Source organism: Desmonostoc vinosum (assembly GCF_059505385.1).
The window spans coordinates 1-110,677 of record NZ_JCACKM010000229.1 but is presented as its reverse complement, the minus strand read 5'-3'; the positions used below and the strand labels follow the sequence as shown (position 1 = coordinate 110,677).

General features: G+C 41.3%; 90 protein-coding genes, 1 tRNA gene and 3 pseudogenes. 49 read left to right on the top strand and 45 right to left on the bottom strand.

All coding sequences use genetic code 11. The features are described from left to right. Positions 1–35: 35 nt before the first annotated feature. The 9 genes from AC5JMF_RS26610 to AC5JMF_RS26570 form a co-directional block, all read right to left on the bottom strand. Positions 36–722 (bottom strand): DevA family ABC transporter ATP-binding protein, encoded by a 687-nt coding sequence (locus tag AC5JMF_RS26610; RefSeq protein ID WP_495798711.1) that lies wholly within the window; start codon positions 720–722, stop codon positions 36–38. A 55-nt stretch (positions 723–777) separates the two neighbouring features. Then, the gene (devC, locus tag AC5JMF_RS26605; protein ID WP_495798710.1) at positions 778–1,935 is read right to left on the bottom strand and encodes an ABC transporter permease DevC; all 1,158 of its coding nucleotides are present in this window, start codon (positions 1,933–1,935) and stop codon (positions 778–780) included. A 68-nt stretch (positions 1,936–2,003) separates the two neighbouring features. After that, positions 2,004–3,266 carry an ABC exporter membrane fusion protein gene (locus tag AC5JMF_RS26600; RefSeq protein ID WP_495798709.1) on the bottom strand — a complete coding sequence of 421 codons (1,263 nt, stop codon included), beginning with the start codon at positions 3,264–3,266 and terminating at the stop codon, positions 2,004–2,006. A 2-nt stretch (positions 3,267–3,268) separates the two neighbouring features. Then, entirely contained in the window at positions 3,269–3,727 is a 459-nt protein-coding gene (locus AC5JMF_RS26595) for a reverse transcriptase-like protein (RefSeq protein WP_495798708.1), read from the bottom strand. 88 nt (positions 3,728–3,815) lie between these two features. After that, positions 3,816–5,234 (bottom strand): FAD-binding protein, encoded by a 1,419-nt coding sequence (locus AC5JMF_RS26590; protein ID WP_495798707.1) that lies wholly within the window; start codon positions 5,232–5,234, stop codon positions 3,816–3,818. Between the two features lie 114 nt (positions 5,235–5,348). Further along, positions 5,349–5,969, bottom strand: coding sequence for a hypothetical protein (locus AC5JMF_RS26585; RefSeq protein WP_495798706.1), 621 nt, complete (start codon positions 5,967–5,969; stop codon positions 5,349–5,351). A 439-nt stretch (positions 5,970–6,408) separates the two neighbouring features. Beyond that, a complete protein-coding gene (hemF, locus tag AC5JMF_RS26580) occupies positions 6,409–7,413 on the bottom strand; it encodes an oxygen-dependent coproporphyrinogen oxidase (RefSeq protein ID WP_495798705.1) in 1,005 nt (334 codons plus the stop codon). A 77-nt stretch (positions 7,414–7,490) separates the two neighbouring features. After that, on the bottom strand, positions 7,491–8,525 hold the full coding sequence (locus AC5JMF_RS26575; RefSeq protein ID WP_495798704.1) for an aromatic ring-hydroxylating dioxygenase subunit alpha: 1,035 nt from the start codon (positions 8,523–8,525) through the stop codon (positions 7,491–7,493). A gap of 151 nt (positions 8,526–8,676) precedes the next feature. Further along, the gene (locus AC5JMF_RS26570) at positions 8,677–9,681 is read right to left on the bottom strand and encodes an aromatic ring-hydroxylating dioxygenase subunit alpha (protein WP_495798703.1); all 1,005 of its coding nucleotides are present in this window, start codon (positions 9,679–9,681) and stop codon (positions 8,677–8,679) included. A gap of 594 nt (positions 9,682–10,275) precedes the next feature. Here AC5JMF_RS26570 and AC5JMF_RS26565 point away from each other — a divergent pair. Further along, positions 10,276–10,479, top strand: a complete 204-nt coding sequence (locus tag AC5JMF_RS26565) for a plasmid partition protein ParG (RefSeq protein WP_495798702.1) — start codon at positions 10,276–10,278, stop codon at positions 10,477–10,479. Positions 10,480–11,093: 614 nt separating this feature from the next. Here the strand turns inward: AC5JMF_RS26565 and AC5JMF_RS26560 are convergent. After that, positions 11,094–11,813, bottom strand: coding sequence for a response regulator transcription factor (locus tag AC5JMF_RS26560; RefSeq protein WP_495798701.1), 720 nt, complete (start codon positions 11,811–11,813; stop codon positions 11,094–11,096). A gap of 590 nt (positions 11,814–12,403) precedes the next feature. Here AC5JMF_RS26560 and AC5JMF_RS26555 point away from each other — a divergent pair. After that, positions 12,404–14,728 carry an NACHT domain-containing protein gene (locus AC5JMF_RS26555; RefSeq protein ID WP_495798700.1) on the top strand — a complete coding sequence of 775 codons (2,325 nt, stop codon included), beginning with the start codon at positions 12,404–12,406 and terminating at the stop codon, positions 14,726–14,728. Positions 14,729–15,173: 445 nt separating this feature from the next. Next, positions 15,174–15,626: pseudogene (locus AC5JMF_RS26550) on the top strand (rhodanese-like domain-containing protein); the annotation flags it as partial. Between the two features lie 423 nt (positions 15,627–16,049). Here the strand turns inward: AC5JMF_RS26550 and AC5JMF_RS26545 are convergent. From AC5JMF_RS26545 to trpB, 6 genes are all read right to left on the bottom strand, one after another. Continuing rightward, the gene (locus tag AC5JMF_RS26545; RefSeq protein ID WP_495798699.1) at positions 16,050–16,679 is read right to left on the bottom strand and encodes a ribonuclease D; all 630 of its coding nucleotides are present in this window, start codon (positions 16,677–16,679) and stop codon (positions 16,050–16,052) included. Positions 16,680–16,753: 74 nt separating this feature from the next. Next, positions 16,754–17,299, bottom strand: a complete 546-nt coding sequence (locus AC5JMF_RS26540; protein ID WP_495798698.1) for a CAP domain-containing protein — start codon at positions 17,297–17,299, stop codon at positions 16,754–16,756. A gap of 217 nt (positions 17,300–17,516) precedes the next feature. Then, positions 17,517–17,687 (bottom strand): hypothetical protein, encoded by a 171-nt coding sequence (locus tag AC5JMF_RS26535; RefSeq protein ID WP_495798697.1) that lies wholly within the window; start codon positions 17,685–17,687, stop codon positions 17,517–17,519. A 526-nt stretch (positions 17,688–18,213) separates the two neighbouring features. After that, positions 18,214–18,540: a hypothetical protein gene (locus tag AC5JMF_RS26530; RefSeq protein WP_495798696.1), complete on the bottom strand. Its 327-nt coding sequence runs from the start codon at positions 18,538–18,540 to the stop codon at positions 18,214–18,216. Positions 18,541–18,658: 118 nt separating this feature from the next. Next, positions 18,659–19,801 carry a class I SAM-dependent methyltransferase gene (locus tag AC5JMF_RS26525; protein ID WP_495798695.1) on the bottom strand — a complete coding sequence of 381 codons (1,143 nt, stop codon included), beginning with the start codon at positions 19,799–19,801 and terminating at the stop codon, positions 18,659–18,661. Positions 19,802–20,223: 422 nt separating this feature from the next. Beyond that, complete coding sequence (trpB, locus tag AC5JMF_RS26520) at positions 20,224–21,465, bottom strand: tryptophan synthase subunit beta (protein WP_495798694.1); 1,242 nt, start codon at positions 21,463–21,465, stop codon at positions 20,224–20,226. 191 nt (positions 21,466–21,656) lie between these two features. Between trpB and AC5JMF_RS26515 the strand changes: the two genes are divergently transcribed. Together AC5JMF_RS26515 and AC5JMF_RS26510 are read left to right on the top strand one after the other, a co-directional pair. Beyond that, positions 21,657–22,004: a translation initiation factor gene (locus AC5JMF_RS26515; protein ID WP_495798693.1), complete on the top strand. Its 348-nt coding sequence runs from the start codon at positions 21,657–21,659 to the stop codon at positions 22,002–22,004. A 136-nt stretch (positions 22,005–22,140) separates the two neighbouring features. Continuing rightward, positions 22,141–22,299, top strand: a complete 159-nt coding sequence (locus AC5JMF_RS26510; RefSeq protein ID WP_495798692.1) for a YqaE/Pmp3 family membrane protein — start codon at positions 22,141–22,143, stop codon at positions 22,297–22,299. A gap of 151 nt (positions 22,300–22,450) precedes the next feature. On the opposite strand, the gene AC5JMF_RS26505 is transcribed toward AC5JMF_RS26510, so the two are convergent. Further along, complete coding sequence (locus tag AC5JMF_RS26505; protein ID WP_495798691.1) at positions 22,451–25,426, bottom strand: CHAT domain-containing tetratricopeptide repeat protein; 2,976 nt, start codon at positions 25,424–25,426, stop codon at positions 22,451–22,453. 411 nt (positions 25,427–25,837) lie between these two features. Here AC5JMF_RS26505 and AC5JMF_RS26500 point away from each other — a divergent pair, with 411 nt between their 5' ends. Beyond that, positions 25,838–26,257 (top strand): hypothetical protein, encoded by a 420-nt coding sequence (locus AC5JMF_RS26500; protein ID WP_495798690.1) that lies wholly within the window; start codon positions 25,838–25,840, stop codon positions 26,255–26,257. Between the two features lie 41 nt (positions 26,258–26,298). On the opposite strand, the gene AC5JMF_RS26495 is transcribed toward AC5JMF_RS26500, so the two are convergent. Next, positions 26,299–29,925, bottom strand: coding sequence for a tetratricopeptide repeat protein (locus AC5JMF_RS26495; RefSeq protein WP_495798689.1), 3,627 nt, complete (start codon positions 29,923–29,925; stop codon positions 26,299–26,301). 592 nt (positions 29,926–30,517) lie between these two features. Continuing rightward, positions 30,518–31,207: a YdcF family protein gene (locus AC5JMF_RS26490; protein ID WP_495798688.1), complete on the bottom strand. Its 690-nt coding sequence runs from the start codon at positions 31,205–31,207 to the stop codon at positions 30,518–30,520. A 311-nt stretch (positions 31,208–31,518) separates the two neighbouring features. Here AC5JMF_RS26490 and ctpB point away from each other — a divergent pair, with 311 nt between their 5' ends. The 5 genes from ctpB (at position 31,519) to AC5JMF_RS26465 (ending at position 35,536) form a co-directional block, all read left to right on the top strand. Beyond that, complete coding sequence (ctpB, locus tag AC5JMF_RS26485; protein ID WP_495798687.1) at positions 31,519–32,868, top strand: carboxyl-terminal processing protease CtpB; 1,350 nt, start codon at positions 31,519–31,521, stop codon at positions 32,866–32,868. Positions 32,869–33,048: 180 nt separating this feature from the next. Further along, a complete protein-coding gene (locus tag AC5JMF_RS26480; RefSeq protein WP_495798686.1) occupies positions 33,049–34,017 on the top strand; it encodes a glycosyltransferase family 2 protein in 969 nt (322 codons plus the stop codon). A 58-nt stretch (positions 34,018–34,075) separates the two neighbouring features. Continuing rightward, a complete protein-coding gene (locus AC5JMF_RS26475; protein WP_495798685.1) occupies positions 34,076–34,348 on the top strand; it encodes a CopG family ribbon-helix-helix protein in 273 nt (90 codons plus the stop codon). Further along, positions 34,339–34,656 carry a type II toxin-antitoxin system RelE/ParE family toxin gene (locus tag AC5JMF_RS26470; protein WP_495798684.1) on the top strand — a complete coding sequence of 106 codons (318 nt, stop codon included), beginning with the start codon at positions 34,339–34,341 and terminating at the stop codon, positions 34,654–34,656. Before AC5JMF_RS26475 ends, AC5JMF_RS26470 begins: the two co-directional genes overlap by 10 nt. Before the next feature lie 184 nt (positions 34,657–34,840). Beyond that, a complete protein-coding gene (locus tag AC5JMF_RS26465) occupies positions 34,841–35,536 on the top strand; it encodes a response regulator transcription factor (protein ID WP_495798683.1) in 696 nt (231 codons plus the stop codon). 50 nt (positions 35,537–35,586) lie between these two features. On the opposite strand, the gene AC5JMF_RS26460 is transcribed toward AC5JMF_RS26465, so the two are convergent. Next, positions 35,587–36,138 (bottom strand): Uma2 family endonuclease, encoded by a 552-nt coding sequence (locus AC5JMF_RS26460; RefSeq protein WP_495798682.1) that lies wholly within the window; start codon positions 36,136–36,138, stop codon positions 35,587–35,589. Positions 36,139–36,143: 5 nt separating this feature from the next. Further along, a complete protein-coding gene (locus AC5JMF_RS26455; RefSeq protein ID WP_495798681.1) occupies positions 36,144–37,499 on the bottom strand; it encodes an ABC transporter ATP-binding protein in 1,356 nt (451 codons plus the stop codon). 163 nt (positions 37,500–37,662) lie between these two features. Here AC5JMF_RS26455 and AC5JMF_RS26450 point away from each other — a divergent pair, with 163 nt between their 5' ends. From AC5JMF_RS26450 to AC5JMF_RS26435, 4 genes are all read left to right on the top strand, one after another. After that, entirely contained in the window at positions 37,663–38,928 is a 1,266-nt protein-coding gene (locus tag AC5JMF_RS26450) for an FAD-dependent oxidoreductase (RefSeq protein ID WP_495798680.1), read from the top strand. A 369-nt stretch (positions 38,929–39,297) separates the two neighbouring features. Continuing rightward, the gene (locus AC5JMF_RS26445) at positions 39,298–39,843 is read left to right on the top strand and encodes a single-stranded DNA-binding protein (RefSeq protein WP_495798679.1); all 546 of its coding nucleotides are present in this window, start codon (positions 39,298–39,300) and stop codon (positions 39,841–39,843) included. A gap of 241 nt (positions 39,844–40,084) precedes the next feature. Next, positions 40,085–40,306 (top strand): GrpB family protein, encoded by a 222-nt coding sequence (locus AC5JMF_RS26440; protein WP_495798714.1) that lies wholly within the window; start codon positions 40,085–40,087, stop codon positions 40,304–40,306. A gap of 29 nt (positions 40,307–40,335) precedes the next feature. Then, the gene (locus AC5JMF_RS26435) at positions 40,336–42,342 is read left to right on the top strand and encodes an ABC transporter ATP-binding protein (protein WP_495798678.1); all 2,007 of its coding nucleotides are present in this window, start codon (positions 40,336–40,338) and stop codon (positions 42,340–42,342) included. Positions 42,343–42,487: 145 nt separating this feature from the next. Here AC5JMF_RS26435 and rsmH read toward each other — a convergent pair whose 3' ends face one another. Next, the gene (gene rsmH, locus AC5JMF_RS26430; RefSeq protein ID WP_495798677.1) at positions 42,488–43,375 is read right to left on the bottom strand and encodes a 16S rRNA (cytosine(1402)-N(4))-methyltransferase RsmH; all 888 of its coding nucleotides are present in this window, start codon (positions 43,373–43,375) and stop codon (positions 42,488–42,490) included. A 203-nt stretch (positions 43,376–43,578) separates the two neighbouring features. Between rsmH and AC5JMF_RS26425 the strand changes: the two genes are divergently transcribed. From AC5JMF_RS26425 to AC5JMF_RS26410, 4 genes and pseudogenes are all read left to right on the top strand, one after another. After that, positions 43,579–44,763 (top strand): NAD(P)H-quinone oxidoreductase subunit H, encoded by a 1,185-nt coding sequence (locus AC5JMF_RS26425; RefSeq protein ID WP_495798676.1) that lies wholly within the window; start codon positions 43,579–43,581, stop codon positions 44,761–44,763. A 190-nt stretch (positions 44,764–44,953) separates the two neighbouring features. Then, on the top strand, positions 44,954–45,514 hold the full coding sequence (locus AC5JMF_RS26420; protein ID WP_495798675.1) for a Uma2 family endonuclease: 561 nt from the start codon (positions 44,954–44,956) through the stop codon (positions 45,512–45,514). Positions 45,515–45,528: 14 nt separating this feature from the next. Further along, positions 45,529–46,800, top strand: a complete 1,272-nt coding sequence (locus AC5JMF_RS26415) for a class I SAM-dependent methyltransferase (protein WP_495798674.1) — start codon at positions 45,529–45,531, stop codon at positions 46,798–46,800. A gap of 267 nt (positions 46,801–47,067) precedes the next feature. Beyond that, a pseudogene (locus tag AC5JMF_RS26410) lies at positions 47,068–47,253 on the top strand (NAD(P)-binding domain-containing protein); the annotation flags it as partial. A gap of 42 nt (positions 47,254–47,295) precedes the next feature. On the opposite strand, the gene AC5JMF_RS26405 reads toward AC5JMF_RS26410, so the two are convergent. Continuing rightward, positions 47,296–48,255 carry a Uma2 family endonuclease gene (locus AC5JMF_RS26405; protein WP_495798673.1) on the bottom strand — a complete coding sequence of 320 codons (960 nt, stop codon included), beginning with the start codon at positions 48,253–48,255 and terminating at the stop codon, positions 47,296–47,298. 600 nt (positions 48,256–48,855) lie between these two features. Here AC5JMF_RS26405 and AC5JMF_RS26400 point away from each other — a divergent pair. Further along, positions 48,856–50,394, top strand: coding sequence for a hypothetical protein (locus AC5JMF_RS26400; protein WP_495798672.1), 1,539 nt, complete (start codon positions 48,856–48,858; stop codon positions 50,392–50,394). 177 nt (positions 50,395–50,571) lie between these two features. Here the strand turns inward: AC5JMF_RS26400 and AC5JMF_RS26395 are convergent, their stop codons facing one another. Continuing rightward, a complete protein-coding gene (locus AC5JMF_RS26395) occupies positions 50,572–52,728 on the bottom strand; it encodes an NAD(P)/FAD-dependent oxidoreductase (RefSeq protein ID WP_495798671.1) in 2,157 nt (718 codons plus the stop codon). 161 nt (positions 52,729–52,889) lie between these two features. Here AC5JMF_RS26395 and AC5JMF_RS26390 point away from each other — a divergent pair, with 161 nt between their 5' ends. Next, the gene (locus AC5JMF_RS26390; protein ID WP_495798670.1) at positions 52,890–53,123 is read left to right on the top strand and encodes a hypothetical protein; all 234 of its coding nucleotides are present in this window, start codon (positions 52,890–52,892) and stop codon (positions 53,121–53,123) included. A gap of 257 nt (positions 53,124–53,380) precedes the next feature. On the opposite strand, the gene AC5JMF_RS26385 is transcribed toward AC5JMF_RS26390, so the two are convergent. Together AC5JMF_RS26385 and cimA are read right to left on the bottom strand one after the other, a co-directional pair. After that, the gene (locus AC5JMF_RS26385; RefSeq protein WP_495798669.1) at positions 53,381–53,998 is read right to left on the bottom strand and encodes a Uma2 family endonuclease; all 618 of its coding nucleotides are present in this window, start codon (positions 53,996–53,998) and stop codon (positions 53,381–53,383) included. 103 nt (positions 53,999–54,101) lie between these two features. Further along, the gene (gene cimA, locus AC5JMF_RS26380) at positions 54,102–55,736 is read right to left on the bottom strand and encodes a citramalate synthase (protein ID WP_495798668.1); all 1,635 of its coding nucleotides are present in this window, start codon (positions 55,734–55,736) and stop codon (positions 54,102–54,104) included. A 75-nt stretch (positions 55,737–55,811) separates the two neighbouring features. On the opposite strand from cimA, the gene AC5JMF_RS26375 reads away from it, so the two are divergent. From AC5JMF_RS26375 to AC5JMF_RS26355, 5 genes are all read left to right on the top strand, one after another. Further along, a complete protein-coding gene (locus tag AC5JMF_RS26375; protein WP_495798667.1) occupies positions 55,812–56,150 on the top strand; it encodes a 2Fe-2S iron-sulfur cluster-binding protein in 339 nt (112 codons plus the stop codon). Between the two features lie 24 nt (positions 56,151–56,174). Then, entirely contained in the window at positions 56,175–56,522 is a 348-nt protein-coding gene (locus AC5JMF_RS26370) for a hypothetical protein (RefSeq protein WP_495798666.1), read from the top strand. A 256-nt stretch (positions 56,523–56,778) separates the two neighbouring features. Continuing rightward, positions 56,779–58,854, top strand: coding sequence for a glycine oxidase ThiO (thiO, locus tag AC5JMF_RS26365; RefSeq protein WP_495798665.1), 2,076 nt, complete (start codon positions 56,779–56,781; stop codon positions 58,852–58,854). A 206-nt stretch (positions 58,855–59,060) separates the two neighbouring features. Further along, a complete protein-coding gene (gene psb34 / locus AC5JMF_RS26360) occupies positions 59,061–59,240 on the top strand; it encodes a photosystem II assembly protein Psb34 (protein WP_495798664.1) in 180 nt (59 codons plus the stop codon). A gap of 244 nt (positions 59,241–59,484) precedes the next feature. Then, on the top strand, positions 59,485–61,686 hold the full coding sequence (locus tag AC5JMF_RS26355) for a tetratricopeptide repeat protein (protein WP_495798663.1): 2,202 nt from the start codon (positions 59,485–59,487) through the stop codon (positions 61,684–61,686). Positions 61,687–61,752: 66 nt separating this feature from the next. On the opposite strand, the gene AC5JMF_RS26350 is transcribed toward AC5JMF_RS26355, so the two are convergent. The 4 genes from AC5JMF_RS26350 to AC5JMF_RS26335 form a co-directional block, all read right to left on the bottom strand. Beyond that, positions 61,753–62,415 carry a Uma2 family endonuclease gene (locus AC5JMF_RS26350; protein ID WP_495798662.1) on the bottom strand — a complete coding sequence of 221 codons (663 nt, stop codon included), beginning with the start codon at positions 62,413–62,415 and terminating at the stop codon, positions 61,753–61,755. A gap of 135 nt (positions 62,416–62,550) precedes the next feature. Further along, on the bottom strand, positions 62,551–64,053 hold the full coding sequence (locus AC5JMF_RS26345) for a hypothetical protein (RefSeq protein WP_495798661.1): 1,503 nt from the start codon (positions 64,051–64,053) through the stop codon (positions 62,551–62,553). A 24-nt stretch (positions 64,054–64,077) separates the two neighbouring features. Next, positions 64,078–64,848, bottom strand: coding sequence for a TIGR03943 family putative permease subunit (locus tag AC5JMF_RS26340; protein WP_495798660.1), 771 nt, complete (start codon positions 64,846–64,848; stop codon positions 64,078–64,080). 177 nt (positions 64,849–65,025) lie between these two features. After that, a complete protein-coding gene (locus tag AC5JMF_RS26335) occupies positions 65,026–66,078 on the bottom strand; it encodes a permease (protein WP_495798659.1) in 1,053 nt (350 codons plus the stop codon). 1,015 nt (positions 66,079–67,093) lie between these two features. Between AC5JMF_RS26335 and AC5JMF_RS26330 the strand changes: the two genes are divergently transcribed. After that, complete coding sequence (locus AC5JMF_RS26330) at positions 67,094–68,452, top strand: sensor histidine kinase (RefSeq protein ID WP_495798658.1); 1,359 nt, start codon at positions 67,094–67,096, stop codon at positions 68,450–68,452. Positions 68,453–68,824: 372 nt separating this feature from the next. Here AC5JMF_RS26330 and AC5JMF_RS26325 read toward each other — a convergent pair whose 3' ends face one another. After that, positions 68,825–70,324, bottom strand: coding sequence for a glycosyl hydrolase family 57 (locus tag AC5JMF_RS26325; RefSeq protein ID WP_495798657.1), 1,500 nt, complete (start codon positions 70,322–70,324; stop codon positions 68,825–68,827). A 35-nt stretch (positions 70,325–70,359) separates the two neighbouring features. After that, positions 70,360–70,433: transfer RNA gene (locus tag AC5JMF_RS26320), tRNA-Arg, on the bottom strand. 270 nt (positions 70,434–70,703) lie between these two features. On the opposite strand from AC5JMF_RS26320, the gene AC5JMF_RS26315 reads away from it, so the two are divergent. The 4 genes from AC5JMF_RS26315 (at position 70,704) to AC5JMF_RS26300 (ending at position 73,481) form a co-directional block, all read left to right on the top strand. Then, a complete protein-coding gene (locus AC5JMF_RS26315; RefSeq protein ID WP_495798656.1) occupies positions 70,704–70,853 on the top strand; it encodes a hypothetical protein in 150 nt (49 codons plus the stop codon). A 19-nt stretch (positions 70,854–70,872) separates the two neighbouring features. Then, positions 70,873–71,532: an Npun_F0813 family protein gene (locus tag AC5JMF_RS26310; protein WP_495798655.1), complete on the top strand. Its 660-nt coding sequence runs from the start codon at positions 70,873–70,875 to the stop codon at positions 71,530–71,532. A 74-nt stretch (positions 71,533–71,606) separates the two neighbouring features. After that, positions 71,607–72,458, top strand: coding sequence for a hypothetical protein (locus AC5JMF_RS26305; RefSeq protein ID WP_495798654.1), 852 nt, complete (start codon positions 71,607–71,609; stop codon positions 72,456–72,458). 21 nt (positions 72,459–72,479) lie between these two features. Beyond that, positions 72,480–73,481 carry a transposase gene (locus tag AC5JMF_RS26300; protein ID WP_495798653.1) on the top strand — a complete coding sequence of 334 codons (1,002 nt, stop codon included), beginning with the start codon at positions 72,480–72,482 and terminating at the stop codon, positions 73,479–73,481. A 125-nt stretch (positions 73,482–73,606) separates the two neighbouring features. Here AC5JMF_RS26300 and AC5JMF_RS26295 read toward each other — a convergent pair whose 3' ends face one another. Continuing rightward, positions 73,607–76,729 (bottom strand): CHAT domain-containing tetratricopeptide repeat protein, encoded by a 3,123-nt coding sequence (locus AC5JMF_RS26295; RefSeq protein ID WP_495798652.1) that lies wholly within the window; start codon positions 76,727–76,729, stop codon positions 73,607–73,609. A 628-nt stretch (positions 76,730–77,357) separates the two neighbouring features. Here AC5JMF_RS26295 and AC5JMF_RS26290 point away from each other — a divergent pair. Both AC5JMF_RS26290 and AC5JMF_RS26285 read left to right on the top strand, forming a co-directional pair. Then, positions 77,358–77,909, top strand: coding sequence for a hypothetical protein (locus AC5JMF_RS26290; protein ID WP_495798651.1), 552 nt, complete (start codon positions 77,358–77,360; stop codon positions 77,907–77,909). Positions 77,910–78,044: 135 nt separating this feature from the next. Beyond that, positions 78,045–78,248 carry a type II toxin-antitoxin system HicB family antitoxin gene (locus AC5JMF_RS26285; RefSeq protein WP_495798650.1) on the top strand — a complete coding sequence of 68 codons (204 nt, stop codon included), beginning with the start codon at positions 78,045–78,047 and terminating at the stop codon, positions 78,246–78,248. A 381-nt stretch (positions 78,249–78,629) separates the two neighbouring features. Here AC5JMF_RS26285 and AC5JMF_RS26280 read toward each other — a convergent pair whose 3' ends face one another. After that, positions 78,630–78,851, bottom strand: a complete 222-nt coding sequence (locus AC5JMF_RS26280) for a type II toxin-antitoxin system HicB family antitoxin (RefSeq protein ID WP_495798649.1) — start codon at positions 78,849–78,851, stop codon at positions 78,630–78,632. 55 nt (positions 78,852–78,906) lie between these two features. Continuing rightward, positions 78,907–79,848 (bottom strand): ADP-ribosylglycohydrolase family protein, encoded by a 942-nt coding sequence (locus AC5JMF_RS26275; protein WP_495798648.1) that lies wholly within the window; start codon positions 79,846–79,848, stop codon positions 78,907–78,909. Between the two features lie 571 nt (positions 79,849–80,419). On the opposite strand from AC5JMF_RS26275, the gene AC5JMF_RS26270 reads away from it, so the two are divergent. From AC5JMF_RS26270 to AC5JMF_RS26260, 3 genes are all read left to right on the top strand, one after another. Continuing rightward, a complete protein-coding gene (locus tag AC5JMF_RS26270) occupies positions 80,420–80,629 on the top strand; it encodes a hypothetical protein (RefSeq protein ID WP_495798647.1) in 210 nt (69 codons plus the stop codon). A 160-nt stretch (positions 80,630–80,789) separates the two neighbouring features. Beyond that, the gene (locus AC5JMF_RS26265; protein WP_495798646.1) at positions 80,790–81,821 is read left to right on the top strand and encodes a hypothetical protein; all 1,032 of its coding nucleotides are present in this window, start codon (positions 80,790–80,792) and stop codon (positions 81,819–81,821) included. 166 nt (positions 81,822–81,987) lie between these two features. Further along, entirely contained in the window at positions 81,988–82,983 is a 996-nt protein-coding gene (locus AC5JMF_RS26260) for a thiaminase II/PqqC family protein (protein ID WP_495798645.1), read from the top strand. Between the two features lie 179 nt (positions 82,984–83,162). Here AC5JMF_RS26260 and panB read toward each other — a convergent pair whose 3' ends face one another. Further along, a complete protein-coding gene (gene panB / locus AC5JMF_RS26255) occupies positions 83,163–83,933 on the bottom strand; it encodes a 3-methyl-2-oxobutanoate hydroxymethyltransferase (protein WP_495798644.1) in 771 nt (256 codons plus the stop codon). Between the two features lie 84 nt (positions 83,934–84,017). Beyond that, a complete protein-coding gene (locus AC5JMF_RS26250) occupies positions 84,018–85,139 on the bottom strand; it encodes a ligand-binding sensor domain-containing protein (protein WP_495798643.1) in 1,122 nt (373 codons plus the stop codon). Positions 85,140–85,862: 723 nt separating this feature from the next. Here AC5JMF_RS26250 and AC5JMF_RS26245 point away from each other — a divergent pair. The 6 genes from AC5JMF_RS26245 (at position 85,863) to AC5JMF_RS26220 (ending at position 92,497) form a co-directional block, all read left to right on the top strand. Continuing rightward, positions 85,863–86,612, top strand: a complete 750-nt coding sequence (locus AC5JMF_RS26245; protein ID WP_495798642.1) for a PEP-CTERM sorting domain-containing protein — start codon at positions 85,863–85,865, stop codon at positions 86,610–86,612. A gap of 907 nt (positions 86,613–87,519) precedes the next feature. Beyond that, on the top strand, positions 87,520–88,602 hold the full coding sequence (locus AC5JMF_RS26240; protein ID WP_495798641.1) for a hypothetical protein: 1,083 nt from the start codon (positions 87,520–87,522) through the stop codon (positions 88,600–88,602). 868 nt (positions 88,603–89,470) lie between these two features. Beyond that, the gene (locus AC5JMF_RS26235) at positions 89,471–90,901 is read left to right on the top strand and encodes a form I ribulose bisphosphate carboxylase large subunit (RefSeq protein WP_495798640.1); all 1,431 of its coding nucleotides are present in this window, start codon (positions 89,471–89,473) and stop codon (positions 90,899–90,901) included. A gap of 71 nt (positions 90,902–90,972) precedes the next feature. Further along, positions 90,973–91,380, top strand: coding sequence for a RuBisCO chaperone RbcX (gene rcbX / locus AC5JMF_RS26230; protein ID WP_495798639.1), 408 nt, complete (start codon positions 90,973–90,975; stop codon positions 91,378–91,380). 62 nt (positions 91,381–91,442) lie between these two features. After that, positions 91,443–91,772: a ribulose bisphosphate carboxylase small subunit gene (locus AC5JMF_RS26225; RefSeq protein WP_495798638.1), complete on the top strand. Its 330-nt coding sequence runs from the start codon at positions 91,443–91,445 to the stop codon at positions 91,770–91,772. Positions 91,773–91,873: 101 nt separating this feature from the next. Beyond that, positions 91,874–92,497: a GDSL-type esterase/lipase family protein gene (locus AC5JMF_RS26220; RefSeq protein ID WP_495798637.1), complete on the top strand. Its 624-nt coding sequence runs from the start codon at positions 91,874–91,876 to the stop codon at positions 92,495–92,497. A gap of 50 nt (positions 92,498–92,547) precedes the next feature. Here the strand turns inward: AC5JMF_RS26220 and AC5JMF_RS26215 are convergent, their stop codons facing one another. From AC5JMF_RS26215 to AC5JMF_RS26200, 4 genes and pseudogenes are all read right to left on the bottom strand, one after another. Beyond that, positions 92,548–92,985 (bottom strand): RrF2 family transcriptional regulator, encoded by a 438-nt coding sequence (locus AC5JMF_RS26215; protein ID WP_495798636.1) that lies wholly within the window; start codon positions 92,983–92,985, stop codon positions 92,548–92,550. Positions 92,986–93,175: 190 nt separating this feature from the next. Next, the gene (locus AC5JMF_RS26210; protein WP_495798635.1) at positions 93,176–93,610 is read right to left on the bottom strand and encodes a hypothetical protein; all 435 of its coding nucleotides are present in this window, start codon (positions 93,608–93,610) and stop codon (positions 93,176–93,178) included. A gap of 79 nt (positions 93,611–93,689) precedes the next feature. Then, positions 93,690–96,737 (bottom strand): annotated as a pseudogene (gene pgmB, locus AC5JMF_RS26205) (beta-phosphoglucomutase). Beyond that, positions 96,721–99,138: a sucrose synthase gene (locus AC5JMF_RS26200; protein ID WP_495798634.1), complete on the bottom strand. Its 2,418-nt coding sequence runs from the start codon at positions 99,136–99,138 to the stop codon at positions 96,721–96,723. The pseudogene pgmB and the gene AC5JMF_RS26200 overlap by 17 nt, the downstream one beginning before the upstream one ends. A 693-nt stretch (positions 99,139–99,831) precedes the next feature. Between AC5JMF_RS26200 and AC5JMF_RS26195 the strand changes: the two genes are divergently transcribed. After that, entirely contained in the window at positions 99,832–100,218 is a 387-nt protein-coding gene (locus AC5JMF_RS26195) for a HetP family heterocyst commitment protein (protein ID WP_495798633.1), read from the top strand. Positions 100,219–100,329: 111 nt separating this feature from the next. After that, the gene (locus AC5JMF_RS26190) at positions 100,330–101,280 is read left to right on the top strand and encodes a hypothetical protein (RefSeq protein ID WP_495798632.1); all 951 of its coding nucleotides are present in this window, start codon (positions 100,330–100,332) and stop codon (positions 101,278–101,280) included. On the opposite strand, the gene AC5JMF_RS26185 is transcribed toward AC5JMF_RS26190, so the two are convergent. The 3 genes from AC5JMF_RS26185 to AC5JMF_RS26175 all read right to left on the bottom strand — a co-directional run bounded on the left by AC5JMF_RS26185 (position 101,277) and on the right by AC5JMF_RS26175 (position 105,748). Continuing rightward, positions 101,277–101,606, bottom strand: a complete 330-nt coding sequence (locus tag AC5JMF_RS26185; RefSeq protein ID WP_495798631.1) for a late competence development ComFB family protein — start codon at positions 101,604–101,606, stop codon at positions 101,277–101,279. The genes AC5JMF_RS26190 and AC5JMF_RS26185 overlap by 4 nt on opposite strands. Before the next feature lie 280 nt (positions 101,607–101,886). Continuing rightward, on the bottom strand, positions 101,887–102,273 hold the full coding sequence (locus AC5JMF_RS26180; RefSeq protein ID WP_495798630.1) for a response regulator: 387 nt from the start codon (positions 102,271–102,273) through the stop codon (positions 101,887–101,889). Beyond that, positions 102,245–105,748, bottom strand: coding sequence for a response regulator (locus AC5JMF_RS26175; protein ID WP_495798713.1), 3,504 nt, complete (start codon positions 105,746–105,748; stop codon positions 102,245–102,247). Before AC5JMF_RS26175 ends, AC5JMF_RS26180 begins: the two co-directional genes overlap by 29 nt. A gap of 616 nt (positions 105,749–106,364) precedes the next feature. Here AC5JMF_RS26175 and AC5JMF_RS26170 point away from each other — a divergent pair. From AC5JMF_RS26170 to AC5JMF_RS26155, 4 genes are all read left to right on the top strand, one after another. Beyond that, positions 106,365–106,898 carry a universal stress protein gene (locus tag AC5JMF_RS26170; protein WP_495798629.1) on the top strand — a complete coding sequence of 178 codons (534 nt, stop codon included), beginning with the start codon at positions 106,365–106,367 and terminating at the stop codon, positions 106,896–106,898. A 230-nt stretch (positions 106,899–107,128) separates the two neighbouring features. Further along, positions 107,129–107,734, top strand: coding sequence for a vWA domain-containing protein (locus AC5JMF_RS26165; protein WP_495798712.1), 606 nt, complete (start codon positions 107,129–107,131; stop codon positions 107,732–107,734). A 289-nt stretch (positions 107,735–108,023) separates the two neighbouring features. Continuing rightward, positions 108,024–108,629, top strand: coding sequence for a vWA domain-containing protein (locus AC5JMF_RS26160; RefSeq protein ID WP_495798628.1), 606 nt, complete (start codon positions 108,024–108,026; stop codon positions 108,627–108,629). A 101-nt stretch (positions 108,630–108,730) separates the two neighbouring features. Beyond that, complete coding sequence (locus AC5JMF_RS26155) at positions 108,731–109,126, top strand: salt stress protein, Slr1339 family (protein ID WP_495798627.1); 396 nt, start codon at positions 108,731–108,733, stop codon at positions 109,124–109,126. A gap of 171 nt (positions 109,127–109,297) precedes the next feature. Here AC5JMF_RS26155 and AC5JMF_RS26150 read toward each other — a convergent pair whose 3' ends face one another. After that, positions 109,298–109,642, bottom strand: a complete 345-nt coding sequence (locus AC5JMF_RS26150; RefSeq protein WP_495798626.1) for a winged helix-turn-helix transcriptional regulator — start codon at positions 109,640–109,642, stop codon at positions 109,298–109,300. A 130-nt stretch (positions 109,643–109,772) separates the two neighbouring features. Between AC5JMF_RS26150 and AC5JMF_RS26145 the strand changes: the two genes are divergently transcribed. Continuing rightward, positions 109,773–110,396 carry an FMN-dependent NADH-azoreductase gene (locus tag AC5JMF_RS26145; RefSeq protein ID WP_495798625.1) on the top strand — a complete coding sequence of 208 codons (624 nt, stop codon included), beginning with the start codon at positions 109,773–109,775 and terminating at the stop codon, positions 110,394–110,396. Positions 110,397–110,677: the final 281 nt, after the last annotated feature.

Genomic DNA, 110,677 nt, shown 5'->3' with positions numbered 1-110,677 from the left:
TCTCCCTATCTCCGCGTCAGCCAAATCATAAGTCTTTAAACGGACATGATATGACCGTCTTCTAGATGAATAATGCGATGGGCGATATCTAAAATGCGGTTGTCATGGGTGACGAGTAGGATGGTGCAACCTTGTTCTTGGGCTAGGTTTCGCATGAGTTCTACTACATCACGCCCTGATTGTTTATCAAGTGCTGATGTGGGTTCGTCAGCGAGAATAATTTTCGGATTTGCTACTAAGGCACGGGCGATAGCGACTCGTTGCTTTTGCCCTACAGAAAGATTTTCTGGGTAGTAGTTCAGATGATTTCCCAATCCGACTGCTGCCAACATTCGCGCTGCCTTTGCTTGTCCGGTTTTCCAAGATAGGTGATGATGCAATTCTAAAGATATCTCTACATTTTGGTGTGCTGTTAAGCTATCTAAGAGATTATGTGTTTGAAAAATGTAACCAATTTGTCGCCGTGTTTTGATTAATTGGTTTTGCTTGGCATTGCAGAGTTCTTTACTAATAACCTTTAAACTACCTTGTTGACAAGAGCGTAATGCACCAATCAAAGATAACAAGGTGGTTTTTCCTGAGCCAGATGGCCCAGTCATAATTACTATTTCACCTGGATAAATATCCAAGTTAATGTTAAATAGAATTTGTTTGCGTAAGATACCTTTGCCAAAAAAATAATTGATATTTTGGGTAGAAATAATAGGGTCGGTAGTAATCAATTGATTTCACCAAATCAAATATGAGTCCTATATCTTAATTACGAATTACGAATTATTAAAATATATCTGCTGGGTCTGCGGAATTCAATTTCCGCATGGCGATCGCACCAGAAATTACACACATAATCACTGTCAAAATCAGAATTTGCATGATGCGCTCAGTAGTCATAAATAGCGGTAATTTTGTAGCATTCCGCGTTAAGTTATACATGCCAAAAGAAATCAAGCAACCAGGGATATAACCGAGTATGGCTAATATCAAAGCTTCTTGAAAAACGACAGATAATAAATAGGTATGGCGAAAACCCATTGCTTTGAGAGTGGCATATTCAGCCATATGATCGATAACGTCGCTGTAAATAATTTGATAAACAATAATCACGCCAACTAAAAAACCAATTGTGACGCCCAAGGAAAAGATAAAACCAATTGCACCATTTTCTTGCCAATATTTTTTTTCAAAATCAATAAATTGTTGACGAGTCAGAACTTTTACATCATCAAGAAGATAAGACTGTAAAGCTTTGACAACTACATTTGCATCATTACCAGATTTGAGTTTAATCAAACCAAGGTTGACTCTACCTGCTTGCTGTGAAGAAAAAATTCTTAAGAAGTTTTGGTCACTGGTAATTACGCTAGCATTGGCAACAAAGGATGCACCAACCTCATACAAACCCCGAATAGTTATTTTTCGTCCTTGTAGTTCTGTTGTGACAGATTTACCTTGATTTAGTTGGGCGATCGCTTCTTGATATTTTCCATTTGCATTACGGTCAAACAAGAGTGTATCTGGATATTTAATTAAATCCAAACTTTGATTGACTACTGGCAAATTAAATGCAGGTTTGTCAGGATTAAAGCCGATAACCAAAATTGATTCGTCCAGCTTAGTTTGTGGACTCTTCCAAACTCCTAAACGAATATATACGGGATTAAATGATTCAACTTCTGATAGATTAGCGGCTTGAAATAAACGCCGACGTGGGAATGAACTCAAAAGTCCTAAGTTTTGCGCTTGCCGACTAATCACTACTAAATCTGTTTGTAGGAGTTCGTGCAGACGGGTGTTACTATCATACAAAGCTGACTGAAAACCTAACTGCATTAACATCAAAAAGTCAGCAAAGACGATTCCACAAATTGCAACAATAAAACGTCCTCTTTGCTTGATTAATTGCAGCCAAGCTAAGGGAATTTTGCGCTTAAACATATAATGATACTTCTTGTGAAAGTTGTATTTTTAAACTCTTTCTCTGTGCCTCTGTCTTGAAAAGTTTCCTACGGAGGGAAACCCTCCTTCAGAACTTTTCGCTGCGCCTCTGCGTGAGATAAATCAATTTCGACGTTAACTTGGAGGTTTGTAAAACGAGCTACTTGCCGACTAGTAGGTTTATCCAAACGAATTTTCACCTCAATTACTCTGGCGTCAGTTGCTGCTGTAGGATCGCTATCTAGCACATCTTTTTTAGCTACTTTTAAACCAATCTGTTCAATAGTTCCAATTAATTTGTTAGAAAAAGCGTTGCTAGAACTGGTAATATTGGCAGTCTGACCAGAACGAATCTTAGCAATATCGCTTTCGTAAATCTCTGCAACTACATACATTTGATCGGTTTGAGCAAGTTCTACAATTCCGTCGTTACCTACTGTTTCGCCAGGACGAGTATGAATTTGGAGGATTTGGCCTGCTTTAGGGGCGCGGACGTATGCTAAATCGAGTTCGGCTCGCATTTTTTCGACTGTTGCAGCAGCACTGTTTACCTCTGCTTGCGCTGTTGCGATGTCTGTGGGACGCACTTCTGCTGTTTTTTCCCAGGTGGCTTTGGCTTCTTGAATTTTGGCGCTGAGGGTGCGTTGAGTACGATTTAAGTCTGCTTTGGCGCTGTTTAACTGCTCTTGGGCGGTTCTGAGAGCTAATTTGCGACTATCTAAAGTAGATGCTGCGATCGCACCTTCTTTGTAAAGAGCTTGATTACGACGAAATTCTGTCTCTGCGTTCTGTAATTCTGCATTTAAACGAGCAATGGTGGCTTGCTGGGTTTGAATGTCACCATCTAACTCTGCTTGGAGGTTCTTGACGTTGGCTTGGATGGCTACTAATTCACCAAATTTAGCTCCGGCTTTTACCTGTGCTAGGCGAGATTGGGCAACTTGGACTTGTTTTTGCGCTTCTATTAAACTAGCTTGCAAGCGATCGCGATTATCTAAAATGGCGATGACTTGTTGGGATTTGACTTGACTTCCTTGTTTGACTAACAGCTTAACTACACGACTACCACTACCAAAGCTGGGATTAGTCGGGGCAGAAACCTTAATTACATCATCTGCTGGCTCTAATCTTCCAAGTGCATTTACTTTTGGCGTTGCTGACTGAGTGATTTGTGGAACAACCGCCGGACGTTTAGTTGCAACTGTTGCGCGAGTTAAATATAAAACTCCTGCCCCGATTGCGATCGTGCAGGTAATACCCAAAGCAACTAACCAACGCAAGTTAGATGGAAATAAAGATTGTTTATTAATTTTCTGAGAATCTTGCATCATTTTTATCCTGGGCAATGATTGAAACTATCTTGGTTGGCAGTGATATCAAAAATAGTACTAAACATGACTCTCACTTGAGACAAAGATCTATACTCCAATTTGTAAAATTGAAAGCGGCTGAGAAGCATGACAACTTGTTGATAAAGAGGTATCAAAGCCAGATCATCAATATCACAACAGCCTTCCAGTTGATTAATCACTCGCTGCTTAGTACTACAGAGAATTACATCACGAAAATTTAATTCTTGAGCTTTTTTTAAGCCTAAAATAATGCTGTAATATTCAGCAATGTTATCTGGAATATTTCCTAAATATTGGCGTGCTGTTACCAATATTTTTCCGTTTGATTTATATGTAGCAGCAATAGACCAGCCTGGATTTTTTTGAGATATGGCGTAACAATAAACAGTAACATAGTTACTTTTCAGGCAATTAAATCCAGGGTTGCTATAGTAATGCATGAGATTCATTAATATGTCATTCTAGTTCTAAATTGGTTATTTTTTGAAAGTCTTAACATGCCCTGTTGCCTGTTCTCTGTTCCCTTCTTCAAAGAGATGACACACAAGTCATATTCAAATTTGGCTGTGCAGCCTGCTCATACTTAAAGAAGCCAGGATTGAGTATTCCACTAGGGTCATATTTCCTTTTAATTTCATTGACTTTAGACCAATAATCACCATATTGCGATCGCCATTGCGGAAGTTCAAATTCTACCCAAGTAGCCATATATCTCTTGCCACCCATTTCTAAACCAATATCAGTAAGTAAATTTAACTGCTCTATAACAGGTTGAACCTGAGATTTAGGAATAGTGGGATACATTCCCAAACCGATAATTAACTCTTCTTTAGGTAAGGCAAACATGGGCATTTTATGATTCTGAGAAACTAGACAAAATGAACCCACGGGCACAGTCCGAAAGTCGAGGAAAGCAGGTATACGCTCAAGAGCAATATCGATATATTCTTTTGCTTTCGACGCTGGTAAAAGAACATCTATCCAAGAGTTAGCAGTATCTACAGGATGAGATACTTGTGCTATTGGTTGCACGAATTTATCAAAGGTTAAGTCTTCAGTGTGGATGTGACGATAGAAATTTAAATCAGAGAGTAGTTTGGCTTCTTCTATTTCATTTATAGAATCTATTTCTTGAGTGATTTGCAGTCGGTAAAACCACTGGATAATTGGTCGAACTACTTGGTGATTTGCTCTAGATATTCCTAGTAAGCAAGGAGAAAATAAAGTAACTAAATTATCTATTCGACCTTCTGAAATTAGAAGACGTTCATCATTTAAGAGTAGATTTAAATCGTCGTAACAGAGAAGATAGCTGCGAGTCAAAGGACGATATTTTCTCAGGCGATTTTGTACTTTGGTAATGATGCCAAATTGACCATAGCCACAAAGAACGTGATAAAAAAGCTCGCTATTTTTTTCTGGCGTACACCAAACAATATCACCTGTTCCGGTTACGACTTCCAAACCTAAACAGTTATCGGCTTGAGATCCATAACGAAAAGAACTCAAACCCAAACCACCTGCGGATAAGGTTCCTCCTAAAGTGACTTCAAAGTTATTTGTGAGGACAGGAGGGATGACGCCATGTGGAATTGAGGTATCGACTATTTGCTTCCAAGTCACACCAGCATCAGCTTGAAACCAGAGTTTATCTGGATGGAATTTATGAATTTGATTGAGATTTCTCATATCTAGAAGAATGCCATCTTGGTTTAAAGATTGACCACTTAATGTATGTCCCGCAGCTCGTGAAGAAATGGTTATTTCTTGTTCAGTGGCATATTTGATGGCTTTAGCAATATCGGTGGAGTTTTGAGGGCGAACCACGATTTGGGGCTGTTTTTGAATAATGCCACCGAAATCTTGAGATACTGCGTTTAAGTCTGTTTGTGTGTTGCTAATTTCGCCTTGGATGATATGTTTTAGATCTAGGAGGAGGCTGTTCATGGGGATGATTTAGGTTTTTTTATTCACGCAGAGGCAAGGCAGCGCGTTGCGGGGGTTCCCCCCGTTGTAGCGACTGCCGCGCAGAGACGCAGAGATGCATAGAGTTTACATGAGTTAGTTGAAAAAGCGCATTTTGAGCATTTTTATGCTGATTGGAATTAGGCTGGGAATTAGTTTGGCTAGTTTGATGTAAGTTGTGATTTGGGAGGATATGTGTTGAGTTTTTGGAATGTTTTGTGTTGTGGGTCTTTCGTATTTAAATATACAAACACAGTCTCCTTCTGCTTGTTTGCTTAGAATCATGGCTTTAATGTTAGGGAAGGCTCTTCTAGTTGCTTCTTGTTCCATTTCGCAGAAGACGCGACAGGGATTCTCGAAGCCATATTCTTGAGCAAGAGATAAAACTGGGCAAACTCTTTGAATTTCTAAGGCTGCGTCTATGCCGTTTTGAGAAATATCTACTACTTCCATTACGAAGCCCATTAGCCCTAGTAAGGGAGATGCTTTTTTGAAGCCTTTGGCTAGGGTATTGTTCTCTATGAAGGTACCCATTAATGCTTTTTGTTGCGCTGGATATTTTTCCATCATCTTTTCAAAAGCGGCTGTTTCTCCTATTTCTTCTATTAGGTTTTTATATCTTTTAAATCTGTTTCTAAATAGTTGTACTGCTTTCGACTCATCAAGGTTGATGATATCTTCAATCCGCAGGTTACCTGTAATTAAATTATTTTCCATTTTTCGTTTTTCCAAAAGTATAAATAAACAATGTTGGCAGTAGGGTGTGTTATCGCGTAGCGTAACGCACCAAAGTCTTTGGGTGGTGCGTTACTACTATGTGTATCTCTAATTAGATTGACCTATTTATACGCTGGAATATAAGCAAAGAAAAACTATCCAAGCCAGGATATATTTGCAAGCATTCAAACAAGACAAGGCGATATCTATTTCTAGTTCGTTTGCGATCCGTCTATGCCGTGTTTTATTTTCTAAAATTAAGTCGGTTGCTATGTTTTGTAACGTTTGTTTGTAGATTGATGAACGATTATTCAATTTACTTTTAGATGTTGATGGTTTTAAATCCAGCAATTTTGTTTTCTTCATGATGATTTTTTTATGCTCAATTGTTTTTCTGAATGTGACTATTAATTTCTAATCATGATCAGGATGGAAAAGTTTATAGCCACTGTCGCGGATTTTTCAGTACTTCTTTGAGCATTGCTTCTTTGCTACCTGGTACGGGTTGGTCGTCATATTCCCAACTAGCCGCAGGAGGCATACAGTTGAATACACTTTGCTGTTTGACCATGCCACTTGCCAAACCAAAACGAATGCCGCGATCGCAAGACAAGATAAACTCTACATAACGCCCACGTACTAGATGCTGCCAATACTTGTTTTCCTCGCTAAAGGACATATCTTTACGTCTTTCTACAATCGGCATATAGGCGGGTAAAAAGGCCTCGGCACAGTCTGCGACAAAGGCAAAAAGTTTTTGGGGATTACCTTGATTTAAATGGTCGAAGAAAATTCCACCTATGCCCCGACGTTCACTACGATGTGGGATATGGAAGTATTCATCACACGATTTTTTAAAGCGGGGGTAATAAGATAAGTCGTATTTGTCGCAAACCTCTTTATGTACGTGATGAAAATGAGTTGCGTCTTCTTCAAAAAGGTAAGCTGGTGTGAGGTCTGCCCCACCACCAAACCACCAATAAAGGGGTTGCCCTCCATTATTGATTTGAAAGTAGCGATAGTTGACATGGGCGGTAGGTGCCATCGGATTGTGGGGATGGATGACAAAGCTAGAACCTGTAGCGAAGAAGCGGATGTCTTTATTGCCTGTTATTTGGTCTGCAATTCCTGTGGGGAGGGCCCCTGATTGCTGGAAGGACATTCCAGGAGGCAATTTACCCTCTATTGCTACGTAGTTAACTCCTACCTTTTCAAAAACGTTGCCATTGTGCAAAGCACGGTCAATATATATGGCGTCCTCGCTACTTTCACCAACTGTCCAGATGTCTTGATGATTTCGATTCCAAGATTGTTCTGAGAACTTTTTACCATCTAACACCTCAAGCGCTTGACAAGTATTCTCAAACATCTGTTTGAAAATTTGAGCGATTACCCCACTTGTTGGTAGTGATTGTGCGATTGATTTTTCTAGAATATCAGTCATACTTATCTCCTCACTTCCTCACTATTAATTCGGTGTTGTTCTACAACAGTTAAGTCGTGTTTGGCTGAATTGCCGGATTATCCTACTTGAACTGGTTGGGAAGATTTGTTAATAGGATAGTTTTGACTATCAATATTTGAGTGCTTTTGTATTAGTCTGCGAAAAGTAATATCTAAAGCGTCGGCTGCAACATGAAGTTCTTCTGATATTTTGGGCATTGATTGTGAGCCTAATGTTGCGACTACTACTGTATCTTCTTGAGCAAGTTTATGATCTAGCTTTCTGAAAAAACCATCTAGCCAAGGTAGAGGTAAAATGTTGCGATATAAAACACGTTTGACAAGAGTAGTTTTGTCATCAATGGGAAGATGAGCAACTAAAATACCGAATTTGATATCAAATCTGTTTCCTCTACCGATGCTAATTTCTGCTAAGGTAACGTTCGGCAAATATAAACTCAATCTTGTCTTCAATTCTGGACGACCACCAAGTAAAAGGTTCAAAAAACTTTTAGAATTACCTAAAGACTCATAATTGACTTTGGCAACTGCACCCCAATCGTATTCTTCGACTTTGTAGCTAATAGTTTTATTTCTGGGAATTCTTTGACCAAAAGATTTTCTATGGACGGCGATGACATGGGTAAAATCAAGATTTGCTTCCATGAGGCGAGCATAGTTAGCATTATCTATCCCCTCATCGTAAACAGGGTGCATGGTTGAGATCATGTATTCGGGCAAAGTTGGCAAGGGAGGGCATTGTGTTGCTGGTAAGTCCCCATAAAATAGCCAAACAAAACCATATTTTTCCTGAACTGGATAGCTATCTACGCTCGCTTTTTTAGGAATAGGTATTCCAGGTGCATTGGAAGGTATTTCAATACATTGCCCATCGGATCTAAATTTCCATCCATGATAGGGACAATGAATGCAGTCATTCTGAATCCAGCCTAGAGATAAAGCCGCGCCGCGATGAGGACATTGATCTTTCAACGCGATGATTTTTTCTTGAGAGTTACGGTAAAGAACAAATCTTTGATTTAATATCATGATTTGCTTGGGCTTGTTGGTAATAGCAAAGCTAAATTCACAAGCGTACCAAAAGTTTTTCAACGTACTTGACTCCTAATTATTTTTTTAGAGAAAAATAAATTATGTAGCAGAAAAATCGGGAGAGAACACTGGCGATCGCCTAATCAAAGTGGCCTTATACATCGTAATTTTGAATTTTCTATTTTCTAGCTTCTGATAAGTTTTGGAATTCTTAAATAGTCTTCAAACCCCAGCCCATCATCAGATATTTTTGACGCAGTTTACGATAAGCAAGTGTCAGAGCATCAGCAGGAACATGAACTTCTGTAGACAAAGTATCAGGAATCAATTTAGGATATTGCGATTCGGTTACTATCCTATCTTCTAAACCAACTTTGTGATGAAATTTTATAAATAATCTATCCGCCCAAGAGTAAGTAAAGAAGTTACGAAATTGAATCCGTTTACTAATGGTTGTATTCTCATCAACAGGAATATGAACAGCGTAATTAATCATTTTGCCTCGACCAAAATCACTTTCAATCTTAGTTATATTAGGTAGATAAAAAGTAGTTTTGGCATTTAATTGTGTACGTGCTGGACGAAAAAAGGATTTAAATATTCCATTTTTGGGCTGAGTGTAGTTTTTATATGTAATTTTGGCACTTATACCCCAATTTTCATCTTGAACAACATAATCTTCAACTCTTGGATCTTGTGCAAATCCTGCACCAAAGGAATCAGCATGAACTGCATACAAATGAGCAGGATCAAGAGCATTTTCTATAACACGAGTATAGTGAGCTACCATCTCATACTCTAAATAAATAGGATGCATGGTTGGATGTGCATACTCTGGTAAAGGAGGAATTGAAGGACGCTCTTTTTCTGGTAAATCTCCATAAAATAACCAAATAAAACCATATTTTTCCTGCACTGGGTAACTATTGATATTTGCTCTTTTGGGAATAGGTGTTTGGGATGCGTTGGAAGGAATTTCGATACATTGCCCATCTGCTTGATATTTCCATCCATGATATGGACAGCGGATGCAGTCTTCTTCCAACCAACCCATAGACAACGCCGCACCACGATGGGAACACTGGTCTTGCAACGCTATGACTTGTCCATGAGAATTACGGTAGAGGATGAATCTCTGATTTAACATCACGATTTGCTTGGGCTTGTTGGTGACAGCTAAGCTAAATTCGCAAGCATACCAGAAGTTTTTTAGCACAATAAGCTCCTACTTAAAACAATTCAAAATTCAAAATTAAGCAATAAACAATTACAAAATTGGGAAAAGTTATTTCAGTTTGTAGTCAGGACTTTAGTCCTTGTCTTCAGCACTAAAGTCCTGACTACGTACCAGGTACAGTTAATGTAGTGAACTACTAGTTAAGTAGTTATGAACCCTAACATACGGGCATATGGTTTAGTTAAAAGGAAAACTTTGTCTAGATAGTTGTTGCTGGAAAAATACTCAAATAACCTCTGGATAATACTTACAAGCTATTTGCAAATAATGTATTTGGAAGTATAGCTTCTGATTTGATTGCTTATAAGCTTTTAATTTCATTTTTGATTGCAAGTATTGTTTTCAAGACAAACGAAGCTAACTTAAGCCATTTTCTGGCTTTGTTCGCTGATTAGATATTTATTCGCCCGCGCTGACACTTTTTGGCATCTATTGCCTTGGTTGCGCGTCTATCTTTGGGTATAGGTGATACTATACCAATGCACTAGTGCATTAGTCAACTGATGTATAATTTTTCTCTATGAACCGTTGCACCAATAAACTAGTGAATAGGTTCATTAGTAGGGGTATAGTGTGGCACAAGGAGAAGCGTCAATCAGGGTTTACTTGTCCCCTGAAACAAAAAACAGGTTTAAGACGGTTTGCTTTTTTAAAGGGCTGAATATGTCAGACGTGACAGCGGAACTTATTGAAGATTGGTTAGCCAAAAATGATATGGAGCTACCTGTTTCACAGAAAAATGGCCCTTTACCTAAAAGCAAAAAGAGTGAAGTTTAGCATGATTGATAGCTAATGCGGCTGTCTTTTATGCAGCTAATACTACAGCAATTTTCTAACTGGTGATAGGAGGAATAATAAGATAATTAAATGTAAAAATTATGTGAGTTTACAAATAGCTTATGATTACGAGCAAATTGTCATTAATGAGCAAAATTAATGAACTGTCCGAAGCCAATACTATTTAGAATGGCTGGCAATAGTTGACGATTGATTGTGACTATGATCATATTTTCAGCACAATCAATCGCCAATTTTGAATCATCTTTGCAGAGAATTGCGATCGCAACTGCTAAATACTTATCATAATCACCTGTAAGTGCAAAAATGGCTAAAGTCGAGCTTAGAAATCTCTTGTATCAAGCTTTTCAAACGATGTCTTAATTACGAATTACGCGCTTCGCAGCGGTAGCGATAGCGAGTCATCGAGCGTCGGTACGAGCGTCAGCGTAAAGCCTGCGGCATAGCTTCGCTTAGAGCGACACAGGAGCGTCGCGTCATTACGAATTACGCGCTTCGCAGCGGTAGCGAGTCCTCGATAGCGTTAGCGTAAAGCCTGCGGCATAGCTTCGCTTAGAGCGACGCAGGAGCGTCGCGTCATTACGAATTACGAATTACGAATTAGTATTTTCTGGTGCTTCAAACTTGTAACCATAGCCGCGAACAGTTTTAATAAACTCCGGTATGCTAGCATCCACTTCCATTTTTTTGCGTAGCTGACCGATGTGTACATCAACTACTCGCCCATCTCCTACATAATCGCAACCCCAGATTTTTTGAATTAGCTGCGGGCGACTCCAAGCTTGACCAGGATGGCTAGCCAAAAAATGTAGAATATTAAACTCCAAGGCTGTTAAGGTCAGGGGTTTATCGTTAAGTGTCACCTCACGTCCTTCTGGATTAATTGCTAGCTGCTTAAAGATTAGACGCTGTGTTGGAGATGGGTTGATGTAACGTACACGTCTCAAAAGAGCTTCTACTCTCACTTCTACTTCTGCCAGACTGAAAGGTTTGGTAATAAAATCATCGGCACCTGCGGCCATAATTTTAATTTTATCAGCCTCGTCAGTGCGACTGGTTAGTATCATCACTAAAACACCAGTGCGACTCTGCATTTCTTGACAGAGGCTATAGCCAGTAATGTCTGGCAAATTCCAATCCAAAATTACTAAGGCTGGGTTGAATTGCTCAAATAATGACAAAGCAGCTTTACCATCTGCTGCCGATTCTATTTGATATTTACGACCTAAAAAGCGATAAATGAGATTCCGAACACCGAAGTCGTCATCTACGACCATAACCTTGGGAGTTGGAGCAGTAGTATTAGAAACCATAATCATCAATACAGCCTATTGTTAATTTAGCAATTCGCTATGTGTATTTGTTTTGGGAATTAGGGATTGGGGAACTCGGGGCCCCCGCTCCCGGAGGGAGTGGGGATTAGGGGTAATGGGGATTGGGGAATTCGTAATTATTTATTCTTCCCTTACCTCCCCAGACACTGAGCGAAGCCGAAGTGCTGCCTCCCCGATCACTAAGCGAAGCCGAAGTGCTGCCTCGTCTCATCACTCAGAGCGATCGCTACTGTAGTACTTGTGTACATTTAATTTTCCATGAAGTTTGTAAAAACTTCAGCCAACATAATGTCTGTATAGTGTATGACTATTGTAGCTTTTTAGTATGTTTTTAGGTTGAGTTGTGTAACTCAACTCTATTTACTTAAGTGCTATTAATCGCGTTTATACAAAATCTCAGAGATTTTTCTTCAAATGGAAGCAAATTCACAGACTCTTCATCATATCAAACTCTTTTTAAAGTCAAAGGTCTGTTTCTCAAAAAATAATCTACTGAAATATACTTAGGATATCCTATGCATATAAATATGCTTAAGCACATACTGTACTACAACTTTTCATCTTGAAATATGACAAGCCAAGGACTAAGAGCATCGCCAGAAGGCATCAAAGCAGCTAAAACAGCTTTAACAGACAAAACTTGGAGTCAGTATAAATTAGCAGCAGCTTTGGGTATCACGCGCCAACCAGTTGCTAAATTTTTTGCAGGTGAATCAGTTTCTCGTACTTGTTTTGTGCAAATTTGCCAGCAACTAGGGTTATCTTGGCAACAGGTTGCTGGTCTATCTGAAGATGCAACATCAAAATTACAATCCAGTAGCCTTGACTTAGACGCATTGGTGCGAGAAGTACGCCAAAAGCGCCAAGACAAAATTCAAGATCAATGCAGTACTGTACAAATGTTAGATGTTGGACAGACAGTTCAACTGTTGGACATATACACTAATATCAACTTTTGGGAAGAGATAACTAGTCAGCAATGGCGAGAGATTTCTGATTTGTTGAAAAACTTTCAATCTGAATCAGATTGGAATCGACTCGGACATTGTAAGCATCAAAGAAGATTGTCAGGATTAGAAGTTGTATCACAGTACTCGAAATTGATGATACTGGGTAAGCCAGGTTCAGGTAAGACTATATTCTTACAATATTTAGCGATCGCGTGCAACAAAGGCGAGTTTCAGCCGCATCGGATCACCATTTTTATTAAATTAAAAGAATTTGCTGAAGATGCCAAAGAGGCATGTGATTTCAATCTCTTAAACTATATTACTCAAGAATTGATTAGTTGTGGTGTTAAACAAGAATCAACTATTACTTTATTAACTCAAGGGAAACTGCTGATTTTGCTAGATGGATTAGATGAAGTACCAGCATTAGAAGCAGAACAAGTTACAATTAGTATTCGGAGATTGGCTCAAATTTTTTATAAAAATCAATTTATAATTAGTTCTCGAATTGCTGCTCAAAAATACAGATTTGCAGGATTTACAGAATTTGAAATAGCAGATTTTAATGCTCGGCAAGTCGAAGTTTTTGTGAAAAATTGGTTTGTGGCAGTTACTTTGAAATCACGAGAAGAAGCAGAATCGCGAGGAAATTTATTTATCAATCAGTTAAATTTACCCGAAAATCAGCATATCAGAGAATTAGCCGAGACACCAATCTTGCTGCATTTAATTTGCTTAGTATTCTATGTGAAAAATGAACTACCAGCTAATCTCACTAAGTTATATGAACAAGCTGTAAATATTTTATTATTTAGGTGGGATGACACAAAAGGTATTAAACGCGATCGCATTTTTAATAAATTAAATTCCTCCAATAAAAAAAAGCTCCTCTCTAAAATTGCAGCTATTACTTTTGAACAAGGAGATTACTTTTTTGAAACAGGAAAAATTCAGTGCTTAATTACTGAATATTTTGATAGTTTACAAATTCATAGTTATCCAGTAGACAGTATAAATATCTTAAAAGAAATTGAAGTGCAAAATGGTTTATTTGTAGAAAGAGCAAAAGGAATTTATTCTTTTTCTCATCTAACTTTCCAAGAATACTTTACTGCTCAAAATATTGTTGAAAGTTTCTCCATCCAAGCTGCAAACAATTTTTTAGACTATATAAATAATCAGCGCTGGCGACAGATATTTTTGTTAACTGTTAGTATGTTAACCGATGCTGATACCATGCTTCATTTAATAAAATATAAGATTGATTTACTATTAGCTGATGATGATAAATTACAATATTTCCTCACCTGGCTAAACCAAAAATCTAGTTCTATTTCCACTACCTACAAACCAGTCGCTATTCGTGCCTTTTATCTAGTTTGCGATCGCGCCTTTACCCGTAGTCCAATTTATGATCTGGAGTGCGCCATTGTTGGTAGTATTGCCTTTGATTATAACCTCGCTCTAGATGAATTTCTTTTGAGTACTGTTGCCTGTGTAAATGAACTGGAATCCGCGTTTGAGCATACTCACAACAATGCTCTTGCTTTTGACCATGCTCATGCTTTGATCATTGCCTTTGAAGAAGCTTTAGAACTTGTGATTGAGCCAAGATTTAAGCAAGCACTGCAACAACTAAAAAAACAATTACCTCATATAGATAGTAATCAAAGCGGGTTTAGAAACTGGTGGCAAGCTCAAGGCCAAGCTTGGGGTGAACAATTAAGAAATATATTAATTGAGCATCGCAATATTGGTTATAATTGGCAGTTCGATAAACAGCAAAAAGAACTACTCCAACAATATTATGATGCGAATAAATTACTAGTAGATTGCCTCAATCGCGCTGCTAATATAACTCCATTAGTACGTCAAGCAATTGAGGAAACATTATTATTAGCGATCGCTGATATTAAATCAGTTATCAGTTGTACTAGTAAATGACTAATACCAATTCGTAATTCGTAATGACGCTCCTGTGTCGCTAACGCTGACGCTCGTACCTCGCTACCGCTGACGCTCGAGGACTCGCTACCGCTTCGCTAACGCTAACGCTATCGAGGACTCGCTAACGCTAACGTAATTAAGAAGCTCTTATTTAGTATGGGTTTCAGAGTTTGAATGTGTAGCCGAATTTTAGAGAATTGGTATAAGAATATGTATAGTAATCCTCTCTGATTTGTAAAAATGTGCGGTGTTCAGATTCCCGACTTTTCAAAAAAAATTGGGAATTTAGTTTTCCAACATCTCACTTTTTAATTACGAATTACGAATTAGTACAAGTCTATCTGAAGAGAGAGTTTAAGGATTTTCATACCATAGCCAGAGCAATTAAATTTATTCGATTCGTTAAATTGTTTATTAATGTAATAAGCAAGGAGCAGTTATTATGAATAACAATTTAGTAGGTGGTATCATTCCTCCTCAGCCACCCATACAAGCAAAATCCGATGCTCATGTTTTGAAGTCTCGTTTGGAATGGGGTGAGCCTGCATTCACAATATTAGATGTGCGCGATCGCGAAACATTTAACGAAGGTCATATTACAGGTGCAATGCCAATGCCTCTAGATCAATTGGCAGATCGTGCAGTTGCTTCTTTAGCTAAAAGCCGTGACATTTATGTCTACGGTGGTAATGAGGAACAAACTAGCCAAGCTGCTCAAGCCCTTCGTTCTGCTGGGTTTGTACATGTATCAGAACTTATAGGTGGTCTTGGTGCATGGAAAGCGATCGGTGGCCCAACAGAAGGTATTGTAGAATCCAGAACTCCCGCCGGTGCAGATGACTACAATGTCGTAGCGCGGGTAAAAAATCATTTGGAAACTCAGCAAAAGCCTGTTGGTGGAACAAGCGAAAGCACCACTGGATCTAAAACTCCTATAGGATCTCAAGTGAAAGACACTGTAGGAAATGTGCAAAAAGCCCTAGGTGATGCAGTCCATGACGCCCAACAAGCAGTTGGTAATGCAGTGACTGATGTTAAGGAAAACATTGCTGAATCCAAAGATCAAGGTCAAGACAACTAAGTTGCATAGGTAAAGGCACAGTTTTCGTTTCGGCGTTGGTAAATCTAGGGTTAAAATTCCTCGCCCACAAGGGGACGAGGAATCTGGTAATGGGTAATGGGTAATTGGCCTATTACCCATTACCTGCACTTCTAGAGGCGACTTTCCTCCCCACCCACGAGGGATGGGGGATCAAGCGCCGCTTTCAATAAAAATATCTCTTCCCCACTCCCCACTCCCCACTCCCCACTCCCCACTTTAGTGTTCAAATAAATCTTTAAATTGCAGCAAATCCAGTGAAACTATCGTTGGTAAAAATTCAAAGCATTTTTGAGCAAGTTGCCAACGTTCTTCTCTTTTGAGCATTTCTAATAATTTTTGCTGCACACTTAGCAGATAACGCACATCATTAGCGGCATAATTAAGCTGAGCTTCTGATAGATTAGCCGCATTACCCCAATCAGAACTTTGAGCGCTTTTATCTAGTTCTACTTGTTCTAATTCTTGGACTACATCTTTAAGTCCGTGGCGATTAGTGTAAGTCCGCGCTAACTTACTCGCTATTTTGGTGCAAAAAACTGGCTGGACTTGAATTCCTAAATTGTGGCGTAGGGTGGCTAAATCAAAACGGGCAAAGTGAAATACTTTTAAGGTGTTAGGTGCTTCTAAGAGTTTTTTGAGGTTTGGGGCGTCAACTTGTCCTTTGGCTATGCGGATAGCTGTTACTTTGCCTCCTGGGTTGCACAACTGAACTAGACATAAACGATCGCGATGCGGCAATAATCCCATTGTTTCTGTATCAACTGCGATCGCAGTTGATTTTAAATATTCAGTCAAGGCTGCATCACTAAGATCGCGATCGCTCACCTGAAAATCGTGTAATGTCATGAATTGCTCAACAATAAATGCAGTGTTGATGGATGTTTCAACACTAATTATTGTGCAAAAATCCTAAATTAAATCTATTTGCTACGAAGAAAAATTTGTGTAAGGTAGACTTCGCCTTGACCATTAGCAGCAACACCAACACCAGTCAGATTATACTGTCCCTTAAGATTCTTTAAATGTCCAGGACTTTTAATCCAACCACTGACAGCTTCAGCAGCAGGGTTAGTATACCCTTGGTTAAAAGCAACATTTTCTGCTGCGCTATTATAATTCAGAGGGATAGCTTTGACTCGCAGTTCAAATCCATTATGGCTGAAAGGAACTTTACCCTTAGCCATGTTTTGACTATGAATTCTTGCTTGTTGAGATATCTTTGCATTTAGGGTTAGTCTTGGCAGTCCTTTAGAAATTCGGTAGCGATTAATTTGCTCAAAAACCGATTTTTCTAGGGCAGCGGTTTTAAAAGTAGTATTTGATATAGCAACTTGACTCGAAAGAATTGACAACGGTTGTTCATGAGTGGATTTATCCGAAGTGTGACCTGATATTGGAGCGGTCGTTAATCCACTAGCAATGACAAGCGTACTTAAAGCGATGCCAAAAGCAGTTTGTCGGAACATGGAGAATTTTACAATGTGTAGAGATGATAAGACTTATGATCTACCTTATTGTTCCCAGAATTTTCGAGGATACTCGTAAGGCATTGACGAATTTAGGAACTAGTACCGCTTGAGGAAATTCAAAATTCAAAATTCAACAGCTAATTCTGTTTGTGGAGAACAAGGATGTCTTGTCTTTTGGGGTTTGCTATTTGAGAAAAATGTTCTTTTGGTTTCATCAGTCAATCCATGAGCTTTCATCCATTGTTTCATTTGGAATTTTGAACGAGAGTGTAGCGGCGGTTGGCTTAATAAAAGTTGCGATCGCTGCTGTGGAAAATCTCACATGTTCGTTAATTAATAAAAAAATAATGTAGTATTCACTAGACAAATGTCTCTGAAAATACATTATTCAGCAAAAATGTGAGAAATAAACTTAAATTTTGCCTAATCTATTTTCTTTGTGTCGATATCGATGCTTGCGAGCTGTTATTTGATGGTTAGTTATCCAGACATAATTTGATACGGAGAATAGGTAACAGATCAACGGCTGCAATAATCTAAATAAATTGTAAATTTACACCAATTTCAAGAATGATGATGACAAATCCTTGCAAATTAGTATTATGGTCGCGGCTGTCATTTGCAAGAATAACCTAAAAAAATTCCAGTGGGTATAAGCCTTGAGAAATAATTCTTTCGCAAAAGGGTAATTATTTTTACCGTTATCTAAAAAATTTCTCACATATTTATTTACCCCTGTATTCAGTCCATTTCTAATGGACTTTTACTATAAAAGCGGGATTTACAATCCAGATGCGAATGTCAGCGTAGCCGAACAATTAGGTAATTTTTACGACCGAAAGTTTGACAGGTGCAAGATATAAAACTCCCTATTTTCAAGGCAGGTCTAATATTTAAGGCTAAACACGCCCCTACTTACGAAACTCTTCCTTAAGCACACGTAGTACCCGTGCAATATATTCTACACGCCAATGTTCACGTTCTTTTACTGCATCTGCATCTGGCTCGTAATTTTCAATTTCAGCAATCGATAAAATACCTTTAGCTGCTAGCAGGCGTTCGATAGTGTCTAAACGCTCATGAAGCACAGACACCTCACCAGCTAAAGCCACTACCATTGTTAGCAATTTATCGTTTTGCGAATTATCTAAGTATACAGGTCGTTTACCCTTAGCTATCTTTGTCATCTCAACTACCTTTGTGGAATTGGGAACTTGTACTGAGCGAAGTCGTACCATGCGGGATCTTGCTACGCGTAGCGTCTGCGACAGGAGAAGTATAGAGAATTGTCATTGATTATTCTCTGCGTCCCCTCATCCCCCTCATCTCCCTCATCCCCCTCATCCCCCTAGCCTCTCACTTAGTTGCAGTCAAAACAAACCAAGTACCTCGGTTGCTAGAGTTACCATTGGGTGCTTTTGGTTTCCATGCACCGTTAGGGACAAACTTCTCAAACACATGATCTGCTGCGAAACCGGCTTTGGTAACTAATTCAACTAAATCTAAATCGCGCATCGCGCTCCAGAAAGGTTCGTTGTTGTTAGCAGTTTCCTCATCGTATACGAACTGAGTATATAGATCCATGTGGCGATATGAGGGTGCTTCAACATGAAGCATGATGCCACCGGGAGTGAGTAGACGATAACACTCCCGCATGACTTGACGAATAGCCGACGTAGGTATTTCGTGTAGCAAAATATGGGAAACGATTAAATCAAATGATGCATCTGGAAAGTTGGTGTTTTCGGCGTTTTGCTGAGAAAAGTGTACTCTTTTTCCTAAAGCTTTGGCTCTAGCATGAGCGTAACGCAGCATCGATGGGCCTATATCTATGGCGTGGACTTCTGCATCGGGGTAGCCATCGACGTAAGGTAATGTGCTGTTACCGACAGAACATCCTATGTCAAGAATTTTTCTGGGTCGAAAGTCGGGATACTCTGGCAGTAAGTAATTTTGGACTATAGATAGCCCCATGTCATCATTTAAAGGCCCCAACCAACCAACACCATAAATATAAACTCCGCGATCATAAGTTGCACCAGCAGCAACATCGTCGGCTGTAAATTCGCTGTGATATCCTCCAGGCATACAGTGAATGTCTACAGCAGTTTGATAAGCAGGGATTTTAAAGTTGGGGTCGATTGTTAAAGTACCCAATTCTCCAGTTTTGTCTTGGGCACGCTCAATCAATTCTGGTAGTTGACGATCAACGCTGGTATTGACAGCATCCCATAACATTTCTTGGTTAATCCGCCTTAAAGCACTGTACCAATGATAGTAGGGTTCTTGCTGCATCAGTCGCCGAATTTCATACCGATTCTGGGGAGGACGCTGATTTGCTTGTTCAAACTTAGGCTTGGCTACTTGTTCATAAATTAGTTTATTAGTAGGAGCAAGTTCTCGGAAAATGTGCATTTTCAAACTGCGTACAAAGTTTTGACGTGCGAGTTCGTCGTGAGTAGCTTGTGGCAGCATCGCATGTTTGAATTGTTCATTCATCGTTGCTTCCTCCCTAAAATTTCTTTCTTGTATTTTTACAAAACTCAGTGCAGTCTTTTAATTCAGCACTCACCACTCTTCATGTAGAATTTAAAAAAATTCGTAATTCATAGTTAAATTATTTGAGGATTTAGACCCCAACTAATTTCAAACCACCGATTTAAAAATTTGGTATGGTGTTCCGCCTCTAATTACGAATTACGGTAGCGATAGCGAAGCGGTAGCGAGTCCTCGAGCGTCAGCGGTAGCGATAGCGAGTCATCGAGCGTCGGTACGAGCGTCATTACGAATTACGTTAGCGAAGCGGTAGCGAGTCCTCGATAGCGTTAGCGTTAGCGAAGCGGTAGCGAGTCCTCGAGCGTCAGCGGTAGCGAGGTACGAGCGTCAGCGTTAGCGACACAGGAGCGTCGCGTCATTACGAATTACGAATTAGTTAAATATTTAGCTACCGCCTGTACATCCTTATCACCGCGTCCAGAGCAGTTAATCACAATGCGGGGACTGTTGGTAAGTTGGGAACAGAGGGTTTCTAAATAGGCGATCGCATGTGCTGTTTCCAAAGCTGGGATAATTCCCTCTAAGCGTGACAATCTCTGGAATGCGCCTAAAGCTTCTTCGTCAGTCACGCTGTAGTATTCAGCACGATTTGTATCTTTCAAATAGCTATGTTCTGGCCCTACACCAGGATAATCTAACCCCGCACTAATCGAGTGGGCTTCAATTATTTGGCCATCGTCATCTTGCAGTAGATAACTCATTGCCCCGTGCAATACACCAACTTGTCCTTTTGTCAAGGTAGCGGCATGTTTTTGAGTATCGACACCTTCCCCAGCGGCTTCTACTCCGATTAAGCGTACAGATGACTCATGAACAAACTCATGAAATAATCCCATGGCATTAGAACCACCACCGATACAAGCCATAAGAATATCAGGTAAGCCACCCCATTTTTCCATCGCTTGAGCGCGGGTTTCTTGCCCAATGACTGCATGGAAATCGCGTACCATCATGGGGTAAGGATGGGGCCCTGCAACTGAACCCAGGATGTAATGAGTGGTTTCCACATTCGTCACCCAATCTCGAATTGCCTCTGAAGTTGCATCCTTGAGAGTTCCTGTTCCCGCCGCTACCGGACGTACTTCTGCCCCCATCAGCCGCATTCTAAACACATTTAAGGCTTGACGTTCCATATCATGAACGCCCATGTAAATTACACATTCCAAGCCAAAACGGGCGCAAACCGTGGCTGTTGCCACTCCATGCTGTCCAGCACCCGTCTCAGCAATAATTCGCTGCTTATTCATGCGCTTTGCCAATAAAACTTGACCAAGAGCATTATTAATTTTATGAGCGCCAGTATGGTTTAAGTCTTCACGTTTTAAGTAGATTTGCGGCCCTGTACCGTCGGGTTTGGCATAATGAGCAGTTAGACGTTCCGCAAAATATAACGGCGTCGCACGTCCTACGTAGTCTCGGAGCAGTTGTTGCAGTTCTGCTTGAAAATCAGAGTCATTGCGGTATTGCTGATATGCAGTTTCCAGCTCAGCCAGTGCAGGCATGAGAGTTTCTGGAACATACTTACCGCCAAAGCGCCCAAAGCGTCCCTGTGTATCAGGAACCTGAGCAGTTGACAGAAAACTTGCAAAAAGAGGAGTTGTAGTCACAGACAGTTTTTGATGAGGGGACAGACTTTATTATTATAGAAAAGTGTGAAGCACATATAATCAAAATGTCTGTCTAAAGAAAGATCATAAAGGTGTAAGCATTACATATTTATCCTAAATTTTTATTAATTTCACTCTAAAAAGCTGTGTTTCCCCACTCCCCACTCCCCACTCCCCACTCCCTCTAAATTATGTCTTCTTCCAACTCCAAATCTTCAGACAAAAACTTCGCCTACCGCGAATTTGGTAATGATAACTCTGCTGCCACAGAAAGGCCGATTGCCGAACTACCACCAAAACAACAAAATCTCAGAGTACAAGCTACTCGTGCTGGACGCAAAGGTAAAACCGTCACGGTGATTAGCGGCTTTCAAACAAAACCAGAAACCTTAGCAGATTTACTCAAACAGTTGAAAACTCAATGCGGTACAGGTGGTACAGTCAAAGATAACGAAATTGAAGTTCAAGGCGATCATAAACAAAAAATTCTCGATATTTTAATTAAGCTTGGTTATAAAGCCAAAATCAGCGGTGGTTGATGAGTACGGTTTACCGCATATAAACAGTGCTTTGAAGCCAGAGAGTTAATGTTATCTTTGAGAGTAGAAATGCATTTGAGCAGCAGTGGTAAATTAACAAAAAAGCTGCTCAGCTTGAGATAAATAGGAGGTTGAAATGGATATACTTCGCATTCTGTGTGCTATTTTCTTACCACCTCTAGGCGTATTTTTGCAAGTAGGTTTTGGTATAGACTTTTGGATTAATATACTGTTGACTTTGTTTGGTTATATTCCTGGAATTATTCACGCAGTTTGGATAATTGCGAAGAAATAATTGAGAATATCAATTAAATTCATCATTGCAATAAATTCTTTCGTAGAGACGTGCTTTTAAAACGTCTCTACAATTGTTTATGCATGTGACGATCGCATGTAACTAAAATTCTACAATATTTTCTCCTTTTGGGCGATCGCACCCCTACGAATTATCGCCATTCCCCAAGCAAAGTAAAACCCGCCCAAGAATAAGGATTTCGCCACTGTTCCTGTTGCCAAAGTTGGAGTTGTGCCGCCCTCAAAGCCGCCGCCGGAGTTTTGCCCTGCTGCAACATCTGACTGTAAAATTGCCTCATTAACAACGATGTCGCCTCATCATTCACATTCCACAAAGACACCACCACTCGCGCTGCACCTGCATACATTAATCCTCTTGTCAAGCCTACTAATCCCTCGCCTTTAACTTCTCTGCCCAAACCCGTTTCACAGGCACTTAGCACTACCAACTCAGCCGGAAAGTTGAGGTTGAAAATTTCGTTGAGTCGCAAAAAGCCTTTTTGTGGCTTCCCTTGTTTGTCTATCAGCGATAGCACAATTCCTGATAACTCTGGGTTGGTACTATCTAAAAAACCGTGAGTGGCAAAATGCAGCATCCGGTATTGACTGAGTTGTTTATTAGTTGCCCAATTGTAGTTAGCGTCAAAATCAAACGCTTGTAGATTATTTGAAGGCACTAACTTGAGTATTTCCTGTGCCTCAGTGCGAGTGTTTGGCAGTCTCTCAATTTGACTACGGTTGATGTTTATCGTTGACCGATTAAGTGCAGACTGTTGTAATTCTATATCGAGGTCATTGTCAGTATTTGTAGATTTACCTGTGACTCGTTCATCTGATGCAGTAAATACGGGGTCAGCAAGAATAGCGAGAGTTTTCGGTGCTTTGGCGCGTCCTTTGAGTTCTTGGCGGATAATGGCAATAGTTGAGGCGGAAGGTAGACTAATTATTTCGTGGTTGACTACCAAGGGTTCATAATTTGTTGTTGATTTTCCTGATGTTAACGCGGCAAAGGGGATGTATTGCAAAGCATCATCACCAACAATTACTAAACGTTTTTGCCCCAACTTTTCAGCCACAGGTGCAAGGATGAGTTTACTCAGTTCGTTAGCAGCTTTAGCGGTTTCTTCTGGCGAAACTCCCTGCATCCCAGGATTTTTAAAATAGTTGTTGTATAAATTCTTGGCTAGTTTCTCTATTTGTTCGCGTCCTGGTAGTTCGTAGGTATCGAGAGAATTGGGTGTGACAGCCCATAGATAGCTGCGTTCCTCACCCAAAGAATATTGCAATAATAGAGTATCTTTATCGAGTTGTTGCTGAATTTCACTTAAGTTCAAAGGCTGGGGATACTTGAGTGCTGCATACTCAGGGTTGGTGGCGCGGATTTTTACCTTTAGTTCTTGCTGTTGTTTGAGTAAGTCTTCAAGCTGTTGTTTAGTATCTGCGACGAGTTGGGCAGATGGTTCTTTTTGAGTTGATAATTGCGAGAGTTGTTTTTCTTTGGCATCAACTAGCAACTGTAAACGTTGTTCTTCTGCTAGCAGTTTGGGGTCAATACCTTTTTTGATATCGATGTTAGCTTCTGTTAGTAGTTCTATTAGACCACGGGCACGAGAGCGATCGCTTGCTTGCAGTGCTAAAGCGTCGTATCTTTTTGATGGGTCTTTCTTGTGCAACTGCATCAGCAAGTCGATGTAGAACTTGTAAACGCCTTGCTGTGATGCAAAGTAAGAAGCACGCAACTCTTGACTATCAATCTTGGTGCGTAAGTCTTCAATAACTTTAATTGCAGTTTCAACTTGAGTAAGGGCTTGTTGAAGGTTGCCTTGGTTGCGTTCTGCAAAAGCAATATTATAAAGGGTGGTGGCTTCCTGTGCTTTGTCACCAACTGCACGCGACATGGGTAATGCCTGATTGTAATATGAAAGTGCTTTTTGCTTGTCTCCCAATGAGGAGTGGATAAAACCAATATTATTGAGAGTAGTGGCTTGCCCTGCTTTGTCACCAACTGCACGCAATATGGGTAATGCCTGATTGTAAAACACAAGTGCTTTTTGTTTGTCTCCCAATGAGTCGTAGACTAAGCCAATATTGTTGAGAGTAGTGGCTTCCTGTGCTTTGTCACCAACTGCACGCGATATGGGTAATGCCTGATTGTAATATGAAAGTGCTTTTTGCTTGTCTCCCAATGAGTCGTAGACTAAGCCAATATTGTTGAGGATCGCAGCTTCCACTGCTTTGTTGCCAACCGCACGCAATATGGGTAATGCCTGATTGTAAAACACAAGTGCTTTTTGCTTGTCTCCCAATGAGGAGTAGACACTGCCAATATTGTTGAGGGTAATGGCAACGCCAGCTTTGTCATCAACCGCACGCAATATGGGTAATGCCTGATTGTAAAACACAAGTGCTTTTTGCTTGTCTCCCAATGAGGAGTAGACACTGCCAATATTGTTGAGGGTAATGGCAACGCCAGCTTTGTCATCAACCGCACGCAATATGGGTAATGCCTGATTGTAAAACACAAGTGCTTTTTGCTTGTCTCCCAATGAGGAGTAGACACTGCCAATATTGTTGAGGGTAATGGCAACGCCAGCTTTGTCATCAACCGCACGCAATATGGGTAATGCCTGATTGTAAAACACAAGTGCTTTTTGCTTGTCTCCCAATAAGTTGTAGACTAAGCCAATATTGTTGAGGATAGTGGCTTCACCTTCCCTGTCACCAACTGCACGCAATATCGGTAATGCCTGATTGTAAAACAGAAGTGCTTTTTGCTTGTCTCCCAATAAGTTGTAGACTAAGCCAATATTGTTGAGGGTAGTGGCTTCCTTTACTTTGTCACCGACTTGCCGCCAAAGTTTTAATGCTTCTTGCCATTTATTAGTTGCTTGTTGCAGCGATTCTGCTGTTCCTTGTTTGTAAAGTTCTAACCCCTCTTGAAGGAGTCGTTCCGCAGCAGCGCGAGTTGCATCTTGCTGTGTTGTTGACTGTTGTGCTATCTGCAATGGTGTATTGCTCAGTGTTGCTCTCACGCTATCAGATAGCAAAACTACACTTAACAACAAAGTTAAACCGCAACGGGTAAAGTTTGGTAAAAAGCACCAGAAAATCCACTGTTTATTTTGCATCAACTGGGGGGATTGGGGTGTAAGGGAAATGAGAATTTAAGCAAGTGCTTACGCAGTTGCTTGTTAACTACGAATTACGAATTACGCGCTTCGCAGCGGTAGCGAGTCCTCGATAGCGTTAGCGTAAAGCCTACGGCATAGCTTCGCTTAGAGCAACACAGGAGCGTCGCGTCATTACGAATTACGAATTATTTAAGAGACATTGCTCTCATGGAATAATTATTGAGTTGTTCTGGGAGATATTACTGAAAATTTATTCTGATTTTATAGAGGCGAGGAGCGATCGCATTTCTGGTTTCTGTTTTTGAAACGTATTCACTCAATTTAGGCTGATTTTCTCTTGAATACTGGCAATTTATGCTATTTGACAGCAAAGTAAAATATATCTAGTGCAGAAGTTCTTGCTCACCCATGACCTACTCAGACACCACTCGCCTTGATCGCATCGAAGCCCTGATACAATCCAATAGTCAGCAGATAGAATCTAATAGCCGACAACTCGCACAACTATCGCAAACTACGCAATTTTTGACCACCGCGCAGCTAGAATTGGCTCGTTCAGTCGATGTCATTGCTCGAAGAATGGATAGACTAACTGAGCGAGTTGACCAAGTTGAGCAGCAAATATCAATTTTGGTAGAATCACAGCAAGGGTTGTTTGAATCACAACGTTCTATAGCTGCAAGTATGGAGAGGATGACGGCTGTGCAGCAACAAATGGCTGAACAACAGGGGCAAATGCTTGAACAACAAGCATCAGCTAATGCTGCGATAGAACGATTAGACAGGATTTTAGATTATCTCATGCGACATGATGGCGATCGCGAATAATTCACTTAGCGATATTTTGACAAACACCGCACCCCTACGAATTATCGCCATTCCCCAAGCAAAGTAAAACCCGCCCAAGAATAAGGATTTCGCCACTGTTCCTGTTGCCAGAGTTGGAGTTGTGCCGCCCTTAAAGCTGCTGCCGGAGTTTTGCCTTGCTGCAACATCTCGCTGTAAAATTGCCTCATCAACAACGATGTCGCTTCATCATCAACACTCCACAAAGATACCACGACTCTTGCCGCACCAGCATACATTAGTCCTCTTGTCAACCCTACTAACCCTTCTCCCTGAACTTCCTGACCTAAGCCAGTTTCACAGGCACTCAGCACCACCAACTCGGCGGGAAAGTTGAGGTTGAAAATTTCGTTGAGTCGCAAAAAGCCTCTTTGCGGTTTGCCTTGTTTGTCTACTAAAGATAAAACTATTCCTGACAACTCTGGGTCATTGCTATCAGCGAAGCCGTGGGTAGCAAAATGCACCATTTGGTATTGACTGAGTTGTTTGCTAGTTGCCCAGTTATAGTTGGCATCAAAATCAAAAGCTTGTAAACTCCGATCTTTAGGTACAAGTTTGAGAATTTCTTGCGCCTCGTTGCGAGTCCCTTGCAGTCGTTCAATGTTGCTGCGGTTAACGCCTCTGGCTGACCGTTGCAGGGCAGACTCTTGTAATTGCAAATCAAGGTCATTGGTAGTATTTGCAGCTTTGCCGGTCACGCGTTCATCCGATGCGTTGAATACGGGGTCAGCAAGAATGGCTAGAGTTTTTGGGGCTTTGGCACGTCGCTGTATTTGTTGGCGAAGAATCGCAATTGTGGAAGCAGAAGGTAGAGTGATAATTTCATGGTTGACTACCAATGGTTGATAATCTGGTGAAGCTGTAGATTTTCCTGTGGTTAATGCAGCAAAAGGAATGTATTGCAACGCATCATCCCCAACAATCACTAAGCGTTTTTGTCCCAACTTATCAGCCACAGGTGCAATGATGAGTTTACTTAATTCATTGGCGGCTTTGGCGGTTTCTTCTGGGGAAACTCCCTGCATCCCTGGATTTTTTAAGTAGTTGTTGTACAAATTCTTGGCTACTTTTTCTATCTGTTCACGTCCAGGGAGTTCGTAAGTGTCGAAAGAATTGGGAGTGATAGCCCAAAGATAGCTGCGTCCTTCACCCAAGGAATACTGTAATAGTAGAGTATCTTTATCTAGTTGCTGTTGAATTTGAGGTAACGTCAGAGCTTCAGGATACTTTAAAGCAGCATACTCAGGGTTTTGATTGCGGATTTTGGTTTTGAGTTGTTGCTGTTGGTCGAGGAGATTTTTGACATCTTCAATCACAGCGATCGCTTGCTTTTGAGTATCATTTTTATTAGCTAGGTCTGAAAGTTTTTTCTCTTGAGCTTCGATGCGCCATTGCAAACTCCGTTCTTGTGCGAGTAATTTCGGGTCAACGTCTTTACGAATATCTACCCTAGCTTCAGTTAAAAGTTCTACCAAGCCCCTAGCACGAGAGCGCTCGCTAGCTTGCAGTGCCAAAGCGTCGTATCCTTTAGATGGATCTTTTTTGTGCAGTTGCATTAATAAATCGATGTAGAACTGGTAATACTTCTGGACAGTGGCAAAGTAGGAGGTACGCAGTTCTTGACTAGTGACTTTAGTACGTGTATCTTCAACGATTTTAATAGTTGCTTGAATTTGCGGGAGAGCAGTGGTAAGATTGCCACGATCGCGTTCCGTCACTGCCAGATTGTAGAGTGTGTCAGCTTCCTCTGTGCGATTGCCCAAATTTCGCCACAATCCTAATTGTTGATTGTAAGTGGCGATCGCTTGTTGCGGTTGCTTGAGTGATTTGTAAGTCTTACCGATGTTACCTAAATAAGTAGCTTCTGCATACTTATTACCTATCTTCCGCATCAAAGAAGTTGCCTGCACAGAGGCATCCAGCGCTTTTTGATAATCGCCCGATGCTTGATATACTACGCCTAACAAGGCAAGGGCACCAGCTTCGCCCAAGCTGTTTTTTTGTTGACGTGACAATAAAAGCGCTTGATTGGCTGTATCAAATGCCTTGGGATAATCTTTCAATGATTCATAAACTCTAGTGATGCTAATCAGTGTGGCAATTTCCTGAAAAGAATCACCTTGTTCGCGCTCCAACTTTAGTGCTTGGTTGTAATATTCCAGTGCTTTGGAATATTCTGCTGTTGTTCGGTAAACAGTGCCGATGTTCTCTAAAGTTTGCGCTTCCCTGCCGCGATCGCCTATTTTCTGAAATATCTCTAGTGCTTGATTGAAAGTTTCAATACTCAATTTGTAGTCACCCAATGCTCTATATACTAGAGCTATATCCTTGAGAGTATCCGCTTCTCTAGAACGCTCACCCACCTGACGGCTGAGATCCAGGGCTTGGTTGTATGAGTTGAGTGCTTGCTGATAATCACCGAATGATTTATAAATTCCCGCAATCAACGAGAGCGTAAAAGCTTCCCTGTCACGATTTTTGTTGGCACGCTGCAACACTAGTGCTTGGTTTAAGGAATTTAGTGCTTGCTGCTTTTCTCCCAATTGGTCGTAGACAAAGCTGATTAGATTGAGAACTTCGGCTTCTCCATAACGATCACCTGCTTTTTGCAATAGCGATCGCGCTTGGTTATAATATTCTATAGCTTTTTGAGGCTCGCCCAATGAATTATAGCCTCTAGCAATGCCCGTGAGAGTAAAAGCTTGATTTCTCAAGTTCAATGCTAGGGCTGTACCAGACAGATTTCCTTGAGCTTGCTTTTGCAGTTTCAGCGCTTGTTCGGACGATTCTAGCGCTTTTTGATACTCGCCCACAGAGAAATAGACAGTGCTGATTTGGTTGAGAACATCGGCTTGTCCAGTCAAATTCTTTGTTTGACGTTGAAGCTCCAGCGCTTGATTATAAAAGTCTAAAGCTTTTTGACGTTCACCCAATTGGGTATAGATTAAGCCCAGATCCTTGAGGATATCAGCTTGTTCATTGAGATTTTTCTGGGCACGCTCAATTACCAAGGCTTGATTGTAGTAATCAACTGCCTTCTGCGTTTGGCCTAATTGAAAGTAGATTTGACCAATACTGACTAACGTTTTTGTTTCAAAATCAGGTTTTTTTTCAGCCCGAAATAGTAACAGTGCTTGGTTGTAAGACGAAAGCGCTTTTTGTTTTTCACCCAAACTAGACAAGGCCCTTGCAACAGAACTAAGCATTACAGCTTCTCCAAAACGGTCTTTGAGTTCTCGCCTAATCGCTAGCCCTTGATTGAAAAAGTCTAATGCCTTTTGGTTGTCATTCTGGGTAAAGTAGAGAGTACCGATGCTCAAAAGTGTATTCGCTTCCCAATTGCGATCGCCTATTTGCCGCCAGATTTTTAGCGCCTGTTCATATTTTGCGATCGCTTGTTGTCTAGATGCTGCTGTACCTTGTTGATACAGCTTCTCTGCTTCGCTCATCAACTGCTGTGCCTGTGCAGCAGCTTGTTTAGTATTTGGTTGCGTTGTTCCTGATTGCTGTGCTATTTGCAACTTCGTATTTACTTGTCTTGCCCCTACCGCATCTGCTAGCAAAATCAAACCAAGTAAAAAAGTTAGACTATAGCGGGTAACATTTGCGAGATAACAGCAGAGAATATACGTAAACTTTACTTTTTTCATCACTTTGAGGACTTAGTTAAATAATTCGTAATTCGTAATGACGCGACGCTCCTGTGTCGCTCTAAGCGAAGCTATGCCGTAGGCTTTACGCTGACGCTATCGAGGACTCGCTACCGCTACGCTAACGTAATTAAGTTTTGTGTTGGGGTTAAATCCCCATTACAAAACTTGCCGATTATAGAACCGGGGGACTTAAACCCACGGAACTAGTTAATAATTACGCAAACAAAAATACTACCATTTGTAAATTATTTATTTGTCTTCAGCAGTAAGCTGTTCCACATATAACTTGCATAATTAGGGCGGGCAAGATGCCCACCCCACAAGAGTTTTATTTAATTTGATTATGTAATTTAGATGTTTTTTAGCTTATTGCTGAAAACTTATTGTTATTTTATGAATCTACCCAACAATACCTGTTGTGGTTGCAGTTTTTGCAACCAGCAAGTAAAAACTGTTCCCTACCTCATAGTTGCGATCGCGACTTATCTGGTATTTAATTAATCACTAATAATTACTGCATCTGTGCAAAAACCGTAAAAACCTCACCCCCCTCATCCCCCTCATCCCCTAGCCTCCGCCAAACACAACATCACCTCTCCAACCCACCTTGATGTTCACACTTCACATCTTCATGCAGCATATCTACCTCTGCAAGTCGAACTACATTTGAGCATTGCGGTTGAATGACTTGACTAAAAACTGCCCACACCAAGCTACGCGTTACATCCAATCCGGTTTTCAGCCAAGATTCACGATTGCCAGGAATGCCTTGCTCTGGCACAATCTCTGTCTCTACCCAAATGCCATGAGCGCCCAAAAGAATCTGCGCGAGCAATTTAGCTCTTGGTAAGTGAGTAGGAGAAGTAATCAGTCTTACCTTATGCGCTTTCCAAGCGTGCAAAATTGGAATACTATAGTAAAAATTTTCAAAAGTGGAATTCGCGCACTTTTCTAACCAAACGTTTTGTAAACTCGCAGTTTCCCGCTGAAAAATTAGCCATAAACAGCGATCCGCCGAACCGCGAGAAATTAAAATTGGCGTTTGTGGATGTTGTTTTGCCAATTTGGCAACATAGATTTCCCGGCTAATACTGCCACCAAGCACAAAAAAACTGTCTACTGGTTGGGAAACCGCGATCGCTAAGGTTATGGCCGTACAAACTAGCCAGATGCCCAAAAAAAAGCTTAATCCGTAAGCTAATATTTGTAACAATTTCCGTAGTTTAGCAAATTTTCCCTGAAAGCTAATAAGTAATTTAATATTAAATTTACGTTTCATGACTTAAGTAAAAAAGCATATTTGGTTACACTCTAAAAGTCCTGCAATTTACCTATCTAGGTGCTATCTTAAAAAAGTAATCTAAAATGCCGAAATGACGCTAATCAAAGTGTCACATCATTATTCTGGCCTTCCGGAAAAGGCAAGAAAAGTGAGAAATGGTTGTTAACAACAAATGCAGTAATTTCAGCATCCTAACAGAGTCAAAGGGTGAGAGGAGCATAGCTGAGTTTGGGGTATAAAAACTTAAAAATTTCTAGAAAGCCTGATTGTTAAACTGTCAACAACACAATTATTTCAGCTAAATATACATGAACCAATCTGCGAAAAGTTACTCACCGCTCCAGGTAGCCTTGATTGGTGGAGCGATCGCCACAACTGCTGCTTTATCCGTATTTGGCCCTGCTTGGACTCGCTGCGTCCGAGCTTCGCTAGCCATGCAAGATAGCCCAAAAACAATAGTTGATCAAGCTTGGCAAGTAGTAAACCGTGAATACGTTGATGGCAAGTTTAATCAACAAGATTGGCTAGCAGTTAGAAAAAGCTTATTAAGTAAAGAATATTCATCCACTGAAGAAGCTTACACCGCTATCCGCGAAGCTTTACAAAAATTAGGAGATCCTTACACTCGGTTTATGGATCCCAAACAATATGAAGCTTTAACCAGCCAAACCTCCGGAGAAGTCTCTGGAATTGGCATTCGCATGGAATTAAACGAAAAAACCAAGCGGTTGACTGTTGTCGAAGCTATAGATAATTCTCCAGCCCTGAAAGCTGGAATTAAAGCAGGTGACGTAATTGTGGCAATTGATGGCAAAGCCACCCTCAAGATGAAAGTGGATGATGCCTCAAAACTAATTCGCGGTAAAGCAGGTACTCCCATCACTTTGCGTCTGCAAAGAACAGGACGCAGCCCCTTTGAATTAAAGCTCACAAGAGCGAATATTGAAGTACCAACGGTGCGTTACACCCTGAAACAAGAAGGGAATCGGCGCGTTGGCTATATCCGTTTGCAAGAGTTTAGCGCCCATGCAGCCGAACAAATGCAACGAGCTATTCGTGACTTGAACAGCAAGAAAGTCGATGCTTATGTGTTGGACTTGCGGGGAAACCCTGGTGGTTTGTTGCAAGCAAGCATTGAAATTGCCCGTATGTGGCTGGATAATGGTGCAATTGTCAAGACGGTAGATCGACAAGGACAAAGCGACGAAACCAAAGCCAATCGCACTGCTTTGACAAATCGCCCTCTGGCAATATTGGTGGATGGTAATTCAGCTAGTGCCAGTGAAATTCTTACAGGAGCGCTCAAGGATAATAACCGAGCTGTGGTTGTAGGTAGTCAAACTTTTGGTAAAGCTTTAGTCCAGTCGGTTCATGAACTCTCCGATGGTTCAGGTTTGGCTGTCACTATTGCCCATTACTATACACCCAAGGGAACGGATATCAACCACAAGGGGATCACCCCAGATATTGAGCAAAAACTGACAGATGCACAAGAGCGGCAGTTGGCTTATAATCCAAACCTAGTGGGAACTAAGAGCGATCCGCAATATGCCAGAGCGATCGCAATTCTATCTACCCGCAACTATGCCCAACCTCCGGTAAATCAACCTTCTTCTTTCCAACCGATGAGTGTTCGCGCTAGAGATTTGCAATTTTAAATTGATATCAAACTTTTCAGATCTCCGGCTTCTTAAGAAGTCGGGGATTTTGTTTTTTATGGAATTAAATAAAATATAAATTAAGCTGACGGGTTGACATGTTGCACTATTTTTTGTGAGCTTCAAACATTTGGGATCGGGAATACTATTTAATAGTTACAAATCCCCCATCTCAGATTTATGAATAGTCAACCAGTCGATGCAACCACCATTCACAACTGCTTACCGCAGGTGTCGGTGGTTATTCCTATTTATAACGGTGAGACAGATTTACCAGACTTAATTAATTGTCTATTGTCTCAAAATTATCCCCAAGACCGTGTAGAGTATTTGCTAGTAGACAACAATAGTAGCGATCGCACTCTCACCATCTTAAAAGCAGCCGCTGAAAATAACCCAGTTACAATTCGCCCATTGAGCGAAAATCAAATCCAAAGCTCCTACGCAGCCCGTAATACTGGCATTCGCGCCGCTTCTAGCAAAATTATCGCCTTTTGTGATGCTGATTGCCGCCCACAACCTCAATGGTTAGATGCATTAATTAAACCTTTTGTCAATCCAGAAATAATAATTGTTGTGGGTGAAATTTTACCTCTACCAAGCAAAAATCTGCTAGAACAACACGCAGATAGGGAGCAAACTTTATCACAAAAGCATACTCTCAAGCATCCTTTTTGTCCCTATGGTCAAACTGCGAATTTGGCAATTCGACGCATCGCTTTAGAAAAAGCAGGTTTATTTCGTCCTTATCTTACCAGTGGTGGTGATGCAGATATCTGCTGGCGAATTTTGAGGGAAAATATCGGGTGTTTAGAATTTGCTCCCCAAGCGATTGTTCAGCATCGCCACCGCGCCACACTCCAGGAACTGCGAAGTCAATGGCAACGCTATGGGCGCTCAAATCGCTATTTGCACGAACTCCACGGTATAGATTTGATGCGAGAAATTTCCCTCAAAGAATGCAGCTATCGCTTAGCACGTTGGTTAGTCAAAGAAGTCCCAACAGCAAGTCTCAAAGCGATCGCAGGCAAAGCCACTCTTGTAGATTTATTAAATACACCCATCGGTTTGTTCACAGCCAGAGCGCGATACACTGGGCAACGTGACGCTAAATTGCCTGAAAATGCCAAGATAATTGACTGGTTGTGAGAATTTAATCGCTTGTATACAATGTATACACAATGCCATAACAAATGAAAAAGTTAAAATGTCTCAAAGCGAAGTTGTCACCGTTCGATTAACGCCAGAGATCAAAGCCAAACTTGATGCTCTTGCCCAAAGTACACAACGCAGCAAGTCTTGGTTAGCCGCAGAAGCGATCGCTTTGTATGTAGAACAGCAAAGTTGGCAAATTCAAAAGATTGAAGAGGCCGTGAAAATTGCTGATAGCCCACAAGCTAAATGGATTGCCAGCGAGGAAGTGGAGGCTTGGCTTGAGTGTTGGGGAACAGAAGATGAAAAACCTGCGCCATGCGTTTAGTTTTTCTCTCACTTGCTGTCGAAGATTTGGTAAGCATCCGCGAGTATATTGTTGATAATAATCCCTCAGCTGCTAGTCAGGTTAGCACACGTTTAAAGCAGATTATTAAAAAATTGATTGTCATGCCAAATCTCGGTAAACCTGGACGAGTTTTTGGCACAAGAGAATTAGTCACACCAAAGATTGGTAAAACTGTGTATGTGATAGTGTACAGAGTAAAGGAAACTCGCTTAGAGATTCTGCGTATCTTACCAGGAATGCGAGATATTGACTTTATTCTTGACCAAAGCGAAGAGAGCAAAGAATAATCAATACTCCATACTTGGACTCCACTTAGTACAAGTTCCCCATACTTCTTCTGTCAAAGACGCTACGCGTAGCTTGCTTAAGCGTAGCAGTACAACTTTGCTCGGTACAAGTTCTCGACAATAAATAACAATTGCTTGCCAACTTTCGCTAAATTGGAAAAAGGTAAACTCAAGGAAACTTTCAATGTCACCACAACTGTTACTGGTAGATGATGAACCGGGATTGCGGGAAGCCGTGAGAGACTATTTACAAGAAAGCGGTTTCAGCGTTCAAGTTGCCAGTAACGCCCGCGAAGGCTGGGATTTGATGCAACAAAATACACCTGACTTAGTAATTTCCGATGTAATGATGCCGCAGGTAGATGGCTATCAGTTCCTCAAGCAACTGCGAGAAGACCCCCGCTTTCAAGCGCTGCCTGTGATATTCTTGACTGCGAAAGGGATGACAGGCGATCGCATCCAAGGTTATCAAGCTGGTGTTGATGCTTATTTGCCTAAACCCTTTGATCCAGATGAGTTAGTGGCAATAGTCGAAAACTTGCTTGCTCGTCGTGCCACCACGCCTGCAACGACATCAGAAGAGACTGAAACTCATGATATTGCCGAATTAGCTAATCAAATTGCTCAAATTAAAGCATTATTGACTCAAAGAAGTGCAATTTCTCAATCTCCAGCTCCTTTTAAAATTGATTTGACTCCCAGAGAACAAAGCGTTTTAAATTTAGTAGCTGAAGGGTTGATGAATAAAGAAATTGCCCGTCGCTTAGAAACTAGCGTCCGCAACGTAGAAAAATACGTCAGCCGTTTGTTTAGTAAAACTGGGACTAATAGCCGTACAGAGTTAGTTCGTTTTGCTTTAGAACATGGTTTAGCTAAATAAGCTGAAATGGAACAGGGAAAACTAAATATTTTACGAATTACGAATTAATATTAGCTATTAATAATTCGTTTTATGGAAACATAAATATCTGGGAATGCCAGCGGTTGAATTATGCCTTCAGTTAGTGTAAGTTTAGTTGCGTATTCTCCATTTAAAATTTCTCGAAATACTACTAAATTTAGCTGTTTAAGATTGACAACCCAATATTCTAAAATCCCTACCTGGGCGTAGATTTGGCTTTTGGTTTCTAAATCTTTTTCTAAACTGGAGTTAGCATACTCAATCAACCAGAAAATATTTTCTGGATAAGGATGATGCTCTCGATACTCACGTCCTAAACGTTGGACAATAGCAATATCTGGTTCTGGTTCCGAGTCGTTGGGTAGGGTGATAGGCTTAGCTTGACGAATTTTGGCATAATCGCCCAATAATTTTGCTAGATACTCACCAGCTTCATCACTACAATAAGCATGAGGTTCGCCTTCTGGTGACATTTCAACGATTTCTCCTTGTAGTAGTTCAACCTGGCGATCGCTCAAAATGCCAGCGTCAATCATGCGATGATATTCATCAATCGTCCACTTCGCAACTATCACACTCATGACGATTAATTCCTCCCAATGTCTAATTCACTATTAGAAGATATCGCTAACTCAGTTTCAGGATCAAAAAAGTGAATTTTTTCAGCAGTTAGTGATAACCATACCTGCTCGCCAACACGCACTAATCGCTCAGATGGTATTCGGACTTGAAAATGGGGAGTGGGGAGTGGGGAGTCGGAAGTGGGGAAAGAGAGGTTTTCATGTTCTCCTGGTTCACCTAATCTGACAGACACAAAGGTATCATTACCAAGATTCTCTACTATATCTACTTGCGCGGGGAGATTTTTAGTAGCAGGTAAACTCAAGCTTAAATGTTCTGGACGAATCCCTAAAATTAGGGTTTGTTTGCCGTATTTTTGTAGGGCTTTTCCCCAAACTTCTGGGAGTGTGAGACGGAACAGAGGATGAGTAATTAACAGGGGAGCATGAAACTCTACAGAAATAAAATTCATCGGTGGTGAACCAATGAACTCTGCGACAAAGCGGTTAGCCGGATTGTTGTAAAGTTCCAACGGGGCTGCGACTTGCTGAATTTTACCCTCAGACATAATCGCAATCCGATCGCCCATTGTCATCGCTTCTGTTTGATCGTGGGTAACGTAAATCGTCGTTGTTCCTAGTTGGCGTTGTAACTTGACAATTTGGGCGCGAGTTTCCGCCCGGAGTTTGGCATCTAAATTAGATAGTGGTTCATCCATCAAAAATACTTGAGGATTGCGAGCGATTGCTCTTCCTAATGCAACTCGTTGTCTTTGTCCCCCAGATAATTGTTTGGGTAAGCGTCTGAGCAAAGCTTCAATTTGCAACAACTGAGCAACAGTACGCACCCGTTCATCTACCGCTCGTTCTTTTTGGGAAATGTAGCGTAGTCCCTTCGGTAGCGATCGCGTCATCCCTACGAAGAGATTTTCTGCTAAAGAGAGTGGGGAGTGGGGAGTGGGGAGTGGGGAGTGGTGATTTTCCCCCAATTGCCGACGACGCAATCCAAAGGCGATATTGTCGTACACCGTCATATGGGGATAGAGCGCGTAATTTTGAAACACCATAGCAATGTCTCGTTCTTTGGGAGGCAAATCATTAATCAAGCGATCACCTACCCAAATATTACCGCCAGTCATCACTTCCAGCCCCGCGATTAACCGCAGTAAAGTACTCTTACCACAACCAGAAGGGCCTACCAGCACCATAAATTCGCCATCTGCGATCGTCAAATTAATCCGTCGCAAAACATTTACACTTCCCCCACGTTCTGGTGCGGCATCGCTTTTCTTGCCAGCTGGGAGTTGAGTTTGTGAGGTTACGGCTTCCCCTTTGCGAGCAGGGAAAGTTTTATAAACATTTTCTAAAATAACTTGCGTCACGAGTAATTATTTATTGTCATTGGTCATTAGTCATTAGTTATATGACGAAAGATAGTTTAGCGCCCATGATACACGTTCCCGGTAAATACGAAAAGTTAAAAAAATAGATTGAATCACAAAAAGTAAATTACCCTTGATGCTAGGGCTGTTAGGAGGTGTTGTCATGAATACTGATGTACCCGCGAATCCTTCCCAAGACCCAAGTGTTAATCCTAATCATGACATTGTAGACGTACAAAACACAGATTGTTGCATTGTGGGTGGAGGGCCGGCGGGGGCTATTTTGTCTTTGTTGTTGGCGCGTCAAGGTATTTCTGTGATTTTGCTAGAAGCACATAAAGATTTTGATCGTGACTTTCGGGGGGATACAATTCATCCATCGGTGATGGAAATTATGGAGGAATTGGGCTTAAGCGATCGCTTGCTGCAATTACCCCACGCTAAGATGCGCCAAATCCAAGTGCAAACTCCCCAAGATACAATCACATTGGCAGATTTTAGTCACTTAAAAACTCGTTATCCCTACATTACAATGCTGCCACAGGTGAAATTCTTAGAGTTCATCACCGAACAAGCGCGACAATATCCTAATTTTCAATTGTTGATGGGTGCGAATGTACAAGAATTAATTATCGAAAATGGCGTGATTCAAGGTATCCGCTATCGTGGACATGGTGGTTGGCATGAAATTAGAGCGATACTCACCGTGGGTGCAGATGGACGCCACTCAAAGCTTAGGCAACTGGGTGATTTTACATCAATCGAAACCTCACCACCAATGGATGTGCTTTGGTTTCGTCTACCCCGCCATGCAGGAGATCCTGAAGCGGGAATGGGGCGCTTTGGGCAAGGACATATTTTAGCAATGCTTAACCGTGGTGATGAGTGGCAAATCGCCTATGTGATACCCAAAGGCGGCTATCAACAATTACGAGCCACTGGTTTAGAAGTATTAAAAAAATCCGTAGTTGAAATAGTGCCAGAATTTAGCCAACGCATTTCTAATTTACACGATTGGTCACAAGTAGCCTTTCTCTCAGTCGAGTCTAGCCGCGTCAAGCACTGGTATCGTCCAGGACTGCTGTTGATTGGTGATGCAGCTCACATCATGTCTCCTGTTGGTGGAGTTGGCATCAACTATGCTATTCAAGATGCTGTAGTAGCAGCGAATATACTTAGCAAGCCACTTCAAAACAAACATGTAGAACTCAGTGATTTAGCCAAAGTCCAACGCCAGCGTGAGTTACCCACACGCATTATTCAAGGATTTCAAACTTTTATTCAAAAACAGATATTTGCCCCAATTCTCAGTTCAAATCGTGCCTTTGTTCCGCCTCTTTTATTACGCTTACCCATCTTGCGTGATCTTCCAGCCCGGTTAATTGCTTTAGGCGTTTTCCCGGTTCATGTGCAAGGGAGTGGGGAGTAGGGAGTGGGGAGTGGGGAGTGGGGAATTGGGAATTATCATTTGTCATTGGTTATTCTCCGCGTCTTTGCGTCTCCCTCATCCCCCTCATCCCCCACTCAGCACTATTTCGGTAATCAGTTTTTGAATTTTAAATTTTGAATTCTGCAATAAAGTGGTACAATTATACTACTCATGCAGAATTCAATCCTCGTTCTAGTCAGGTGTAGGTGACGAATAGTATCTCAGATACTTTTCTAAGCGATCGCCTGGCTTTTATGCTAGAAAAGACTCAAATCAAGGAATCAACTTTAGAATTATAAAAAATGTAAACTATTGAGTCAAAGTATTAATTATTTTCAATCAGCGTTTTTCTAATCAGGAGGTATGGTAATGAACAACTGTGTTTTGATGGCGGAAATTATTCAAGAGCCACAACTACGCTACACAGCCGATAATTTAGCTGTTACAGAAATGCTTGTACAGTTTCCCAATTCTCAGCGAGCAGAAGACTCGCCAGCGACGCTGAAAGTTGTCGGTTGGGGTAATTTGGCCACAGAAATTGAGCAAAAATATCATCAAGGCGATCGCGTCATTCTAGTAGGGCGCTTAGGTATGAATACTATTGAGCGTCCAGAAGGCTTTAAAGAAAAACGCGCTGAATTAACAGTACAACAAATTCAAGCCGTTGGTGGCAGTTTCAGTACTGATCCCTTACCAACAATGAACCCACAAGCCACAGAAACCACTCCACGACAACCATCCTCAGAAGTAGCATCTTCCCCAAAAAATGCTCCTAATTACGAGGATTCACCACGTCCCGCAGCGACCCCAGCAACAAATAATACTAGCGTCATTCCTCCAGCACCAACACCCGAAACCACAAATTATCCCCAACCAACACCAGAAGACCCCAGCATGGACGATATCCCATTCTAGGTATCTATTTTTACAATTTAGTTTGAAGCTTTCATCATCTTGACATCCTGCCTATCCTGATATTTATGGATTAGGCAATTTGATTTTACTAAATAAATATACTCAATTGTGGCAATATCTTGGCAACTTTTACGACAAAATTAACAATAATAACTAGTAAAAGGCGTATTGTTGAGCTTGTAGACTATGATCCTCAATAGTCTCAGATATTTTCTGAAATCAAAAGCATCATTGCAAATAAATTGGAAGATTTAGCTTAGCCATAGAACATATTGGTAGCACTTCAGTACCTGGTCTAGCGGCAAAACCAATTATTAACATAAATGTAGTGATAGCATCAAACAATCAACTTTCTAAAAATTTAACCTCCCAAACTCTTATTCTCTGTGTCTCTGCGGCTCTGCGTGAGCATAATTCATTTTTTCACTCAGCAACACCCAAAACCACTGTTAAAATCAGATAAATTTCAGCCAAGATTAATACCCGACTCCCATGAGAGAAAATGTCCTAGAAGTTCGCAATTTACAAGTTGAGTTTTCCAGCGATGGTGACAGCATCAAAGCTGTAGATAGTATTTCCTTTCAGTTGCAAAGAGGTGAAACTTTAGGAATAGTGGGAGAGTCGGGCAGCGGCAAATCAGTAACAGCACTAGCTGTGATGGGTTTATTACAACCCCCTGGCAAAATTACTGCTGGTGAAATTTGGTTTCGTCATCAAGAGAACGCTACACCACTTGATTTAGCAGCATTACCTCCCAAACAAATGCAGCTACACCGGGGTGGCGATATCGCCATGATTTTTCAAGAACCGATGAGTTCACTCAACCCAGTTTATACCATTGGGTTTCAAATTACTGAAGCAATAATGCGGCATCAAAATGTATCAGCCGCTGAAGCCAAACGAATTGCGATCGCAGGTTTGCAAGAAGTAAAATTATTACCTAGCGATGAACAGATCCGCAACCAATATATTGAAACTTGGGATCAAATCAATGCAGATTCACCAACTATAGATGAGCAAAAAATAGCACAGTTGGTCAAGCAGCACAAAGAATCAATGCTAGAACGCTACCCTTACCAACTTTCTGGTGGTCAGTTGCAACGGGTAATGATTGCGATGGCAATTTCTTGTAACCCATTATTGTTGATTGCTGACGAACCAACCACCGCCTTAGACGTCACAGTCCAAGCAACCATCATCGACTTGTTGCGAGAACTGCAACAAAGCCGCAACATGGCAATGATTTTCATTACCCACGACTTAGGATTAATTGCAGAGATTGCCGACCAAGTAGCGGTAATGTACAGGGGTAAAATTGTCGAGTACAACGCAGCAGAGCAAATTTTTAGCAGTCCTCAGCATCCATATACTAAAGGCTTAATTGCTTGTCGCCCTACACTTAACCGTCGCCCTCAAAAATTACTCACTGTTGCTGACTACATGAGTGTAGAAGAAACAGCAACAGGACAATTAGTAATTCAGGCAAAAGAACCACCACAATCTCAAGAAGTCAGCACCGAAAACATCAATCAAAGATTAGTAAATCTGGAAAAAGCACAACCTCTACTCCAAGTTCGGGATTTAAAAGTTGGGTTTCCAGTCAAAGGTATATTTGGTGGGACAAAACGCTATTATATGGCCGTAGATGGCGTTTCTTTTGATGTTAAACCAGGGGAAACATTGGGTTTAGTAGGAGAATCTGGTTGTGGTAAAACCACTCTTGGCAGAGCCTTACTACTATTGATGAAACCTATGAGTGGTCAAATCATCTTTGATGGGCAGGATATTACAGAAATCATCGATGCATTTGGTTATCAGCCTTCAATATCACTATCATTTAATGACTCATTCATGTCACGAGATGATATGAAATTGGGGATAAATTTGCAGATGGGGTTGAAAAAGCGCAAAACCTTCAAAGGGTACAGAATGCCCAAATTGCGGCGGGAAATGCAAATTATTTTTCAAAATCCTTTCAGTTCCCTTGACCCCCGCATGAAAGTAGGAGCTGCAATTATAGAACCTTTGGAGATTCATGCCATTGGTAACAGTAAAAAAGAACAACTCGATCGCGCCGTTTACCTATTAGAAAGAGTAGGATTAAATGCAGACGCAATGAATCGTTATCCGCATCAATTTTCTGGAGGTCAACGTCAGCGGATTTGTATCGCCCGTTCCTTAGCATTAAACCCCAAATTCATTATCTGTGATGAATCTGTTTCCGCATTGGATGTATCGGTACAGGCGCAAGTATTGAATTTATTGAAAGAACTACAAGCAGATTTTCAACTCACCTATATCTTTATTTCTCACGATTTAAGCGTGGTGAAATTTATGAGCGATCGCATTTTAGTGATGAATCGCGGTAAAATCGTCGAGCAAGGTACGTCCGAAAGTATTTACCAAGAACCTCAAGAAGAATACACACAAAAATTAATTGCCTCAATTCCTACTGGTAGTCTCGAACGCGTGCAAAATCGGCAGGTTAAGGTTTTGTAAGTAGCAATTAGATTTTTATTGAGCATGTTCGTAGCAGTTCTGAGCTACGAGATAAAGCAACTTAAATAATTCGTAATTCGTAATGACGCTCGAGGACTCGCTACCGCTGACGCTAACGTAATTCGTAATTAACAAAACGTTGCAATTACACTACTCTCTGTGCAATTCTCAATTTAGCAGAACGCGATCGCGGATTTCTCGCAATTTCCGTTTCATCAGCAATAATTGGCTTTTTTGTCAAGACTTTTAACGAAGGTGAATTTCTTAAACCATGCTTGACTAAACGGTCTTCTAAGCTGTGAAAACTGATGATGGCAATTCTGCCGCCAGGGACAAGGGCGTTTGGTGCTTTTTCTAAAAAGGTTTCTAAAGACTTTAACTCGTCATTGACGACAATTCGCAGCGCTTGAAAAACACGAGTAGCTGGGTGAATTCTACCATAACGGTATTTGGGAGGAACACAAGAAGCGATCGCCTCTGCTAATTCAACAGTCGTGTGCAACGGGCGTCTTTCTACAATGCGTCTGGCAATTCGCCGCGATAATCGTTCCTCACCATATTTAAAGAAAATATCGGCTAATTCCCGCTCATCCCACGAATTTATCACATCAGCAGCAGTGAGCGATCGCCGCCGATCCATCCGCATATCCAAACTCGCAGCGTGACGAAAGCTAAAGCCCCGTTCCGGCTGGTCGAGATGGTAAGAACTCACCCCCAAATCAGCCAATATCCCATCATAACTAGCAGACGGAAACTTATACTCAGCAAAGTTACTGAGGATAAACTCTAGACGTTCTTCATACTCAGCCAACTGCTTCTGTGCTGCCGCCAAAGCATCCTCATCTTGATCTATTGCCACCAGACGCACATCCGCATTAGCTTCTAAAATGAGGCGGCTGTGACCACCACCACCCACCGTTGCATCCAAATAATGCCCGCCGGGACGCACAGACAAACCCTCAATCACCTGCCGACTCAAAACTGGTAGATGAAAAAATTCCTGTGCTTCAATTCCCTGAATCTCTAGCTCCATATAATAGTTGAAGAAGTGCAACAAAATGAAACATCAAATCAAATCCACGCTGCCTCCCTACCTTCAACATACTCCTGTATGAGCAATACATAAACTATTGCTCTACAGCCCTGATTTTGGCTTGGCAGGCTTAAAAATCGGGTCTGGTTGGCATCTAACGCGGTTCAATTCCAAATTTTCACAACGGGAGAACACTCAAATCTATGGCTAGAATAGAAACCCGCACTGAACCCATGGTGCTGAATATGGGGCCACACCATCCCTCAATGCACGGGGTTTTGCGGTTAATTGTCACCCTGGATGGCGAGGATGTGATTGACTGTGAACCAGTCATCGGCTACCTGCACCGGGGAATGGAAAAAATTGCTGAGAACCGCACTACTGTAATGTACGTTCCCTATGTTAGTCGATGGGACTACGCAGCGGGAATGTTTAATGAAGCCGTCACCGTCAACGCCCCAGAAAAGCTGGCTGGCGTCGCTGTTCCCAAACGCGCTAGCTACATCCGCGTCATCATGCTGGAGTTAAACCGCATCGCTAACCACTTGTTATGGTTTGGCCCCTTCCTAGCTGACGTAGGCGCACAAACTCCCTTCTTCTACCAATTCCGCGAACGGGAGATGATTTATGATTTGTGGGAAGCCGCCACAGGTTATCGGATGGTCAATAACAACTACTTCCGCGTTGGTGGCGTAGCAGTTGATTTACCCTATGGTTGGGTAGATAAGTGTCAAGAATTCTGCGATTACTTATTACCTGTAATTGATGAGTATGAACGTTTAGTCACCGATAACCCCATCTTCCGGCGGCGTGTTGAGGGGATTGGTACCATCACCCGCGAAGAAGCACTCAACTGGGGGCTATCTGGCCCGATGTTACGTGCATCTGGGGTCAAATGGGATTTGCGGAAAGTTGACCATTACGAATGTTACGATGACTTTGACTGGGAAGTACAATGGGAAACCACCGGAGATTGCTTTGCCCGTTACGTAGTGCGGATGCGGGAAATGCGCGAATCTATAAAGATTATTAACCAAGCGATTAAAGGACTTCCTGGAGGCCCTTACGAAAACCTCGAAGCCAAGCGCCTAGCCGCCGGGAAAAAATCAGAATGGGATGCCTTTGATTATCAGTACATTGGTAAAAAAGTTTCTCCTTCCTTCAAGATTCCTAAAGGCGAAATCTATTCTCGTGTAGAAAGCGGCAAAGGTGAACTAGGAATTTATTTGGTTGGTGATGATAATGTCTTCCCCTTACGCTGGAAGATTCGCCCAGCGGATTTCAACAACCTTCAGATTCTGCCTCATTTGCTACGGGGAATGAAGGTTGCAGATATTGTGGTGATTCTCGGTAGTATTGACGTGATCATGGGATCAGTAGATAGGTAAAAAATCCATCCAAGTACTTTTTTAGAGCAGTTGCATTGTAATACAACTGCTCTATTTTTTAGCGGTATTAATAATCAACAGTTAGCTGAAGTGTGTTAGGACTAGTGTCCATAACGCACCCTACAAAATTAAGCTTTTAATTCACACAAAACTTTAAAGATATAATTGAATTATTTTAGGAGTAATTTTTATGGTTACATTATCATCTAATATTTCTTTAACAGAGTTTCTGCAATTACCAGAAACTCAACCAGCTAGCGAATATATTGATGCAAAAATCTATCAAAAACCAATATCGCAGGGAAAACATAACAGAATCCAAACTCGTTTATCAACGGAGATTAATCAGGTAAGTGAACCTAAGAAAAAAGCTTTAGCATTAACTGAGTTACGCTGCACATTTGGAGGACGTTCTTTAGTTCCAGATATTGCTGTATTTGAGTGGTCACGGCTTGTTGTTGATGAAGATGGAGAAATTGCCAATAAGTTTGAAATTTATCCAGATTGGATAATTGAAATTTTATCACCCGAACAATTTCCTAACCGTGTGATTGATAAAATTATTTTTTGTATTAATCATGGGACAAAATTAGGTTGGTTTATTGACTTTAATGACAAATCGGTGATGGTATTTCAACCTAATAAATTGCCAGAAGTAAAATATAATAATGATAAACTGACTGTTCTTAATGAATTAACAGATTGGCAAATTACGCCAGCAGATATATTTAGTTGGTTAAAGGTTAAATAGAATAAAACTTAATCGTGCAAATTCATCCTCACTCCGAATTTAATCCTGCATTGTGCGTAGCAATAGCCCATCGTATTACCACTAGTTCTCAGCAGCGAATTACTTTTGCTGAATTTATGGATATGGTGCTATATCATCCTGAACATGGCTATTATTCCAGCAATGCAGTCAAAATTGGGTTTCAAGGTAGCGATTTTTTTACTTCTCCCAATCTTAGTAATGATTTTGGCGAGTTACTAGCAGAACAATTGTTGCAAATGTGGGAGACTTTAGAGCGACCAGTACCATTTTCTCTCGTAGAAATGGGAGCAGGTCAAGGAATTTTGGCATCGCATATCCTCAAGTATTATCAGTTAAAATTTCCAGATTTTTTTGCTGCACTAGAATACATCATTGTTGAAAAGTCCCCAACCTTGAAGCAAGAACAACAACAACGCTTACAAGAGTTTGCTGTACGCTGGTGTAATTTAGAAGAGATACCATCTAACTCAATTACTGGTTGTTTTTTCTCAAACGAATTAGTCGATGCCTTTCCAGTACATCAATTCATTTTGGAAAAGGGGGAAGTGCGAGAAATTTATGTGGTAATGGGGAGGGATGAGGGTGATGAGGGAGTAAAAAAGCTGGGGGAGAAAGATAATTTCCCAATTCCCCATTCCCCATTCCCTACTCCCCACTCCCCTATTTCATTTACGGAAGTCATCGGGGAACCCTCTACACCGCAACTGAGGGAATATTTCAATTTGGTGGGAATTGACATTACCTCAAAAGCTTATGAAGATGGTTATCGCAGTGAGATTAATTTGGCTGCTCTTGATTGGTTGAGTATAGTAGCAGACCGCTTGCAACACGGCTATGTGCTAACAATTGATTATGGCTATCCCGCCAGCCGTTATTACAATCCCAGGCGATCGCAAGGAACGTTACAGTGCTATTATCAACATCGTCATCATGACAACCCATATATTAATATCGGGCGACAAGATATTACTGCCCATGTTGACTTTACTGCTTTAGAACACTGGGGTGAGCGGTGCGGTCTACATAAAGTTGGTTTTATACAGCAGGGATTATTTTTGATGGCCTTGGGGTTAGGCGATCGCATCGCCGCTTTATCATACCAGGAGCAACCCCTCTCACAAATACTACAACGGCGGGATGCACTACACCAATTTCTAGCCCCTACTGGACTAGGTAACTTTGGAGTTCTAGTTCAAAGCAAAGGCTTGAGGGATAAAGAAATTCAACAACCACTTAAAGGATTGACCCTGCCAGAGCGAAAGTAAATCTCAAAAGTTAAAACTCTATTTAAGAATGCTGGATTAGTGTTATTTAGACTAGCATAACAGTGATTACTGTGATTCCAAAAATCTTAGGAAAGTCATAATTATGTCTGCACATGACTTGTTAATGTTAGTAACATTACTTACTCCTGGTATCTTACTTTCAGTTCTGATTATGGTGACTTTTGCTGCTGGTGGCTGAAGTAATCAGTTAACAGTGATAGCTATTCACTGTCAACTGTTAATTGAGTATTTAAAGGAACATAAAAAATGAAGGTGGCATTTCTGCGTACTGGACTAATGGGACTACCAATGGCGCAAAGATTGTTAGCCGCAGATATACAGCTAGTTGCCTATAACCGCACCCCAGAAAAATTAGCCCCATTACAAGCAGCCGGCGCTGAAATTGCACCACATCCCCGCCATGCAATTCGTGCTGCTGAGTACATTGCTATCGCTGCGAAGCGCGTAATTCGTAATTTAATGTAATGCGGGCGATTATGGGTCTTGTAGCTTTTGTATTTCTGTTTCAGGTAATCCGGTAACTTGGGAAACTTGAGCGATCGCTATCCCAGATTGTAGTAAATTTTGTGCTACTTGTCGCAGTTGCTGTAAGGCTTGTTCAAGTTGCTGTAGGGCTTGTTCTTTTTGTGTTCGTTCTTGTTCTACTTGCTGTAAAGCCTGTTCTACTTGTTGCAGGGCTTGTTCTTTTTCTGTGCGTTCTTGTTCAGCATCAGTTGGCATCCAGTTGCCTTGGGAGTCACACCAACGTAGCCAGAGGCGAGAAATCCCCTCAAACTCTCCTTCCCATAAACCCAAGGCAATTTCTAATTCTGGAATCCAAATACGCGGATTTTCTGCATCTAGTAGTTGTTCTTGATATTGCCCACCTACCAATTGAAAGAACTGGACACGATTTGTGTAACGACTAAAAACAATGTAATAAGGTATACGCAGTATTTTTTCATACACTTCCCATTTGGAGGGTGGTGTATCTTTAATTTCTCCACCATTTTGAATTTCCTCTCTAGGTAACTCCCGCTTTACCACTAAATCAGATTCAGCATAGATACCAAGGTCTTCACTTTCAGTACCAGGAGAGAGTAACTCAACAACAACGAAAGGGTTTCTCCGTTCTTGCCATATCACGTAGCTACGTCTTAAATCTTGTCCTGCATATAAACGCGACACTCCAACAGCCAAAAACCAATCAGGGCGTTTATGCCAGAGGGGATGCTCTAAATCGTAGTACAGATTTAAATCTGAACCTATGAAAAATTGGTCTGGTTGATAATTACTCAGACGCAGACTACGCCTCAAAAGTTGGGGTTGGAGTTCATGAAATTCATCAGGCAAACCAGGCTCCTCTGGATCTTCACTGGGAAGATCATACATTGTCGGCAGGGTCTGCCAAGGAGGAAGCGGCGGATCAGTTTGAGGAACAGGAAAAGAACTCATATGTTAGGGAGTGGGGAGTGGGGAGTAGGGAGTGGGGTAAGAAAGTGTTTATTTCATTTGCGTGATTTTTAATACCTATGCAAAACGCCTATTACTTTCGATGTGCGATCGCTTATCTCAACCTCATTGATCTAAACTCTCACAAATTAATTGATAGAAAAAATCCTAATTTCAATATTTTATAAATTCGACGGCAATTTTAGATATTAATCCAAATTATTTAAACTTAACTTCTGTTAAACGTTCTTTATTTTACTTTGCTTTCCGTAACAAAGATACAGTTATTTACAGCGCTAGAATCTTTTCAGCGTGTAAATTCTTGCCAGCTAATTATTAGTACATAACTGTTTACTAAAGTCAAGTAGGATTAGACCCTTCAGCAGGATTGGAACTATAAGCCTTCATGATACTAAAAGGTTGACGGATACAAACCTTATAGTGTTATAACGGCATCAGTTCTAGATGCAAAATGATTAACCCTAAATTAATGACTAATTACTCATGCTTGGGAAAAATTTAACTTGGCTTCTAAAGTAAACCCCAATCGGACACAGTTGATAAGCAATGCCTGAATATTTTTAAGTGGGTGGGTCAAGAGTGATGAATGAAGCTGACGCCTCAAAAAACAGAGCTGTGATGGAATCCCTAAATTCTGCTAATTCAACACAACTAGAGCAAGTGAGTTGTCCCTTTTACTCAGTTGTGCCTAACGAAAATATGGCAATTTCTCAATTGCCACTGCTCAAACCAGCTGAAGATACACAGCCTCAGAACGAAGTTCCGCAGTATCCGGAGACTAACACTCAGCAGGACTGGGTTGCAGAACCTGACAGCGACAAACAAACACTCATTGACTCAGAATTTCAGAAGTTGCTGACATTAAACGAAGAATTGCGTGCTGATAACAGCGATTTATATAAACAAGTTGAGCAGTTAAAAGACGACCTAGCTGAGTCGGAAAAAATGTTGCAGTGGCAGAAAACACGCTCCAGCGTTACTGAATCCATGCTCAACCAACATAATCAGGAACTGGCAGCAGCTCAAGAACAAATCAAGTCTTTATTTCAACAGCTAGAAACTGCTGTACAAACTGTTCAACGCCAAGAAATTTTTATTGAAACCTACAAAGCCCAATTACAAATTAGTCAACAACGCTTGGCTCAGTTAGAGCGGGAATGTTCGTTGCTGCAAACTAATTATAGCGACCAGTCTCAGCAACTTTTGCAATCTGAAACTGCTTGTCGGGAATTGCGTACTAGACTGATGCGACAACAGCGGCAGACTTTGCAATTTAAAGCCGCTTTAGAAAAATGTCTAGATACACCCGTCCCTAGCTATGACTCTTCAGACGATAACGCCGAACACCCCCAAGACATAACCAGCGGACAAGGCAGATTCTCTAGAAAAGCTCGATCTTTGTTTCCTAACGCACAGCCAATCAAAGCTTGGTCAGCAGAACCAGAGTCTTTGAATAATTCCGATCATCTTTGGGGTGAAACATCAAAACCACCCTCATACAAAATCAATCAACCTGCTCCGACTTCTGACTCGTCTCCGTGGACTTGGACTAACAAGGAGGACGACTCAACACCAGTACAACCAGATTCTTCACCAGAAGTTGATGATCTAAATATACAGGAAGATATTCCATTTTCTAGTTCATCAAGCCTAGATCAGCAATTAGATAGTCTAATTCAAATGTTTTTCGCGTCTCAGCAGATATCTACATCATCGCCATCTGTTGAAAAAACAAATGTAGACAATAATATAGGTGAACCTATTGTCATACCTGTGGAGAATGACAAAAATGATGCAGAACCAGAAGCTGTATCAAAAGATGAGTTTGAGGAATCAATGGCAGCAAAAGTGATTCCTCCCTCAAAATTGAGTGTAGAAATTAATACTCTTGTAACTACCTCGACCTCATCTGACGCTGAAACAATTGTTGAGGAAACAGATGATTATTGGGCGGAAATCTCACCAATAATAGGGACTGATTTATCTCAAGATTCGTCAGGAGATGATGCTAATGACAGCAATCCACCTTCACCTGTGGTTTATCCACAGCGTCCCCCCAAAGGACGTAAATCGTTAGCATCTGTGGAACTGCCGAATTTTCGACAAAATAGCCAATCATAAACAGTGTGTAGTAGTGGCGTGTCTAGCCTTAAATGTTGCATTAAAAAGAACTCTTGTGGGATGGGCGTCTCGCCCGTCCGTGGCGGGCTTTCCGTCCCACCCCACAAGAAAACTTATTACATCATTTTAGCCTGCTCGCACTACTACCAAATTAAAGCTTTTAATTCACATTAGGCGTTAATTCAAAATTCTCGCTTCTGACTTTTGGATTCTAGTTTCTGGACTAACTTTTGTGAGTTGACGCGATCGCGGTTTGCCTGCGTTAATAGCATAATTAATCGCTAATAGTCGCAACCATAACGCCGGGTATCTCGGTTCTAACCAAGAATTTATCCGGTTGAGAAAGTGGGGAAACCATGCACCTAATAAAGTGCTAACTAAAGCGTGACGACCAAAGTTAAAATAATTACCCAACCACCGGAATAAATCCTTTGGCCCGGCAAGTTGCCAAATCCATAGAAGTAGCGCCGGGTTTTTTCGCGCTGCCTTGATTGCTAGGCGGTTAAAGGTAAACCAATCACACCTATCTTTGATAAAGTTATCTGCAACCTCTAAGGGTTCATCAGCCAATAGCCCAAAGAAGGTATTAAGCATAGCATTAATTTGCTGCGGTGCTAAGAATTTTCCCGTAGGTACCATCATGCCTTTGGAAAATAGCCAAGTCACGGAAACGTTGCTTTGGTAAGCGCGAATTCGGTTTAAGTGTGAGGAACTCAACAAGTCATGCTTTAGGGCAGTATGTAAAAGTGTGGTTAAACGCTCTAAGTTCCGAACTAGGGAACCAAAACCAGTAAAGACAAGGGGAGACTGGAGTGATGCAGCATCACCAATCGCAATTAATCTATCAAAAGCAATTGTGCGATCGCTACTCCCAACACTAAAATGTCCCGGTATATACCCAAATGTCGGCTTTTTCCACACCAGCTGATCCATATCGCACCTGCGATACTCTGGCAAGATAGTGAAAAAATCTTCGTACATCTCCAACAAAGAACCAGGATTCTCCCCATTGACTTCGTGGTAGTGAAATAAATAAATCGTTAGTTCTTCACCAACTCCAGGAAATAATTCCCAAATCAACTGTCGCCCACGGGAGATATCGCCGTGACTATAAAGCACGTCTCCATATTGAGAATCCCAAACTCCCGGCTCAAATCCCTGGTCAATTACTGCCCCCACCGTCGGACACACACTATCAAAAGCCCGACCTCCATTTAATTGCCAAGCAATGGGAGATGCAGTTCCCATCGCATCCACCAGCAACCGCCCACTTACTTGCTTTTCAGTTTGACTCGGTAAATGCTTGACTGTAACGACAACTTGTGAATTACTAATATCTGCACGGATGAACTCTGTTTCATCCCAGATTTCACCACCTGTTACTTGTAGCTTTTGTCCACATAATCGCAGCCATTTTTCCGAATCTAAAGCTAAATTCAGTACTGTGGGTGTGTGTAAGACAGGCGATCGCAGTTTAGCAGGATTATTGCCGTCAAAAAACTTATTAAATCCGTCTTTATATTCCCTAGCAATGATACTTTCCAACTCGGCAGGAGTTACCAAACCCAGATTAACCAAGCTTTGAATCTCATCGCGAGAAATATTCCACTCCCGATTCATCCGCCCAAAAGGCATTCGTTCCACCAACAGCACTTTATATCCTAATTTCGCCATCACCGCCGCATGAATTGCACCCAACGCGCCGCCGATGTAGATGATGTCGTAGGTGGGGGATGGGGAGGATGAGGGAGATGGAGAATTACTCTGTGTGCTTATCCCCATTCCCAATTCCCCATTCCCAATTCCCCATTCCCGATTCCCAGAAAAAACCACCTGACGCGGTTGTTGCGGATTCCGTACTCCTTCGCGCCAGCGTTGTTCCCACCAATAAGCACGCTTGAGGTCATATTCACCGTTGGGCATTTTTTGGAAATACTTGACGGTGAGGGGGTAATAGGGGGCTAGGGCTGCAAAAATCGATTGCTGGGATAAATCAATTGCTGGGGGTTCTGGGTAGTGATGGGGAAAACGGCTTCTGATTGCTGTCGTCAAGCGTTGTAAGATTCGACTCTCACTAGGAAATGCTTGGTCTGCCCAACGAAACACTTTTAAATAAGTAGTTCGCTGCACCGACCAGACAAATACCGACAACTCAACGGGTAATTTTTCGGAAATACCCCCATTACTAGTTGTAGTTGCTGTGGTAATTTTGAGGCGAAAACCTTCCGGGGTCAGCACCTTTTCCCCACTCCCTGGCTCAAAATCTGTTTGTAGCCAACTACGCACCGCTGCTATATCCGCAGTTGGAATTTCTAAATAAAGAACTTCTCTCATCTTTCCTTGACATCTCCGCTTAATCTATTCACTTAGACAGATTTATTAAAGGCAGAAAATACGTTAAACTCCGCCCTATCACTTCTATAAAGATTCAGTTAAAGAATTTTAAAGAGTTTGTCAAAATTATTTTTCATTTTGTATTTGTGTAAACCTACGCCATGAATTATCCCATTCCAGATAGCCCCCAAGAAATTTTTGACCTAAGACAACAGCCTATTGATGAAGAATTAGTTGCCGCTGCGATCGCTGGAGTCATTAAAGTTGTCCGCGCCCAAGGTCAATCTTTGGAAGAATTAACCGCTCAGTTGCTTGCAGACGACCCAATGCTAGATCGGCAACAGCGACGCTGGTTGAGCCAATTGGTTGCTCAAGCTTGGGAAAGTTTTACTTGAGGGGATAGTTTTGGGAACTAGTGCGATCGCATTCTTGCGGCGAGAAAGTAAAGTTATAAAGAAGAATAGGTGAGTTTTGTTTGTGTAGCCGCGATTTCTCGCCGGGGCTTTTCTCCCCATTACAAAACTTAATTACGAATTACGTTAGCGTTAGCGTAAAGCCTGCGGCATAGCTTCGCTTAGAGCGAGTCATCGAGCGTCAGCGGTAGCGACGAAGGAGCGTCATTACGAATTACGAATTACGAATTACGAATTATTTAAGCAACGCTTTGAAAAATTTGCTCGGCAGTCAAATTTAGTTGTGTGAAAGTTTGTGAGATGAGGCGATCGCTATTTTGGAACTGCCGGACTTGGTATTCCCCCTCAACTAACGAATAAACCGAGATAGTGGGTTGTTTGGGATTGCCAATAAACCGTCTACCGCCTAAAGCAGCATAATCTACAATCCAGTATTCGCTGATGCCTACTGCCTCATAGTCAGCCGCTTTTTTTAAATAATCATCTCTCCAATTAGTACTAACCACCTCAACTACTAAGGGAATTGATTGTGCTTGGCTTATAGTTGATTCTTTTTTCCACAGAGGCTCATTCACCAAATTAGGCTGATTTAATATCAGCACATCTGGTGAATAAGCTGATTCACCCTCCAGTGGTTTGACAAACGCTGTTTTGGGAATAAAGTAAGGCAGTTTTAAACGTTTATATTCTGCAACTATTTCTCCAACTAAAAATCCAATAACCTGTTCATGATCACCTGTTGGTGGTGACATTTCAACAATTACTCCATCATGTAGTTCATAGCGTTTTCCTGTGTTATCTGGATATTGAGCAACGAATTCATCGAATGTAACTAGTTTACGTAAGGTTTGAGTCATTAGTTATTACTCCCCATTAGCAATTCTCTATTACGAATTACGAATTACGAATTACTTAAGTGGTTAGATCTCCGACTTTTTGAAAAAGTCGGAGATCTAACCCCTAAACTTTCAACGCTGCTTCCGCTTGGGAGTGTAATAACAAGCCATATTCCAATCCCTCAACTACCGCCTGATAGGAAGCCTCTAATATATTGGTCGAGACTCCTACAGTTGTCCAACGTTGATGACCATTACCTGACTCTACTAATACGCGGGTTTTTGCTGCTGTACCAGTATGTCCGTTGAGAATCCGGACTTTGTAATCTGTTAAATCAAAGGTCGCTATTTGGGGATAAAAATTCACTAAAGCTTTGCGTAAGGCAGCATCCAAAGCGGCCACGGGGCCATTACCTTCGGCTGCTTCCAGAATGTTCTTGCCACTGACAGCGACTTTAACCGTTGCCAAAGCGTTGCTGTCTTCCTTCCCTTCAATCAAATCACAGTGGACTTGGAAACCTTTGATTTCAAAGAACTGCTGACGTCCTCCCAAAGCTTCGTGCATCAAAAGTGCAAAACTGGCTTCTGCGGCTTCAAATTGAAATCCTTCACTTTCCAAATCTTTAAGGCGCTGGAGAATTTGCTTAGCCTCGGCTTTTAACTTATCTAGTTCAATACCAAAGGTGCGCGCTTTAGCTAAAACATTGCTGAGTCCTGACTGTTCAGAAATAACGATGCGGCGACGGTTCCCCACTTGTTCCGGCTGAATGTGTTCGTAAGTTAGGGGATTACGTTCTACAGCAGATACATGAATACCACCCTTGTGAGCAAAAGCCGAACGTCCGACAAAGGGGGCATGTTCATCAGGGGCGAGGTTGACCACTTCGCTAACAAAACGACTCACTTCTGTAAGTTGCGCTAGCTGGTCTTCTGTGATACAACTGTAACCTAACTTCAGTTGTAAATTGGGGATTAACGAGCAGAGGTTAGCATTACCGCAACGTTCACCGTAACCGTTGATTGTGCCTTGTACCATGGTTGCCCCTGCCATAACGGCTGCTAAAGCGTTGGCAACAGCCATCTCTGAGTCGTTATGAGTGTGAATGCCAATTTGGGGAATTGTCATTTGTCCTTTGTTCTTTGTCATTGATTGTTGACTATTGACTACTTCAACAACTTGACTGACTTCATGAGGCAAACTGCCGCCATTGGTATCACAGAGGACTAGCCATTCAGCACCAGCTGCGATCGCCACCTCTAATGTCTGTAAAGCATAACTTGGATTTTGCTTATAACCATCAAACCAATGCTCAGCATCGTAAATGACGCGACGCCCTTGAGAACGCAGAAACTCAATCGTATCAGCAATCATCACTAAATTTTCTTCTAGAGTCGTCTTGAGTCCGGCTGTGACGTGTAAATCCCAAGACTTACCAAAAATTGTTACCCAACGAGTCCCAGCAGCCAAAATAGCTTGTAGCATGGGTTCATCAGCTGTAGAAGTGTTGGGGCGTCTAGTCGAACAAAAAGCAACAATTTCTGCTTGTTTGAGCGGATCTTCTTGCAGTTGCCAGAAAAATTGTACATCCTTGGGATTGGCACCAGGCCAACCGCCTTCAATAAAGGGAACTCCTAGTTGATCGAGTCTTTTGGCAATGCGTAACTTATCTTCTATCGAAACTGACAGCCCCTCGCGCTGAGTGCCATCCCGTAATGTCGTGTCGTAAAGCCAAAGTTGAGGTGAGGAATTTGTGGTCATAATACTGAGACCGGCGAGACAACTTTTAAGCCAATGTGCCAATATACAACAAAAAGGCAGTTTGGTAATCTAGGAATGCCCAAAGTACTAGCTCAAGGTAAAACAATTGAGTGCGAAAGCAAAGCTAATCTCCGCAAAATTCTGCTGCAAAATGGTATTGACCTCTACAACGGCGGTGCTAAAGTAATCAACTGTCGAGGGATTGGCAGTTGTGGTACTTGTGCGGTTAAGGTAGAAGGCGAAGTTTCAGCAGCGAATTGGCGTGATCAAGCGCGGCGTTCGCTTCCTCCTCATTCTCCTACAACAAACCTGCGTTTAGCTTGCCAAACTCAGGTTTTAGGTAACGTTAAAGTAACCAAGTTTGATGGATTTTGGGGACAAGGTTCTCGAATAGAGTGGACACCAGAAGGTTAAAAAGTTAAAAAGGAGCGAAACAATATGGGTAGATGGACACCCCTGATTCTGATGGCTGGAGGCCTAGCAATTCTTTTGGGTACATTGCTGGGTATCAACTTTCCCATGGGGGGACAAAACGCCAGCGTTCCCAACAATGGCAAAAAAGCCAGCGTTCTGCCAGCTAATATTAATGTTAATAGCACTGCCGGCAGCCGAAATAACGGGAATAATGGCGCAACAGAAGAAAGAACGCAAAGCAGAGGTAGTATTGCTCAAAACAATAATACCGATGATTCAACATCCCCTAACAACACAGACACTCAAACAACTGAAACTCAATCTTCTAGTGATGACAATCAAGGCAACGAACCAATTAGAGCCTTGTGGTAACGATTGCTAGTGCAAACAGGCACAAAGCTGTAATGCTCCTCAACTTTTTTATCTTGATTCTCTCGCTCTAGTGATTTCTGCCGTACTGTATTAGTCATGAGTTACGAGTTATGAGTTATCACTCATAAGTTATTAGTTATGATTTATTAGTTATGTACTAATAATTAAAGTGGCTAATGACTAATACTTCGACTTCCCTACCGGACACTCTTGCTAGCTTGCTACCGCGCAGGGGTACCCTCAGTATCAGCGGCTAATGGCTAGTGACATTGTAATTATTGGTGGCGGCGTTATTGGCTTGGCGATCGCCGTAGAATTAAAGCTGCGCGGGACAAATGTCACCGTTCTTTGTCGTGATTTCCAAGCTGCCGCTACACACGCTGCTGCCGGGATGTTAGCCCCAGATGCCGAAAACATCTCGAACGAAGCAATGTATTCCTTGTGTTGGCGATCGCGTTCTCTATATCCCGACTGGACGCGTAAACTAGAAGAATTAACCGGATTAAATACTAGCTACTGGCCTTGTGGTAGCCTCACACCCGTATATGAAGAGGCAGGGGGGCAGGGAGCAGGGAGACACGGAGATGTCTCTATAAAACTCACCGCGTCCCCCTTACGGGTTCGCCAGTTGCCTGTAGAGGGAAACCCTCCCGCAGCACTCGACTCACCGCTTCACCCCATCTCCGCGTCTTCCCCCCTCACCGCCTATTGGTTAAATAAAGAGGCAATCCATCAATATCAACCAGGATTGGGTACAGAAGTTGCAGGCGGCTGGTGGTATCCTGAAGATGCACAAGTTAATAATAAAGCTTTAGCCCATGTACTGTGGAATGCGGCTGCTTCTATTGGTGTGGAACTCAAAGCAGGTGTCACAGTAGAAGCAATTAGACAGCAGCAGGGACAGATTGTTGGCCTTCAAACCAATGTTGGAGAGATTCGCGCTGCACATTATGTTCTAGCTACAGGCGCTTGGTCAAATGAATTATTACCATTACCCGTGCATCCTAAAAAAGGACAAATGCTGAGTGTGCGGGTTCCGGAGTTTGTGCAAGAATTGCCTTTGAAGCGGATTTTATTTGGTCAGCATATTTACATCGTACCAAGGCGCGATTCATCAATTATCATTGGTGCAACTAGCGAAGATGTCGGTTTTACCCCCCATAACACCCCAGAAGGCATTCAAAAATTACTCCAAGCAGCCATTAGGCTATATCCTCAACTACAAAATTATCCACTCCAAGAATTTTGGTGGGGATTTCGCCCAGCTACCCCCGATGAATTACCCATCTTGGGTACTAGCCATTGTCAAAACTTAACCCTTGCCACTGGTCATTACCGCAATGGAATTCTACTTACACCCATCACAGCTACACTCATAGCCGATTTAATCTTAGAACAAAAATCCGACCCCCTACTCTCAGAATTCCACTATTCCCGCTTCCACACCCAGCCATCGACTCCCCCAATGTTCACCCACCCCGCTAACTTCACCAACGGAAACCATACTCATACTATTCCCCACTCCCTACTCCCCACTCCCCACTCCCCATTAATCATTGCTGGCAAAACCTTCCAATCCCGTCTATTTACAGGTACTGGTAAATATCGCAGCATTGAACAGATGCAACAAAGCGTCATCGCCAGTGGTTGCGAGATTGTCACTGTAGCAGTGCGACGAGTGCAAACTAAAGCACCTGGACACGAAGGTTTAGCGGAAGCCCTGGATTGGACGAAAATTTGGATGTTACCCAATACCGCCGGTTGTCAAACCGCAGAAGAGGCGATTCGGGTTGCCCGTTTGGGACGCGAAATGGCGAAACTGTTAGGACAAGAGGATAATAATTTTGTCAAGTTAGAAGTAATACCTGACCCTAAGTATTTACTCCCTGATCCGATTGGCACACTGCAAGCAGCAGAACAACTAGTTAAAGAAGGCTTCGCGGTATTACCTTATATCAACGCCGACCCCATGTTAGCCAAGCGCTTAGAAGATGTAGGCTGTGCTACAGTCATGCCCTTAGCATCGCCAATAGGTTCTGGACAAGGGCTAAAGACCACCGCCAATATTCAAATTATCATTGAGAATGCAAGCGTACCAGTGGTTGTAGATGCTGGTATTGGCTCACCTTCAGAAGCTGCTCAAGCCATGGAATTGGGTGCAGATGCCTTGTTGATTAATAGTGCGATCGCTCTTGCAAAAAATCCCGCAGCCATGGCCCATGCCATGAACCTCGCAACAGTGGCCGGCCGTCTAGCATACTTCGCCGGTAGAATGCCCATCAAAGACTACGCCAGTGCTAGCTCACCCCTAACTGGCAAAATTACAAGTTAGGGAATGGGGAACTCGGGGCCCCCACGTTAGCGAAGCCCAGTGGGGATTAGGGGTAATGGGGAGCAGAATCGCAAAGACGTAATTTAAATGACTATTAGCTTTAAGAGCGGTGTGACAAATGACAAGTGTAACGATTTGTCTAACACATCAAGAGTGTATATGATGTTTATGTAACATTAAATCAATATTAAGATAAAGGAATTCACATGCCCTACACAAGCGAAGAAGGCGGTCGTCTGAACAACTTTGCTCAAGAACCGAAGATTTATCGAGCAGAACCTCCCACTGAAGGGCAAAAACGCAATTACATTATCTTAGGAATCGCTGCTACAGTTTTGGTTGTTAGCTTAATTTTTGTCGCCTTCTCGGTTTCTAATGTCAGTTAAGCACAACAAATCTTAATAAAATTTAATTACTTTATTGTTTCAGGTTCCAATATTCACAGGAACCTGGTTTTTTATTTTTGTTAAAATTGGATTAGATATATTAAGTATAATTATATACTTTCATATTTGAAATTTGATGCAAAACTGAGATAAATAGTATTTTTTAACATTAATACCAGATTTTTAGCCTATTTGGATGCGCCCCAAAAGGGGATGTATAATTTGTTTTGGCTCTTTAGCCGCCATGAGCGTGAATGACACTGCACACAGCGATAATTTTGCATGGAATCGGCAAGTATACCACCGCCTAAAACTTGCACTTAGTCTAGGCTTACGGCGGCAACTGTTTCTAGCAGTGTGTGATGATTTACACTTGAGAAATAAAGTTGCGGCTCGTTTGCACTCTACATTGGCGTATCCGGTTGGACAGGTGCTGTATCAGTCATCCGATGCACCAGATATTAGCACTCCAGCCTATCCGCGATTAGTGACATTGCGGCTGAATTTAAATGACCCAAATCTCATAGTTCAGATCAATCAATGGTTAACTAATTATCCACCGCCAATTGTGGGAGCATCAAAAGATACTCCAGGTAGACCTCTGCCAATACCAGCATTTCAAATTGTAGGCGTAGAGCAGCTAACCAAGCAACCGGTTGCTACACAGCGTTTATTTTTGCACTATCTCCGCTTAAGCGAGCAATATTTTTTTACCCCAGAATCTAGCCAATTTCTAGAATCTAGCTTGTTGTTATGGGTACCACGTCCTTGGTTGTATGCTGTGCAACAATCAGCGCCTCAGTTTTGGAATTGCCGCACTGGTATATTTGTGTTTGCTGGAGAACCTACACCAACAACGCACAATTCTAGCTATCCAGAACGTTTTTCTAGTTCAAGAGGTTTAGATGCAAGCAACCTTGAACAATCGATTTTAGAAGAGTCTGTTATTGAATCGGAATCTACACCAGTTAATGAACTCAAGTTTGAGGACGATGGCGATTTTTTAGCAAATCATGTAAGTAAAACTCAACAAAATTCGCCGTCAATCATAGATTTATTGAAGACTGAGACGCAACAGCAACAATCAGAAACAAGATTTTTGAGCAATAGTAACAACCAGCAGTTACTATCTTCTTTGTCTCACATTAGCAGTGAATTAGCAGAACTAATAATAGCAGCCAGCAACACAAAATTTGCTCAAGGTATAGAAGATGACTCGCAAATGCAGCAAATTTTGTTGGAGATTGAAGAATTACACTCACAACAAGCTTCAGAGAAAGTGCTGGCAGAAGCTTATTATCGCTTAGGTAATTTATACCGTCTTCGCATTGAGCAAGGACAGTCAACTATAGAAAACCTCATGGTGGCGATCATCGCCTATCAGGAGTCAATTAGCTATGATGAGGATTCGCCGCAACTCTCAGATATTTTAAACGACTTGGGTACACTTTACTGGATGCTGTACCGCACACCACCAAATTCTGAGGAAGGAAAATCTTACATAGAGCAGGCAATAGAATTTTATCAGTTGGCATTAAAGCTAATTTCGCCAAAGGAAAACCCAGAAACTTACGCACGCGTGCAAAATAATTTGGGGACAGCTTATGGTGATTTGGCTCGTTTTTCTAATCCAGCAGAGAACTGGCAGCAAGCAATCATCGCCTATGGTGAAGCACTGCGCTGCCGTACAGTTGAGACAGATCCTTTAAAGTATGCTGCTTGTCAGAACAATTTAGGTACTGCTTACTGGCATTTAGGGCAATATAAACAACCAGTCGCACATTTAAAAAAAGCGATCGCAGCTTATAACCTGGCACTTTTACACTATAGTCCCGATCAGGAACCGCTCAAGTATGGCATGATTCAAAATAACATCGGTACTGCCTGCTGGAATTTGGCACAATACGAACAACCAGTAGAAAATTTACAATTAGCGATCGATGTTTATCGCGAAGCACTCAAGTATCGCACTGCTGCTGATGTGCCTGCTGCTTGTGCCGCTACCCACAATAATTTAGGCACTGCTTACTGGCACATCGCTAATTTATCTCAAATCACTAAAGAGACACGACAGAAGTTTCTGCAACTATGCATCAATGCTTACGAAGAAGCGATCGCATTAGCTAAATCAATTAAAGGTATGTCTTTAAGCTTTGATTTACTTGCTACTTATAATAATCTGGGATTAGCTCATTATCAACTAGTAATCGATCCATCTTTTAATGGTAATAAACCAACTATTTCTCAACATTTAGAAGCAGCATTAAACAATCATTTACAAGCGTTGAATGCATTGAGTAAACAAACGGAAGCTTATCAGAAAACCTTTGCTTACGTAGTGAAAACAATTCGGGCTTTTCACAATGAGTTAGGTATTCAAGGACAAAATCTAGCTTTATCTAAAGTTCCTAGTCAGTTGTTGCCAGAAATTCTACCAAAGTTGTAGGTTATCTTACCGAACAAAAGAACAGGGAACAGTTTTTTCTATTGTCTTAATTGAACAAAGTTAGATTTACACAACTATCCCAGCCATAAAAATTTGCTTGGCAGTTAAATTTAATTCTGGAAATGCTAGAGATTGAATGCGATCGCCATCCTGAAATCTGCTAACTTGGTACTCATCTTCTACTAAATTATAAATAGAGATAGTAGGCTGTTTAGGATTACCAATAAACTTACGAGCGCCGAAAGCCAGATAATCTACAATCCAATATTCAGGAATCCCAATTCCCTCGTACTCACCATATTTTTTGTAGTAATCATCACGCCAGTTAGTGAGGCAGTGCGTTGCGGGGGTTCCCCCCGTTGTAGCAACTGCCGTACTAACAACTTCAATAACTAATGGAATTGACGCTCCCTGAGTCACAGTTGATTTCTTTTTCCAAAGGGGTTCATGTATTAAATTAGAGCGATTTAATAATAGAACATCTGGTGAATAACCTGATTCATTTTCTGGTGGTTTCACCAATGCAGTTTTAGGTATCAAATAAGGTAGTCTCAGACGCACATATTCTAAAGTGAGTTGTTCAGCTAAAAATCCAATAATATCTTCATGGTCGCCTGTAGGTTGTGGCATCTCAACAATCACTCCATCATGAAGCTCATAACGTTTTCCATCGGGCTTCCATTCTACGAATTCTGCAAATGTTACTGGTTGAGATAAAGGTTGCAACATAATATTCTTATCTACTTCATGCCAGTATTTTATTGTGTTGTTTCACGCTTGATTCTTTCTAGCTTGACGCAGTTTCTCTCGCAATCGCTCAACTACAATTCTATTTTAAAAATGGGCAGTAGGGAGTAGAGAGTCTCACGGTAGCCAACGAGGGCGAAAACCAACTAAAGGTAATTGTGCTGGTTGAATATCTTCAGTGTCGGCATCAGCCACAGGAGACAATAACATTAACCATAAACTACTAGTGGCGATCGCTTCGCCATCATCATTTTTCACAATGTTTGCAGGTGACGAAGCAGTGGTTTCTTGTAATACTACTTGGTCGAATAATAAGCCCAAACCATCGGGAGATAAGTTCATTTGCACATTTCGCTGATCTGGTGGTAGGACTAGCAATGGTTTCTGTTGTCCAGTTTTGAGATTGATTGCTACGACATAAGGCTGTTCTATATATTGCTCTTTCGATACTAGCTGTGTCAGTAAGCAGTAGAGGGTGGGCGAAGCTGTATCAAATTGACAACTGATAATTGTGCCTGTGGTTTTTAAGAGTGGTTTCTGTATGCCTTGGTTTGTCACCAAAAACAAATCTCGCGTATAATCTGTATTAAATTTTACCATCGCTGCTTGAGAGCCATCTTTGGAGAATGCTTGCACTAAACCAAACTGCGGCAAGAAATCTAGAGGTTTAGTAGCATCACCTTGTAAGGGTAGAATTGCTGCCCCCTGTCCTTGGGCAACTGCCACGGCTTTGCTATCCGGTGTGATCGTAAAGTCTCCTCCCGGTTGGCTTTGCAAGCGTTTAGGGGTAGGTTGTTCTTGGGAAGCGTCGCTGTTGGCTGGCAGAAACCACAGCCCAAAGTCATTGGGATTAGCTTTATTTCCCCGTTGAACTACAATGGTTTGTCCATCGGGCGATAAATCAAATTTGAGAATTTGATAGTCTTTGTTATCTAAAATCAAGTCAACTTTGCTGGCTGATTCTGCTGGCTTTCCAGATTTTCCAGAAATACCTGTTGTGACTGTGTAAAGTTGAGCCGAAAGTATGTCTTGATTTTTGGTGGTGCGGGCAGAAAATAAGATTTTTTCCCCATTGGGATATGGCTCAAAGTCCATAACAATCAAGTCTTTGGGGGTAAGTACCTTTTTTTGCTCTTGAGTGAGGTTGTAGAGAACTAACTGTCCTTGGTTTTGTTGATCAGCACCTACGTAAAGGATGACGCGATCGCGCGTCCGAAAATTACCCGTAAAGGGCTGCATTATCCTTTTTTTGCCTTCTTGTTCAGCAAACTTATCTTTGGCTCCCTGCAATTTCAGTTGATAATTCGTGCCATAAGGTGCTGGTGTCCGCAGTGTATACACCATCCGTCGCCCTGCCCAACTCACTTTCCCCGCTAGTGGTGGATCTATTGCTTCCTTCAGACTATCTTCTACGCTTTTTTTGTCCATTGGACGGCTAAAGGTGAGGGTAAAAGAGAGATCCTCCGCACCGATTTGTTGATTCTGCCAACTAAAATCGCGGACACGAGCCGTCACCACATCACCTTGTAAGATGATGATTCCAATCAGCAGACTCAGTAATAACATGAGTGCGATCGCTATCCGATCTAGTGGTTGGATAAAAGCTTTAGATTTGGTCATTGGTCATTTACAAAGGACAAAAAACTAATAACTATAAGGATTCTTCGGTTGGGGAATCTTTTTAATGGAGGCAGCAGCAATGGTAAGTTTGCGTTCACCTGCTACAGTGTCCGTCATCATTTTTCCTTCTATTTCTAGCCAGCTATCAGGGGGGTATTGATCCCGATTCCCTTCTATTTTTACGGGTAATCCTATGGGATAAGCGTCTGCTGCACAGCAAGTAAGGACGAATCGCGCCAAGAATAAATGTTCTTTGCCTATATTTGGTGGATGGATGACAAATCCTTGAACCTTGACTTTTTGCCCTGTATATGTATCTGGTTCTGGATAAACATTCACGGTACGTACCCAATCTACAAGCGATCGCTCTTCTGGGCGAATAGTAGCCCGAAATGCTTGGGGTTTGACGCGTGTTGTTCCCAATAAATCAGTTACATCTCGCTGGAGTGCCTTATCACTGGCAAAAACTTGAGGTGTGATGATGAAACCCAAAATCGCTGTTGCCAATAGCAAACCACTACCCCAACCAGGAGGAAATAAGGTAAAGTGCTGCACATTTGGCGTCAAATCACGACGCCGCCGCAGCCAAAGGTCTTGCGCCTTTAAAATTCCAATCACAATCAAACTGAAGCCACCCAGTATTGCTAACCAAAAGTAATTTGGGTGAATTAACAAATTCAGCTTGCCAGTTAACCAGTATTTCACCATCAAAATACCCAAAGCTGTAATTGCGAAGACATCCAGCCAGGGAAGTAAGCGATTTGGGATTTGAGATTTGGGTTTTGGATTAGTCATTTTGTTAATCAAGAGTCATTAAATAATTCGTAATTCGTAATTCGTAATTCGTAATGACGCGACGCTCCTATGTCGCTCTAAGCGAAGCTATGCCGTAGGCTTTACGCTAACGCTATCGAGGACTCGCTACCGCTGCGAAGCGCGTAATTCGTAGGATAAATGACAAAGGACAAATTTTTAAATGACATGCAAATTAACAAAAAGTGTGAACAAAAACGTTAATTGTGCTGCTAAAACAAATAAGTAAAATATCGCCTTTGGCTTGAATATTGATAACATCAAACCAATACCTTTGATGTCTACCATTGGCCCGAAGACTAGAAATGCCAGTAGTGAACCACTGCTAAAAGTTGAGGCAAAAGATAGAGCAAAGAATGAATCGACTGTAGAACAAATTGACACCACTGCTGCTAGTACTAGCATGGCAATAATTGAACTGATGGGGCCAGCACCTAAGCTAAGTATCCATTCACGAGGAGCTAGTACTTGAATAGCAGCTGCGATCGCACTGCCAATAACCATCACTGCTCCCAATTCTCGTAATTCCTGAATAGTATTATCCAACAATAGATGCAGTTTATCCGGGAGGGGTTTACTAAAACTAGTGGATGGATTTGTTTGCATTAAATCGCTATCTACTCGGATTGGTGTGCCTGCTTTTCCTCCTAGAATATAAGTCCCAGATTGTAACAAATTGGGTGTTGCTGCTTGCTGTTGTATTTCATAACCTCCCTGGCGGTGTTTAGAAGATGTTTTCGAGGGGGAACTGTATTTCAAATAACGACTAATAGCAGGTTGAACGATAGGATGTAAGTCCTTTTGAAAACTGAAAACAAAACCTACAATTGTAGCGATTAATAAGGAAAACACGACTCGTAAGACTACTATTTCTGGTTGATCTCGAAATGCAGTCCAAGTTGACCAAATTACAATCGGGTTAATTGTCGGTGCTGCTAGCAAAAAACCAATTGCTACTGGTGTGGGTACTCCCTGCATCAGCAATCGCCGCGCCACTGGCACATTGCCACACTCACACACCGGAAACAAAAAGCCAATTAAGCTGCCAAATAAAGCACCTAGCAGTGGATTTTTGGGCATTTTTTCCACTAATTTGCGTTCATCAACAAAAAATAGCAGCAAACTAGAGAGTAAAACCCCAAGCAGCAAAAAAGGTATCGCCTCGACTAGCAGACTGAGAAATATTGTAAAACCATTGTTCAGTTGATTCATGGGTGTCGCAGTCAAAAGCGGTTTGGAGTTTTAGGGTTCTGCCTAGTCATTCTATCTAAACGGGGATCAAAAGCAGATTAGCAAAATTAAATATCTTTTAGACAATTATTTGGTCTTATAGTACCGCTGAAGCACCACCAACCTTGACCTCATCCTGGATAGTGATTTTTACGTGAGTTTATTTACTGAGGATGACTAGTCATAAGATAGTCTGACTTCCGAAATGGTTCCGATTCCATAGAGCAAGTAGCTAGCTAGATGATGCTGAATTATCTATGTTTATACTTACAGTAATTCTTTTGGCAGGATGCTAACTCAGTCAGATTTTCATCAATGATTTACAGTTATTCAACATTTGGCGATCGCCTTTGATTGTCCCCATACTGTGGTTTTAGTATTTTGAGCATTTAAATCTGAGCTTTGGTGATTTTCTACTACAAAAATTTTAAAACTGCAAGACCAAAGTCTAACAGCTATGACGACTTATGATTCATTTTTCTATAAAAAATCTCTCTAGAGATAGAAGCCTACTTAGTTGATGCCGATTTATAGCAGCGTGTCTATCCTTAAATGTTGCAAAAAAATTGTAGGTTGAATTGAGCGGAGCAAAACCCAACATGTATCTAGGTGTTGATTTACGCTGCGGAAAGCCGCCCTTCAGGCGTCTACGTTCCTCAATCTAACCTGCGGCTATTACACCATTTTAACCTTGACGCGCTACTAGATTAAATTTATATTTCTTCACACAGATGGAATTATCGTCAACTTATGCTGTTGGCAGATTTTACAGCAGTACTTAAGTAGTAATGGAGTATAAATTGTATAATTTTATGAAGATTTTTATACGTAAGACATTTATAAAACTGTTTTTGAAACAAAATTAACAATCACGTTTAATTAGCATCAAACCCTTACTGACTAGAAGTTTAAAGCAATTAAGAGCTTGATTTTTTAGAAAGTATCGCTAAAATGTTAGCTGATTGATTGCCTGTCTCTATAAAAACCAGGGTGTCTAGTGCCAGAAGAATTAACTTGCCAAATCTCACCGCCATTTGTGTCTGTAGGTAGCGATCGCGATCTTGTTCTAGAATCAACTCTCCAAGAACTTTCCATGTACAACTTCCAGGTAGAAATTAGCTGTACTGGTGCAGAAGTGGCTAATTTTTTTGATAAATACCCCTTGTTACCTGGAGTAATTTTGCTAGAACAGGGGAAGTTTTTTGGCATGATTTCACGGCGGCGACTGCTAGAGTTTTTGATTCGTCCTCATGGAGAAAAGTTGTTTCATCAAGAGTCGTTGGAAGTTCTCTACAGTTATGGGCGAACAACAATATTACTGCTTCCTGATACAACATCGATTTTAACTGCGATGCAACTGAGTTTAAAGCGATCGCCAGAAATTTTAGCAGAACCAATAGTAGTACAAACAGCATCTGGTTACAGCTTACTAGATGTCCAAGAATTAAATATTACTGCTTGGCAAATTCGAGGTATCGAAAATCTGATCCGCTATGAACATAGCCAAGCTCAAATGATTCAAAATGATAAAATGGCGAGTCTAGGGCGTTTGGTAGATGGGGTAGCACACGAAATTTTAGACCCTGTAGGTTTTATTTGGGGTAACATCACTTATGTCTCAAGCTACACTCAAGACTTGCTCAAACTCATAGCAGGTTACGAAAAACAATTACCATCACCTGCTCTAGAAATTATTGATCTTAAAGAAGAAATAGAGTTTGATTTTTTAGAACAAGATTTATCACAAGCACTTGCTAGTATCCGCACTGGAGCCGAAAGATTAAAAAAACTTGTTACTAGCTTACAAAATTTCTGTCATATTGATGAAATTTATCCCAAACCACTAGATTTACATGCTTGCATAGATAGTATTGTTTTATTAATTAATAGCCGTCTACAAGGAGAAATTGAAATCGTTAAATGCTATGGTCATTTACCTCCAGTGTATGGCTTTGTGGGACAATTGAACCAAATATTAATGAACATATTAAGCGAAGCAGTGGATAATCTACTAAATGAAGGAGTCCGACAAAAGTTACATTTAGAAGTTAAAAACACCACTAACAAACCCAAAATAGAAATTACTACAGAGGTAATTTCCCAAAAAGCATGTAATCTAGATGCAGCACCAGATTCTCGTTGGGTAGCGATTCGCATTACTGATAATGGCCCTGGCATCTCTCCAGAATTGCAACAGCAAATTATCGAGTCTCTCTCTATAGAAAAAAGCGCCAGTAAACAAACTAGCCTAACAGCAAGCTATCGAATTATTATGGCAAGACATGGAGGTAAAATAAACTTCCGTTCTCACCTGGGTTCAGGCACAGAATTTGAAATTTTATTACCCTTAGTTTAACAGTCAAGCGTGGCACCGAATTTAAGAGGATGTTTTAAATAATTTGTAATTTGTAATTCGTAATTCGTAATTCGTAATTCGTAATTAAGTTTTGTAATGGGGATTTGACCCCAACACAAAACTTGTCGGTTATAGAACCGGGGGACTTAAACCCACGGAACTGGTTAAAAGTTTTGGGCGAATAGAATTCGCTAATACACAAAGCTTAGTTCAACTCCGTGGACTAACCAAAAGTTATATCTTTCAAACCCACGGAGGTGGGTTTTGTCTGTGTAGCCAAGCCAGTGCGTTGGGCGGCTTTGCCGACTTGAAGCAACTGGCGCGCGATTTCTAATCGCCGGGATACAAGAAAATTAACTTTTCAAACATCCTCTAAAACGTCGTTTGTAACAACTTCTCACCACGTTGATAAATTTCACGGGCATAATCAGTCCAAGCACCTTGTCCCCAATAACGAAAACAACTTGTTTGCAGCAAAAGGTTATGCAATAAAACATCACGATAGCGAGGTTCTCTTGTAACCGATTCTGCTAAGTTATTTTGTAGTAACGAATCAACCTTTTGATGAAATAAACTACTCAGTTGATTCATGGGAGACAGCACATTTTCATATCCTTTGATCCAACTAATGCTATTTGTCCACGAAGCGCCATCCATGTGAAAATTTGGATTGTTTTGCTTTAATTCTTGAATAACATGCTCTACAGTTTCAGATTGATGATTATCTAATGAAACTCGTTGCCAAATATGATGTTGTCCGACTGGCTGGCAAGTTGGATAGTCTTCAGGTTTGCAGCCAGCAGCCTCAATTAATTCTAAATATTCTGTACCGCACATCCCCACAACACCTGTTTTTCCTCCGCCATGATGCGCCATTTCCCACCAAGCTTGTTTAAAAGCGTTCGGAAATTCATTCATCATAACACCGCCATTTTCGCCATCGCCAATTTGTGAGACGATAGGTGGTATTAACGTATTTCCCACTTGTTGTTTAGATAAGGTTTTGGCTTCATAATAAGGCTGCATTTGACCGACTAATTTAGTATCTGAACCCTGAGTTTTAATTAAGGCAGTAATACTAATTGTTTCCCCTTGAGAATTGCGAGCAATCAGGCGATGTGGTAGATGTTTATAGCTGAGAGATTGACCGCTGAGTGTTTCAACTGAATGTTCTTGAACCAGTAGCCAGCGATATCCACATTCTTTGAGCGCTTTCACAAATTCAAAGAAGGTATCAGGGTGATTTGGTAGGTGCATTTCTGGCGGTGAAAACCCTTTGACTCGCGCTAATGCTTCCCAACCAAAAAGCGCAGCGAAGTGATGTTGCCATGCAATGATATGTAACTTAATATCTGGGATGGGAGTCGAAGGAACAACAGCATGGCTCCACATTGTACCCAGCCATTCTACATAAGGTTGATAGGCCCGATCGCAAGTAATACGTTTGAGGTTGTCAAGAATATCATTGCGTCCCATTTGCCTGAGTCCCCACAAAAGATTACCAGAGTAATCCAACATTACACGTGGGTTGCAGCCTTGAGAGACAAGTTCAACAATGAAATCACCCATGCGGCTGTAACAATTAGCGAAAGGCCCTGCATTGTAATTATCTCCCTCATGGGGATGCTCAAACATGTATTGTAAATTGCTGATGAGTGAACCACCATATCCAGCGGGTATTGTCGGCTGGTGCATATGCAAAGCGATCGCAAACACAGCATTAACATCTTCTAACTTAATATTCGTTGTTGGTAAAAAAACAGGTTCACGATGATTCACTACCGAAAGTACTTCTGTTTCCCAACCAGAAATATTTGGCAAGCCATCGATGATTTCGGGCAAAGTTGTGAGCGTGGTAGGGGAAGAAAGCATCTCTAGTTGCTCCGAAATTTAATATTTACTTGAAACAGGCGCGGCAGGATTCGAACCTGCGACCATCCGCTTAGAAGGCGGATGCTCTATCCAACTGAGCTACGCGCCCACAGCAAAATGTTGGCTCTTAAATGAGTCATCTCTACAATTATACCGTTCTCTCTACTAAGAAGCAATCGAAAATTGCAGATTGCCACTGACAAGGCTAAGATCCAAGTCGCTAGTGAAAGAAAGCTGGAGGTAGGACTACCCTTGTTAAGTAGCATTGTCGCTTGTAAGGATTCTTTGAAGAACAGGGTAAAGTATTGGAAATTACTTATATCAAGTCTTTTGCTGTATGTATTAATTACGAATTACACTAGCGTCAGCAGTAACAGTAGTGATTGCAAACAACGAGCATCATTACGAATTGCAAATTATGAATTACGAACTTGTACTGAGCGAAGTCGAAGTATTACGAATTATGAATTACGAACTTGTACTGAGCGAAGTCGAAGTATTACGAATTACGAATTACGAATTAGCCTGAGGAGTTATTTGCTAGTGCCATGTTTATTCTCAAACGGCAGGATGTTGAAATATCAAGCATTCAGCACCCAAAAAGGGATCAGCAAGTGCCGATCCTCAATTATCAGGGGCAGACTTTTCGTTTGATTAGTGTGTTTAAAGCTAGTCAAGAGGAAGAAGCTAGAGCTTTATGGCGGGAGTTGACTGATAATCGAGGTAAAGCCTGTGTGTTGCTGGAAGAACCAGAACGTTTTAGCGTTTGGGGTAAAATTCGTTTAGAGCAGTTAGATGGTGATACAGGCAGCCATAATAAAACGGGGATTTTGATCCAAGCGAGTATTTTGTTGCTACAAGCTGTTTACTTCGACGTTGAAGAACTTTTAGGCAATCGGCAAGCAGTATTATTCGAGAAAGATATTGCCGAAGCATTACGACAGAAGCAACTGCCTCAAATATCTACCCCAGAAACAGTTCATTATTTAGTATCTACTGATCCTTTGCAAGCAGCCAAACTGCCTGCCTGGCAAGAAAATCATGTGATTAGCCTCTTGCAAGAACTGCATCGACTCGGAAAGGCTCATTTTGGTAACGCCAATTTTGCCCGTCAGGTGATTTATCGCTTAGAAGACATGCCAGAAGGTGAGCGATCGTTGTTTATCAGTTGGCTAAATCAATCTCCACTGAGTAAACTGTGGCAGTAACAATCGTGTATTGCTCAAAAGCCCCACTGTCTAGTTACACACTGCCAGAGTGTATTTACATAATCAAGTAATTTATGAATAAATCTTACAACAATTCATTTCCTGCCAAATCCATTTTCACAACTAGTAATATCGTCTTAGCTAATATTGGCTGGGCCGTGCTGACACTGTTATACTTTTTGTTGTTTAGTGCCAAAGTTCCTTTAGCAGATGGTACAGAAAGCCGGGCCGAGTGGTATGTGATCGGGACAAATATTTTTGAAGCCTTAGCTTATCTGAGTGCTTGTGTCTTATGCTTGAGGAACTGGCTTAGTCCACAAATTGTCAGCGGTCGAAATGTGTGGCTCTCTATTGGCTTAGGTATGCTTTCCTATTTCGTAGGGGGAATCATTTTCGGCTATACCGAAATCGTTTTAAAAGAAGAACCCGATGTGTCTGTAAGCGATATATTTTTTGTATTGAATTATCTATTTCTGGGTGCAGGCATGATTTTAGCTGTGACCTCCAGACGCATCAATCTGGAAAAATGGCAATGGCTAATCGTGCTGGCAATTGGCATGTTTGGTAGTTTGTTAGCATGGTGGATTTCCATGCAGCAGGCAACATCTACAGAACTGCTAGTTGCTAGTTTGAATTGGTTTTATGTGGTTTGTGATGTACTTTTGTTAATTATTGCCACCACTCTGCTGCTAGCCTTTTGGGGAGGACGGGTTTCCCAGTCTTGGCGAATGATTGCAGCGGCAGCATTTTCGCTCTACATTGCAGATATGTGGTTCAAATTTGCTCAGGGACCTAACTACCAAAGTGGGGAGATATTAGAAGTGTTTTGGGTATTTAGTGGAGTGTTATTCGGCATGGGCGCTGTTTTAGAATATGACGCATCATTAAGGCGATCGCGGCGTACCAGTTCCAGAAAAAGAGCTTAGCACAGATTTTTGGTATCTACCGTGAGAAAACTAACAGATTCTGACAAGCAAGAAATTCTTAAGTTATATCGAGAGACTGCTGAAACAACCTCAACTTTAGCAGAACGTTACGATGTGAGTAACTCAACAATTAGTCGCTTGCTTAAAAGTACCTTGCCAGAAGATGAGTACGAGTATCTCGTTTCCCTCAAGCGGGCTGCAAGAACTCCTGAAGGCAGGGCACAAGTAAACTATGAACAGTTACCTCTGTTGAGTCAACCGCAACCCGAAGTAGAACAGCCCAGCAGCGACAGCCACCGCGCAGAGTTACCGAAGGTTGAACCACAACCGTCTGTAGTTGCAGCAGAACCTGAATCTGAAGAAGAGACCACAGAAGAAATTTCCGCCATTAGAAGGGTGCGACGGCGTTCCTCAGCTACGGAAAAACCGAAGCTACGAGTAGCCGAACCAGCCGAAACCAAAGAACCTAAGCAAAGGCTGCCGGAAATAGCCAGCATTCCCAGCCCCATGCTAGCGAATGAACGTCCAGAAGCGACCGTCATCGCTAACATGCTGGGTGAAGACTTGCTAGATGAAGCAGAGGATTTAGACGATTTAGAGGATGAAGATTTAGATGATGAAGACTATGAGGATGAGGAATATGAGGATGAGGACTTTGAAGACCACCAACCTTTAGTCACAAGACGCAGACCAGGAGAAGCACCAGTTCAAGTTTTACCATTGTCGGCAGCCCATTTACCAAAAACTTGCTATTTGGTGATAGACAGGGCTTCAGAATTAATCACTCGACCACTCAAAGACTTTGGTGATTTAGGACAAATTCCCGTCATCGAAACTCAGCAGAGAACTCTACCAGTTTTTGATAACCATCGAGTAGCAAAGCGTTTCTCTACCAAACGCGATCGCGTCATCAAAGTCCCCGATAGTAAAATGTTGCATAAGGCTCGTACTCATTTGCAAGCCAAAGGCATCACAAGACTATTAATTGATGGTCAGGTTTATTCCTTGTCTTCTTCGCTTTAATGGGGAGTGGGGAGTAGGGAGTGGAGAGTGGGGAATTAAGAGGACGCAGTGACGCGGGGAATGTAAATGAAAGTTTCTCCGCGTCTCCGCGTCTCCGTGTCTCCGTGTCTCCGCGTCTCCGATGTTCATCGCCACTCACCTAGCAGGGTAAAAGCTGACCAAGAATAGGGGTTACGCCATTGTTCTTGTGACCACATTTTGAGTTGTGCGGCTCGCAGGGCAGCAGCAGGAGTCTTCCCTTGCTGCAACATTTGGCTGTAAAATTGGCTCATCAAGAGCGATGTCGCCTCATCATCAACATTCCATAAAGACACCACCACCCGCGCTGCACCAGCATACATTAATCCCCTTGTCAATCCTACTAGTCCTTCTCCTTTCACTTCCTTACCTAGCCCGGTTTCACAAGCACTCAGCACCACCAATTCCGCTGGGAAGTTGAGGTTAAAGATATCAGCAAGTCGCAAAAAGCCTCTTTGGGACTTACCTTGTTTATTTATCAACGAAAGAACAATTCCTGATAACTCCGGTTCAGTGCTATCTAGGAAACCGTGGGTAGCAAAATGCAGCATCTTATATTGACTTAGTTGCTTATTGGTAGCCCAGTTGTAGTTAGCGTCAAAACCAAACGCTTGAATGTTCTCTGAGGGTGAGACAAGTTTGAGAATCTCTTTAGCCTCTTTTTCTGTACCTTCGAGTCTTTGAATATCGCTGCGGTTGATGTTTCTGGTAGACCGCTTCAGGGTAGAGTTTTCTAGTTGCAGGTCAATGTTATTGTTACCAGCATTCGAGGGTTTGCCAGTGACCCGCTCATCGTTAGCGTTAAACACTGGGTCTGCAAGGATGGCGAGGGTTTTGGGTGCTTTTGTGCGTCCTTTGGTTTGTTTGCGGAGAATGGCAATGGTGGAGGCGGATGGTAGAGAGATAATTTCATGGTTGACTACCAATGGTTGATAATCTGAACCATCTGCCGATTTGGTTGATGTAGTTAAGGCTGCAAAGGGAATGTATTGTAAAGCTTCATCACCAACAATTACGAGGCGTTTTTGCCCCAACTTATCAGCAACAGGCGCAAGAATTAATTGACTGAGTTCGTTAGCAGCTTTCGCTGTGTCTTCTGGGGAAACTCCCTGGTATCCAACATTTCTTAGGTAATTGTTGTATAAATTCTTGGCTGCTTTGTCTATCTTTTCGCGTCCTGGCAGTTCATAGCTATTGAGTGAGTTGGGTGTGACTGCCCAAAGATAGCTACGTTCTTCACCTAAAGAATATTGCAATAGCAGTGTGTCTTTGTCTAGTTGTTGCTGAATTTCTTTGAGAGTCAGAGGTTTGGGATATATCAAATCAGCATATTCAGGGTTATTGGCACGGATTTTTAGCTGAAGTTCTCGCTGTTGTTTGAGTAAGTCTTGGATTTTTTGTTTGGTGTTGGTTAAAACTTGTTCTGGGGTTTCTTTTTTAGATGATAGTTCTGATAATAATTTTTCTTGAGCATCGATTTGCGATCGCAAACTAGTTTCTTCTGCTAAAAGTTTTGGGTCAATGCCTTTTTTGATGTCTATATCTGCTTCGGTTAGTAGTTCAATTAAACCACGGGCGCGGGAGCGATCGCTTGCTTGCAGTGCAATTGCATCGTATCCTTTGGCTGGGTCTTTTTTGTGCAACTGCATCAGCAAGTCGATGTAGAATTTGTAAACGTCTTGCTTTGATGCAAAGTAAGAAGCGCGTAGTTCTTGACTATCAACTTTGGTACGTAAATCTTCAATAATTTTAATAGCAGCTTCAACTTGAGTCAGGGCTTGTTTGAGGTTGCCTTGGTTGCGTTCTGTAAAAGCAATACTGTAAAGGGTGGTGGCTTCCCCTGCCTTGTCCCCGACTGCACGCAGTATTGGTAAAGCTTGGTTTAAGTATGAAAGAGCTTGTTGCTTTTCTCCTAATGAGGAGTAGACTAAGCCAATATTGTTGAGGGTGCCGGCTTCCCTTGCCTTGTCCACGACTGCACGGAGTATTGTTAAAGCTTGGTTGTAGTATGAAAGAGCTTGTTGCTTTTCTCCTAATGAGGAGTAGACTAAGCCAATATTATTGAGGGTGGTGGCTTCCCCTGCTTTGTCCCCGACTGCACGGAGTATTGGTAAAGCTTGGTTGTAGTATGAAAGAGCTTGTTGCTTTTCTCCTAAATCATCGTAGACTAAGCCAAGATTGCTGAGTATGGTGGCTTCCCCTGCTTTGTTCCCGACTGCACGGAGTATTGGTAAAGCTTGGTTGTAGTATGAAAGAGCTTGTTGCTTTTCTCCTAATGAGTAGTAGACACTGCCAATACCAACGAGGGTGGTGGCTTCCCCTACTTTGTCCCCAACTGCACGGGTTATGGGTAAAGCTTGGTTGTAGTATGAAAGAGCTTGTTGCTTTTCTCCTAAATCATCGTAGACTAAGCCAAGATTGCTGAGTATGGTGGCTTCCCCTGCTTTGTTCCCGACTGCACGGAGTATTGGTAAAGCTTGGTTGTAGTATGAAAGAGCTTGTTGCTTTTCTCCTAATGAGGAGTAGATAAAGCCAATATTGTTGAAGATGGTGGCTTCCCCTGCTTTGTTCCCGACTGCACGGAATATTGGTAAAGCTTGGTTGTAGTATGAAAGAGCTTGTTGCTTTTCTCCTAATGAGGAGTAGACACTGCCAATACTGTTGAGGGTGGTAGCTTCCCCTCCCTTGTCCCCGACTGCACGGGTTATGGGTAAAGCTTGGTTGAAGTATTTGAGCGCTTCTTGTTTTTCTCCTAAATCAGAGTAGACTAAGCCAATACTGGTGAGGGTGGTGGCTTCCCCTCCCTTGTGCCCGACTGCACGGAGTATTGTTAAAGCTTGGTTGTAGTATGAAAGAGCTTGTTGCTTTTCTCCTGATGAGTCGTAGACTTTGCCCATACCAAGAAGTGTGATTGCTTCCCCTGCTTTATCGTCCACTTGTCGCCAAAGCTTGAGTGCTTCTTGCAATTTCTCAATTGCTTGTCGCAGTGATTCTGCTGTTCCTTGTTGATAAAGTTTCAGCCCTTCTTGCGTAAGTCGTTCCGCAGCAGCGCGAGTGGCATTTTGTTGAGTGGTTTCTGGTTGTTGTGCAATCTGCAACCCTCGGTTTCTCGGTGTCGCCCCCACAGCATCAGCAAGCATTACCGCACTTAGCAATAAAGTTAAACTGTAGCGGGTCAATTTTGGTAGAAACCACCAGCAAACTCGTTGAGACTTTGCACTTCTCTTCATTCTTTAGCCTTACACCCTCAATCAGTGATTATTTACAGCCCTATCCTGTCGGCATCAATTCCGCTCATTAGTAAATTATTTACTTGTCGCCAGTAATATTGCTGAAACTTTATGTTGATTTTATGAGTGCAGCTAGCGGACTCATCTGTGGTTGCAGTTTTGGTAACAGATTTTTTTAGGGGCTATAGGCTGGGGAGGAGAGAAAAATGAGAAGAAGAGAAAATTTATCGTAAGCGACAAGAACCCCGACTTTTTTGAAAGGTCGGGGATCTGATTGAGCAATGACTTAAAATCGAAATTGATAACTCTATCTCAACCAAAGATACATAATGAAGCAAACAAAACAACTCACTGGCATTAGAAAATTTGCGCGATCGCCTCAAGAATCTAGAATAAAGAATAAATTTGATTTGAATGTACATCACTACCCAGAAAGAGGAATTTAGCTATGCTTACAACAATCGGAAACGGAACTTTGCTTGAAGCGTTGTGCTTACTGGGTGTCGATATGCGGTCAACCACCAACTGAAAATCAAAGCACTGTCACTGTTTATTTACCTCGTCAAAATATTTTCAGTGTTGAAGTTTTGCAAGCTCTAATGCAACGAATTGCTAGAGGAGAACCAATATGATAGTTACTGTGCGTGACCCAGATATTCTCTCTAATTTAGACCCTCAGATATTAACATCTTATCTTCAAGCAAAAGGTTGGAAGAAAGAGAGTCAGGTTGACAATAAAGAATCAGTTTGGATTAAAACAACTGATTCTGGTGAAGAATTTGATATTACTTTACCTCTCAATCCTGGAATCAGGTCTTATGTACTACGGATGGCTGAGATTTTGGCAATTATAGAAACAGTTGAAGTTCGCTCTCAGTTAGACATTTTGAGCGATTTGATTACAAAAATCCCAAATACCGAAATCCACGGGATGGTGATTAGACTAGCAGAACCAAATCATCCTGGTAATGTCTCAATTATTGGCTTTGTTGTCGGCAAGCCTCGTCAAATTTACCTTTCTCTGAGTGAATCTGAATATAACCAAGCTCGAACTGCTTATCACCAGAGGCTGCCAGTCGTTTGTACTGGGGATTTAATTAAGGAGAATGACGCTTTTGTGCTGAAAAAAATTACTAGCTTTGCTTTATATAATACTTTGACTGAGCGAGCAGCAGTTTAAAATAGTAAATTACTATTTATCGAGATATCTATAACTAATCAGTTATTTTAATTTCCCGTTCGCGTAGCGTCTTTGCAAGGGAAGAGGTTGACATACAATCGAAATTGATAACTCTATCTCAACCAAAGATACATAATGAAGCAAACAAAACAACTCACTGGCATTATTGAACGGGAGGGAGACGGTTATGTATCACTATGCCCCGAACTCGATATAGCCAGCCAGGGAGACACGATAGAAGAAGCACGAAATAATCTGATTGAAGCATTGCAACTGTTTTTTGAAGTAGCAGATCCTTCTGAAACTGAGGAACGGATGCACACTAGACCTCTTGTATAAATATTTTTTTGTTTCACCCGAAGATTCAACAATTACAGCGATCGCCTACTATTGTACTTCACTAACACAGTAGCTCTCCAACCTACTAAGCTGTGTTAGGGTGAGGAAATATCCAAATCTTTGCAAATTTTGCTAGCTAAAATCTCAACAATCTCTGTATGCCTTGGAACTGCTGTTGTCCTATTGTTTACAGGATTGTAAGCTAAAAAACATCTAAATTACATAATCAAATTAAATAAAACTCTTGTGGGGTGGGCATCTTGCCCGCCCTAATTATGCAAGTTATATGTGGAACAGCTTAGTAAATTGTATGCTTTCCACCTTCCCGTAGAAATAGACAGCCGTTATTTTCTAAATGACGAATCAAGTCACGTCTTTTCACTATATTTGAACGGTAATCTTTTCACGGACAACATTTTTACCAGAGAGTTGTTGCTCTGTAAGTTCGCGATTTGACAGTAAAATTAACTCTATTGCTTCTCGTAGACTTTCTCTTGCTTCTTCGAGAGTTTTCTCTTGAGCATTTGCACCAGGCAACTCTTGAACGTAGCCAATATACCACTCATCTATCTTTTCAAATACCGCAGTAAAAGAGTTTTCCATATAATTTGCTATTAATTTTAACGAGACATCAATAGTGGAGAGGAAGTTACGCATATTAGCTGTAAACAGCCCTTGCAAAACGCTCTACTAAATTAATGATGTCTTGTTTACGAGCTATTTGCTCTATCCATTGTTGGGGAATAGCTTCGACTCCGTAGTAAATCCCTGCTAAGCCACCAGTAACAGCAGCGGTAGTGTCGGTATCGCCACCTAAGTTAACAGCCTTGAGTACTGCTTCAGAATAGGATGAGCTATTCAATAAACACCATAAGGATGCTTCTAAAGTATCAATTACATAGCCCCCAGAACTAATCTCTTCTACTGGTAACTTGGCAATCTCACCACTAAAAACTCTACCAAAGTGGGGTCTTTCTAAAATATATTCACCGACAGAATAAATCTCTTTAATGTCTTTTAACCCTTGCAAATATGCTGTTTGTAGGTCAGCCCCTTCTAATAATGCCACTGCAATACTAATATAAATGCCACAGGCCATTTGCGATCGCGCATGACCATGAGTAATCGCCGAAACGTCATGCACCCGCCAAATCAATTCGCCTAAAGTAAAGATTCTATGACAATAAGCCATCGGTAAAATTCTCATCAAGGAACCGTTACCATTGCTGTTCTCTACTTTGCCACCTGCTTGATGAGGTAAAACCCCTTGCTTTAAACGCATAATTGCAGCATGGGTGGTTTGACCAATATCAAATAGTTCTCCACGCGCAGTCCAGTATGCTTCTTTGTACCACCGCCAGAAGGAATTTGCGATCGTATCTAAAGAATATCCTCTACAAAGACTCTCTGCTAAACAAAACGTCAAAGAACTGTCATCCGACCAAGTTCCCGGTGGTTGATTCCATGTGCCATAGCCTATCATCTTTGTGACTGGAGATTTGATGCGTTCAACGCGGCTAGTAAACTCTACTGGTACACCCAACGCATCACCGACACATAAACCCATCAAACCAGACAATGTTTTTGCAGCGGTTAGCATTATGCAATCTCCACAATAATCATTAAAATTTCACTTTATTAGGATGTTAGAGTCTAATACCACGAGTGTCTATACGTAGCTTATGTTTAAGTCAGGGTAACAGTATTTAATTTGGAATTTGGAATTTGGAATAGTTTAATACTGTTATCTATAAGACTTGTAACAGATATGCCCTAATCACTCGCGAAAATCTTGATAAACCCGTCCTTACGACCTCTGAACAAAGAGAAAGCTTTGGTTTAGCAACAGAACTGACAAACCCAATTAGTAACTCTACTAGTTTTTGATGACATAACTGTTTCAATATTAAGCCAGTAAAAATATGAAAAAAAACTCCAAGAACGCTGGGAGATTTTCAGCTTTTTCACAGAGAAGATACACAGAAAGCAATTTGATCAAAACGCGTAAATATCAACAAACTATAAAAGAGACAAAAATAGTTTTCTAACGTCTCAATTATCAATAAAAAAACCTAGCTAATTCCAATTATATTCACTTAAGCTATATTCAGAAATCAAAAATACTAATCTTTGATTTCCCAAACAATATCGATTTATTGGATGTAATTCAAATGGCAAAACTTAAAATTACTGAACTGAAAAACACAGGCGCTGAATTGTTTGAAGATTCTGAAACTTTCCTCAACGAACTCAGCAGCAACGAACTAGAAAGTGTAACGGGTGGACGGTTGATTTACCCAACTGTACTAACTTACCCCACTGTCTTTACTTGTACTTTGACAGGTAAAACTACATTACCTTATACAATTGTCATTCTGTAAGTTCCATTTCAGCAAATAACCTCACTTTATTCACCGGTGATTCTATAAACTCTTTTGATTCAACACCTTTGCTTCTTAATTATCTTATTAAGAAGTAAAGGTTTTTAGGCGAAAATAGCTCAAATAAAATAATAAATACATCTTGGGAGAAAATATTTCAATGTCTCAATCTACAGCTAATAAAAGTAACACCAGTCAAATTAAAAGCGTTGTAGTAACTCAAGAAATTACACCGATGTATCCTCGCTTAGCTTGCCAAGTTAATTTTTATCAAGGGCAGATGATTTTTTCGCAAAATGGGCGATTTTTGGCTTTTGAGTTTAACGAACAATCAAGAGAAAGGTTACAAAAGCTTTTCTCGATGATGGACGGTAGTCATAGCCTCAGTGAGTTACAACAAAAAGTTTTTCCTCATAATCCCGAAGTTATTAATGGAATTATTCAAAGTTTAGATAAGCAAGGATTCATTGACGATCTTGCCCATTTAAAGATTAATTCTAGTACAGAAGCAATTTTAGATTTAGAAGATTTAGCGAATAAATTGCTTGATCAAAATCCCTTTTGTCAAGCAAGCAATTTGCTAACATCAAATTTATCCACTAATATACTGTATGGCTTTGCCATAGAGCATTATTACTTACTATCTCACTACTATTATTTTTATTCTCCGATACTTAATTTCCAAGGCTCAACAAAAGTTCAAGCACTAATTAAAGAACTTTACTATCAAGAGCAAGGGCAAGATGAGTTTTTACTATCAGCACTTAATACTATTGGTATTAGTCGGGAACAGTTGATAGAATCAATGCCACTCACAGAAACAATGGCAATGTGTAATGGTTTGATGTATTGGGCAAATTTTGACTCACTCTTTTTATTAAGTATTTTAGGAGTTTTAACTCAGAAAAAATTAAAAACTTTTGAATCCTATCTTCATTTTTGTAAACAAGCGGAACTGGACTCAAGTTTTATCCAATCAATTCAAAAATTGCTCACCACTAAACTAAATCACGAATCAGAAAGCTTAACTCGCCGGATTTTTCAAGAAATAACTCACGTTGATGAGTCAACAAAGCAGAGATTAGCAAGACAAACCCATCTGTTTGGGGAGATTTATCACAACTTTTATCAAGCTATTTGGAACCACTACACTAGAACTAATAATTTGCTGCGACACATAGCAATTATTTAAATAATTCGTAATTCGTAATGACACTCGAGGACTCGCTACCGCTGCGCTAACGTAATTCGTAATTAAATTTTGTAATGGGGATTTGGCCCCAACACAAAACTTGCCGATTATAGAACTGGGGGACTTCAACCCACGGAACTATTTAAATTAAATCAGGAAGATGATAATGATAGTAACTCAAACTTTATTGCAGCAACCTTTATTTAAAAAAGGTGTAATTTTGAACTTTCGAGATAACGAAGTGGAGATTCGTTATCTTGACCAAGGATGTTCTATAGCAATCCCACCAGAATATTATGAAGAGACAAATCAATTATTCAAGCTTTTGCAAATAGGTGGATTATCACTAAAGGAATTAGCTCAAGCTTGTCCAGAACTTCAAGAAGATATTCCTGATTTGTTAATGGACTTTGAACGTCGTGGTTTTTTGATAGAAACTCAAAGTAAGATTGAATCCCATGGAGTTAGCGGACAACAATTTTATCGAGAATTATACCGATTTTTGGAATACTTGAAAGCACAATTACCGCCCTCACTATTTTCGCAAAAAATGGCTGATGGAACAATCACTAAAGAACAGTTGATTGGTTATGCATTGGAATCCTATCATGTTACTCATCTGTGTCCGATGCTTTTGGCTCCATCCTTAGCAAATTATGAATCAGCAACTACTCAAAAAATCTTGCGAGATTTTTATGTTTCTGAGTTGCATCATGATCGGTTGATTGAGAATTCTTTAAGTAGTGTTGGAATTAAACCAGAACAACTAAAAAAGATGCAACCTTTACCAATGACTTTTGCTGTTTGTTCTAGTTTAGGAGTGTTTGCTTACCAACATCCTTTAACATTTAAAGCGGCATTGTTGCTGTTTGAGCAAGACGACAAGATGTTTCATGAATTGTTTAAACAGCAGTGTCATGCAAAAGAATTACCTACTGAATTCTATAAACCCATGTTACTGCACGCTGGCATTAATGAAGAGGGAGAGCATGAAGATATCACAAGATTGTTACTTGCAGAAATTTCTTATGTCTCACCACAAGAACAATTGACAGTTAAAAAGAACATGGCAATTTTAATGGAATCAATGGTTAAGCGGACTCACGAAATTTTAGATTACTACGGGAACTCTGATAACGAAATTCCCCGTTGTTTTGGATAATATATGGGTACTGGGAAAAGTTTTTTAAAATTTGGTGGTGGGTAATGAGCAACCACCATAATATGAGCGATTTTACACCCAGTCCCCAGTCCCCAGTCCCCAATCCCCAGTCCCCAATCCCCAGTCCCCAGTCCCCAGTCCCCAGTCCCCAGTCCCCAGTCCCCAGTCCCCAGTCCCTTTTACGGAAACTTGCGCTCTTGCACTTCCATGACATAATCTTGTACAGCTTTAGTAATTGTCTCACGCAGATTTGTATAAACTTTGGCAAACGGTGGATGCTTCTGTGCAAGTCCGATCACATCGGAGGTAACTAAAATTTGTCCGTCGCAGTGTGGCCCTGCACCAATACCAATTGTGGGAATGCTCAGTTTTTGCGTAATCTGCATTGCCAAATCTGCGGGTATATGCTCTAAGACTACGGCAAATGCACCCGCTTGTTCAAGAGCGATCGCTTCATCTAAAATTCTCTGTGCCTGTTGTTGAGTTTTACCCTGTTGTCGCAAGCCAATTTGATGTATCGATTGTGGTGTTAATCCCACATGCCCCATAACTGGAATTCCTGCTTGCACCAAACGATGAATTGTTTCTGCGATCGCAGGATAACCACCCTCTAACTTTACCGCCTGTGCGCCCGTTTCTTTCAGCACCCGCCCAGCGGAGTGCATTGCTTGTTGCAAACTTTCTTGATATGTCAAAAATGGTAAATCTACCACCACCAACGCCCGTTGTACTCCTCGACGCACAGCCTTGGCATGGTAGAGCATCTCTTCTAAATTAATCGGTAGTGTTGTTTCATACCCAAGCACCACCGCCATAGAATCCCCCACAAGGATTAAGTCTACACCAGCAGCGTCGATCAGTTGAGCGATCGCATAATCCCAAGCGGTCAACGCGACAATTGAACGTCCTTGTTGTTTCCATTGAATTAATTGCTGGGTAGTTACTGCCATTTTTTTATTAGGGAGTAGGGAGTAGGGAGTAGGGAGTAGAAAGTAAGGAATTTCACTACTCCCCACTCCCCACTCACCACTCCCTCATTTAACAGCCCGACTGAAAGCAAGATGTGGTTTTGCACTTCCCATTTTGGGCATTAGCCAAGCTAGACCTTCACTAGTACCAATCCATAATTTATTGCCAATGTCGGGTACAAGGGCAAGAACCCGGCTAGAAGGAAGTCCAGCAACTTCGTCTAATACAGCTCCTGTATTTGGATTTAATCGTAACAAACCATCGCTAGTGCCGACCCAGATACTACCATCTTTAGCAAATCTTACCGCTGTGACATTACGCCCCCGTAAGCGTGTCACAGACCGCAGCACCACCCCGGTTTTGGGGTTAATCACTAATAAATTATTAGGCATTCCTGCCCAAATTAAGCCTTCTGGGCTGATGGCTAAAGCTTGTACTGTTGTTCCTGGTAATTCACCGATTTGCTTGGCGATTGTGGCACTAGCAGTGTTAACGCGCACGAGTCCATCAAGAGTGCCAATCCACAGATGACCTTCAGCATCTAACGTCAAAGCGTTAGCACTCACACCAGGCAGATTTTTTAATGTTGTCATAATCAAGCCTTGATCAGGACTAATTAAAGCTAAACCGTTATCAGTTCCCGTCCACAAATAACCCCGCTTATCAATCAACAGCGATAACACCCGTTTGGAAGGTAAAAATAAATTCTGCGCTGTAATTTCGTTAGTACGGGGGTCTACCCGGATTAGTCCCTCATAACTTCCCACCCACAGACGCCCTACTTTGTCTTGGGCTAAAGCACCAATAGCCACATTCGGTAAACTCACGCGACTGATAATCTTGCCCGTGTTGGGGTCAATCCGAGATAATCCCCGCCAGGAACCCACCCAAAGATTACCTGCAAAATCTCCCAACAAGTTACTGACACGATAATCTGTGTCTATTAACTTTTCTTCCACTCCCCGCTGATCTGGTAGGGGATTTACTCGTGGTGGTGGTGCAACAGCGGGATAGGAAGGGACAGACTCAGATGGTTTGACGTTAGAAATTCGCCCTGGTGGTGCATTTTGACCAATTTTTTGCGCCCTCGCCGGATTCATTGCTACCAGGTTAATGCTCGGTATGGCGATCGCCCCGAGCAATATAGAAGTTATTACTAAACTAGTATGCTTGTAAAACAGTACCACGGTCTTATTCCCTCTGGAAACACTTCTGTTTTAGGGTTTGAAGTGTAGAGCATCCAAGAATTTCCCTATCCGCTACACAGCTTTCTCAACCCCATATAAATAGCCAGCACCTAAATAGGTTTTGACTTGACTCAGTGTTCCCCCAATTTCCATAGTTCGCACTTTTATAAAGACTTTTATGATCTAGGGGAAATTTTATTTTTTCAAAATTAATTAAAACAGGCTCAGCAATAGCTAAAGTCTCTCCATTCAATGTTCTAGTCAATTTAGTTCTAAAACATTGACAGATTGAAAAAATAATGCATTAAAAAATATATTAATTAATAGTAGCTTTTTTATTTGTTAGTGTATTTTGTCAACGTCTCTTTTATACAATTACAGCAAATTACTAGAATTTTTAAAATATTTATTCGACAAAATTCAATTGACTTTTTAAATGCATTTGGTAGAATACAAGTGAAATTTCCGACTAAGACTAAATCTATTTATCAAAATTAAATAACTATTTTTTATGAATTCTACGGAGTTTAATGAATAGCCATTAGACTTCTTGCAAAAATAGTTCTCTTTGCGTAAGGCAAAAAAATGTTTATACAAGAGGTCTAGTGGTTAAACATCGTTTTCATGAAAAAGTTTTGCTATATATATCTAAATAAATAGGCTCTTAGCACTATTTTTCATTTTTGAAATCCATCTAAATTATCACTCTTCCCAAGAAATTTTATGCCTATCTTTAATCGCGTAACTTTAGTAGCGACAGCCACATGTTTATCCTTAAGCGTAACTCTTCTGACTAGTGAAACAGCTAAGGCACAGACGCAAGATTTAGTTTTAGAAGATAAATTTGACGCAGCTTTTATCGTCGTCTCGCCATCTGGCAGGGTAGTTAGTCACCAAGCTTCAAACTTAACTCTTGGGCAAGCATCTGCTTCCCTTAATTCTAATTCTTCTTTGTTTTCTAACCTAAAGTTAAGTACCAATATTCAGCGAGTTGCTTCAGGTAACTATAATTTAGATTTTCTCTTAACTACAGATTCTAACTCTGGGTTTATTCCTCCAGGAACTACCCTAAGAGGAGAAGCAATCAATGAATGGAGATTTGATCTTGGTAACTCTACTTCTAGTATTGATAATGGCATAAATTTTTCAACTCCCGTTACTTATAACTCAGCGCAGGGAAGTTGGTTTGATGACGGTAATTTAGTAGTGCCTGAAGCTAGTTATCTGCCCCAACTAAATGATGGTAGTACGCCAACAGAACTGCTTGGACTGTTTGATATAGGAGTCAGAAGCGGTGATTTAGGAGCTTTTGGAAATGGCATTGATACTTTTTCTTTAAAAGTCAATGTAACTCTCCAAGAGCAAACAACACCAGCAGTTCCGGAACCTTCAATTATCGGTGGGCTGCTAATTTCTGCAAGTTTAGGATTAGCTTTTTCTCGACGACACAAAGGTAAAAAAGTTTTGATTTAGCTAAATAAAAGGATAATAGCTTTTCTACACAGTCTGATAGAGAGTTTTGCTGAAACTGGCATTTTGTTAATCATACAATTAATTTGCCGCAAAAATTATAATCATAACTTTAACCTAATGCACTGCTTATAAAATGGTGTGTTAGGTTAAAGCTGTAATATAATAACTGCTTGTCAAGAAGGCAAATTTTATTCTCATTTGAGATTTACTTTTTATCTAGTGGTGTGACAAACCTAAAATGTGGCGATGAACTTTGAAGTCTATTGAGTCCTAAAGCGCAACTACAAACATTTTTGCTTATAACGTTTTGGTTTTGTTAACAGTAAATACTAAACCTTAATCTTAAAGCTCTTAAATCTTAAAAAACAGAAAATTTTTTCTTAATATTAGCAAAATATAGTAATTAAGGCTGGTAGATTTCATAAAAGACATGCGAAAAATTCGACTCTTAAAAGGCAAATAATCAGCCTCAAGTGACTACATTTTTACTCTAAAAAGTTTGTAATTTTATTCTTTTGGCAGAGCAAAATTTCGGTTAAAAGAGGATTTTGCAAATTTAGATAGAGATGTAATTCTGGCAACTTATTTGGCTCTAAAGACATTTACTAGAGTTTAAAAATTACTTGATTGACTATTAACTTTAAATCAAGTTCTCTTACCTCTTGAAAGTCGAAGTTTGGTAGCGTTCTAATTTTGCAAACATCACCCAGCAAACAAACTCGCTGCCTTACAAGCAAAGTCTGATTAGGTAATCTAGTCGTCAACCTCAGCCTGTGGAAGCAAGCCTTGCTTGTACTTCCAAACAAGTGTATTCCCACAGTCCTTGCTTGATGGTAACTTGCAATTCTTTAAGTTCTTGCTGAAGTTTACCGTTTACCAAGGAATTTGAATTAAGGAGAAAATTCTCATGGTTTTGGGTTATTACGGCTACACAATCGGAGACGAGGATATCAGCACTGCTGCTGGTGCCCAGTTGCCAGTTTTGCGTTTCCCTATCCCACCTGCTGGAAGCGTAGGTGCTGTTGTTACTCCTGTACAAGTAGGGACAGTTACAATTTCAGCTGCTGATATTGCTGCTGGTGCGGCTCCAGAACTAGAAGGTCTAGGAACTAACTTTAGCAACAGAAGAGTGGGTGCTGTTAACGAACCAAAATTAGGTACAGCAACAGACCTCGCTATTCAAGTTGGCCCTGTTGATATACCTTTTGGCTCACCATCTACAGTCAGACCAACACCATCACCAAGTACTCTGAATCGTTTCGGCAGTGAATCTGGTGCTGACTATGGACGTAATATCTTAACGAACGGTCAGGTTCAGTCAGGGTCAGTTGTTCTGTACAACCTTGGCTCAAATGATGATGCTGCTGCTGGCGCAGTAGGAAGCACTCTTTACGAAATTACAGCTACAACCATTAGCCAAGTGGGCACTGGTGGATCCGCAACTGCCCCTGCTAATGTTAACAGATATGCTGATGGGTTAGCTGTTGATAATCTCACCCCTGGTCGTAATCGCGCTATTGCTAGCGATTTCAGAACTTCAGATGAAGTTTCTTTAGGTAACTCAAGTGACCCCACTAAGAACAACCTTTACAAAGTTGATCTGCTAACTGGTCAATTATCTGCTCCAATTGCACTCTACAGTAGTGCCAATAGCGCAAATGGTACAACACCTTTACCTCTGAATCTGAACTTTGATTCTGGACTGGCATTTAGTAGAATTTCTACATCAGATCCCGGTGGTCAAAGACTTGTAGCTTTGCTCGAAGACGGCAAAATCCTAGCTATCCAACCTACAGACTCAGTAGGCCCAACTGGCATCACCAGATATGGCTACCTAGATGATTTCAACGCATCGGGTAATGGTATAGGTGATGGCAGAGCAAGTGCTTTCTTACTTGGTCGCGCCGACTTTGCTGCTCTTAGTTCCCTTCCTGCTGCGGATTACGAAGGCTTGGCAATTGTTTACGAAGACTCTGTTACTGGTGCTTAATTCATTTGAAGTGGCACACCTTCTAGTAGGCTAGTTAAAAATTTTACCTAGTCTTAAGTATACTCTAACCCACAACAAGGGTTAGAGTACATCTCTATCTAACTTGGTTTGGTCATTTTATTTATTCTCCTACACCTGCTCAGGTGTAGGTTTTTCATATGTAATCTCAAAAAACCTCAAAAAAGCTCATTCCTCCGTTCTGAAATCTATATCCCGTGTCTCCCTAAACTGGCCTTTATTACGATCGCAGCTGTTTTGTAAATAATTCTTAACAAAATGTTTAAATCTTTATGTAATAAAAAAATTAAATAAATAAGTTAAAAAGTTTCAAAGAATAACTTATCAAATTCTTGATATATTGTGAAACAAGCTACAAATTACGTGGTGTGCAATTTTTTTATCTTTCCCCTATCACTCTTCTAGACCTCCGTCAAGCAAATTCTCTCCTATCCTCCCGTCAACGGAGCAGATAAGAAGAGTGCGGAGTAGGAAACGTGCCTTGCAGCACAATCCCCAACATCTCCGCCTAGCCAAAGAAGAGTTTGATACTACCCGCACAATGCGGAGGTAGTGGAATAAGGAAAGTTTAGTGGAGTGCAAAGAAGAGATAAAAAGGAATTTTCGTGGAACGAGGGGAAAATCGAAAGCGCTAAACTATGCGCCCTTGGAAAGGGAGAACATTGGTAAGGAGTATGACTACAGATATTAAATATCTGTAGCTAGGAGATTGCTAACCTCTGACAAAGGCAAACCCAAAAAATTTTTCCTGAATCTTCTCCCCCACTAGTGGGGGAAAGAGCGGGGGTGAGGGTAAGTTGCACAGCGCGTGATTTGCAAGTAAAAAGAGTGACTTCTTGGAAGGATAAATATGTCTTACGCTCAAACGAAGACTCAGACAAAATCTGGGTATCAGGCCGGGGTAAAAGATTACAGACTAACTTATTACACACCCGATTACACACCCAAGGATACAGATATTCTGGCGGCATTCCGCGTCACACCCCAACCTGGAGTTCCCTATGAGGAAGCAGGCGCGGCTGTAGCGGCTGAGTCTTCCACTGGTACCTGGACAACCGTATGGACAGACTTGCTGACCGACCTAGATCGCTACAAAGGTCGTTGCTACGATATCGAACCAGTTCCTGGTGAAGATAATCAATTTATTGCTTACATTGCTTATCCTCTGGATCTGTTTGAAGAAGGCTCTGTAACCAACATGTTCACCTCTATTGTAGGTAACGTGTTTGGTTTCAAAGCTCTCAAAGCTCTGCGTTTGGAAGACTTGCGAATTCCTGTAGCTTACCTCAAGACCTTCCAAGGGCCTCCCCATGGTATCCAAGTTGAGCGTGACAAGATCAATAAATACGGTCGTCCCTTACTGGGTTGCACCATCAAACCTAAATTAGGTCTGTCGGCGAAGAACTACGGACGCGCTGTTTACGAATGTCTACGCGGTGGTTTGGACTTCACCAAAGATGACGAAAACATCAACTCAGCTCCATTCCAACGGTGGCGCGATCGCTTCTTGTTCGTCGCTGAAGCCATCCACAAATCCCAAGCAGAAACAGGCGAAATCAAAGGTCACTACCTGAACGTTACCGCTCCCACCTGCGAAGAAATGCTGAAACGGGCTGAGTTCGCCAAAGAACTCAAAATGCCCATCATCATGCACGACTACCTCACAGCAGGTTTTACCGCCAACACCACATTGGCTCGTTGGTGTCGTGATAACGGAATTTTGCTGCATATCCACCGCGCGATGCACGCCGTTATCGACCGTCAAAAGAACCATGGTATCCACTTCCGTGTACTAGCGAAAGCCCTGCGGATGTCCGGTGGTGATCACATCCACACTGGTACCGTTGTTGGTAAATTGGAAGGCGATCGCGCCATCACCATGGGCTTTGTCGATCTGCTGCGTGAGAACTACGTCGAACAAGACAAAACTCGCGGTATCTACTTTACCCAAGATTGGGCTTCCATGCCTGGTGTCATGGCAGTTGCTTCCGGTGGTATCCACGTATGGCACATGCCCGCACTAGTAGAAATCTTTGGTGATGACTCTGTACTACAGTTTGGTGGTGGTACCTTGGGACACCCCTGGGGTAATGCTCCTGGCGCTACCGCTAACCGCGTTGCTCTAGAAGCTTGTGTGCAAGCGCGTAACGAAGGACGTAACCTAGCTCGTGAAGGTAACGATATTATCCGCGAAGCTGCTAAATGGTCTCCTGAATTGGCCGTTGCTTGCGAACTGTGGAAAGAAATTAAATTCGAGTTTGAGGCAGTTGATACCGTCTGATAACAAAATGAGTTTTGGGTGCCGAGTTAAAATACTCAAAACTCAAAACTCTTTTCTGGCTGGGGTCAAGCATGAATCTCAAGCAAATTGCGAAAGACACAGCCAGGACTCTCCAAAGTTACCTAACCTATCAGGCGCTGAGGACAGTACTGGCACAGCTGGGCGAAACCAATCCTCCATTGGCACTTTGGTTGCAAAACTTTTCTGCCGGCAAGATTCAGGATGGAGAGGCATATGTTGAAGAACTATTCCGCACAAAACCAGATTTGGCATTGCGGATCATGACTGTCAGAGAACACATAGCCGAGGAAGTCGCCGATTTTTTACCGGAAATGGTTCGTACTGGCATTCAGCAAGCCAACATGGAACAGCGTCGCCAGCATTTAGAGCGCATCACGCAACTTAACATATCAAACCCCAGCCCTGAAGCGGAACATCAGGCAATCTCAGATCCTAATTTGGATAACTTATCCAGTTAGTAAGACAGGCAACCGTGCCAAATTCCAAGTAGTCAAAAAATCGCAACTTATTATCACTAGCCATGCAAACCCTACCAAAAGAGCGTCGCTACGAAACCCTTTCTTATCTACCTCCCCTCTCTGATGCTCAAATCGCCAAGCAGATTCAGTACATTCTCAGCCAAGGTTACATTCCTGCGATCGAGTTTAACGAAACTTCAGAGCCAACAGATTACTATTGGACATTGTGGAAGCTACCTTTGTTCGGTGCTAAAACCACCCAAGAAGTATTAAACGAAGTACAATCTTGCCGTTCTCAATATTCCAGCAACTACATCCGTGTTGTAGGTTTTGACAACATCAAGCAGTGCCAAGTTCTCAGCTTCATTGTTCACAAACCCAGCAGATACTAAACAAAACAGGTAGCAGGTGAAAGTAACAAATAATTACTTTCACCTGCTACTTTGTAAATATTTTCAAAGATGAGAGGTAAGATTAACTACCTCTTTTTTTTATGCAATATTTACCAGAAATGAGAATTTGTTTTGTTGGGGATTCTTTTGTCAACGGTACGGGAGATCCAGAATGTTTGGGTTGGGCAGGTAGAATTTGCGCTAATGCTAACAAAATAGGCTATGACATTACTTACTACAATTTAGGAATTAGGCGAGATACAACTACTGATATTGCAAAGCGCTGGTTGCAGGAAGTAATACTTAGGCTACCTCAAGAATACAACGGTAAAATTGTGTTTTCTTTTGGATTAAATGATACAACGCTAGAAAATGGCAAAACTCGTGTAAATTTTACAGACTCAATCCAAAATACCCACCAAATACTGAGGCTAGCTAAACAACTATATCCTGTTTTGATGATTGGGCCAGCGCCATATCAAGACCAAGAAGATCCTGAGAGAAGACAAAGAATTATTTCTTTAGCTGAAAAATTTGCTTTGATTTGTCAGGAATTAAGTATACCTTATTTAAATATTTTTCCTATATTAGAAAAATCAAACATCTGGATAAATCAAGCAAAAGCTAATGATGGCGTTCATCCAAAAGCAGAAGGCTATGCAGAATTCGCTCAAATTGTAGAAAAATGGGACGCGTGGCATTCGCTGATAAACAATAGTTTGTAGCCGAAATTCTGCTGCACCCTATATCTAAGCTGTTCCCTGTTTCCTTAATTCTAAATATAGTACATAATTTCTATCTGTTTCCTGGCTGCTCGCCGATCGCAAAGATCTTGGAGTGTATACTTTTGTAAAACAGAGTTAGCTGCTTGGCGTGCTTCTTGCCAAACTTCATTAATTACCTCGCTTTCTATCCCGTTGGAAGTTTGATCTGTATTAGATTCAACAGTATCTAATCCTTCCATACAAGTAAGAGCGTCTAAAATTGTGATGTTTCGAGGTTCTCGTGCTAAAACATAACCACCTTTAGCACCACGGATGCTCTTAATTAAACCTCCGCGTCTCAATGTTGCGAGTAATTGTTCCAAATAGCGGTTCGGTATATCTTGTAATGCCGCTATCTCTCGAATTTGTAAAGATTCACCGTTAGGGTAGCAGTTTGCCAACTCTAACAGAGCTAGGAGTGCGTATTCTGATTTGTTAGAGAGTACCACAAACGTAATATTTTAATCTTACTACTGATGACTTAAGGTGTTGATTTGTTTCTCTAAGCTTATGCTCATAGAAATTTAGCAATCAACTTTCTGCTGAGTAATTGAACTTAGTTTAGTCACTTTCTATCATATGAGCAAACACTATTTTTTTTTCATTTAATAAATAAAAACGATTGATTAATTTCTAATCTTATTCTAAAGATTGAAGAAAAGATGCTGTGTGTCCACGCATCCATTGAAAAGCAACAAAATTTAATAATAATCCAATCAAGAACAATAGCGTCATTAGAGCAGTTTGATACCAAAGAATTGGTTTTACTGATAGGTCTGCAACCAGATGAAACAAATTTAAGACGCTATAAAACACAGTCAAACCAAAATGAATTACTTTGTAGCGATTAGAATTGATAAAAGCAGTAGCAATTATTGCCAGCATTGGGAATATAAAAAAGCCTAACATCAACCACAGAATTCCAGAAATTTCGCCAATAGCATTGGCTTTTTCGGATTCGATAACTGACAAGCCGTGGAAGAGTGGCATCAAACCTAGTTGAGTATGAAACAGTGTTCCTAGTAGGAATACTATCCACAGAGCAATAATTTTTTCTCGATAATTAATTCCCATAACAGTGTAATTCGTAATTCGTAATACTTCAACTTCGTTCAGTACAAGTTCGTAATTCGTAATTGGGAATGGGGAATTGTCATTGATTATTCTCCGCGTCCCCGCGTCCCCTCACTCCCCACTCCCTAATTTAGCTTTGAGATCTGCCCATGTGATACCGACTAAATTGGGTAAAACGATATGTGCGGCACCAACTCGTTCAGCTGGGCCGATGCCGATCGCCCACATACCAGCAGCTAAAGCAGCTTCTACACCTGCGGCTGCATCTTCGACTACTACACATTCTTGTGGTTCTAGCTCTAGTAGCTTGGCTGCATATAAAAATAAATCTGGTGCTGGCTTGGGTTGCTGTACGCTATAGCCATCAGCGATCGCATCTACTTTATCAGCAATACCCAGTTTTTCAATTACTGTGCGGGCATTTTTGCTAGCTGAGCCAATGGCTATTTTAATTCCAGCTTGCCGTAGTTCATCCAAAAGTGCGATCGCTCCTGGTAACAGATCTTGAAGCGTCATGTTTTGGATATATTCTACGTAGTAGCTATTTTTACGTTCCATCATTTCTGCTATTTGAGCCTCTGAATACGGTCTACTGCCAACTATCCGCATTAGGGAAGCTCGACGCGATACACCACGTAACGCTTCATTATCTTGACGATTAAATGGTATACCCTCTTCATCTGCTAGCCGTTGCCAACCTAAATAGTGATATTCTGCTGTATCTGTTAATACACCATCTAAATCGAAGATAAAACCTTTGATGTTGGGGACTGGGGACTGGGTACTGGGGACTGGGGACTGGGGATTGGGGACTGGGGATTGGGGATTGGGGACTGGGGACTGGGGATTGGGGACTGGGGATTGGGGACTGGGGACTGGGTGTTTGTTCTTTCTCCTCCTGCTCCCTGCCCCCTGCTCCCGGCTCCCCCAGTCCTCCACGCAAATCGAACTCGTGCCACTGACCGCGCCAGTGTAGCTTAAACTTTAAGCGCGTCCAGCTTGGAGGGAGGTGGGGATTGGCTACGGGGCCATTTTTTGTTAGTTGGATGCCACCAAATCCTAAAACTACAGCCTGCCAAATACCACCGGCGCTAGCGCCGTGAATTCCATCATTGGTGTTACCTCTGGTATCTTCTAGATCTACCATTGCTGCTTGCATAAACCGTTCGTAAGCTTCTGTTGAGTTGCCCAAATCTGAAGCTAAAATGCCGTGAATTGCCGGGCCTAGAGATGAGCCGTAGGTAATATCGGTGCGGGGTGCGTAATAGTCCCAGTTTGCCTGTAATGCTTTTGAACTGTAAGGAAAATCCTGTGATTGCCGCATCAAATAGAGGAGCATCAATACATCTGGTTGCTTGAGTACTTGCCGTTTATTTGCTCCATCGATACCGAGAATCACTTGCATTGAGCATGTACGAGCTGCATAGTCTGCCAAGTTAATATCCTCTAATTGGAAAAATCCCTCGAATTGCTCGATTAATCCTGTTGATTGGTCGTAGGGAATCCATATTTTAGCGATGATCTCTTCCCAGCGCCTTTGCAATTCTGGTGTTATTTGTAGTTTCTGTTCGAGTTCAACAGCTCGGTCAAAGAAGGTATGATGCAACCATTTATATACAATGAGTGCTTTATCTAAATGCCACTGCACCATACTGTTGGTAAATGCATTATTGTGGACTAACTCGTGGTATTCATCTGCTCCAATGACGCCGCGAATTTCATAATAATCGCGTTCAGGATTGAACTCGACTCGGCTAGTCCAAAATATCGCAGTATCTAAAATAATTTCTACACCATAGTCTCGCATCCACTCGTCGTCAGCAGTTGCTAGCCAGTAGTACCAAACCGCGTAGGGAATATCTGCGCTGATGTGAATTTCCCTATCGCGGCACCAAATCCGCACGTCTTCACCATAAAAATCGCTGGGAAGTGACCAACGAGGGGTGACTTCATCTCCTGTATCAGCGCTTTCCCAAGCGTACATCGCCCCTTGATACCCGGCATGAACTGCTTTACGTCGTGCCCCATTAATTGTGTGATAACGATAACTGAGTAATTTACGGGCGATCGCTGGTTGTGTGAATATAAAAAAAGGCAGAATAAAAATTTCTGTATCCCAAAATATATGACCGCGATAGCCAAACCCCGAAAGGGTTTTCGCGGGAATACTCACCAGATCATCTGGAGGGCTAGCAATCAACAGCCCAAAAAGATTGTAGCGAACAGCAAAAGCGGCTGTATTATCCCCCTCAATCACGATATCGCTTTGCAGCCAAGCCGCATCCCATGCCTGTTTTTGGGCTGCTAGCAGCGTTATATAATCTGGCAGCAGTGCAAGTTTGGCTTGAGCATCTGAAACTGGTGTAGCAGTTTCTCGCGAGGTAAAAACTGTGACAACCTTTTCTATTGTGACTGTTTGCTGCATCTCCCCCAAAAATGTAGCACTGGAAGTAGGATAGCCGGGTGCGCTGCTAACTTGCAACGCCGCTTTAGTACCCAAGATATTTATCCTCGCAACCATCCCAATTTCTATGCGGGAATTACGAGTGCGACGGTATAACCAAAAACCTTGATCAGTTTTACCTTGGTCTAGTCCTTCCCAATGGTTAAAACCTTGATTTTCTGGGTAGCCATTAATACTGGCTTGCACTTCGATTAACCCATCAAAATCTACTGGTGTGATGTGACAGCGTTGTCCTAAAACATGCTGATCTGCCAGACTAGCGAAGCGTTCAAAATGGATATCTATAGTTTTGCCGCTGGGACTACGCCAACGCACAGAACGACTCAAAAGACCTTGACGCAAGTCAAGTTGGCGCTGATAACTTAAGATTTCACCTTGGTCGAGACGAAAGCGATCGCCATCTATAATTACTACCAATACCGACCAGTCAGGGCAATTGGCAAGTTCAGTATATACCACAGGCACATCATCATAAACACCGTAGATGAAAGTAGCTGATAATGCCCGCGCATACCCTTCTTCAAAACTGCCCCTAGTTCCTAGATAACCATTACCGATTGTAAAGACGGTTTCTCTAGAGTGTAATTGATCTGGGTCAAACTCAGTTTCGACTAATGTCCAATCTGTATAGGTGAAATGGGTAGAGCTAGCTGTTGTGTTCATTATGCTTCGCTAAAATTCTTTCGGACATAGGTTTATATATAAGATGAAATAAGGCTTCCATATAACGGTCTCTGGCTTCGTTGTTTTCTGGAGCAACAAAGTTCCAAAAGCTAAAGATTTTAGCTATTGATAGTAGTTGACTGGTGTGTAACTGCCAATTATATCTGTTACGAATTCGCTGGATCATCCATTCTGAAACTTCTTGCCAATATTCGGAATGAATATCACATTTTTCGAGAAAACCTAAAATTTTGTTTGCTGTTCCTTCTAAATCTGTAGGGTTGATATTAAACCCATCTTCTCGGTCTTCGATAATTTCTAAAGAACCGCCAAATTGAGTAGCAAATGTTGGTAAACCTGAAATCATTGCTTCTAGAATACTCCGCCCGAAGGCTTCAAAAAGAGCAAAGTGAATGTATATTCCTCCACAATCAGCAACTACTCGATAGGCTTCGCCAAGTTCAGAGCTAGGAATACGCATACCCAACCAGCGGATTTTACCATTAATATCATACTGATTGATAATGTCGTGGAGTCGTTGAATTTCTTGTGCTTCTTCTGGATTTGTAGCTTCTGACAGATGCAGTTTACTAGTCAAGAGAATTAAGTTACAGCGTTCTTGTAATGCCTGACTTATACCAAAACATTCTGCTAAACCAGTTAGATTTTTAATAGAAGTGATCGGCGCAACTGCGAAAATAGGCCGTTTGTGGGGATTATCTATATAACCAAATATTTGAGGATCTTCATGACTAAAAAGTAGGTCGTAAAGTTGAGCGCTGAGGTTTAAATCTCGGTCTTGTTTTTGATTATAAGGAAAGAAAATATTCTCATTTACTCCTGGCGGTACCATGTTGAATTTAGGACTAAATAAATCAATTCCATCTACCACATGATAGAGATTCGGCATGGTAAAACACTTATAAGACTCATATTGTCCTACGGTATCTGGTGTACCAACAATTTCTTGGTAGGACGATGTGATGATGAAGTCAGCTGCATTCATACTGATCAAATCAGCCGTGAATTGTGTTGAAAAGTGGTATTGGTCTTCTAGGTCTTGCCAATAGAGATTGCTAAATAAATATTTAGGTTTTTCTAGAGAGTGAGCAATATTGCATTGAGTAACTTTCAGACGACGGGAGAGTAGGAAAGCAACTAAGTTACCATCGCTGTAGTTACCAATAATTAGGTTAGGACAACCTTGAAATTGCGCGAGCAATTGTGTTTCGGCGTCCAGGGCGAATTGTTCGAGGTAGGGCCAAATTTCAAATTTAGAAATCCAGTTGTTGGTGACTTCTGGATTAAACTCCCCAAAAGGAATACGCAATATCCAGGCGTTTTCAGTGTTGTAAACTTTTTCGAGGCGCAGATTGCAAAATGTGCCTTCGCAGTTAGGAATTAGGCGAGTGAGAATGATTACATGGGGTTTAATGCCCAGCAAATCAAGACCAGCGAGTTTGATTTCCTCACGCAGTTTGTTTTCTAAGCTGCGGGCTTGTTCAAGAACGTAGATAACTTGACCGAGTGTTTCATCTCTTCCTAAAACATCCTCTTGAGCAACCCAGCCATGTATAGAAATGAGAACGACACGAAAAATAGCGGGGACACGGGCGACGAAAGTCTCTAAAAGGGCTGGGTTAGGAGTATCAATCAGGCGCTCAAGGAGTTCTAGAGTTTCGCAAACTCGCACAGCAGTGTTACCCCAACCAGGTTCAAAGCCGAGTTCTTGCAGTCCATAGCGAAATTTTTCGGATGGTTCGTCATGGGGTCGTTCTTTGAGAAATTTGAGGGCTTGCTTAACTTGTTTAGCAAGCTGGATACCTGAAGAAATGTGATTATTTAGTAGTAGATGAATTCCATCGTGTTCCAGTCTACTTAAAGCTAGGTAAAGTAGCTCTAACCAATAATGAGGATCGGTCAATAATTGACTGCACAAGTAACGGTTGAGGAAGCCTAAACCTTGACCGATATTTCTGGGGTCGCTAATTCTCGGAGAACCTTCGTAAAATGGATGGAGATCGATTTCTAGGATGTGCGGTTGGTAGCGGTTGACTAAGCGATCGCTTACATCTAAAAATGCTTGAGGTGTCATCAAATCGAATTTGCTCAAGTCGGATGTCAGTCGCCAAACCTCCTGACTAGCAATCCTCGGCCGAGTCACAAACCAAGCACTGTTTTCGAGCAAAATTATTTCATGCGTATAGTGAATGAGTTTAGCAAGTGTGGAAGAGTGGTAAAAGTAGGCTGGTTTTTGAGATTGATTACAATAGTTTGCAAAAGTTTGCAAAATTTCATTTCTCAGTAAGTAGTGTTTACCTGAAGTACTTAATGCAGAAATCAATTGATGCAAAGCAATTTTTTCATCACTGTTGAAGATAGTTTGAACTAGTTCATACATGACAAATCCCTTGAAGGTAAAGTTTTATTAGTGCTGGGTTCTGAGTCCTGAGTGCTTCATCAGTGCTGAGTCCTGAGTAATATCGTATTCGGTTAAAGACTTATTATTAAGACCGCAGGAAAGCAGGGGCAGGAGGTAGGGGCGTAAGTGGCCCGTTAAGAGTTTCCTCTTTAACTTTGATCGTACATAGGTACTAAAATTTTTCGCTTCTAACTGTGGGATGAAACGCAATTAAAAATTTGGACTTTTGCGAAAAATCGCAACAATCATCGGAGATATAAATTTGGGTTGTAGCTTGCTCTCCCACTCTTCGTAAAGAGATTAGCTTCCTAAAACTGTTTGAATTTACCTGTTTTTTCAAAAAAATGCCAATTTGGCTAGAGTAATTGCCAAGACAGATTATTCTTTATGTATATAAGTCCTCAATGAGTAATAAAACACCGTAGCCATCTTCATTAAAAGGGAAAACTGTTCTCTATTATCTTTTTCGTCAATACAGAGCTACTTTTTATAACTAATTAAGGATTTATATAGGAATCTGATTTGATTTCTAAAAAAACAGCGTACACCTCAAAAAGGTTGATTTTCTCCTTCCCACTCCCCACTCCCCACTCCCCACTCCCCACTCCCTACTCCCTACTCCCTACTCCCTACTCCCTTCTTCAAGTTACATAAGTGATATCAGGGTTAGTTATGAACTTCCAAACATCTTCTTCTCAAACCAATTGTTCTAAGACTATTAGCTCAGAACAATTAAATCAAGTGATCGAAGCGATCGCAGATGGTAGATATTCCTGGGCTTGTGTATTACTTTTGCGCTTCGTTGATTATAATCCACTGCACTTTATTCCTCAACGCACCTACAGCCGCTTAATCAAAGAAAACAACAAAGTTACAAACTTTCCAGGCTCTTCTCACAACCGCAATTCATCTCAGGATCTGAATAAAATTAATAATCTGGATTACTTGGAAAATTCACATCATAAACAACCCAACATCCAGAAGAATAGTAAACCACGCTACTTTGAAACAAAAAAGACTGGGTTATCTTCCTTACAACTCAATCGAGTCGATAACTAAGCTATTGCGAATTTAACTGGGATATATATTTTTAAAGCTGTTAGATATCCAATATTTACATTTAACAGCTTTCATGGAATTCACGTTTTTTTCAGGCATTTATCTAATGTCATGCTGAATGATAGATTGCCCTTAATTACTGTTGTCAAAAAAATGTGGGAAAAGATTTATCCTTATTACATAAAAACTAAGACAAATCCTCTATGGTTGTTAATGTTTTTAATTGGTCGATTTAGAATTATTCGTTATCTTGTTACTCGTTTTTATCAAAACTACAAAATCAAGATTTATCACTCAGATTATTCATGTTTTCCAGATTTGAAAGTTGATGATGTGATTGGATCTCTAAAACAAGATGGAATTTATTTAGGGCTTCGGCTTCCTGAAAATATACTTCAAGAAATACTCAGCTTCGCGGTTAGTAATTTTTGTTACGGAGATGGTAAATATAATTGTGGTTTCTTTTATGCTGAAAAAAATCAAGTATTACGGCATCATGGAGATTTTTTTGTCAGAGGCGAGTATTATAATACTGCGGCACTTTGCCCAGCAATTAAAAAACTGGCGCACGATCCAAAGTTATTAGAAATAGCTACTAAATACTTAGGGAAAAACCCTGTATTTACAGGTAGTCGTCTGCATTGGGTTTTTGTAGCTAATGAAGCTGAATACGATTTAAACAAAGGTGCAATGAATTTTCATTATGACTTAAATGACTATTGTAGTTTGAGGTTTTTCTTTTATCTGACCAATGTAAATTTATTAAGTGCCCCTCATGTCTGTATTCGTAGCAGTCATCAGCGTAAAAAACTTGCTTATCTTTTCTCTTTATTTAGGCGACAATCTGAGGCAGAACTACTAAAGTATTATGGTTCAGAGAATTGCTTAACTGTTTGCGGCCCTACCGGATTTGGATTTGTCGAAGATGTGTTTTGTTTTCACAAAGCAACACCTCCAATATCTAGCGATCGCCTGCTGCTACAACTTCAATACGCCTTGCATGATTATGGAGAGCAAACTGATACTGTAGACCCAGCCTTACTAAAAAGATATAGCTTCTAACCAAACCAAATTGATGGTAAACGAGCAGGATCAACTACTTCTGGAATATGTCGATTTATTTCCTCTGCTTGTTCACACAAAATTTGCCCAATTCCTTGATGAATTAAGGTTTCTATATGTAAGCTTTGTTCGACACAGTGATGCAGACAGTCTGAAATATTATATTGTGTTTCTTCTTCATCGACAGTAATGTAATGATTTGGAACTCTATTTAAAATATAAGCAATTAAACTTTGTCTCAAATCAGGATGTGCAAAGGCTTCTTGATAAGGATAATGAGGATAATTTTCTAATGCATTTTCAATTTCTTGGACTACAAGGTTCATTGTTAAGTTAATCAATTTTTTAGACATGATGCACCATGGTTGTGAGAGGGGGATGAGGGGGATGAGGGAGACGCGGGGACGCGGGGACGCGGGGAAGTACAGAGATTACACAATTCCCCATATTTCGACTTTGCTCAGTACAAGTTCCCCATTCCCCATTCCCCATTTCCAATTCCTAATTCCCTTTTGCCACTCTCAATTTAAGAAAACAATTTGAGGAACTTGTGAGGAAAGGATGCTTGTTGGTAATTAAAATATTTCGCTCTGTAGAGAGATGCTTTTATGTGTTTAAGTTCCAACCGAGTGCAGTAGCGACTTGATTAGCTAATTCTAGAGGATTGAATGGTTTGGCGATCGCTGTCTTAATACCCATCTGAGCATAACGGCGGCGATCGGAAGCTTGGATTTTTGCAGTCAACAAAATCACTGGAATAGCTTTGGTGAGCGGATTTGTCTGTAGCTTCTCAAAGGCAGCAATGCCATCCATATCTGGCATCATCACATCTAGCAGAATTGCATCGGGTTGCCAAACTTCGGCTTGATTTATTCCTTCATTAGCAGAACTAGCTGTAATCACTTCCCAGCTAGCCATGGTTTCTAAACAAATCTTGGCAACTTCTTGAATATACTGCTCGTTATCAACCACCAAAATTCGCTTTGTTGTCACTGCCACTAGCCTCATGATTGGGTGTAATTCGCTGAAGTAACTCCATAACTCGATGTTCAAATTCTTGAATTGTGACTCGTCCTTTAGTTAAAAATTCTGTGTAGCCTAATTTCAGTTGATTGCGCTCTGCATCATCCAAATCTTTAGCAGAATAGATCACTAAAGGAATACGACATAATTTATTGTGTTGCTGCAACCAGTCTACTACTGCGAAGCCATCACTTTCTGGCAGAATCAAATCAAGAATTAGTAAGTCGGGATTGACTTGTTGGCTGAGGCGAATTGCTTCTCGTCCTGTCCTTGCTAGGAAAGTTTCAATTTCATGGAGTTTAAAAAGAGTAATCAGCACTTGGGCTAAATCAGCGTCATCTTCAACAATCAAAATGCGGGCTTGCTTGGAAGGTTTAGCTACTGCTTGCTTGAGTGATTTTAATAGACGGCTTTCTTGGATGGGCTTATTCAACCAATCAACAAAGTCTGCATAGGCTAGATTATTTTGGCTTGGTTTGTAAATACTGCAAATCACAATCGGAATGTTTTTAGTATCTGCTCGTGCTTTCAATGCTGCCATTGTTTCCCAACCATTCATTCCTGGCATGAGTAAATCTAGTAAAATTACGTTTGGATGATGAGCCGCTGCTTGGGCGATCGCTTCCTCACCACTAGTCACTGTAATTACTTGATATCCCCCTTGTTGCAGCAAAGTCTGCAACTCAGCACAGATCACTGCATCGTCATCGCAGACTAAAGCTAGAGGGGGTGAGGAGGATGAGAAAGTGGATAAGATGGGCAGTGTAAAGTAAAAATTACTACCTTCACCCAGAGTACTTTCAACCCAGATGCGCCCGCTGTGTTGTTGCACAATACTCTTGCAAATTGCCAAGCCCAAACCAGTACCATCATGGTTGCGTGAGTCTGAAGAATCAACCTGCTGAAAGCGCTCGAAGATACTGTCAAGTTTGTCATTCGGGATACCACGCCCGGTGTCTTTAACTGTTAACAGAACTGCATCTGCTTGTTGTTGAGCCATGAGCCAAACTGTAGATCCAGCATCTGAAAATTTAATCGCATTACTGAGCAAATTAGTCAAGGTTTGTACAACTCGGTCTGGATCTACCCGTAGGGGGATGGCTAAGCTGGAAATAGATAGTTTGACGCCCGCTTTATCAGCGAGGGGTTGCATCACATTTACGGCTTGGGCAATTAAGTCAGCAATATTACTGGTTTGTAATTCCATCTTCACCTTACCCGACTCAATCCGCTCAATGTCTAGGATGTCGTTGATTAAACGTACTAGACGCTCGGTGCTATCGGTGGCAATTTGCAACAGGCGTTTTCCTTGCTCTGAGTCTGTTGATAACAAACCACTGGCGAGCATTCCTAAAGAACCATGAATTGAAGTTAAAGGTGTGCGGAGTTCATGACTGACAACAGAGATAAACTCATCTTTCATACGCTCGATTTGCTTGCTTTCTGTCACGTCTCGCAAAATCACCGTGTAAACGATTTCTTTGCCCATATCCAACTTAGAGATAGAAGCCTCTGCGGGGAATTCTGTGCCATCCTTGCGATAACCATATATTTCTCGCCGTTCTCCCATTTTGCGAGCTGGATGAGGAGATTTGCCAAATTCCACCACATGCTGACGATGCGCTTGCACAAAACGCAGAGGTAGCAGCATGTCAAGGTACTGTCCGATCACCTCTTGGGCAGAGTAGCCAAAAATCTTCTCTGCTCCTTGGTTAAACAAGGTGATGCGTTGGGTGGCATCTAAAGAAATAATCGCGTCATCAGCAATATCTAAAATTCTGGCAAATCGGGCTTGAGAAAATCGTAGTTCTTCTTGTGTGCGTTGGCGCTCATCAAGTTCTGATTGTAAACGTTGATTAACGGATATTAATTCAGCAGTGCGTTCTGCTACTCTCAACTCAAGTTCGCTCTTAGCTTTGTAAAGAGCGGCTTTTGCTTCTGGTTTTTGGTATGTTTGGGCGATGCGTTGTCGCAGCTTTACCCGTTCCAAGCGATTGACAAGTCGAGTTACTAGTTCTGGCCCGACAATCGGCTTACTCACGAAATCATCAGCACCAACGCTAAATACCTGATTGACAATTTCGGCATCGCTATGCACTGTTAGAAAGAGGATGGGTAACTCACTCCATTGGGGATCGTTGCGTACCTGCTGGCAAAGTTCAATCCCGTTGATGTGAGGTAATTCTATATCCAAAATCAGCATGTCTGGGGTGACGGCTTTGAGTGTTTCCCAGAATTGACGGGGATCATTCAAGGCGATCGCTTTTAGTCCCCAAGGACTGAGTAAAGTTTGTAAAAATGACTGGAGTAGCGGATCATCGTCTACAACTAATATTTTCGCTTCTGCATGGGGCATATTTTGTAGTGCTGGCGTCTGTGGCAATGCCGGGATGGCTACAATGCTATTTTCCGCAATTTCCTGACGTAGTTGCTTGACCCAACTTCCTAAATTATTAATTTCACTAGCACTCAAAACTTTATTAGTATTTAGCCATCGCTCGATTTTTCGCGCCAGTTTTGAGCCAATAGTCAAACCAAAACTACCCAAAGAACCAGCCAAGGTATGAGCCTCTCTGGCTGCAAGGAAACGCAACTCTGAATTTACAGCCTTTTGCTTGATCGCTTGTTCTATCGTGTTTACCTGCTCATTAACTCGCTGTTGCGATCGTTGCCAAATCCCTGCAACTGCTGCTAATGTTTGCTGCGATTTGAGAGGTGAAATCTGAGATTTGGCATTTTCCTCTACTCCCTTGCTTTTCTGCTCCTCCTCTTCTCGTAATTTCAGCCGATAACCAATCCCATAAACTGTTTCAATCAGCTCACTCGGCGCTCCTACAGCTTTCAGTTTCTGCCGTAATCCTTTAATATGAGTGCGGACGGCCTCTTCTGTTGGAGTATCCTCATAAGACCAAAGATGTTCCAAAATCATCCCACAGCTAAATACCCGCCGACTGTTTCGCAAAAATAGTTCCAACAAAGCATATTCTTTGGGAGTGAGTGACAATAGCTCATCACTATAGGTAACTTCACAACTACTAGGATCTAAGCGTAAACTCCCCCACTGCAACACAGGCTGTGAAGCTAACCCTCCCCGACGCAGCAACGCCCGTACACGAGCCACCAATTCCTCTTGATCAAAAGGTTTGACTACATAATCATCTGCACCAGCATCTAACCCAATCGCTTTTTCATGACCACTATCACACCCTGTCAATAATAAAATAGGTACTTGCAGACCACTGGATCTGATTTTTCGGCAAAGACTAACACCATCCAGCTTTGGTAACACCACATCCAGAAGAACTAAATCATAATCGTAAATTTGAATTAAATTCCAAGCTGAATTTCCATCATGAGCCACTTCTACTGCATAGTTTTGGTTAGTCAAAACAGCCGAGAGTGCGTAAGCATTTAATTCATCATCCTCTACAATTAAAATTTTCATACTAAAAGCTTTTTCTAGAAGAGAACCCCGATCACCCAACCTTTTACGCCCAGAACGATCAAAAGCAAAAAACTCAAACCATAAAATCAAGTTACTATCAATACTGAGTTGATGAGCATCTTCCAAGAGACATATTTTTTAATTGATGCTGATCATTAAACATGACAATTTTTCAAGCGCAAAGTCGGGGCATAATTTTCCTCCAATCAAAAATTCTTGTCAGGGAGAACTAGTAATAGCCCAAATAAAAACAAGTAAGTTAACAAGAAAAATTTTAGGTATGTAAATAAATATAAACTTGATGTAGGTGTGTTGTCGCGCAGCGCAATGCACCTTAAACTATTGATTGTGCCTTAGCCTACAGTATCACACCCTACTAGCTACATATCTTATTATTCTATATTTGAGCATCAACTTACATCTCTAAAAAGTAAGTTTTGCTAATACTAACTTCATGCCTTTTACTGAAATTAGCAATCATTTAATTTCATTACTTAATATAATAATTTTTAATACAAAAAATTCCTATGAACACTAATATGTTACAAAAGAATTAGTTACAGGTTGTAGAACCGGGAAAGCTCAAGCAACTCAAAATTTCAAACCGGAGGTCTATATGTTTAAAAGGATTTTGGTTGCATTGGATCGCTCGGAAATGGGGCAAAAAGTTTTTGAGCAAGCATTAACTCTAGCAAAGGTAACACAAGCTAGCTTAATGCTACTGCATGTTCTATCTCCAGATGAAGAGGGTAGTCCTTACACACCTATGTTATCTAATTTTGACTATTATCCAGGATTGAGTAGTCAAAGCTTTGAGGTCTATCAAAAGAATTGGGATAGGTTTAAAAATGAAGGCATTCAAATATTGCAATCTTTGTGTGCCCAAGCGAACACAGCAGGTGTTGCCACTGAATTTACACAAAATCTTGGTAATCCTGGACGGATGATTTGTGACTTAGCTCGTAATTGGAACGCTGACTTAATCGTTATGGGGCGCAGGGGTCGTTCTGGGCTAACAGAGTTATTTCTCGGTAGCGTCAGCAACTACGTCCTCCACCATGCCTTTTGTTCTGTACATGTTGTGCATCTTCCAGTCACCACAAAAGATGAAGTTGCAGTACACACTACAAATGCTGTAGGGGTTAAATGAGATTGGGGAATGGGGACTGGGGAAGAGGACGCGGGGACGCGGGGACGCGGGGACGCGGAGAAAATTTCTCCCTCATCCCCCTCATCTTCCTCATCCCCCTCCCGCTTACTAGTGATATAAAATACTCAATTTTCAGTAGCGATCGCCATTAAGAAGCTTGAATAGGTAACTATCGGCTGGGAACCCTAGACTAGACTAGTAAGTACATAGGGTAACAATTGAAGGATACTATGATGAGCGATCGCGACTATACACTAATCATTGACAAAAGTGGTAGTATGTCCACCCCTGACCAAGTGGGTAATAGAAGTAGATGGGATATAGCGCAAGAGTCTACACTCGCCCTAGCCAGAAAGTGCGAACAGTTTGATCCTGATGGCATCACTGTTTATGTCTTTTCTGGGAAATTTAAACGCTACGATGATGTCACCTCCGCCAAAGTAGTGCAGATATTCCTTGAAAATGACCCTGCTGGAACAACAAATTTAGCCGGTGTACTTCAAGATGCGCTCAATAATTACTTTCAACGCAAAGCAGCAGGTAAAACCAAGCCCAATGGTGAGACAATCTTAGTAATCACCGATGGAGAACCAGACGATCGCCGAGCTGTATTTGAAGTGATCATTAATGCCACTCGTCAGATGGAACGCGACGAAGAACTAGCAATTTCCATGGTTCAAGTAGGCTCGGATGCCCAAGCAACTAAGTTTCTTAAAGCTTTAGATGACCAACTGCAAGGTGTTGGTGCAAAGTTCGATATCTGCGATACAGTCACTTTAGACGACTTAGAAGACATGAGCCTTGCAGATGTACTCATGAATGCCATAACTGATTAATCAGTCAATAGTCAAAAGTTAATCGGAAAATGGGGAGTAGGGAGTAGGGGAAGAGGTATTTTTGTCCCCTGAGTGTCGGCTATTTACCCGTGGGAGACTAGTTTTAAAACAGAGGCGTTGCTGAATTTAGCAATAAATTTTCTGGGGTGGGCATCTTGCCCGCCAGAAAATTTAAGGGACGGGTGAGACGCCCATCCTACAGAACCAACTAAATCATCTTGCAAATAGGCAACGCTGCAAAAATGAGATTATAGAGTGTATCGTACAAATTAGTTTGGAGAATTAAGTAATGCTAGAAAATCGTGACTATACCCTAATTATTGACAAAAGCGGCAGCATGGCAACTCCTGATCAAAAAGGTGGTAGAAGCCGATGGCTAGCAGCACAAGAATCTACTTTAGCTTTAGCTAGTAAATGTGAACAGTTTGACCCAGATGGCATAAATATCTATGTTTTTTCTGGTAAATTCAAGCGCTATGAAAATGTGACATCAAGTAAAGTATCGCAAATTTTTCAAGAAAATGATCCTTCCGGCACCACAGATTTAGCAGCTGTATTGAAACATGCTACCGATGATTACTTTCAACGTAAAGCATCTAGTCAAACTAAACCAAATGGTGAAACAATTTTAGTAGTTACTGATGGCGAACCAGACGATCGCAAAGCAGTGATGAAAGTCATCATCGAAGCTTCCCGCCGTATGGAACGAGATGAAGAACTCGCTATTTCTTTCATTCAAGTCGGTAAAGATCCTCAAGCTACCCGTTTTCTCAAAGTCTTAGATGATGAACTCCAAGGAGCGGGTGCTAAGTTTGATATCTGTGACACAATTACTATGGAAGATATGGAAGATTTGAGTTTATCAGAAGTGTTACTTAATGCCATTAATGATTAGTATCACCACATTAAATTCAAAAATCAAAAACTTTTGTTTTAAAAGATAGGTAAATTTTCAACCTATTTCACTAACCATAGCTTTTACGGTATTTATAAATCATGGATTCCATTGATAAGCTGTTAGCTGAACTGCAAGATGAATACAAGCAAGGAAAACCCGAACAACAGCAGTCAAAATCAACCGCAGCCCAATCATTTATTCAACCACCGTCAAAATCTGCTTCTTTAATAGATAACCTTTTATCAGAAGTTAAAGCTGATTTTGCCGAAAAAGATGCTGCTCTCGAGTTGCAAAAACAGCAAGAACTTCAACAACAAAGAATTCGCCAAGAACAACTCAAAGCTAAACAATTAGAGGTGTTAAAAGTAGAAGCAAAAGATTGGTTAGCAAAACTAGATCCATTATCGCCAGAGGGACTGTGGTTTGAAAGGTTTGCTGAAACATACTCTTCAAAAATAGAAGCAGCAATTGAATATTTACAAACTAATCAATAAATTTTCGGGGAATTGGGAATTGTATAATCTCTTTACTTCCCCGCGTCTCCCAGTTGGTGAGTTTCGGCTATGCGGTAATCGAGCGAAGTCGAGATTTAACTACCGCGTACCCCTACTCTTAAGCAAGCTACGCATAGCGTCTTTGATAGGAGAAGTCGAACCTCATCCCCTTTATTTCTCAGTGCCTAACCCATGATAATGTTGCACAGCCCATTCATGCATTGCATAGAGAATTGGTTGCAAACTCTCTCCCAAAGGTGTTAATGAATATTCTACTTTGGGTGGGATTTGAGGATAAACTTCTCGATGAAGAATACCATCTTCCTCCATTTCTCTAAGTTGTTGAGTGAGCATTTTTTGTGTAATTCCGGGTAAGGCTCGCTGCAATTCACCAAACCGTTTTACACCAGCCATTAATTCTCTAATAATTAAAACTTTCCAGCGTCCACCAATCACCTTTAGTGTAGTTTCTACTTCACAAGTTAGCCTACTGTGGTTTTCTGCTTCAGCTTTCATAGTTTCTTTTTAGTAAGTATCTTACTTTTAAGTGCCTACTTTTTATCTTATCTTTATATAGTCTAAAGTTAATTTGAAAAGTATTTTCTAGCTCAATCTGTGAGCGTTGTTTTCTGCTGAAAATTTACCCATGGCAAATATCCTCCATATTGATACTAGTCCGCGTGGTGAGCGCTCTCATTCACGCACATTCACCCATAAGTTCGTCGCAGCTTGGAAAGCCGCTCATCCTGAAGATACATTAACGTATCGAGACTTAGGGCGCAATCCTGTACCCCATGTAGACGAATCTTGGATTGCTGCGGCTTTTACACCACCCAATGCACACACACCTGAAATTGCTCAGGCGATTAAAGTTTCTGACGCTTTAATAGATGAGTTGCAAGCGGCCGATCGCTACATTTTTGGTGTGCCAATGTACAATCTGAATATACCCTCCACCTTTAAAGCTTATATTGATCAAATTGTGCGCGTTGGTCGCACCTTTGCAATAACCGAGCAAGGTGGCTATCAAGGGCTATTAGAAGGGAAAAAGTCGCTAGTAATTACAGCCCGTGGTGGTAGCTTTACAGGCGATAGCCCCTTTACACCCTACGATTATCAAGAACCCTACTTAAAAGCAATTTTTGGGTTTATCGGGATTACAGATGTTTCTTTCATTCATCTGGAAAATCTCAACGCTGGTGATGCTGCTCGTGAGGAATCTTTTGCTCAAGGTCAAGAAGCGATCGCTCATGCAGTAGCTAGTTGGTAATTATATGAAAATCCCATTTGAGTTGTAAGAATTCTCGTAAGGAATTCCTCGCTTGTCCATCAATCGCGTATTTGGTGTGACAAGCCTAGAATTAGGTTAAGCCAATTACGAATTATGCGCTTCGCAGCGTAAGCTAAAAAACATCTAAATTACATAATCAAATTAAATAAAACTCTTGTGGAGTGGGCATCTTGCCCGCTCTAATTATGCAAGTTATATGTGGAACAGCTTAACCCTGTTTTGTCAGTTTGGGAGAAGCCTATCGCTGAAAGCCTTTTGGA

Coding starts and splice junctions, on each gene's coding strand:
- AC5JMF_RS26310 (WP_495798655.1), top strand. CDS start 70,873: ATGTTTATTCTCAAACGGCAGGATGTTGAAATATCAAGCATTCAGCAC.
- AC5JMF_RS26435 (WP_495798678.1), top strand. CDS start 40,336: ATGAGAGAAAATGTCCTAGAAGTTCGCAATTTACAAGTTGAGTTTTCC.
- AC5JMF_RS26270 (WP_495798647.1), top strand. CDS start 80,420: ATGGCAAAACTTAAAATTACTGAACTGAAAAACACAGGCGCTGAATTG.
- AC5JMF_RS26375 (WP_495798667.1), top strand. CDS start 55,812: ATGCCCAAAGTACTAGCTCAAGGTAAAACAATTGAGTGCGAAAGCAAA.
- AC5JMF_RS26595 (WP_495798708.1), bottom strand. CDS start 3,727: ATGCATTACTATAGCAACCCTGGATTTAATTGCCTGAAAAGTAACTAT.
- panB (WP_495798644.1), bottom strand. CDS start 83,933: ATGGCAGTAACTACCCAGCAATTAATTCAATGGAAACAACAAGGACGT.
- AC5JMF_RS26290 (WP_495798651.1), top strand. CDS start 77,358: ATGATAGTTACTGTGCGTGACCCAGATATTCTCTCTAATTTAGACCCT.
- AC5JMF_RS26480 (WP_495798686.1), top strand. CDS start 33,049: ATGAATAGTCAACCAGTCGATGCAACCACCATTCACAACTGCTTACCG.
- AC5JMF_RS26195 (WP_495798633.1), top strand. CDS start 99,832: ATGAACTTCCAAACATCTTCTTCTCAAACCAATTGTTCTAAGACTATT.
- AC5JMF_RS26150 (WP_495798626.1), bottom strand. CDS start 109,642: ATGAAAGCTGAAGCAGAAAACCACAGTAGGCTAACTTGTGAAGTAGAA.
- AC5JMF_RS26235 (WP_495798640.1), top strand. CDS start 89,471: ATGTCTTACGCTCAAACGAAGACTCAGACAAAATCTGGGTATCAGGCC.
- AC5JMF_RS26540 (WP_495798698.1), bottom strand. CDS start 17,299: ATGTTCCGACAAACTGCTTTTGGCATCGCTTTAAGTACGCTTGTCATT.
- AC5JMF_RS26190 (WP_495798632.1), top strand. CDS start 100,330: ATGCTGAATGATAGATTGCCCTTAATTACTGTTGTCAAAAAAATGTGG.
- AC5JMF_RS26555 (WP_495798700.1), top strand. CDS start 12,404: ATGACAAGCCAAGGACTAAGAGCATCGCCAGAAGGCATCAAAGCAGCT.
- AC5JMF_RS26225 (WP_495798638.1), top strand. CDS start 91,443: ATGCAAACCCTACCAAAAGAGCGTCGCTACGAAACCCTTTCTTATCTA.
- AC5JMF_RS26145 (WP_495798625.1), top strand. CDS start 109,773: ATGGCAAATATCCTCCATATTGATACTAGTCCGCGTGGTGAGCGCTCT.
- AC5JMF_RS26425 (WP_495798676.1), top strand. CDS start 43,579: ATGGCTAGAATAGAAACCCGCACTGAACCCATGGTGCTGAATATGGGG.
- AC5JMF_RS26295 (WP_495798652.1), bottom strand. CDS start 76,729: ATGAAGAGAAGTGCAAAGTCTCAACGAGTTTGCTGGTGGTTTCTACCA.
- AC5JMF_RS26510 (WP_495798692.1), top strand. CDS start 22,141: ATGGATATACTTCGCATTCTGTGTGCTATTTTCTTACCACCTCTAGGC.
- AC5JMF_RS26560 (WP_495798701.1), bottom strand. CDS start 11,813: ATGGTTTCTAATACTACTGCTCCAACTCCCAAGGTTATGGTCGTAGAT.
- hemF (WP_495798705.1), bottom strand. CDS start 7,413: ATGACTGATATTCTAGAAAAATCAATCGCACAATCACTACCAACAAGT.
- ctpB (WP_495798687.1), top strand. CDS start 31,519: ATGAACCAATCTGCGAAAAGTTACTCACCGCTCCAGGTAGCCTTGATT.
- AC5JMF_RS26490 (WP_495798688.1), bottom strand. CDS start 31,207: ATGAAACGTAAATTTAATATTAAATTACTTATTAGCTTTCAGGGAAAA.
- AC5JMF_RS26400 (WP_495798672.1), top strand. CDS start 48,856: ATGAATGAAGCTGACGCCTCAAAAAACAGAGCTGTGATGGAATCCCTA.
- AC5JMF_RS26530 (WP_495798696.1), bottom strand. CDS start 18,540: ATGGTACGACTTCGCTCAGTACAAGTTCCCAATTCCACAAAGGTAGTT.
- AC5JMF_RS26280 (WP_495798649.1), bottom strand. CDS start 78,851: ATGGAAAACTCTTTTACTGCGGTATTTGAAAAGATAGATGAGTGGTAT.
- AC5JMF_RS26155 (WP_495798627.1), top strand. CDS start 108,731: ATGGATTCCATTGATAAGCTGTTAGCTGAACTGCAAGATGAATACAAG.
- thiO (WP_495798665.1), top strand. CDS start 56,779: ATGGCTAGTGACATTGTAATTATTGGTGGCGGCGTTATTGGCTTGGCG.
- AC5JMF_RS26220 (WP_495798637.1), top strand. CDS start 91,874: ATGCAATATTTACCAGAAATGAGAATTTGTTTTGTTGGGGATTCTTTT.
- AC5JMF_RS26385 (WP_495798669.1), bottom strand. CDS start 53,998: ATGACTCAAACCTTACGTAAACTAGTTACATTCGATGAATTCGTTGCT.
- AC5JMF_RS26500 (WP_495798690.1), top strand. CDS start 25,838: ATGACCTACTCAGACACCACTCGCCTTGATCGCATCGAAGCCCTGATA.
- AC5JMF_RS26525 (WP_495798695.1), bottom strand. CDS start 19,801: ATGAATGAACAATTCAAACATGCGATGCTGCCACAAGCTACTCACGAC.
- AC5JMF_RS26335 (WP_495798659.1), bottom strand. CDS start 66,078: ATGAATCAACTGAACAATGGTTTTACAATATTTCTCAGTCTGCTAGTC.
- AC5JMF_RS26325 (WP_495798657.1), bottom strand. CDS start 70,324: ATGCTTTCTTCCCCTACCACGCTCACAACTTTGCCCGAAATCATCGAT.
- AC5JMF_RS26395 (WP_495798671.1), bottom strand. CDS start 52,728: ATGAGAGAAGTTCTTTATTTAGAAATTCCAACTGCGGATATAGCAGCG.
- AC5JMF_RS26340 (WP_495798660.1), bottom strand. CDS start 64,848: ATGACTAATCCAAAACCCAAATCTCAAATCCCAAATCGCTTACTTCCC.
- AC5JMF_RS26505 (WP_495798691.1), bottom strand. CDS start 25,426: ATGCAAAATAAACAGTGGATTTTCTGGTGCTTTTTACCAAACTTTACC.
- AC5JMF_RS26585 (WP_495798706.1), bottom strand. CDS start 5,969: ATGGAAAATAATTTAATTACAGGTAACCTGCGGATTGAAGATATCATC.
- AC5JMF_RS26445 (WP_495798679.1), top strand. CDS start 39,298: ATGAACAACTGTGTTTTGATGGCGGAAATTATTCAAGAGCCACAACTA.
- AC5JMF_RS26170 (WP_495798629.1), top strand. CDS start 106,365: ATGTTTAAAAGGATTTTGGTTGCATTGGATCGCTCGGAAATGGGGCAA.
- AC5JMF_RS26165 (WP_495798712.1), top strand. CDS start 107,129: ATGATGAGCGATCGCGACTATACACTAATCATTGACAAAAGTGGTAGT.
- AC5JMF_RS26545 (WP_495798699.1), bottom strand. CDS start 16,679: ATGACATTACACGATTTTCAGGTGAGCGATCGCGATCTTAGTGATGCA.
- AC5JMF_RS26355 (WP_495798663.1), top strand. CDS start 59,485: ATGAGCGTGAATGACACTGCACACAGCGATAATTTTGCATGGAATCGG.
- AC5JMF_RS26590 (WP_495798707.1), bottom strand. CDS start 5,234: ATGAACAGCCTCCTCCTAGATCTAAAACATATCATCCAAGGCGAAATT.
- cimA (WP_495798668.1), bottom strand. CDS start 55,736: ATGACCACAAATTCCTCACCTCAACTTTGGCTTTACGACACGACATTA.
- AC5JMF_RS26175 (WP_495798713.1), bottom strand. CDS start 105,748: ATGAAAATTTTAATTGTAGAGGATGATGAATTAAATGCTTACGCACTC.
- AC5JMF_RS26515 (WP_495798693.1), top strand. CDS start 21,657: ATGTCTTCTTCCAACTCCAAATCTTCAGACAAAAACTTCGCCTACCGC.
- AC5JMF_RS26475 (WP_495798685.1), top strand. CDS start 34,076: ATGTCTCAAAGCGAAGTTGTCACCGTTCGATTAACGCCAGAGATCAAA.
- AC5JMF_RS26200 (WP_495798634.1), bottom strand. CDS start 99,138: ATGTATGAACTAGTTCAAACTATCTTCAACAGTGATGAAAAAATTGCT.
- rcbX (WP_495798639.1), top strand. CDS start 90,973: ATGAATCTCAAGCAAATTGCGAAAGACACAGCCAGGACTCTCCAAAGT.
- AC5JMF_RS26460 (WP_495798682.1), bottom strand. CDS start 36,138: ATGAGTGTGATAGTTGCGAAGTGGACGATTGATGAATATCATCGCATG.
- AC5JMF_RS26450 (WP_495798680.1), top strand. CDS start 37,663: ATGAATACTGATGTACCCGCGAATCCTTCCCAAGACCCAAGTGTTAAT.
- AC5JMF_RS26210 (WP_495798635.1), bottom strand. CDS start 93,610: ATGGGAATTAATTATCGAGAAAAAATTATTGCTCTGTGGATAGTATTC.
- AC5JMF_RS26535 (WP_495798697.1), bottom strand. CDS start 17,687: ATGTATTTTCAGAGACATTTGTCTAGTGAATACTACATTATTTTTTTA.
- AC5JMF_RS26420 (WP_495798675.1), top strand. CDS start 44,954: ATGGTTACATTATCATCTAATATTTCTTTAACAGAGTTTCTGCAATTA.
- AC5JMF_RS26240 (WP_495798641.1), top strand. CDS start 87,520: ATGGTTTTGGGTTATTACGGCTACACAATCGGAGACGAGGATATCAGC.
- AC5JMF_RS26260 (WP_495798645.1), top strand. CDS start 81,988: ATGATAGTAACTCAAACTTTATTGCAGCAACCTTTATTTAAAAAAGGT.
- AC5JMF_RS26275 (WP_495798648.1), bottom strand. CDS start 79,848: ATGCTAACCGCTGCAAAAACATTGTCTGGTTTGATGGGTTTATGTGTC.
- AC5JMF_RS26265 (WP_495798646.1), top strand. CDS start 80,790: ATGTCTCAATCTACAGCTAATAAAAGTAACACCAGTCAAATTAAAAGC.
- AC5JMF_RS26370 (WP_495798666.1), top strand. CDS start 56,175: ATGGGTAGATGGACACCCCTGATTCTGATGGCTGGAGGCCTAGCAATT.
- AC5JMF_RS26160 (WP_495798628.1), top strand. CDS start 108,024: ATGCTAGAAAATCGTGACTATACCCTAATTATTGACAAAAGCGGCAGC.
- AC5JMF_RS26405 (WP_495798673.1), bottom strand. CDS start 48,255: ATGAGTTCTTTTCCTGTTCCTCAAACTGATCCGCCGCTTCCTCCTTGG.
- AC5JMF_RS26245 (WP_495798642.1), top strand. CDS start 85,863: ATGCCTATCTTTAATCGCGTAACTTTAGTAGCGACAGCCACATGTTTA.
- AC5JMF_RS26345 (WP_495798661.1), bottom strand. CDS start 64,053: ATGACCAAATCTAAAGCTTTTATCCAACCACTAGATCGGATAGCGATC.
- devC (WP_495798710.1), bottom strand. CDS start 1,935: ATGTTTAAGCGCAAAATTCCCTTAGCTTGGCTGCAATTAATCAAGCAA.
- AC5JMF_RS26185 (WP_495798631.1), bottom strand. CDS start 101,606: ATGAACCTTGTAGTCCAAGAAATTGAAAATGCATTAGAAAATTATCCT.
- AC5JMF_RS26470 (WP_495798684.1), top strand. CDS start 34,339: ATGCGTTTAGTTTTTCTCTCACTTGCTGTCGAAGATTTGGTAAGCATC.
- AC5JMF_RS26465 (WP_495798683.1), top strand. CDS start 34,841: ATGTCACCACAACTGTTACTGGTAGATGATGAACCGGGATTGCGGGAA.
- AC5JMF_RS26285 (WP_495798650.1), top strand. CDS start 78,045: ATGAAGCAAACAAAACAACTCACTGGCATTATTGAACGGGAGGGAGAC.
- AC5JMF_RS26495 (WP_495798689.1), bottom strand. CDS start 29,925: ATGAAAAAAGTAAAGTTTACGTATATTCTCTGCTGTTATCTCGCAAAT.
- AC5JMF_RS26600 (WP_495798709.1), bottom strand. CDS start 3,266: ATGATGCAAGATTCTCAGAAAATTAATAAACAATCTTTATTTCCATCT.
- psb34 (WP_495798664.1), top strand. CDS start 59,061: ATGCCCTACACAAGCGAAGAAGGCGGTCGTCTGAACAACTTTGCTCAA.
- AC5JMF_RS26350 (WP_495798662.1), bottom strand. CDS start 62,415: ATGTTGCAACCTTTATCTCAACCAGTAACATTTGCAGAATTCGTAGAA.
- AC5JMF_RS26390 (WP_495798670.1), top strand. CDS start 52,890: ATGAATTATCCCATTCCAGATAGCCCCCAAGAAATTTTTGACCTAAGA.
- AC5JMF_RS26305 (WP_495798654.1), top strand. CDS start 71,607: ATGAATAAATCTTACAACAATTCATTTCCTGCCAAATCCATTTTCACA.
- rsmH (WP_495798677.1), bottom strand. CDS start 43,375: ATGGAGCTAGAGATTCAGGGAATTGAAGCACAGGAATTTTTTCATCTA.